General features: G+C 57.1%; 81 protein-coding genes, 2 pseudogenes and 1 riboswitch. Of the genes and pseudogenes, 46 read left to right on the top strand and 37 right to left on the bottom strand.

Annotated elements, in window-relative coordinates:
• Positions 1-127: 127 nt before the first annotated feature.
• Positions 128-961, bottom strand: a pseudogene (locus NE562_RS07925) (nucleoside recognition domain-containing protein); the annotation flags it as partial.
• Between the two features lie 126 nt (positions 962-1,087).
• Here NE562_RS07925 and NE562_RS07920 point away from each other — a divergent pair.
• Together NE562_RS07920 and NE562_RS07915 are read left to right on the top strand one after the other, a co-directional pair.
• Positions 1,088-1,468 carry a BlaI/MecI/CopY family transcriptional regulator gene (locus NE562_RS07920; protein ID WP_280961865.1) on the top strand — a complete coding sequence of 127 codons (381 nt, stop codon included), beginning with the start codon at positions 1,088-1,090 and terminating at the stop codon, positions 1,466-1,468.
• A 13-nt stretch (positions 1,469-1,481) separates the two neighbouring features.
• Entirely contained in the window at positions 1,482-2,159 is a 678-nt protein-coding gene (locus tag NE562_RS07915) for a M56 family metallopeptidase (protein WP_330645877.1), read from the top strand.
• Positions 2,160-2,219: 60 nt separating this feature from the next.
• Here NE562_RS07915 and NE562_RS07910 read toward each other — a convergent pair whose 3' ends face one another.
• Positions 2,220-3,386: an S-layer homology domain-containing protein gene (locus NE562_RS07910; RefSeq protein WP_280961864.1), complete on the bottom strand. Its 1,167-nt coding sequence runs from the start codon at positions 3,384-3,386 to the stop codon at positions 2,220-2,222.
• Positions 3,387-3,497: 111 nt separating this feature from the next.
• Here NE562_RS07910 and NE562_RS07905 point away from each other — a divergent pair, with 111 nt between their 5' ends.
• The 6 genes and pseudogenes from NE562_RS07905 to NE562_RS07880 all read left to right on the top strand — a co-directional run.
• Positions 3,498-3,701, top strand: coding sequence for a helix-turn-helix domain-containing protein (locus NE562_RS07905; RefSeq protein WP_280961863.1), 204 nt, complete (start codon positions 3,498-3,500; stop codon positions 3,699-3,701).
• A 507-nt stretch (positions 3,702-4,208) separates the two neighbouring features.
• Positions 4,209-5,159 (top strand): site-specific integrase, encoded by a 951-nt coding sequence (locus NE562_RS07900; RefSeq protein WP_280961862.1) that lies wholly within the window; start codon positions 4,209-4,211, stop codon positions 5,157-5,159.
• Between the two features lie 250 nt (positions 5,160-5,409).
• Positions 5,410-6,498 (top strand): Rep family protein, encoded by a 1,089-nt coding sequence (locus NE562_RS17810; RefSeq protein ID WP_280961861.1) that lies wholly within the window; start codon positions 5,410-5,412, stop codon positions 6,496-6,498.
• Positions 6,499-6,632: 134 nt separating this feature from the next.
• Positions 6,633-6,914 carry a hypothetical protein gene (locus NE562_RS07890; protein WP_280961860.1) on the top strand — a complete coding sequence of 94 codons (282 nt, stop codon included), beginning with the start codon at positions 6,633-6,635 and terminating at the stop codon, positions 6,912-6,914.
• Entirely contained in the window at positions 6,911-8,449 is a 1,539-nt protein-coding gene (locus NE562_RS07885) for a recombinase family protein (RefSeq protein WP_280961859.1), read from the top strand. Before NE562_RS07890 ends, NE562_RS07885 begins: the two co-directional genes overlap by 4 nt.
• 35 nt (positions 8,450-8,484) lie before the next feature.
• Positions 8,485-9,468, top strand: a pseudogene (locus tag NE562_RS07880) (M56 family metallopeptidase); the annotation flags it as partial.
• A 67-nt stretch (positions 9,469-9,535) separates the two neighbouring features.
• Here the strand turns inward: NE562_RS07880 and NE562_RS07875 are convergent.
• Positions 9,536-10,915, bottom strand: a complete 1,380-nt coding sequence (locus NE562_RS07875) for a recombinase family protein (protein WP_280961858.1) — start codon at positions 10,913-10,915, stop codon at positions 9,536-9,538.
• A gap of 145 nt (positions 10,916-11,060) precedes the next feature.
• Here NE562_RS07875 and NE562_RS07870 point away from each other — a divergent pair, with 145 nt between their 5' ends.
• The 3 genes from NE562_RS07870 to NE562_RS07860 all read left to right on the top strand — a co-directional run bounded on the left by NE562_RS07870 (position 11,061) and on the right by NE562_RS07860 (position 13,125).
• Positions 11,061-11,708 carry a CatB-related O-acetyltransferase gene (locus tag NE562_RS07870; RefSeq protein ID WP_280961857.1) on the top strand — a complete coding sequence of 216 codons (648 nt, stop codon included), beginning with the start codon at positions 11,061-11,063 and terminating at the stop codon, positions 11,706-11,708.
• Positions 11,709-11,871: 163 nt separating this feature from the next.
• Complete coding sequence (locus tag NE562_RS07865) at positions 11,872-12,777, top strand: helix-turn-helix transcriptional regulator (protein WP_280961856.1); 906 nt, start codon at positions 11,872-11,874, stop codon at positions 12,775-12,777.
• A gap of 63 nt (positions 12,778-12,840) precedes the next feature.
• Positions 12,841-13,125 (top strand): DUF3795 domain-containing protein, encoded by a 285-nt coding sequence (locus NE562_RS07860; RefSeq protein WP_280961855.1) that lies wholly within the window; start codon positions 12,841-12,843, stop codon positions 13,123-13,125.
• Positions 13,126-13,143: 18 nt separating this feature from the next.
• On the opposite strand, the gene NE562_RS07855 is transcribed toward NE562_RS07860, so the two are convergent.
• Both NE562_RS07855 and NE562_RS07850 read right to left on the bottom strand, forming a co-directional pair.
• Positions 13,144-13,581, bottom strand: coding sequence for an ImmA/IrrE family metallo-endopeptidase (locus NE562_RS07855; RefSeq protein WP_280961854.1), 438 nt, complete (start codon positions 13,579-13,581; stop codon positions 13,144-13,146).
• Entirely contained in the window at positions 13,556-13,945 is a 390-nt protein-coding gene (locus NE562_RS07850; RefSeq protein ID WP_280961853.1) for a helix-turn-helix domain-containing protein, read from the bottom strand. Before NE562_RS07850 ends, NE562_RS07855 begins: the two co-directional genes overlap by 26 nt.
• A gap of 289 nt (positions 13,946-14,234) precedes the next feature.
• Here NE562_RS07850 and NE562_RS07845 point away from each other — a divergent pair, with 289 nt between their 5' ends.
• The 18 genes from NE562_RS07845 (at position 14,235) to NE562_RS07760 (ending at position 31,195) form a co-directional block, all read left to right on the top strand.
• The gene (locus NE562_RS07845) at positions 14,235-14,384 is read left to right on the top strand and encodes a hypothetical protein (RefSeq protein ID WP_280961852.1); all 150 of its coding nucleotides are present in this window, start codon (positions 14,235-14,237) and stop codon (positions 14,382-14,384) included.
• Between the two features lie 16 nt (positions 14,385-14,400).
• Positions 14,401-14,643 carry a hypothetical protein gene (locus NE562_RS07840; protein WP_280961851.1) on the top strand — a complete coding sequence of 81 codons (243 nt, stop codon included), beginning with the start codon at positions 14,401-14,403 and terminating at the stop codon, positions 14,641-14,643.
• A complete protein-coding gene (locus NE562_RS07835; protein WP_280961850.1) occupies positions 14,630-16,108 on the top strand; it encodes a hypothetical protein in 1,479 nt (492 codons plus the stop codon). Before NE562_RS07840 ends, NE562_RS07835 begins: the two co-directional genes overlap by 14 nt.
• Before the next feature lie 32 nt (positions 16,109-16,140).
• Positions 16,141-18,021: a hypothetical protein gene (locus NE562_RS07830; RefSeq protein ID WP_280961849.1), complete on the top strand. Its 1,881-nt coding sequence runs from the start codon at positions 16,141-16,143 to the stop codon at positions 18,019-18,021.
• Between the two features lie 259 nt (positions 18,022-18,280).
• Positions 18,281-20,053: a hypothetical protein gene (locus NE562_RS17805; RefSeq protein WP_280961848.1), complete on the top strand. Its 1,773-nt coding sequence runs from the start codon at positions 18,281-18,283 to the stop codon at positions 20,051-20,053.
• Positions 20,054-20,862: 809 nt separating this feature from the next.
• Positions 20,863-20,994 (top strand): hypothetical protein, encoded by a 132-nt coding sequence (locus NE562_RS07820; RefSeq protein WP_280961847.1) that lies wholly within the window; start codon positions 20,863-20,865, stop codon positions 20,992-20,994.
• A gap of 10 nt (positions 20,995-21,004) precedes the next feature.
• Positions 21,005-21,766 carry a hypothetical protein gene (locus NE562_RS07815; protein ID WP_280961846.1) on the top strand — a complete coding sequence of 254 codons (762 nt, stop codon included), beginning with the start codon at positions 21,005-21,007 and terminating at the stop codon, positions 21,764-21,766.
• Between the two features lies 1 nt (position 21,767).
• Positions 21,768-22,139, top strand: coding sequence for a hypothetical protein (locus NE562_RS07810; protein ID WP_280961845.1), 372 nt, complete (start codon positions 21,768-21,770; stop codon positions 22,137-22,139).
• A 22-nt stretch (positions 22,140-22,161) separates the two neighbouring features.
• A complete protein-coding gene (locus NE562_RS07805; protein ID WP_280961844.1) occupies positions 22,162-23,157 on the top strand; it encodes a Mu-like prophage major head subunit gpT family protein in 996 nt (331 codons plus the stop codon).
• Between the two features lie 123 nt (positions 23,158-23,280).
• Positions 23,281-23,892, top strand: a complete 612-nt coding sequence (locus NE562_RS07800) for a hypothetical protein (RefSeq protein ID WP_280961843.1) — start codon at positions 23,281-23,283, stop codon at positions 23,890-23,892.
• Positions 23,893-23,912: 20 nt separating this feature from the next.
• Entirely contained in the window at positions 23,913-25,763 is a 1,851-nt protein-coding gene (locus tag NE562_RS07795) for a DUF2460 domain-containing protein (protein WP_280961842.1), read from the top strand.
• A 15-nt stretch (positions 25,764-25,778) separates the two neighbouring features.
• The gene (locus NE562_RS07790) at positions 25,779-27,881 is read left to right on the top strand and encodes a hypothetical protein (protein ID WP_280961841.1); all 2,103 of its coding nucleotides are present in this window, start codon (positions 25,779-25,781) and stop codon (positions 27,879-27,881) included.
• Between the two features lie 13 nt (positions 27,882-27,894).
• Positions 27,895-28,215, top strand: coding sequence for a hypothetical protein (locus NE562_RS07785; protein ID WP_280961840.1), 321 nt, complete (start codon positions 27,895-27,897; stop codon positions 28,213-28,215).
• 17 nt (positions 28,216-28,232) lie between these two features.
• Entirely contained in the window at positions 28,233-28,682 is a 450-nt protein-coding gene (locus NE562_RS07780; protein ID WP_280961839.1) for a phage holin family protein, read from the top strand.
• Positions 28,679-29,353, top strand: a complete 675-nt coding sequence (locus tag NE562_RS07775) for an N-acetylmuramoyl-L-alanine amidase (RefSeq protein WP_280961838.1) — start codon at positions 28,679-28,681, stop codon at positions 29,351-29,353. Before NE562_RS07780 ends, NE562_RS07775 begins: the two co-directional genes overlap by 4 nt.
• On the top strand, positions 29,350-30,456 hold the full coding sequence (locus tag NE562_RS07770; RefSeq protein ID WP_280961837.1) for a hypothetical protein: 1,107 nt from the start codon (positions 29,350-29,352) through the stop codon (positions 30,454-30,456). The genes NE562_RS07775 and NE562_RS07770 overlap by 4 nt, the downstream gene beginning before the upstream one ends.
• 329 nt (positions 30,457-30,785) lie before the next feature.
• Entirely contained in the window at positions 30,786-30,986 is a 201-nt protein-coding gene (locus NE562_RS07765; RefSeq protein ID WP_280961836.1) for a hypothetical protein, read from the top strand.
• A 47-nt stretch (positions 30,987-31,033) separates the two neighbouring features.
• Positions 31,034-31,195 (top strand): hypothetical protein, encoded by a 162-nt coding sequence (locus NE562_RS07760; protein ID WP_280961835.1) that lies wholly within the window; start codon positions 31,034-31,036, stop codon positions 31,193-31,195.
• Between the two features lie 74 nt (positions 31,196-31,269).
• Here the strand turns inward: NE562_RS07760 and NE562_RS07755 are convergent, their stop codons facing one another.
• From NE562_RS07755 to NE562_RS07745, 3 genes are all read right to left on the bottom strand, one after another.
• Positions 31,270-31,620 carry a PadR family transcriptional regulator gene (locus NE562_RS07755; protein ID WP_280961834.1) on the bottom strand — a complete coding sequence of 117 codons (351 nt, stop codon included), beginning with the start codon at positions 31,618-31,620 and terminating at the stop codon, positions 31,270-31,272.
• Between the two features lie 137 nt (positions 31,621-31,757).
• A complete protein-coding gene (locus NE562_RS07750) occupies positions 31,758-33,065 on the bottom strand; it encodes a ferrous iron transporter B (RefSeq protein ID WP_280961833.1) in 1,308 nt (435 codons plus the stop codon).
• The gene (locus NE562_RS07745) at positions 33,062-33,310 is read right to left on the bottom strand and encodes a FeoA family protein (RefSeq protein ID WP_419195998.1); all 249 of its coding nucleotides are present in this window, start codon (positions 33,308-33,310) and stop codon (positions 33,062-33,064) included. The genes NE562_RS07750 and NE562_RS07745 overlap by 4 nt, the downstream gene beginning before the upstream one ends.
• A gap of 170 nt (positions 33,311-33,480) precedes the next feature.
• On the opposite strand from NE562_RS07745, the gene NE562_RS07740 reads away from it, so the two are divergent.
• From NE562_RS07740 to NE562_RS07730, 3 genes are all read left to right on the top strand, one after another.
• Positions 33,481-34,233, top strand: a complete 753-nt coding sequence (locus tag NE562_RS07740) for a type IV pilin protein (RefSeq protein ID WP_280961832.1) — start codon at positions 33,481-33,483, stop codon at positions 34,231-34,233.
• 85 nt (positions 34,234-34,318) lie between these two features.
• The gene (locus tag NE562_RS07735; protein WP_280961831.1) at positions 34,319-34,807 is read left to right on the top strand and encodes an RNA polymerase sigma factor; all 489 of its coding nucleotides are present in this window, start codon (positions 34,319-34,321) and stop codon (positions 34,805-34,807) included.
• Positions 34,804-35,406, top strand: coding sequence for a zf-HC2 domain-containing protein (locus NE562_RS07730; protein WP_280961830.1), 603 nt, complete (start codon positions 34,804-34,806; stop codon positions 35,404-35,406). The genes NE562_RS07735 and NE562_RS07730 overlap by 4 nt, the downstream gene beginning before the upstream one ends.
• 250 nt (positions 35,407-35,656) lie before the next feature.
• On the opposite strand, the gene NE562_RS07725 is transcribed toward NE562_RS07730, so the two are convergent.
• The 4 genes from NE562_RS07725 to NE562_RS07710 all read right to left on the bottom strand — a co-directional run bounded on the left by NE562_RS07725 (position 35,657) and on the right by NE562_RS07710 (position 39,494).
• On the bottom strand, positions 35,657-36,988 hold the full coding sequence (locus NE562_RS07725; RefSeq protein WP_280961829.1) for an aspartate aminotransferase family protein: 1,332 nt from the start codon (positions 36,986-36,988) through the stop codon (positions 35,657-35,659).
• A 15-nt stretch (positions 36,989-37,003) separates the two neighbouring features.
• Complete coding sequence (locus NE562_RS07720; RefSeq protein ID WP_280961828.1) at positions 37,004-38,296, bottom strand: PTS transporter subunit IIC; 1,293 nt, start codon at positions 38,294-38,296, stop codon at positions 37,004-37,006.
• Positions 38,297-38,307: 11 nt separating this feature from the next.
• Positions 38,308-38,610, bottom strand: a complete 303-nt coding sequence (locus tag NE562_RS07715; RefSeq protein ID WP_280961827.1) for a PTS sugar transporter subunit IIB — start codon at positions 38,608-38,610, stop codon at positions 38,308-38,310.
• A gap of 98 nt (positions 38,611-38,708) precedes the next feature.
• Complete coding sequence (locus NE562_RS07710; protein WP_280961826.1) at positions 38,709-39,494, bottom strand: DeoR/GlpR family DNA-binding transcription regulator; 786 nt, start codon at positions 39,492-39,494, stop codon at positions 38,709-38,711.
• Between the two features lie 330 nt (positions 39,495-39,824).
• On the opposite strand from NE562_RS07710, the gene NE562_RS07705 reads away from it, so the two are divergent.
• Complete coding sequence (locus tag NE562_RS07705) at positions 39,825-40,313, top strand: PTS sugar transporter subunit IIA (RefSeq protein WP_280961825.1); 489 nt, start codon at positions 39,825-39,827, stop codon at positions 40,311-40,313.
• Positions 40,314-40,515: 202 nt separating this feature from the next.
• On the opposite strand, the gene NE562_RS07700 is transcribed toward NE562_RS07705, so the two are convergent.
• From NE562_RS07700 to NE562_RS07650, 11 genes are all read right to left on the bottom strand, one after another.
• Positions 40,516-42,384, bottom strand: a complete 1,869-nt coding sequence (locus tag NE562_RS07700; RefSeq protein ID WP_280961824.1) for an alpha/beta hydrolase — start codon at positions 42,382-42,384, stop codon at positions 40,516-40,518.
• Positions 42,385-42,424: 40 nt separating this feature from the next.
• Positions 42,425-43,378: a 3-hydroxyacyl-CoA dehydrogenase family protein gene (locus NE562_RS07695; protein ID WP_280961823.1), complete on the bottom strand. Its 954-nt coding sequence runs from the start codon at positions 43,376-43,378 to the stop codon at positions 42,425-42,427.
• 13 nt (positions 43,379-43,391) lie between these two features.
• Positions 43,392-44,159, bottom strand: coding sequence for a 3-hydroxybutyrate dehydrogenase (locus NE562_RS07690; RefSeq protein WP_280961822.1), 768 nt, complete (start codon positions 44,157-44,159; stop codon positions 43,392-43,394).
• Positions 44,160-44,430: 271 nt separating this feature from the next.
• Positions 44,431-45,324 carry a LysR family transcriptional regulator gene (locus NE562_RS07685; protein WP_280961821.1) on the bottom strand — a complete coding sequence of 298 codons (894 nt, stop codon included), beginning with the start codon at positions 45,322-45,324 and terminating at the stop codon, positions 44,431-44,433.
• Between the two features lie 256 nt (positions 45,325-45,580).
• Positions 45,581-46,270: a DUF2461 domain-containing protein gene (locus tag NE562_RS07680; protein ID WP_280961820.1), complete on the bottom strand. Its 690-nt coding sequence runs from the start codon at positions 46,268-46,270 to the stop codon at positions 45,581-45,583.
• A gap of 1 nt (position 46,271) precedes the next feature.
• Positions 46,272-47,129, bottom strand: a complete 858-nt coding sequence (locus NE562_RS07675) for an RNA polymerase sigma factor (RefSeq protein ID WP_280961819.1) — start codon at positions 47,127-47,129, stop codon at positions 46,272-46,274.
• Positions 47,130-47,234: 105 nt separating this feature from the next.
• Positions 47,235-47,879: a pentapeptide repeat-containing protein gene (locus NE562_RS07670; protein ID WP_280961818.1), complete on the bottom strand. Its 645-nt coding sequence runs from the start codon at positions 47,877-47,879 to the stop codon at positions 47,235-47,237.
• Positions 47,876-48,142 carry a metal-sensing transcriptional repressor gene (locus tag NE562_RS07665; RefSeq protein ID WP_280961817.1) on the bottom strand — a complete coding sequence of 89 codons (267 nt, stop codon included), beginning with the start codon at positions 48,140-48,142 and terminating at the stop codon, positions 47,876-47,878. The genes NE562_RS07670 and NE562_RS07665 overlap by 4 nt, the downstream gene beginning before the upstream one ends.
• A complete protein-coding gene (locus NE562_RS07660; protein WP_280961816.1) occupies positions 48,139-50,718 on the bottom strand; it encodes a heavy metal translocating P-type ATPase in 2,580 nt (859 codons plus the stop codon). Before NE562_RS07660 ends, NE562_RS07665 begins: the two co-directional genes overlap by 4 nt.
• 425 nt (positions 50,719-51,143) lie before the next feature.
• A complete protein-coding gene (locus NE562_RS07655) occupies positions 51,144-52,631 on the bottom strand; it encodes a serine hydrolase domain-containing protein (protein WP_280961815.1) in 1,488 nt (495 codons plus the stop codon).
• A gap of 50 nt (positions 52,632-52,681) precedes the next feature.
• Positions 52,682-54,046, bottom strand: a complete 1,365-nt coding sequence (locus NE562_RS07650) for an MFS transporter (RefSeq protein WP_280961814.1) — start codon at positions 54,044-54,046, stop codon at positions 52,682-52,684.
• A 406-nt stretch (positions 54,047-54,452) separates the two neighbouring features.
• Here NE562_RS07650 and NE562_RS07645 point away from each other — a divergent pair, with 406 nt between their 5' ends.
• The 3 genes from NE562_RS07645 to NE562_RS07635 are packed head-to-tail and all read left to right on the top strand — an operon-like array spanning position 54,453 to position 56,403.
• On the top strand, positions 54,453-54,824 hold the full coding sequence (locus tag NE562_RS07645; protein ID WP_280961813.1) for a BlaI/MecI/CopY family transcriptional regulator: 372 nt from the start codon (positions 54,453-54,455) through the stop codon (positions 54,822-54,824).
• Entirely contained in the window at positions 54,821-55,630 is an 810-nt protein-coding gene (locus NE562_RS07640) for a M56 family metallopeptidase (RefSeq protein WP_280961812.1), read from the top strand. The genes NE562_RS07645 and NE562_RS07640 overlap by 4 nt, the downstream gene beginning before the upstream one ends.
• A gap of 44 nt (positions 55,631-55,674) precedes the next feature.
• The gene (locus NE562_RS07635; protein ID WP_280961811.1) at positions 55,675-56,403 is read left to right on the top strand and encodes a hypothetical protein; all 729 of its coding nucleotides are present in this window, start codon (positions 55,675-55,677) and stop codon (positions 56,401-56,403) included.
• Position 56,404: 1 nt separating this feature from the next.
• Here NE562_RS07635 and NE562_RS07630 read toward each other — a convergent pair whose 3' ends face one another.
• From NE562_RS07630 to NE562_RS07620, 3 genes are all read right to left on the bottom strand, one after another.
• Complete coding sequence (locus NE562_RS07630; RefSeq protein ID WP_280961810.1) at positions 56,405-58,324, bottom strand: helix-turn-helix domain-containing protein; 1,920 nt, start codon at positions 58,322-58,324, stop codon at positions 56,405-56,407.
• Between the two features lie 18 nt (positions 58,325-58,342).
• Positions 58,343-60,787 (bottom strand): GH39 family glycosyl hydrolase, encoded by a 2,445-nt coding sequence (locus tag NE562_RS07625; RefSeq protein ID WP_280961809.1) that lies wholly within the window; start codon positions 60,785-60,787, stop codon positions 58,343-58,345.
• A gap of 385 nt (positions 60,788-61,172) precedes the next feature.
• Entirely contained in the window at positions 61,173-62,054 is an 882-nt protein-coding gene (locus NE562_RS07620) for an aldose 1-epimerase family protein (protein WP_280961808.1), read from the bottom strand.
• A gap of 166 nt (positions 62,055-62,220) precedes the next feature.
• On the opposite strand from NE562_RS07620, the gene NE562_RS07615 reads away from it, so the two are divergent.
• The 4 genes from NE562_RS07615 (at position 62,221) to NE562_RS07600 (ending at position 70,514) form a co-directional block, all read left to right on the top strand.
• The gene (locus NE562_RS07615) at positions 62,221-62,982 is read left to right on the top strand and encodes a YoaP domain-containing protein (protein WP_280961807.1); all 762 of its coding nucleotides are present in this window, start codon (positions 62,221-62,223) and stop codon (positions 62,980-62,982) included.
• A complete protein-coding gene (locus NE562_RS07610) occupies positions 62,979-63,803 on the top strand; it encodes a 4Fe-4S binding protein (protein WP_280961806.1) in 825 nt (274 codons plus the stop codon). The genes NE562_RS07615 and NE562_RS07610 overlap by 4 nt, the downstream gene beginning before the upstream one ends.
• Positions 63,804-63,840: 37 nt before the next feature.
• Positions 63,841-64,326: a hypothetical protein gene (locus NE562_RS07605; RefSeq protein ID WP_280961805.1), complete on the top strand. Its 486-nt coding sequence runs from the start codon at positions 63,841-63,843 to the stop codon at positions 64,324-64,326.
• A 269-nt stretch (positions 64,327-64,595) separates the two neighbouring features.
• Complete coding sequence (locus NE562_RS07600; RefSeq protein WP_280961804.1) at positions 64,596-70,514, top strand: LamG-like jellyroll fold domain-containing protein; 5,919 nt, start codon at positions 64,596-64,598, stop codon at positions 70,512-70,514.
• A gap of 65 nt (positions 70,515-70,579) precedes the next feature.
• Here the strand turns inward: NE562_RS07600 and metK are convergent, their stop codons facing one another.
• On the bottom strand, positions 70,580-71,767 hold the full coding sequence (gene metK, locus NE562_RS07595; RefSeq protein ID WP_280961803.1) for a methionine adenosyltransferase: 1,188 nt from the start codon (positions 71,765-71,767) through the stop codon (positions 70,580-70,582).
• Between the two features lie 82 nt (positions 71,768-71,849).
• Positions 71,850-71,962: riboswitch (SAM riboswitch) on the bottom strand.
• A gap of 220 nt (positions 71,963-72,182) precedes the next feature.
• On the opposite strand from metK, the gene NE562_RS07590 reads away from it, so the two are divergent.
• Genes NE562_RS07590 through NE562_RS07580 form a run of 3 tightly spaced genes read left to right on the top strand, consistent with a single transcriptional unit; the run spans position 72,183 to position 76,658 of the window.
• The gene (locus NE562_RS07590; RefSeq protein WP_280961802.1) at positions 72,183-75,164 is read left to right on the top strand and encodes an acyl-CoA dehydratase activase; all 2,982 of its coding nucleotides are present in this window, start codon (positions 72,183-72,185) and stop codon (positions 75,162-75,164) included.
• Entirely contained in the window at positions 75,136-76,398 is a 1,263-nt protein-coding gene (locus tag NE562_RS07585) for a 2-hydroxyacyl-CoA dehydratase (protein ID WP_280961801.1), read from the top strand. The genes NE562_RS07590 and NE562_RS07585 overlap by 29 nt, the downstream gene beginning before the upstream one ends.
• A 17-nt stretch (positions 76,399-76,415) precedes the next feature.
• Complete coding sequence (locus NE562_RS07580) at positions 76,416-76,658, top strand: hypothetical protein (protein ID WP_280961800.1); 243 nt, start codon at positions 76,416-76,418, stop codon at positions 76,656-76,658.
• A 31-nt stretch (positions 76,659-76,689) separates the two neighbouring features.
• On the opposite strand, the gene NE562_RS07575 is transcribed toward NE562_RS07580, so the two are convergent.
• The 8 genes from NE562_RS07575 to NE562_RS07540 form a co-directional block, all read right to left on the bottom strand.
• On the bottom strand, positions 76,690-78,096 hold the full coding sequence (locus NE562_RS07575; protein WP_280961799.1) for an MATE family efflux transporter: 1,407 nt from the start codon (positions 78,094-78,096) through the stop codon (positions 76,690-76,692).
• A complete protein-coding gene (gene udp / locus NE562_RS07570) occupies positions 78,096-78,857 on the bottom strand; it encodes a uridine phosphorylase (RefSeq protein ID WP_280961798.1) in 762 nt (253 codons plus the stop codon). The genes NE562_RS07575 and udp overlap by 1 nt, the downstream gene beginning before the upstream one ends.
• The gene (locus tag NE562_RS07565; protein WP_280961797.1) at positions 78,851-79,045 is read right to left on the bottom strand and encodes a DUF951 domain-containing protein; all 195 of its coding nucleotides are present in this window, start codon (positions 79,043-79,045) and stop codon (positions 78,851-78,853) included. Before NE562_RS07565 ends, udp begins: the two co-directional genes overlap by 7 nt.
• Before the next feature lie 188 nt (positions 79,046-79,233).
• Positions 79,234-79,779 (bottom strand): nitroreductase family protein, encoded by a 546-nt coding sequence (locus NE562_RS07560; RefSeq protein ID WP_280961796.1) that lies wholly within the window; start codon positions 79,777-79,779, stop codon positions 79,234-79,236.
• Positions 79,780-79,815: 36 nt separating this feature from the next.
• Positions 79,816-80,229 carry an ester cyclase gene (locus tag NE562_RS07555; protein WP_280961795.1) on the bottom strand — a complete coding sequence of 138 codons (414 nt, stop codon included), beginning with the start codon at positions 80,227-80,229 and terminating at the stop codon, positions 79,816-79,818.
• Positions 80,230-80,280: 51 nt separating this feature from the next.
• Positions 80,281-81,072, bottom strand: coding sequence for a class I SAM-dependent methyltransferase (locus NE562_RS07550; RefSeq protein WP_280961794.1), 792 nt, complete (start codon positions 81,070-81,072; stop codon positions 80,281-80,283).
• A 127-nt stretch (positions 81,073-81,199) separates the two neighbouring features.
• Entirely contained in the window at positions 81,200-81,895 is a 696-nt protein-coding gene (locus NE562_RS07545; RefSeq protein WP_280961793.1) for an alpha/beta hydrolase, read from the bottom strand.
• A 34-nt stretch (positions 81,896-81,929) separates the two neighbouring features.
• Positions 81,930-82,520 (bottom strand): DUF1349 domain-containing protein, encoded by a 591-nt coding sequence (locus NE562_RS07540; protein ID WP_280961792.1) that lies wholly within the window; start codon positions 82,518-82,520, stop codon positions 81,930-81,932.
• A 237-nt stretch (positions 82,521-82,757) separates the two neighbouring features.
• On the opposite strand from NE562_RS07540, the gene NE562_RS07535 reads away from it, so the two are divergent.
• Positions 82,758-83,693, top strand: a complete 936-nt coding sequence (locus tag NE562_RS07535) for a S1 RNA-binding domain-containing protein (protein ID WP_280961791.1) — start codon at positions 82,758-82,760, stop codon at positions 83,691-83,693.
• Between the two features lie 54 nt (positions 83,694-83,747).
• Here the strand turns inward: NE562_RS07535 and NE562_RS07530 are convergent, their stop codons facing one another.
• The gene (locus NE562_RS07530) at positions 83,748-84,275 is read right to left on the bottom strand and encodes a TetR/AcrR family transcriptional regulator (RefSeq protein WP_280961790.1); all 528 of its coding nucleotides are present in this window, start codon (positions 84,273-84,275) and stop codon (positions 83,748-83,750) included.
• Between the two features lie 110 nt (positions 84,276-84,385).
• On the opposite strand from NE562_RS07530, the gene NE562_RS07525 reads away from it, so the two are divergent.
• Positions 84,386-85,135 (top strand): EFR1 family ferrodoxin, encoded by a 750-nt coding sequence (locus NE562_RS07525; protein WP_280961789.1) that lies wholly within the window; start codon positions 84,386-84,388, stop codon positions 85,133-85,135.
• A 55-nt stretch (positions 85,136-85,190) separates the two neighbouring features.
• Here the strand turns inward: NE562_RS07525 and NE562_RS07520 are convergent, their stop codons facing one another.
• A complete protein-coding gene (locus NE562_RS07520) occupies positions 85,191-86,441 on the bottom strand; it encodes a replication-associated recombination protein A (protein ID WP_280961788.1) in 1,251 nt (416 codons plus the stop codon).
• A 143-nt stretch (positions 86,442-86,584) separates the two neighbouring features.
• Between NE562_RS07520 and hisC the strand changes: the two genes are divergently transcribed.
• Positions 86,585-87,646, top strand: a complete 1,062-nt coding sequence (gene hisC, locus NE562_RS07515) for a histidinol-phosphate transaminase (protein WP_280961787.1) — start codon at positions 86,585-86,587, stop codon at positions 87,644-87,646.
• Positions 87,647-87,779: the final 133 nt, after the last annotated feature.

The raw sequence follows: 87,779 nt of genomic DNA, 5'->3' as shown, positions 1-87,779 counted from the left end.
GGTACACGCCCCCGAAAAAACGGATTTTACGTCGCTTCGCTCCATTTTCCTTTCTTTGCGCGCTGCGGCGAGAGACCTTTGGCTACAGTCTGAAGGCCGGTTTCCAAACGGAAACCGGCCTTTTTCCTTACCCAACGCCGAGGGCGTGACAGGCAAGGTTGATGGCGAAGCATAGTACAAAACCAAACAGGGTGGGCAGCGCGATAGAGGCAAGCGTCCATTTGACGCTGCGGCTTTCTCGGTAAATGGTAAGGCAGGTGGTGGAACACGGCCAGTGCGCGACGGCGAAAACGAGCGTGCACAGCGCGGTCGTGATCGTCCAGCCATTGGCGAGCAGCAGATCGCGAAACGCGCCCAGATCGGCCACGTCGGCTATCGTGCCGGTGGCAAGGTAGCCCATCACGATCAGCGGCATGACCAGCTCGTTTGCGGGAAAGCCGAGGATAAAAGCAAGCAGGATCACACCGTCCATGCCGAGCAGCTGCCCAAAGGGGTCGAGCGCCGCGGCGATATGGTTTAGGATCGAGGTATCGCCCACGGTGATATTGGCTAGCAGAAAGATGATGAGGCCGGCCGGCGCGGCGACCGCGACGGCGCGCGCAAGCACGAACAGCGTGCGGTCGAAAATAGAGCGGACGATCACCTTGCCAAGCTGCGGCGCGCGGTAGGGCGGCAGCTCAAGCGCGAAGGAAGAGGGAAGGCCCTTTAAGACCGTGGCGGAGAGCAGGCGGGACGCGGCGAGCGTCAGCACCACGCTGAACACCAAAACCCCGGTAAGCAGCAGCGAGCCGGTGAGCGCGTTGCCCGCAAAGAAAACGGAACACAGGAAAATCAGCAAAGGAAAGCGTCCGTTGCACGGCGCGAAGGCGTTGGTCAGCATGGCGATCATGCGTTCGCGCGGAGAATCGATGATTCTGCAACCCACCACGCCGCAAGCGTTACAGCCGAAGCCCATGCAGATGGGGGGAACGAGTTTGCAATATGGTGCAAACAGAAAGCTGCCGCCCAACCGATTTTACTGCTTGACATTCGTTTAAGACAGATGTAATATATAAATAAGGCGGATGTCTTAAATTGAGGTGATAGAATGGAACGGATAAAAAAGCTGCCGGACGCGGAATTTGACATCATGAAAGTGGTATGGGCAAATGAACCGCCTTTGACCACGTCGATCATCATGGAGCAATTAGGGAAAGAAAAAGAGTGGAAAATACAAACGGTCGTTTCCTTAATGCTACGGCTTGTCGAGCGCGGTTTTCTGCGTTCCGAAAAACACGGAAAGGAACGTTCCTACTACCCGTTGGTGAGCAAGGAGGAATACCTAAAATTTGAAACCGGGAACTTTATGAAGCAGTATCACGACAGCTCGCTTTTCAATTTGATCAATACCTTGTACGACGATGAAGCGCTGTCGGACAGGGATATCGACGAATTGTTACAGTGGGCGAAAGAGCGAAGGGGGGATTAGCTTGCGGAGCTTGATGATTATGCTTTTGGTATGCTCCGTCACCATGTCGGCGCTTGCGCTGTTTTATATGGCGCTCACGCCGCTGCTTGCAAAGCGTTATTCCGCAACGGGCCGGTATTACGCATGGCTGGTTCTGGTGGCGGGGCTGGTGATCCCTTTTCGGCCGCGTTTCCACAATGCCGTTGTCAAAGTTAATATGCCGGGTCAGTCGGCTGCGACTACGATACAAATCGGCAACAGGGCGCCGGTTGCCGTACCCGCGGAACCCGCGCTTTCTTCTACTTTTTCGCATCTCGCATGGTGGCAGGCCGCGGCGGCGATATGGCTCGCAGGTATGCTCCTATTTCTTGTTTATCATGCGATCAAGCATGTGCGCTTTTCCAAGCTGGCGGCGCGTTGGAGCGTAAACGTAACAGATGAACAGACACTGGCGCTGTTTCAAAATTTAAAAAAGGAAATGGGGGTATCCCGCGATCTCCGCTTGCAGATTTGTGACAGCATCGGCGGCCCTATGATGATAGGGTTTATCAGCCCCCGGATCCTGTTGCCGAAAGCAGACTTTGCAAAGGAGGAACTCCGCTTGATCCTAAAGCACGAGCTAGTGCATGACAAGCGGAAAGACCTTTGGTATAAATGCCTGATTCTGCTCGCCACCGCGATTCACTGGTTTAATCCAAAAGACCATACATAGTTAAACAATAAGGAAAAAGACAGGGGGAAGGTACTTACCTTCCCCCTGTCTTTTTTAAGTTTACAAATTGCCTATCTTTTCTATTGTAAAAGAATTACACTCTGAACCCCAAGTAAAATTAACATTACCAATACGAACTGTCTTATATTCATGGGAATCAAGATAAGCACGAATTACATCAGGTGTTTTTTCGGCCCAACCTTTAAGCACAACATTTTCTTGCTCTTTGATATATGCATATATAGCATCTGGATTTTCAGTTACATCTTTAAGTAAGGCATAAACAAGTTCATACTGTTTTTCAGAACCTTCCCCAACTTCTAGCCTATGCTCGACTAAGTAGCCAACATTATTATCATATGACTGATTGTAAATTTTTAGATTAAAGGGATATTCGCTCGGGCCATCTACATCATTAACCATATCAATATAATTTAGAGACCAAACATCAGAATAGGTGGTATCAATTATCTCGGGATATTTAGCAGCAACAATGCCCATATTTTTACAGGTATTAAATTCTCTATCAACCACACCATGTATCGCTGCTTGCTGTGGATAAGGTTCTACTGTAAATTGTATTCTTTTATCAGGATTGAGCAGACGATAAATAACAGTTGCTAGTTCAGCACGATTCATACCCTTATTAGGAGACAATGAGCCATATTTATCAGTGCCCGTTATAATTCCAGCATTATACATACGTAAACTTTCGTTATATCCTAATGTGCCTGCCGCTAAATCAGGAATATCTTCAATATAGTTAATGGGTGTGTATTCATGTTCTGGCAATATGGAGCCTATCGTACCAAATGCATTATGACGATAACATCCTTCTGGCGAAGCATCTGCATACACAGGAGAAATACCGTTATTTTCCATATATTGGTATGCACTTTTGACATCCCCAATAATGCCATTTCCACCATAATAAATACTATGAATGCGGGCACAAACTGTTGTAACTACCATCACCGTCATATATGTGTCAGGACTAAATGTGCTTTCGCTGGTTCCGTTCATCAAGTTATTCTCGTAACAGAACTTTACAGCATCATAATACCAATCTGTGGGTTTAACATCCGTAAATTGTTCATTGTAATTTCTTGAAGGCTTGAAGTTTTCCATGCTCCCTGTGCTACCCTCTACCGCAAGTGCAGAAGATAGGCAAAGTGAGCCAGCCAGTGCAAACGCAAACAGACGTTTGGTTATTCCCCGATTTTTCATTAAATCCGTTCCTCTCTTTCTTATAGTTACCTGTGATACCTCTAGTATACATCTTTTAATATGCATAGTCAATAAAATATGTATGCTACCCTCTTTTTAGAGGTGGTAAAAATGATAACCTATGAGCCATTTTACAAGACCATGGAAGAAAAAGGAATTACGGAATACAATTTAATTTTTAAGAATGGCATACCCCCAGGGACAATCCAAAGGATGCGCCACGGCGGGAATATTACCTTAAAAACGCTTGATACACTGTGTTTTATTCTGGATTGTGATGTTTGCGACATAATAAAATATGAAAAAGATAAATAATCTTGAAAAGAGATACGAAAGTATCTCTTTTTTGTTATCAAAAAAGGTTACTAATAGTAAAATAAAGTATATGGTTTTGACAACATTTTACTGCTTGACCGCACAAAAAGTTGTTTGGTTTTGTGATATTTTTACCGACAAAAAATACACATACATTTTTGGAAAGAAGGGCTAGCCAGTGTGTACCGTAAATCTGGCAACAATTTATTAGGAAAAGAAGATAAAAAGGGAGGAATAAACGAATTGTGACAAGAAATAACCCGTAAAAACGGGATTTGGATTGCAAAGCAAGACGAATCATGTTTTTATGGGTGCAACAATCAACTTGTGCAACAAGATGATTGTTTAATTCGGTAGAGTGCAAAAGTATGGACACACAACCATGTCAAAAAATGTGTTGACTTAACACATAATTAAAAAAGTCCTTTTTTTGTACGATTTTTGGTAAATAAACGGGCGTTTAGCACGGTTATTTGCCTTGTTGTGCTACCTAAAGGGGGAAAGGAGATGGCATCAAAAAAACAACTAAATAAAAGTTTGCAACACAGACTTTCTGAACTGGCACGATTTGGACAAAGCAAACACAAAGCAAAGCAGTTAGCCAAAGCTGACTATTTAGCCAGACACGGAAACTTGAAGGGCTGGAATCCTGCCAAAGTAGAAGGGATTTTTTCAATCAAGACAATGGAGACATACAGAGCTGCAATAGAGACTGCGGCAAACTGGTTCCATTCGCATGGTTACAAATCGGTTGCAAGCATCACGCCAGAAGTCTGTAAATCCTATCTGAAAGATAGAGAATCCAAAGGGCTTTCAGCTTGGACAATCAGTAGGGACATGGCAGCTCTAAATAAGTGCTTTAACTATTCACTTTGTAAAAGTGACATTGGACTTAGAGAACGTCTGCAATCGGAGGTCATCAGGAGCAGAGAAGTGACAGAAAGTGACAACAGGGATTTTACAAAATTTTCCGATGCAATAACGATTGCTCTAAGTTGTGGTTGTCGGCGTCAGTCAGTGAAACAGTTGCGCCCTGCTGATTTTTTGAGAAACACACAAGGGATGGTCTATGCTGTCCAACTTCACGAGAAAGGGGGGAAAGATAGGATTGCACCAATTCTAAATAATTACAAGAAAAAGGTAACAGAAATTGTTAATAGGCTACAACATGACAATAATATACTTTTTACAAAATATGACAGCCATATTGACAACCATGACTTTAGAGCCGTGTATGCGGCATCCCTTCTCCATCAGTTAGAGGAAGAACGTGCCGAGGGCCTCCCCCTCTGCGGTGGTGATTTTGACGTTTTAAGGAAAAATTGTAATTTGAGAGGTCGAGACATCTCCGACAAAAAGTATAGAGGACATGACCGCGATATTATGGGAGCTGTCTCGGGAAGTTTGGGCCATAATCGGCTTGATGTAGTAATGGCTTGCTATAGTCGATATATCTAATGTAGTATGTAGTCAAAAAATAAGAAAACCCAGTCAGGACAAGGCTTAGGGGCTTGTCCTAAGCCTTGTAGCTTTTGTAGTATGTAGTCACATTTTTTTTCAGTTTATCAGAAAACGTGGTATTTATAAGGCTTTGAAAACTCCCTCTAAATGGTAAGACATCTATTGACTACAAAATTAGTTATAAGTTTTGTATTCAATGTATAGTATACCATAAAAGCTCGAAAAAAGCAAACGGGAGGGGGTTCTAGTGGCAAAAAGTTTTAGAAACTGCGAAATTGTTCAACAGGTTAAGTATCTTAAAGGCGGAATTGATTCAATAAAAAAAGTTCTTGAAAATAAGGATATTGTGGAAAAATACGCTTATATCCTACATGATAAGGACAAAAAAGAAGATGGGACAGCAAAGGAGCAACACTATCATGTAGCCATATCATTTAAGACACCCCGTAGACTAGATACCATTTCCAATTTATTTGGAGTTCCAGAGCAATATATTTCTAGCATCAAGGGGCGATGGGGCGATATGCTTTCCTATCTGACGCACTCAAACTCGCCCAATAAATTCCAATATTCAACAGAAAATGTAACTTCAAATTTTGATTTTGTGTCAGAAAGCAAAGACACAACAAAATCCAGAAAACAAGAGCAAGCGGAATTAGATAGTATAATATCAAAAATTATATCAGGTGATATTAGAGAGTTTAACTACACCGATTCAATACCTGTAAATGTGTATATAAAACACAATAGGCAAATAGAACAAGCGTTCAAATATCGTGCAGATTCGATAGGGGGGATTGACCGTAATATGAGATGCATTTACATCACTGGGGACAGTGGCACGGGAAAAACTACATACGCTAAAGAGTATGCAAAAAAGCAAGGGTATAGTATATTTGTAAGTTCTGGAAGTAACGACGTTTTAGATGGGTACAAAGGACAAGATTGTATCATTTTGGACGATTTACGTCCTTCATCTCTTGGTTTAAGTGACCTTTTGAAACTTTTAGATAACAATACATCTAGTACAGTCAAAAGTCGTTATAGAAACAAGGTTTTAGAGTGTAAAGTTATAATAATTACTACAACTCTTGGAATAAATGAATTTTTTCGCAATGTTTTCAGTGAGGAGCCAGAAACAATCGTTCAATTAAAAAGGCGTTGTGGAACCATGATACTATTCCCTAAAAATGTAAATGACAAGCTAATACTAAAAGTATATGATTCATCAACTAGAGATTATGTCTTGGCTGGTGAAATTCCCAATCCGTTACCTAAATTTGTAAAAGAAGAAGTTGTTGACCCAAAGCAAACATTAACAGAATTTACTCTATAATAATATACCACAAAATTACATAAAAAGCAAGGTTTCAGAGGTCTAGCTAAAACTTTTTTTCTTCCGTTTTTCCTATAGAATCCTTGAAAAAATTGCATTTTTGTGGTATAATTGTAAAGAAAGGATTGTTGTAAATGATACAGATATCTAATTTTGCAAAACTACGGAAACAACTTTTGAGTGACCACATTTTATTGCGAGAATTGTGCATAAAACTTGATATTTTACAAGAAAAAAGGATAAATGGCCCTGATAGAGTTTTGGGAACGTGGGAAAGCAACGGTTTTGCAGTCACGTCATGGGTTGACGATGATGATTTGTCAGAGGAGGAAAAGAATCTCCGCTATGCCGATTTAGCTGACCAGTGTATTAAAGCGTTGAAGTCTAAAGCAATGAGAGGAGATTACAAAAAATGAACGAACTGGGCTATGTTGCTATCTATGCTCGGCAAAGCATTTTTAAGGCTGACAGCATTTCAGTCGATACTCAAATTGAATCTTGCAAAACGCTTGTTCCACCAGAAACACCTATAAAAGTCTATTCTGACAAGGGGTATACTGGGGCCAATACTAATCGACCTGACTTCCAAAAGATGTTAGCCGATATTAAGGCGGGCTTGATTAAGCAAGTTTTGGTCTGGAAACTTGACCGAATTTCTCGTTCTGTGGCTGATTTTGCAACAATGCTTGATGTTTTCAAAAATTTTGATGTGGGCTTTAAGTCCTATGAAGAACCAGAGTTATCCATATCCGACACTGGATTCGGCAAGGCAATGTTACAGATTGTAATGATTTTCGCTGAATTGGAGAGAGATTCGATACAATTAAGGGTTAGAGAAAACTATTACAGTCGTTTGGAGTGTGGTATGCTTGGGGGTGGGGCGGCTCCCTTTGGTTATCAGCGTGCGGAATGTTACATAAATGGGAAGAAATGTTATATGTATGTTCCAGATGAAGAAAAGTCTAAAATTGTTCAATATCTTTATGAAATATACGCAAATAGCGAAAAATCCCTTGGTTTCTTGGTCAAATGGTTAAATGATTCAGGCATCAAAACAAACAGGGGACACTTTTGGAACTCTAACGCATTATCCACAATGCTAAAAAATCCAGCATTTGTAAAAGCCGATGCAACAATTTACACTTATTACCAATCAAAAGGGGTAAAGTTTAATAATCCTGTGGATATGTTCCAAGGCGAAAATGGGCTATATCTCTATGGCAATCGAAAAATCAAAGGTTCGGACAAAAAAAGGTTCAAATACAGCGATTTTAACGGTGATTTCGTGACCATTGCACCACATTTAGGGATTGTATCGTCTGAAATCTGGTTGCAAGTGCAACAAAAATTAAGTACCAATAGTGCTTTGGGAAGTTCTGGAACTTCCCAGCATAGCTGGCTTACAGGTTTTTGTAAATGCGGGTATTGTGGAAAAGCTGTAATTTTTACCCAAAACCGTGGAATTGTTTACATTTCCTGTTTGGGCAGACGAGATAAACATTGCTATGAACGGAAAAGAACCATCAGGGCCGAGCAGATAGAGGCCGAGGTCGAAAAGGCTTTACTATCTTACATAAAATCCCTGCCAGTAAAAGCAGAGAAAGCCCAAAAGAAGAATCTTCCAGAGATTAACAAGATTCAAATAGAGATTGCCAAAATTGATGAAAGCATTGACAGATATTTGAATCAGTTGGAGTTTGCCGAGGGTGCCTTAATTCGACGTATCAATGATAAGGTTAACCAGCTAGATAAGCAACGCCAGTTACTTGGAATGGAGCTAACAAGGCTAACCGTTGATTCGTCTAAACCTGTCTATGGAGACTTAGATTTAGACGATGTTTTGAAAGACTTTTCCAGTTACAGTATACCACAAAAAAAGGCTGTTTGCAAGGTTTTCCTAGATAAAGTCACAGTTTGGGACGATAAATTAGATATAAAGTTTGCGATTTAATTTTTTGAAGTTGTTTTAACTTTGTATGGTTCAATCCCATTGTTTACCTGATGACAAAAGCGATCGGCGTTCAATGCGAAGCGTCCTGCGACGAGGAAGTTGTGCGCGGCACGGACGCGGAAACCCGCCAATATTACAGCGAAACGATTATCAGCGTGGTTCGATACCGATCGAAGCGAAAAACCGCTTTATCAACGCATTTTTATGGAGGCAAGAAGGGTATGAAACAAAGAATCTTTTCCATTATGGATATGAGCAAAAAGAAATCTGGCCTTGCGGTCCTCTGCGGCGCGCTGGTACTCACGCTGGGAACAGGGGGTGCGTTTGCTACAAATGCGAAAACGCAGATCCCACCGGCGGGCAAAAATCAAAGTACGGCATTTGCCCCTTCGACCGCTGTTTCCTTTCTGCCAAATCCCGATGTTTATGCCGCATACGCCGCTTTCGGGATCACGATCTCGGAGGATGGCACAAAACTGCTGTATGACGGGCAGCCTGTGCGGCTGTTTGCAGACGATGGATCGGATGCCGAGGCTTTCTATTTAAATGAAGCCGGGCATGCAAATTTGTCGGCCGTTAGGAATGGCGCCGGTCAGATCACGGGGATTCAGAGCATTTCCGCGCAAAAGGCGCAGGCCTATCAAGATGCTTTCTTTGCGGATGAACGCTTTGCAAATGTGCAAGACCGTGTAACAGTTCAAGAAAACGTCACGGTTGGCCCGAATAAATACGAGCAATATCAGCCGTTCGGCGTCACCTATTCTGAAACAGATGAGGCGCTGTACTACAATGGGCAGCGGGTGAAATCGTTTGTTGACCAGCTCGAAGACGGCTGGTTTGGAACGCTATGGACGGATGCGGCCGGAACCGTGAATCTAGCGGCAATCCGAGATGGAGTGGGTGAGATCACGGGTATCGAAAGCATATCCGATGAAAAAGCACGGGAATACTGGTCCAAGGCAGATGATTACGAGCAAGATATTGTTGATCGGCTGGAGAAAAAATATCGGGAAGAATGATAACGTGTTAACGTTCGAAAGGCGGCGCCATTTATGCGCCGCCTTTTGCGCTTTGTGCGTGATCGGTTTATATGCGCCACTGGATCTCCACGCGGGCGCCGTCCAGCGTGATGCGGGAGATGAGGGTGCTGAGCAGCAGGCGGCGGGCCGCAAGGGGCGCGCCGGCATAGGCTTCGGCAAAGGTCTGAGGCGGAACAGCGGGCGGCGCGTCGGCTTTGGCAAGGCGCGCCTCAAGCGCGACGCGTTCGCTTTCACGGGCGGTCAGGCGTTCGGCCAGTGGGGCGAGTCCGGCCGCGCCGTGCTGGGCCAGATCGAGCAGGCGCGCGGTTTCGGCGCGGGTTTCTTGCAGCAGGCGGCGCAAAGCCGCGGGGTCCTCGCCGTGGGGCTGAACGTGTGATAAAACGTTTTCCAGCACGCCGGGTGCGCTCAAAAGCGCGGTGAGCGCGGCGGATACGACGCGGTCAAGCGTCTCGATGGGCCAGTTATCGTTTTTACAGGCCGGGTCGCGCACCTGCTTTTTGGCGGTTTTAGAGCGCGAATAGCATTTGTAAAAGCCGTGCGCGCCCGCGTACCGCGCGCCGCACCGCCCGCAGCGGACAAGGCCGGAAAGCAGCGTTTCCGCGCGAAACGGCGTTTTCATCGGCGCTTTCGCCTGTTCTACCGGCGGAGAAGCGGCAAGCAGGCGGTTTGCGGCGGCAAAATCAGCCGAAGAGATTAGCGCCTCGTGCACGCCGTCGTACACGGCGCCCGCAAATTTCACCTTGCCGATATACACGCTGTTTGAAAGAATGGCGCGCACCTTGCGCGCCGTCCACGCATCGCTGCCGGACGCGGCCATATCGCGCGCAATCGCGCCAAGGCTTTGACCCGCGAGGAAACGGGCGAAAATATCGCGCACCAGCACGGCGCGGATTCCGTCCGCCAGCAGCAGGCCGTTTTCGTACCGGTAGCCAAAGGGTATGCTGCCGCCGCCGTGAAAATATCCGGCCTTGCTGCGGGCGATGCGTCCCATGGTGAACCGCTCCGTGATCTGATCCTTTTCAAGCTGGGCAAAGACGGACAGCATGCCGATCATCGCCCGCCCAAAGGGGGAGGAGGTATCAAAATTCTCGTTGATGGAGACAAAATCCGTGTGATGGGCCAGAAATTCGTCCTCGATCAGCAGCAGCGTGTCCTTTTGGCTGCGGCTCAGGCGATCGAGCTTGTAAACAACGACCGCGTCCACACCGCCGCGCCGCACCTGCCGCAGCAGAGCGTGCAGGGCGGGCCGGTCTGTCGTGCCGCCGGAATAGCCGCCGTCCGTAAAAATCTGCTGCAAGCGCCAGCCCTTGGCGCGGCAAAAGCTTTCAATGCGGCGCGCTTGCTCGTCGATACTGTAGTTTTCAAGCTGGTTTTCGGTGGAAACGCGCACATAGCCGCACACGGTCTGGATCACACTGTCCGGCATGGGAAAGCGCCCCTTCCTTTTTTTAAAAATTGACAATCTCTCGGCGGGGGATTACACTAAGGAGGAAAGCTGGTGAATGAAAGTGAAACGGTGCATTGCAGTAGCCGGAATAGCACCATAAAATCATAATTCAGGAGGCTTCACGATGTCTATTCCGGCAGAAAAAATATATCCGCGTTCAAACGATAAGCAGACCGTTTATCTGGACGCGGTGGTCCAAAATCCCAATATTTCGATCGGCGCATATACAATGTACAACGATTTTGTAAACGATCCCACCCTATTTGAGAAAAACAACGTGCTTTATCACTATCCGATCAACAGGGATCGCCTGAAAATCGGAAAGTTTTGCTCCATCGCGTGCGGCGCAAAATTCATTTTTACCAGCGCCAACCACACGATGCGTTCGCTTTCCACCTATCCGTTTCCCCTGTTTTTTGAGGAATGGGACACGCCGGTCGCCGAGGTCGCGACTGCGTGGGACAACAAGGGCGATATAGAGATCGGCAACGATGTTTGGATCGGTTACGAGGCGGTCGTTCTTTCCGGCGTGCGCATTGGAAACGGCGCGATCATCGGCACAAGGGCGGTTGTGACAAAGGACGTAGCGCCCTACACGATCGTGGGCGGCGTACCGGCAAAGCCGATCCGCAAACGCTTTGACGAGGATACCATAGAGCGTCTCCAAGCGCTCCGGTGGTGGAATCTGCCGCACGAGCAGATCAAAAAACTTTTGCCCCTGATCAAAAGGGGCGACGCGCGGGCTTTGACGCGCGCCTGCGGACAGGTATAAACACAGGCACGGCGCGGCGGTAAAACGCCGCGCCGTTTTTTTGAGGAACAGGGCGGGCTGCTGTCCGGTTCGCGGTGATAGAATGGAAACGCGCTGTATTTTAAAGGATATGCCGGATGGAGCGCTTCGCATAACGTGAAAAAATAAAACGCGGGAGAGCGGTATGAAAATTGATAGGTTGATCGGCATTCTCGTATTGCTGCTGCAAAATGAAAAGATGACGGCCCCCGCGCTGGCCGAACGGTTCGAGGTATCGCGCAGGACCATTGGGCGCGATATCGAAACGCTAAGCAAGGCGGGCATTCCCATCGCGACCGTGCAGGGCGCGAACGGCGGCATTTCCATTATGGAAAGCTACAAGATTGACAAGGCGCTTTTGACCAAAGCGGACCGCGACGCGATCTTGACAGGGCTTGCTTCACTGGAAAGCGTATCGTACGGGCCGAAGTATCAAAGAATCCGGGACAAGTTCATGGTGAAGGGGGATAAGCTGGTCGGCAATAACCATATGGTGATCGATCTGGCTTCCTTTTATAAAAGCGCCCTTGCGCCTAAGATCGAAGCGTTACAAGCCGGGATAGAGGCGCATGCGTGCGTTGCTTTTCGGTATTTTAACAAAAATGGGGAGCGGCTGATCGAGCTGGAGCCTTATCTGGTGGTGTTCCGGTGGTCGAGCTGGTATGCGTTTGGCCGGGAACGGGAAAACGGGGAGTTTCGGCTGTTCAAACTCAACCGTATGAGCGAGCTGACGCAGACGGACCGGCACTTTATCCCCACCGAGATACCGGCGGATAAGCGGGATTTTGACCGGTGCTTTACCGATGAGCTGCACGCCGTGATCCGTTTTGCGGGCAGCGAAAAGTTTCGCCTGATCGAGGAATACGGGCTGGACAGCTTTATCGAAGAGGCGGAAGGTACGCTGCTTTTTTCCTTTCCCTTCACGGGCGCGGAATACCTGCTGCAATGGGTTCTGAGCTTTGGCGAACGGGCGCGGTTGATCGAGCCCAAGGAAATGCGGCCGCTGCTGAAAGCGCGCCTGATCGCGGCGCTTGAAAATTATGAGGAATAAGGACAGCACGGCGTCCGGTTCGGCGTGTTATGCTGGAAACAATAGAAACAGGAGGTACTACCTATGGCGGAATCGAGATGCGGTATTTTGTGCGGAGCATGCGAATACCGGGAACAGATGCATTGCAAGGGCTGCGTATACATAGAAAAACCCTTTTGGGGGGACCGCTGCCCGGTCAAGGCGTGCTGCGAGGACAGGGCGCTGGAACACTGCGGCGTGTGCGCCGATTTTCCCTGTCGCCTGCTGACGCAGTTTGCGTACGATAAGGCGCAGGGCGACGACGGCAAACGGATCGAGCAATGCAAAAAATGGGCGGCTACAGAAGGCGGCCCGCACCACAACCAATGAAAAAACGCCCGAAGCAGTTCAGTTTACTGCTTCGGGCGTTTTTTCTTTTTCGTAGATTTGTACCGCCAAGCGGATGAACTGCTCGGTGCGGCCCAAAAACTCGGCCAGCTCCCACGGTTCGGTGCAGCCCGCGCGGATCGCGCGCTGCAATTCCTCGCGCGGTAAAAGTTCGTGCACGGCCCATTTGTTGGCCCGGTTTTCGTGCTGGGCGACCAGTTCAAAGGGGCTGTACACCGCGTGCGTGGTGCCGGTTTCAATATGGCCGCACTCGTGCGCGATCAGCTCGGCTTCCTCGGCCGCGCCGTCCACGCGGCCGGAATCCAGAAACACGCCATAGTCCCCGCCTACCTCTACCACCGAGGATTTGACGCTCTCGTCCGAAAAGGCGAACGCGCCGTCAAACAGGAAATGTCCGCCGTCGTACAGGCGTCTATACAGTTTTGTCAGTTCCTCCATTGTTTTTTCGCCTCGCTTGCCTTGCGTCGTTGAGCTGGCGCGCCATGCGGAGCAAAAGCTCCTTATCCGCGTCGGTCAGCTTTTTGGATTCGTGATGCATCGCATAGGTAAAATCGTCCATCCCAATCGCCGGGCCGCTTTCAGCGCCCGGTTTTTCTGTTTGCCCACCGCTGAGCAAATATTCTACGGACACGCCGAAATAATAAGCGATCTTGGAAAGCGTATCGACTGCCAGCGTCTTTTTGCGGCCCATTTTCAGATCGGTGAGGATGCCGCGGCTGATGCCGATGCTTTTGCACAGCTTGGTCGCGTTAATGCCTTGAGACAGGCAAAGATGCTCGATTGTTTCATACAAAGTGCTCATAATACCCCGTCCTTTGTTGTACAAGTATACTAAAATTTCTTGATAGAGTAAATTTACGTTGACTTATACTTGGCGCAGTACTATTATGAGAATGAGAAAAGTACTCAGCCGAGTATTAACACTGATGACACTCTTATGGTAATACTCGATAACGTACTTGTCAAGGGAAACCGAAAAGATTGGGGTGGTTTTTGGTTACAGCACTATCATACCGCATTACCTGTACGATAAACCGGACTTGGCAAGAGGACGAGCCGGCGCGGCATAGAATGTGCGGGAGGTGGCGCGAATGGACGAGCCGGTAATCGTAAACGTGATGGCGGATGGGCGTGTATGCGACGATCTTGCAGCGTATATGGAGAAGCGCACGCTGCCGGATACCGTGCGGCGCGTGCTGGAGGAACTGGTTTGCGGCAAAGAAAATACGGAAACTACGTAAAAAGGAAGAGGATAAAATGGGGAATTTGCAGGATAAAACGGCGGATATGCGCGAGGTGAGCGACTTTTGGATGCGCATTGTCCGCAGTGAGGATGAAAAGACGGCCGACCGCATCCGGGCGTCCGAATTGTGGGCCAAGGCGGCGCGGGAGACACAGCCGACCGAGGGCGCGCTTTCCGAGGCCGACCGCGCGCTGCTGCACAAGGTCGCGCGGCGGCTCGGCGTATCCGGCGCGGAAGAGCGCGGTGGACACGGCTGAACGCGACGCCCTGCACCGCGTGAGAGAGGGCGAATGGGCGCACTGCCGCGCGAACGCGCATTACTTTATCGAGACATACTGTCACATCGAGGATAAGGACGCCGCCGAGATCATTCAGCCGTTCCGGCTGTGGCCCATGCAGCGCGAGGCGCTATCGGAAATACTATCGAACCGGCTGACGATCATCCTAAAGGCACGGCAGCTCGGTATCACATGGCTGGCGCTTTCGGCGGCGCTGCACGAGCTGTTGTTTTGCGAGGGGCACACCTGTATCGCGCTGTCCCGCACCGAGGAAGAGGCCAAGGAACTGGTGCGGCGGCTGTGGGCGGTGGAGCTGAAAAACATGCCTGAGCTGGTGCGGGAGGACGGCGCGGCGAACTGGGGCGGGCCGACCTATTCGCATACCGTGCTATCGGTAACGATCACGTTTCCGAGCGGGCAAAAATCTGCTTTCCGCGCCTTTGCTTCGGCGGGCGGCGCGGGGCGGTCGTTCACGGCTAATCTGCTGTTGCTGGACGAATGGGCCTTTCAGGAGAACGCGCGCGAAATCTGGCTTTCCGCTTACCCGACGATCAACCGGCCCACAGGCGGCCGGGTGCTGGGGCTGTCCACCATCGAACGCGGCACGCTGTTCGAGGAGCTGTACACGGAGGACAACGGGTTTCACAAGCTGTTCATCCCGTGGTACGCCGACCCCCGGCGGGGTGCGGCATGGTACGAGCAGACGCGGCGGGATTTGGGCGACCTGATTATGCAGGAGTACCCGGCCACGCCGGAGGAAGCGCTCACCATACCCGGCGGGGCGTTCTTCCCGGAGGTAAAACGGCATACGCATGTGCGCGCCGCGCCTGATATGGAGGGCTGGCGGCGGTATGTGTGTATCGATTACGGGCTGGATATGTTTTCGGCGCATTGGGTGGCGGTCTCGCCCGAAAACCGGGCGGCGGTGTACCGCGAGTTTGACGCGCCGGACCTGACCATCGGCGAGGCGGCGGCAAAGCTGCGCGAGCTGTCCGCGGGCGAGAGGATTGATCAAATGCTCGCGCCGCCCGACCTATGGAGCCGCTCGCAGGAATCGGGCAAAAGCCGGGCCGCGATTTTTGCCGAGCACGGGGCGGTGCTGACGAAAACATCGAACGACCTGTCCGCCGGGTGCGCGGCGATCAAGGAATGGCTGCGGGACGGCGGCCTGACGCTTTGCGAAGGCGCGGCTGAAAACCTGTTCCGCTGCCTATCGCGCATACAGCGCGACAAGGCGCGGCCCAATGTGTATGCCAAGGAACCGCACGCCCTGACGCACGATGTGGACAGCCTGCGCTGCTTTTGCGTGTACTGGACGCACCCGGCGGAAGCCCCGCGCGCCGCGGGCGTAACATGGACGCGCGACCAGTACGACGACTATGAAAACGCCGGCGAGGCGGGCCGCGCGTATTTAATCCGCAAATGGGGCGAACCGGTTTGGTGAGCGGGAGAAAAGAAAGAAACGGAGGCGGTTTTTTGAAAAAGGATAAGGAAAGACGGAGCAGCCTAGGGGATCGGGCGCTGCTGGCGCTTTGGCAGGCGCGGCTGGATAAAGCCAAGACGGCGTATGAAAGCGTGCTGGCGCGCATGGACCGGCGCGACGCGATGTACCGCGGCAGCCGCGAGATCGACCGTGGCGCGAACAGCGCGTTTGCGGGCCGGGTGAAGAAAGCGGGCGTGACGCGCAATATCGTGGCCGAGATCATCGAGGCGCAGGTATCGAGCGATATCCCCAGCCCCAAGGTTGCGCCGCGGTACAGGCGGGACGAAGCGCGGGCCGCGCTGATCGAAAACATGCTGCGCGGCGAAATAGACCGCCTGCCGTTTGAGACTTTAAACGATCAGGATGAGCGCACCACGCCCATTCAGGGCGGCGATCTGTTCTTGGTCGAGTGGGACAGCGGCGCGCATACGCACACAACGGCGGGCGGGCTGTCGGTTACGCTCATCCATCCCAAGCAGTTCATTCCGCAGCCGGGCGTGAGCGAGATTCGCGATATGGACTACTGCTTTTTGCAGCTGGCGCAAACCAAGGCGTATATCCGCGCGAAATACGGCGCGGATGTGGCGGCGGAGGGCGAGGAGCGGCCCGAGAGCCGCGCGTTCGACGCGGAGACCGTGGACGATGTGGTAACGCAGAATATCGCCTATTTCCGGGGGCCGTCGGGCGGTATCGGCCGGGTGAGCTGGGTGAACGACGTGCTGCTCGAATACATGGAGGATTATCAGGCGCGGCGCGTCAAGCGGTGTGTAAAATGCGGCCAGCCGATGGGCGATACCTGCGCCTATTGCGGCGGCCGCAAATATGACGAGACGGTGGATGAGGGGCAGACGCTGGAACAGGACTTGCCCCTCGGCAAGGGCGTGCTGCCCGCCCTGCGTATGCAGGAGCAGGTGACGCTGGACGATCAGGGCAACGCGCTTCGCGAGAGCGAAGCGGTGCGCACGGTCGTGCCGTACTACAAGCCCGGCGTTTACCCGATCGTGATGCGGCGCAATGTGAGCGTTTTTGGGCAGTTTCTGGGCGATTCCGACGTGGACAAGATCGCCGACCAGCAGAACGAGATCAACAAGATCGGCACCAAGATCAGCGAAAAGCTGATGATGGGCGGCTCGGTCGTCACGCTGCCGCAGGGCAAGCACATCCGCCGCACGGACGAGGAGTTTAAGGTGCTGGAAATCAAGGACCCGGCGGAAAAGGCGCTGGTCGATGTACTGACCTTGCAGGGCGATATCTCCAAGGATATGGCCTATCAGGAAAGCACCTATCAGGCGGCGCGCAACCTGATAGGCGTGACCGATTCTTTTCAGGGCCGCCGCGACACGACGGCGACGAGCGGCAAGGCCAAGGAGTTCGCGGCGGCGCAGGCCGCGGGGCGGCTGGAGAGCAAGCGGACGATGAAAAACGCGGCCTATGCCGAGTTGTTTCACGTAATGTTCAAATTCATGCTCGCCTATGCGGACGAGCCCCGGCCGGTGGTGACCCGTGCGGCGGACGGCGGCGCGGATTACACGGTGTTTGACCGGTGGGATTTCCTCGAAGTCGACGAGGCGGGCGAGCCGTACTGGAACGATGAATTTCTATTCTCAGTCGATCAGACCGCGCCGCTCGCGGGCAACCGCGAAGGCATGTGGCAGGAAACGCGCATGAACCTGAAGGAGGGCTGCTTCGGTAACCCACAGGAGCTGGACACGCTGATCCTGTTCTGGCAGAAGATGGACCTGCTGCACTACCCGGGCGCAAAGGAAACGCTGACGCAGCTGGAGCAGCGCAAGGCGCAGGCCGCCCCGCCCCAGCAGAACACGCCGCTGGGCGGCATGGAAGGAGGAAACGGACATGCTTTGTCCCCATTGTGAGATCGACACCAGAGCGGAAACACGGGACGGCAAGACGGTGCAGGTCTGCCGCAACCCGCAGTGTCCGCTTTATGGGAAGACGGTGGAGAAATAATTAGGAATTAGGAGTGAGGAGGTAGGAGTGAAGGAAACGCGCGGAGCGCGTTATAAAATGCGGCCTATGGCCGCTAACTCCTAACTCCTAGTTCCTAACTCCCCACTCAATGAAAGGAATGAAGCGCATACGCCCCGAAACGTTCGGGAGGCAGCGTTTGGACGAGTGACGGATGCAGAGGCTGACGCGGCGCGTGCCGTTCTGATCGACCTGTACAGCCGTCCCTACGAGGTGTGGACGCAAAACGAGCGGGCAGAGCAGCAAAGAGCGTCCGGGGTGTTTCATACTTATGTGAAAAATCAGCAAGCGCTTGGGCAGCGGGTCGATCCGCTGGACACTCAGTTGGCGGACATGTCCGGACGATTTGGAAACGCGGCGCGGAGCATTTATAACGAGACGGTCGCCGCGCTGCCGGTGTTAGTCGAAACGGCGCAACAACAGGCGGATAACACAGCGCAAAGCCGAAAAAACCCCGCATATGGCACGTTGGAGAACGAGATTGCCGCGCTCAACGACTATCTTCGTGCGGCGGCGGCAAACTCGCCGGAGGACTACTATGTAAACGGCGGCATGACGGGCGAGCAGTGGAAGCGCTATCAGCAAACCGGTGCGCTTCCCACCGGCATACCGTTAACAGTACGTGAATACGACACAAAACGGAAACGCTTGCAGGAGGCCGAGGCACAACGCCGCGAAATGGCCGTTACAACGCCGGTTTCGCCGGAGGCGTGGGGCGCGCGGAAAATGAACCTTGCGGCCCAGCAGCGGGAAAACGCTTTGATGGGGCTATCCGGGGCGGAGCGTTTTCTCGGCGGCACGGCGATCGGACTGGCCGACAATACGTTAGCGCTGCCGCTGGCGGCGGTCAATCCGGCTTTGCCGCTCGCAGCAATGGGCACAAAGGCCGCGGCACAAAAGACAAACGAGCTGAACGGGCGCGGCTTTGCACCGGGAGAGGCGGCCCTGCGGGGGATGCTGGCGGGCGGCACCGAGGTGCTGACAGAAAAAATGCCGGTCGAAACGATGTGGAACATCGTCAAGACCGGCGGCAAGGGCTATATCAAGAATATTCTGACGCAGATGGGCGTGGAGGCAACCGAGGAGGCGGCCTCTACCGTTCTGAACCATGCGGCGGATGTGATGGCGAACGACCCGGAAGCGAAGCTGTCGTGGCAGGATGTTGCATTATCTGCGTTCGGCGGGATGCTGTCCGCTGCTGGCGGCGCGGCGATCGGCACGGCGCTGCATCACGGTGCGCACAAGGTTAACGAACTCCTGCCGGGTCTGAGTCGCGCGGATGGTACGGCAGGGACTCATAATGGAGTAAATAAAAATAAGGACGTTAAAGAAAGAGCAGATAATAAAAAATCAATTTATCTAAATGAAGCTGATTTGGGCGAATATATCATAACTGGGAAAAGAATGTCAACGAGAGATGCGAAGTTAAAGATGTTGCTAGAAGGTGATAGCCCTATCATAACTTCGGAAAAAGATGTTAAGAATTTTATTCTACGGGCAATCAAAGGGGAGCGGGGAACAATTAAAGCCTTTGGTAAAGTAGGTGATCGATTAGCAACTGTCTTAAGGAACGCTACAGGAGGAAAAATAAATATTGATGATCACTATTTGGAGATCAGTTCGGATGATATTGTGCATTCCTATATTGAACATAGCACACCAAAGCAAAACGGTGACATGGCTCTGTCGTTAAGTGACTTTGCAAAATTGCCTGAATATATTGCAAATTTTGATGATGTTTTGCAGATTCGCATAGGCAAAAATGCTGTTGTGTTTCAGCTTGGTAAAAAAATTAACGGTTATTCCATTGTAACTGAAATTGTTTCCAATGAAAGGCGTTCAGTTAGAGTTAAAAATGTGTGGCGGGTGTCTACAGAGAAGTATGAAAAAATCTACAAAAAAAGGCAAAGCCGCCGGTAACCGGGTGCCGGTGCAGCATACCACGTATGACACCGACCAAATCAACCCGTCCGCCGACAGCTTTGCTTGAATATAGTATAACGCAGAATCATGGATATCGTCAAGCTAAAAATATAGTGAAAGTAATTTAGGATAGGCAATAAAATAGGGCAGAACAAATCTACGGCAGCCACAGAGGATATATGAAACATACCTACGAGATGAGCCTTACCCTACGCTAAAACAAAGACATCATTTATTGTGACAGCATATATACAAAAAAATGGAGCACAGTAAATCCTTAATGTGCAATGCACCCCAGGTTTCACGTCCAAAACGCGTCCACTGTACTCCATATTTAATATAAGCAATTTGGACGAAAAATGCAACCCTTAGTTTGAAATTGCGTGCTGAAAATGCGAGGGGCGATGCTTTTGCGCATGACGGGGCGGGGAGAGGATTCTGACAGAAAAATGGACTTTATCCCCACAGCAGCTTTACTGGCGACATCACAGGGGCTGAATCAAATCCACTCGATGGAAACTTGGTGATTCAGATAAATAAAAATAGAGTAGGACAAATCTACGGCAGCTGCGGAGAATATCCGAAACATACCACGGCAACTGCGGAGAATATCCACAGAATACCTATGAGATGAGCCCTACCCTAATATCAAGTATACCACGAATTACTTAAAGAAACAAGTCTGGAGGAGTGAGGAGGTAGGAGTGAAGGAGACGCGCAAAGCGTGTTATTTCAATGCGTCCTTTGGCCGTAAAACTCCTACTTCCTACCTCCTAACTCCTACCTGATTGAAAGGGGGTGAGAGCATGGAGAAGAAGGGCAGCTATATCGGCAAGATTGCGAACAAGGGCGCGCAAGAAGTGAAAGCGCCGCTCGCACAGGGCGCGGGCAAAAAGCCGTCGGTCAAAAAGGGCGGCGACCTGAGAACGGGCAAGTAAGAAGCGGATCATGAAGAAGGAAGGAGAAGCAATGGAAGAGGAAGAGACAAGGGCGCTGGAAGAAGCGTTTGAGGAGACGGACGAACCGGAGGAATTTCCCGACGTACCCGAGGCCGAAGCACCCGAACCGGAGGAGGAACACCGCCGCGCGGAGGCGGATTTACAGGCTAGGCTGGCCGAGGAGGCCGACCGCGCCGTGCGCGATACCTACGCGGGACAGATAAACCCCTATACCGGCATGCCAATTCAGAGCCGGCGTGATCTGGACGAGTACCGGCAGGCCCTGCGGGCGGATCAGCTGCGGCAGGCCGGGCTGGAGCCGGACGTTTTAAGCGAGCTGATCGCGAATGATCCGGCGGTGCGGCAGGCGCGCGAGCTGACCGAGCGCCTGAGCCGGCAGGAGGGCGAGCAGGCGCTGCAGCGCGCGGTTTCCGAGATCGAATCGCTTGATCCGTCCATCCGTTCGGTGCGCGACCTGATGGAGCAGCCGAACGCCGAGGCGTTTCACGGCTACGTACAGAAGGGTTATGGGCTGGCCGAAGCGTACCGGCTGGCGAATTTTGACCGGCTGACCGGGCAAAAGGCCGCCGCCGCGCGGCAGGCGGCGATCAACAGCCTTGCGGGCAAAAGCCACATGGGCCCGACGCGCGGCGGCAGCGGACGCGATGTGACCATCCCCGCCGCCGAGCTAGAGCTGTTCCGCGCGCTGAATCCGGAGGCGAGCGACCGCGAGATCATGGCGTTTTACGCCAAACAGAGAGAGGAAGGATAACATGTTGAAACTTTATAAACGCGATACCTTTACCACGGTGCCGGTCGAGCGGGTACCGGCGGCGGTGGGCGCTGCGTATGCGCCGGGGCAGGCGCTGACGGTGACGGACGGTGCCGCCGCTACGGCCACGGGCGCGCCCCTGTACATCGCGCAGGGCCCGGCGGCGGGCGGCACGGTTCCGTGTATCCGCGTGCACCACGATATGGTGTTTCAGGCGCCGCTGACGGCGGTCGGCACAGCGCTTAAGGTGGGCGATAAGGTAACGCTTTCGGCGGACGGCCTCGGCGTGACCGCCGCCACCGCGGCAGGTGTGGCCGAGATCGTACAAATTGACGGCACCTCCGTGGGCAGCACGGTAAAGGTGCGGTTTTAAGGAATAAAGGAGGAATAAAAATATGGCAGGAATCGTATTTTCCAAGCTGTCCGGCCTGAACGACAGCGTATTCGGCAAATCGGCGGAGCCAATCCGCATGCTGCTCGAAAAACGGGCGGAGGCGTTTGAGGAATCCAGCCTGGTCAAAAAGCTGTTCGCCAAGGAGCGCAGCAAAAGCTTTGGCGAAAAGACAGTATCCATGACCGCGATGGAGGGCTTCCAGCCCACCGGCGAAGGCGGCGCGTATCCGGACGACGAGCTGCAAGAGGGCTTTTCCAAGTTCATCGAGCACGTGACGTGGAAGGATAAGTTCACCATCACGCGCGAAATGATTGAGGACGCCAAGCTGATGGACCTCCGCAAAAAGCCCGCGGCGTTTATCACGGGCTACCACCGCACCTGCGAAATGTTCGGCGCGGCTATGCTGGCGGGCGGCACGGGCGCTTCCATTACATTTCGCGGCATGCCGTTCGACACGACCGCGCAGGACGGCATGCCGCTCTTCTGCAAAGAACATAAGAGCAAGGTAAACGCCAAGTTTAACCAGTCCAACCTGTTTGCCAACGAGTTTTCGGCGGACGCGCTCGGTCTGGCCGAGACCGCTATGCAAAACCTGACGGATGACAACGGCAACCCGCTCGCCATGGCGCCGGATACCATCGTCATCGCCAATAGCGCCGCAATGAAAAAGGCGGTGTTTGAGGCCATCGGCGCGGACAAGGATCCGGACACCTCGAACAACGGCTTTAACTACCAGTACGGTCGCTGGAATGTGATTATCAACCCCTATTTCAACGGTTTGATCGGCGAAAAGGCGTGGATGCTGATGGATTCCGCATACAACCGCGACGTTTCCGGCAACGTGTGGTACGAGCGCACGCCGCTGGAAGTCACCCCTTGGGTCGATCACAACAACGACAACGCGGTTTGGAACGGCAGGGCGCGCTTCGGCGTGGGCTTTAACGACTGGCGGCAGATCGCCATGGGCGGCGTGACCGGCGGAACAGAGCTTGTTTAATTAGGAATGAGTAATTAGTAATTGAAAGAACGGGGTGCAGAAAATTAAAATGGCCGCCTATGGCGGCTTCCATAATTCCTAACTCCTAATTCCTAATTACTAATTGAAAAGGGGTTTTGTAGAGTGAAAACATGGAAGGACATCAAGCTTGAGGCGCTGGGGCTGATGTTTTCGCGAACGGACGGCGGGGCGGTGGTTGCACTGACGAGCGAGGATGTGGCCGATTTTGCAAACGAAATGATCGACGCCGCGAACTACGCGCTACGCGATCTGGCCACGGTCGTGCCGATCGTGCGGGTGCTGCGCCTTGCGCAGCAGGTCGCGGGGCTTAAAAAATACGACCTGCGCGAGCTGGCGCCTGATTTTATGCGCCTGATAGACGACCGGCTCGCCTTTGAAGACGGGGACCGCTATGAAAGCGTGGATGAGTACCGGCTGGAGGGCGGCGCGGTGATCGTGCTGCCGGGCCGGGAAAGCGGCGCGTATCTGCTTTCGTATGAGGCCTACCCGGAAGAGGTGCGCGCGGACACGCCCGAAGGACAGACTTTTTCTCTTGCGCCGGAGGCGCTCGATCTGGTGCCGGTCTACATGGCATCCCGTATTTACGGGGAGGAGGACATTTCGCTGGCAACGCACTATTTAAACCAGTACCATGTGCGGCGAAGCGAGCTTGCCGCGCGCGGCATGCCGCGCGGCACGGGCGGCGGATTTACGACGCGGACCGGCTGGAGCTGATATAAAGGAGAGGGGAACATATGGCGGCAACATTCGGGGCGCCGGACAGCCCGAAAAAGTACACAAGGGTCTACGCGGGCTTCAAGGGCGTGGACCTATCGACCGATCCGACGCAAATCGATGAAAAACGCGGGGCGGACGGTACGGTCAATCTGATATCGGACGCGGGCGGCAACCCGGAGAAAAGGCCGGGCTGGCGCACCGTCCTTACCTGTGAAGCGCCGGTGAACGGCCTGTACCGCGGCGTTTTAAAGGGGCGGGAGGTATTCCTGTGTCACGGCGGCACCAAGCTTTACCAGTGGACGGACAGCGGCCTGACGCAGCTTTGCGACGGGCTGGCGAACAAACGCGGCAGCAGCTTTGTGATGAACGACAAGCTGTGGGTGCTGACCGGCGGCGAATACCTGTGCTACGACGGCAGCGCCGTGCGCCGCGTGGACGCGGACGCCTATGTGCCGACCACCACCATAGCGGCAAAGCCCGCAGGCGGCGGGCAGAGCTACGACGCGGTCAACCTGCTAAGCCCCAAGCGGCGCAATACCTTTTTGGGGGACGGCGCGGCCAAGGCCTTTCAGCTAGACGCGACCGGCGTGCAGGCCGTGGAAGAGATCAAGGTGAACGGCGGCGTATGGGGCGCGGACCGGTATTCGCTGGACGGGAACGCGGGGCGCGTGAATTTTAACGAGGCCCCGCCCGCCCCGCCCGTGACCGGCGTGCCCAATGTGGAGATCACCTTCCGCAAGCCGGTGGACGGCTACGCCGAACGCATCAATAAATGCACGCTTTCGGTCGTTTACGGCGGGGGCGGGAGCGACCGCGTGTTTTTAAGCGGCAACCCGGATCATCCCTCGACGGACTGGCACTGCGAGACCGGCGATCCGACCTATTTCCCCGACCTGTCCTACAGCCGCATCGGGGCGGACGGCACGCGCATTATGGGCTACTGCCGGATGGGGGACGATCTGGCGATCGTCAAGGAGGACAACCGGCAGGACGCGACGATCTATCTGCGCGGCTATACCATGACCGACACGGGCGTGCTGTTTCCGGTGCGCGCGGGCGTGGCCGGCGTGGGCGCGGTAGCGGTGGGATCGTTCGGCTATCTGGTGGACGAGCCTCTCTTTCTGTCGCGCACCGGCGTGTACGCGCTGACCGCCTCGAACATCACGGCCATGCGGCAGGTGCAGAACCGCTCCTACTATGTAGACGCACGTCTGACGCGGGAGCATGACCTGCAAAACGCGGTGTGCGCGGTATGGAACGGCTATTACATCCTGTGTGTCGATTCGCGCTGTTATGTGCTGGATGGGCGGCAGAACAAGACCTACAAGCCCCAATCCTACGGCGATTTTGTGTACGAGTGCTATTACTGGGAGGGCGTGCCCGCCGTTTGCTTTTTGGAGGTGAACGGCAGCCTGTATTTCGGCACGGCAAACGGCAGGATATGCCGCTTTTACACCGACCGCGAGGATACCGCGCGCTATGCGGACGACGGCGCGGCCATCGTGGCGCGCTGGGCGACCAAATCGGACGACGACGGTGATTTCATGCGCAAAAAGACCATGGTTAAGCGCGGTTCGGGCGTGATGATCAAGCCGTACGCGCGATCGGGCGCGAAGATATACGCGCGCACCGACCGCGACGTGGGCCGCGTGATCCGTTCGGGCACGATGGACCTGTTCAGCTGGGAGGATATCGACTTTGAGCGCATCACCTTTAACGGAAACGACGCGCCACAGGTCATCCCTTTTAACGTAAAGCGCAAAAAGTATCTGACCATGCAGCTGCTGATTGAAAACGACGGCGTAAGCGAAGGGTTTGGTATTTACGGTATCATCAAGCGGTACACGGTGGGAAATTACAATAAGTAAGGAGGCATATGCGGCATGAGTTTGACAGACCGCAAGATCACAGAGGAACAGCTACGGCAAAACGCGGTGGCGGCCTGCCCGGACACGATGCGCGATTCCGCGCAGGCAAACAAACAGAAATTCGACCGCCTGCCGACGCTGCTCGCGGCGCAGATGAACGGCGCGATCGACGATCTGGCGGGCAACGCGGGCGCGCAGCAGATCGGCACGGCGGAGGGGAAAAGCGTACAGCAGGCGCTGGATCAACGCGTCAAGGCACACGGCGTCGGCGTTAATTATTTGCGCATCGGCCTAGGCAACCGGCTGGAAACGTCGAGCGACGGGGCGACGTGGCAGGCCACGGGCTCTTCCGGCCATGCGATCTTGGATGCGAACCTAAAGGGCATGCCCCAGCGGACTTGGCTGCAGTTTAAGGACTGCGAGTTAGAGGATTGGCCCGAACTGAGCACAACGGTCGTGCATGGCATCAAGGGCGACCAAGGCAAGCGGGGGCCGGAGGGCATACAAGGCGCGCGCGGCGAAAAGGGCGAAAAAGGCGATACCGGCAGCGCGATCATCCCGCATGTCGATCAGGACACGGGGCTGATGAGCTTTTCCACAGGAGAAAGCGGCGCTGTGCCCGCGCCGGTCTATGTGCGCGGGCCGCAAGGCCCGCAGGGAGTACAGGGCACGGCAGGCCCTGCGGGACCGCAAGGCGCGCAGGGCGTGGCGGGCCCCAAGGGCGACCCCGGCCCGCGCGGCGTAGCGGGCGACCAAGGCCCGTCAGGCCCGCGCGGCCCGCAGGGCGTGGAGGGGCCGCGCGGCGAGACCGGGCCCTCGGGTGAGATCGGCCCGCAAGGCCCGACCGGCGCCAAAGGCGCCAAGGGCGACCCCGGCGAAGCCGGACCGCGCGGGTTAGCGGGTGCGGAAGGCCCGGTCGGCCCGGCCGGGCCGCAGGGCATTCAGGGTCCGCTCGGCCCCATCGGGCCGGAAGGTCCCAAGGGGGAAAAGGGCGATCCCGGCGTGCCCGGTCCCGCAGGAGAAGCCGGGCCGCAAGGTCCGGCCGGTATGCAGGGGCCGCGCGGTACGCAGGGCGCAACAGGACCCGCGGGCCCACAGGGGCCGCAGGGCATGCAGGGCGCCAAGGGCGACCGGGGGCTGGATGGACGCTCCTTTGAAATCAAGGATGTGTACCCCACGCTGGCTGCGTTACAAGCGGCGTTTCCAAACGGCGCGGGCGGTGCTTATCAGGTCTCGGCGGGCGGCGAATTATATATTTGGAGCGACGCCAACCTTGCGTGGCAGTCGATCGGCGCGCTGCAAGGCCCGGAAGGGCCGCGCGGGCCGCAGGGCGTACAGGGCATGCAAGGTGGACAGGGCGAACCCGGCCCGCAGGGCGAGCCGGGCGCGGAAGGGCCGCAGGGCGAGCAAGGGCTGACCGGCCCCGCCGGGCCGCAGGGCGAAAAAGGCGAAAAGGGCGACCCCGGCCCGACCGGCGCGGCTGGGCCCACGGGCCCGCAGGGCCCAAAGGGCGAAACCGGCCCCAAAGGCCCGGCGGGGCCCAAGGGCGATACGGGCGATGCCGGGCCCAAGGGCGACCCGGGCGAAACCGGGCCAAAAGGCCCCAAGGGAGATACAGGCCCGCGCGGCGAGGCCGGGCCGCAAGGCATACAGGGCATTCAGGGACCGGCGGGCAGCGCGGCCAGCGTGCACGTCGGCACGGTGGCGACGGGCGAGCCGGGCGCGGACGCCACCGTGTTTAACAGTGGCAGCGCGGCGGAGGCCGTGCTGGATTTCTCCATCCCGCGCGGCCGGACGGGTGAAAAAGGCGAAAAGGGCGACGCCGGCCCGCAAGGGCCGATGGGGCCGGGCGTTACCATTGAATCGGTTACGGTGACATTGCGGGCCGATGGCTGGATCGGCAACGGGCCGTTTGCACAGTCTGTCGCTGTGCCGGGGCTGACCGATCAGGGCAACGGTCTTGCGGGCGTATCCCCAAACGCGACCTTTGCCCAGCGCAACGCGGCCCGGCGCGCGGCGCTTTATTTGACCAATCAGGCGGCGGGCTCGCTCACGCTCACGGCGGACGGGGTCAAGCCTCCGGTCGATCTGCCCATCGCCGTGACGCTGCTGAAATGAGGTGAAAGGATAGATGATAATCGGCAATTTTCCGCTCGGCCTTGCAAACGAACCGGAGCTGGTCCGGGTGGACATCGGCGGAACGCTGGTGGACTATTTTCACCTGTTTTATTATGTGACGCTGGAGGACGGCTTTCTCACTTGGAAGCTTTGGCAGGATGATTCCTACCATGTCATGGTGTGCAAAAACACGCCCGCCATTTGGCAGTTTTCCGAACCGGTGACGGTAGCGCCCGAGTTTGAACGCATCATCCCGATGGAGGGCATGATCACCGACGGCCTGACCGAGGTTTACATAATCGACCACGCGGGCGGGTTCCGTCCGGTGGAGTAAAAGAAAGGAAGAGAAAAATGGAAACGATGATTCGCATGAAGCACGCGGTGTTGGGCGCGTTGGCGGTGGTTGGCGGCGTAATGGCAAAGTGCTTTGGCGGGTGGGACACGGCGCTGCAAGTGCTGGTCGGCCTGATGGCCGCGGACTATATCACGGGCCTGCTGGTGGCTGCGGTTTGGCAGCGCTCCGGCAAGTCGGAAAACGGCGCGCTGGATTCCCGCGCGTGCTTTAAAGGCATTTGCAGAAAGTGCATGGTGCTGCTGCTGGTTTGGCTGGGCGTCATGCTCGACCGCGCGACGGACGCGGGCGTGTTCCGCACCATGGTGGTCCTGTTTTTTGTGGGCAACGAAGGGCTTTCGCTGCTGGAAAATCTGGGGCTGATGGGGGTGCGCTATCCCGAAGCCTTGCGCCGCGCGCTGGAAGCCATGCAACAGAAAGGCGATAAGGGGGGCGACGGCGAGGCATGAAGATTATAGAAAGCGATCTGCCGCACCGGGGCGTGTTTACCGCGCGCAGCAAGACCGAAGCGATCATTTTGCATCACGCGGAGGCCTCGCGCGCATCGGTAACCGAGGTAAACGAATGGCATTTGGGCCGGGGCTGGAACGGCATCGGCTATCATTATTACATCCGCAAGGACGGCGGCGTTTATCGCGGCAGGCCGGAATGGTCGCTGGGCGCGCACGCCATCGGGGCAAATGACTGGTCGATCGGCGTGTGTTGCGAAGGCGCGTACATGACCGAGACCATGCCACGGGCGCAGCTCGACAGCCTGAAAGCCCTGCTGCGCGAGTTAGAAGGGCGCTACGGCAGGCTAAAGCTGTTGCGCCACCGCGACGTCAGCGAGACCGATTGTCCGGGCGACCGGTTTCCTTGGGCGGAAGTAAAAGAGTTTTGGGAGGAGGATCAAATGACAAAGCAAGAAGTACGCCGGATGATCGAAGAGGCACTGGCGGATTATATCGCGGGCAGCGGTGACCAGCCGAGCACGTGGGCGCGCTCCGCGTGGGATAAGGCCAAACGCACGAGCGTGATGGACGGTATGGCGCCCCGCGCGCCGATGACGCGGGAAATGGGCGCGGTCGTGCTCGACCGCCTTGGCATGTTGGATAAGGCGGAGGGGGATGACGCGAAATGAGTGCTTTCGGCGCGGCCTTTGGCACCATGCTGAACGCGGCGGCTTCGGCCGCCGCTAATACGATCAAGAAGAAAAAGCCGTCCTCCGGCAGTTCGCAGAGCACGGGCGGGAACAAGGGTTCGTCCTCCGGCGGTTCTCATAGCTACGGCAATGTGACGAACGCGGGCGACGGCACGATCTCGCAGGCGGATTACAACCGCTATGCGCAGACGGCGCAAAACGCCGCGAACAACTGGAAACTGGAAAGCGACCCGGCCAGAAAGGAATACTGGCATCAGGTAGCGGTGGAGGCAAACACCAAGCTTGGCAAAAGCTATGATGACCATACCGGCACTTGGTCGGGCGGCTATACGGTGGAACAGCCGTATGACAAAAGCTTTGCCGAATCCATCGGCAGCGGCTACGACGAGGCCGAGGCCCGCGCGCAGGCCGCGCGGGACGCCGCGATCAATAGCGGGGTCTCGTCCTTGCAGCAGCAGATCCCCGGTATCAACCAGAATTACGATGAAGCCGCGCGGCAAGCCTATATCAAGTATATGCAGGCGCAGAAGCAGCTGCCGGGCCAGTTGTCGGCGGTCGGCGTGAGCGGGCAGGGCGCGGCGGAATCCACCATGGCCCAGCAGCAAAACGCCTATCAGAACACGCTGTCAAATACCGAATTGGCGCGTCAAAAAGCGCTCGCGGCCAATCAGGATGCGCAGCAAAATGTACGCCTTACCGCCGATCTTAAATACGCGGACAACGCGGCGAATATCGCCTTGCAGCAGGCGCAGGCGGCGCAGGCCTATCTGGCGCAGCAGCAGGCGGCGCTTGATTCGCAGAAGAATTATCTGCTCAATTACGGCAGCCTGACCGGCAGCATGGGCGGCGTGCCGACGCTCGGCTACCAGCAGTACCAAAGCGATAACGCCTACCGCGACAAGCAGTTCGATCAAAGCCAGCAGGCCATGGATTACGACCAGCAAATGGCGATGAAAAGCTACTACATGAATCTGTGGCAGGGAATGGGCACGCGCGGCGCCACGCCGGAGATCGCGCAGATGCTCGGCATCCCGGTCGGCTCCGTCTATGGACAAGGTACCTATAACGGCAATTATTACTAAAGGATAAAAAGGCAAGACAAAAAGGTAACGCAAACACAGAAAAAGTAGGGCGCGACGCCCTCGGCGCGCCGAGAGCGAAGCACCGGGATAAGTGAGAGCATCAAACAGGCCGATACGGCCGAGCGAAGGGACATGGTTTCTCATGAAGTGTTACGTCCCTTCGAGACGGCGCGCCGAGGGCGTGGTCCAGACCAGCTTCTCTTGGCCTTCGGCCAATTTACCTTCTCGCGCCCTACTAGCTCGGTGAATTCCTTGTTTTTTACTATGCGTTTCCCTTATCTTAATAACATTGGGGCGTTTCCGCCCCCTTTTTTGGAAGGGAGGAAGCAATGGCAAGCAGACGAGAGCATGAAGAAAAAAAGAAACGGGATACGCTTTTAAAATCACTGATGCAATATGTGGGCAATCCTGCCGCAGGCGCGCTGGCGCTGGGCGCGCAGCGCGCAAAGCAAGGCATAACAAAGCCCGTCCCCCAAAGCGGGACGGGCAGATGGGTCGCTGGGGTTGAATGCAATTTCAGCGTTCGTTGACAGGGCTATAGGGACGGACTATAATCGAATAAACGAAGGAGAGATAAATGAAAGGCAAGAAACAAGGCTTGACCGAAAAGAAAAAAGGATTTTCGGAAAAAATGAAAGCAGACTTGAAACGATATCTCGAGTCGCAAGGGATCCAAAATTCCAGAATGGAGGTAACAGAAGAGGAACTGGAAAAACAAGGCGATTCTTGCGTGAAATAAAAAAGCGATACGATAAGAAATAGAAAGACAAGGGGACACGTTAACCGTACCGCCGTCTTCCAGTGTGCCCTTTGTTACTTGCTTGCTAAGATCAAGTTGATTGCAGCGATCAAACGGTCATATTCTTGCTCAAGGTAGTGCAGATGCTCAAGGCCGCTGGGGGTGATGGAATAGTATTGCCGCACTCGGTTTTCTTTGGAACGAGTGCGTGTAGTTCTAACCACGTATCCTTGCTTTTCTAAACGCTCTAAAACCTGATATGGAATAGATCCAGAATAGTTATATGCGGCTAATTTATGCTCCAATTCGTAAGCATACATGGGGCGCTGAGATAAAAAAAGCAGAATGAGCATAGGATTGACTGCGCGTTTTAAGTAGTCTTTAAAAGTATGTCCAGTATTTCGGTCTGCAATGGTGTTCGGCATAATTACCATCCTCTCAATTATTTTCCATTATATCAGATAGAAAATAATAAGCAGGCCATTCATAACCGAATTCCTAAAAATGTAATGGAATGTTATGGAGGATGGCGCGGCACCCGGCCCAATATTTCAGAAGTGGCCTAATCCATATAAGACCGTTGCAACCGTTTTATTGTGGGTGGCAAACACGGGGTGACTGATTCTTTCGTCATTAAGAAGACAGCGAAGGACAGAAGCCAATATACGGAAAAGGATCGTTGCTTTTGCTCGCAACAATCCTTTTCTATACTGCATGAATGCCGCGCCGCTATTTGCAAACTTATTCGCCCCATGCACATGGATAGACTTTGCTTGCCGCAGGCATGCGCGCGGCGAAAGGCGTGGTCAAGCTGAAAGGCTACGCGGGGGAGATAACCCGCATCTTCCAGCAGGGTAAACAGGGGGAAGAAGATCGCCATAGGCGGCAGCATGACGGATACCACGGTGGCGAGTACGCGCCACGCGCCATCCGCCAGCAGCGAAACGATAAAAGGCGGCAGACCAATGGCCGCCAGCGCACCGGCGATCGGCTCGGTCAGGGCAAGTAAATGGTCGCCCAACCACGCGGAGGGAATGTTTGCGCCAAACAGCGTAATATAAAATACAACGGCGAGCAAAAGCAGCATCAGCGGCACGCCGAAACGGCGGCTGAGCAGCACGCGGTCGATGCGGCGGTCGCGCTCGTAGGCGGCGGGCGAAATTCGTACGCAGGTCATGGCGATCTCTTCCGCGCGCAGCGCGGCGGAGGCGGTCAGCATGTCGTCTACCTCGGTGGCAGTCATGCCCTCCGGCGGAGCTTCCAGCAGGCGCTCAAACGCCGCGCCGCGCGGTAAGCCGGTCGCCGTGGCGGCCTGCTCCAACAGGCGCGGATAACGGATGTTGGCGACGGTTTCCGGCGCACCCTCGCTCAGCGCGCGGCACACCGCCCGTTGTAGCTGCGGCAAGCCCTGCCCACGCCGCGCCGCGCAGGGGATAACGGGTATGCCAAGTTCGTTCCGAAGCGCGTGTACGTCTATTTGGATGCCTTTTTTTCGCGCTTCATCCATTAGGTTCAGGCACAGAACGACGTTTTGCGTCACTTCCAGCACTTGCAAAACAAGGATAAGGTTGCGCTCCAGACAGGTGGCGTCCGCCACGAGCACGGTGCAGTCCGGTTCGCCGCTGACAAGAAAATCGCGCGCGGCGCGTTCCTCTTCCGAGCGGGCGCGTAGGGAATAAGTACCGGGCAGATCGACTAAGGTAAGCCGTTCGCCGCCGCACCGCATCGAGCCGTGCGCGTTTACCACCGTCTTGCCAGCCCAATTCCCTGTGTGTTGGTGACTTCCGGTCAATGAATTAAAAACGGTCGACTTACCAACGTTCGGGTTACCGGCCAGCGCGATTACGGGCGTTTTGGTAGAGGCGTTCAAGCGTCCTCCACCCCCATTTCGACCTGTTCAGCATCTGTTTGCCGCAGGGCGATCACCGCGCCGCGGATCAGATACGCTGTTGGGTCGCCGGAGGCCGCGCGCTGTAAACAGGTGACCGGCGTGCCCGCCACCAGACCAAGGTCTTGCAGGCGGCGGCGCATGCCGCCCGTTAAATGCAAAGCGCGCACCCGTGCCTGCCCGCCCTCGGGCAGTTCGGGCAGCGAGTAATAAGATTCATTCATCATGGATTCAGCCCTCGCTTGTAGATTGCCGAACACAAAAGGGTGCACGGCTAACCCATGCTATGCCGCGGCGCGGCGGGGGGTGAAAAAACGCGCATGCGCTTGCGGTTACCGCAGGGCTTTGCTATAATAATTATATATACCATTCGTATCATAAGTAAGGGGGGATAGCGATGCGCAAACGCAAAGGCTTCACACTGGCCGAGCTGTTGATCGTTGTGGCGATCATTGGCGTATTGGTCGCGATCGCCATCCCGGTATTTACTTCGTCGTTGGAAAAGGCGAGAGCGGCCACCTGTCTGGCAAACCAGACTTCGGCGCAGCATGCTATCACCTATGAAAAATTAATAGGCACCAAAGTGGAAAGTGAAGAAGCTGGGTTGGCTATCATTGCAGCTACGGTGGGTGAGCTGGAAAAGCTATGTTCGTCAGGCAGGATATATGGATATAATCCGACAAGCGGCGTGGTAAGCTGCCCCATCCATGGAGCAAACAGTGTTTCCTTGATCAATCGGGAACCTGAAAAAATTATGGAATTAGACACGGTAAAAGGCTATTTCTACAATGAAAATGGCACTAGGAAAAGCAATAGAGTGCAATTAGATTCGACTGGGCCCAACTTTGGACCAGATGTGCGCAAGGAAATTCAAAAGGCGCTAGGTCTGACGGATGATGATTTTGATTTTCGTGTTTCTTGGCCAGATAAGAGTTCTACAATGAACATTTATGTGTTTAATAAGATTGATTCGAAAGATGAAAATCAAACGAAGAATATTATTGCATATGAGCTTCAGCAAAACGCCCATAAAAAATGGGAAATTGCTAAAACCGGTCAAGGAAAAGGAACTGTGCAGAATGCTAGTGTAGATGGAAAGAGCTATCCGCAGATAAAAGTGGACGATAAAGCAATTAAGTGGGATAAATAAAAAGAGGCCATCCGGCCTCTTTTTTTTGTAACGCGCCCGGGTTTTGCCGGGTCTAATAAGCAAAAGAGAAAAGGAGGTGGCCGCCTTGCGGGGAAGATTGGACTTTGAAGCGCTGTACCGGTTGTATTACCAACCGCTGTACCGCTACGCGCTGCTGCTGTGCGGCAGCTCCGCCGAAGCTGAGGACGGCGTGCAAAACGCTTTCGTGCGGGCGCTGCGCGCCGAGGACGGCTTTCGGGGCGACAGCTCGGTGAAAACTTGGCTGTATACCATCACGCGGAACGAATGCCTGCGGCTAATCGGTAAGCGCCAGTATACGGCGGAGCAAGCCGAAGACCCGGCCTGCACCGTTTATATCGAGCAAACGGTGTGCGACCGCGAAGCGGCGCGCGAGGTGATGCGTTTCATAGAATCCTTAGACGAACCAAAGCGAAGCTTGCTCGCCCTGCGTCTTGTCGGCGAAAAATCGTTCGCCGAGATCGGCGAGGTGCTGGGCAAAAGCGAAACATGGTGCCGCGTGACCTTTATGCGCCAGAAAAACGAACTACTGAAACGATTGGAGGGTTTCATATGAGTCAGCTGAATTGTAAGGTAACGGGCGATCTGCTTTCGCTCTACGCGGAAGACCTTGTCAGCCCGGAAACGGCGGCGCTGGTAGAGGAGCATTTGCAAAACTGCCCGGATTGCCGCGAAACGCTCGCGCGAATGAAAACCGAGGTTGCCGTCACATCCAAACCGGCGGAGCCCGCAAAAAAGGTGCAGCGGTATGTGGTCGGCCTGCGCATTTGGTACCTGCTGTGTCCGCTGGTGGCCTTTATGCTGCTGCTGTTTGGGCTGGATCGCGCGTCGCATATCTATATCGGTCTGTTAGCGGCGATCAGCGCGGTGTGCCTTGCGTCGCAGTTCCTTGCCGGCGCTTCGGTCGGTATCGATTACGAGCAGGTGCGGATGTCTGAGGAATCGGCGAAGAGATCCCGCCGCCGCTGGGGCGGTTTCTATGCCTCGCCCTTGCAGATCTGCCTGCCCGCGCTGGTGCCTGTGCTGGTGGCTGGGGCGCATAATGTGTATGTTTCGATTCCAGAGCTTTTTTCCCCGCTCCTGTTCTGGATACTGGGCGGCTTGGCCGTGGTGCTTGCGCTGCTGTGCGTGGCCAATAAACACATGCCGAAATAAGTTCCTGTTCACCTGAATAAGCCATAGCCTAACGTAGGAATAACAACAAAAAAGATGGTCACGCCGCGGAAGAAGTCGCGGCGTGACCATCTTTTTTTGTTGTAAGCCTTGCGGCTTCATGCTATACTGAAACAAACACAGATTGTTGATACAGATGAACTTTGGGTATTGCCACACACCACGGAGGAAATCTGCACACAGCAACCTGTGTTTTTTGATTTTCCGTTCCTCTGCATCTTCAAATCTCTCCTTATGATTTCTGCGTCGCCTGCTGAAGCGATCGCTCAAAGCGTTCCAAGAAGGATGCGCATTGCTGTGCCGTAATGATCAGCGGAGGCTTGATCTTGATCACATGGGGGGAGGAACCCGCAAGGCCCATGATCACGCCGTTTGCCAGACCATTTTCATAAATGGCCGCCGCCAGCGCCGCGTCCGGCTCCTTGGTTTCCGGGTCCTTGACAATCTCCACGCCGATATGTAGGCCCGGGCCGCGTATATCGCCGAGTACCGGGTATTTTTGTTGCAGCTCGGTCAGGCCCTTCGTCAGCACCTCGCCCATTGCCCTCGCGTTCTCCGGCACTTTGTCGCGCAGCATGATCTCGATCGTCTTGAGCGCGGCGGCTTGCGCCATCGGGTTGTTGCAGAAGGTGAAATTATCGTCCGTTCCGTCCTGAAAGCCCTTTAGTTTTTTGTTGATCACTGTGCCGGCAATCGGGAAGCCGTTGCCCATGGCCTTGCCGATGGTAAAGATATCGGGCACAACGCCGAAGTGATCCATGGCGAACATCGTACCGCAGCGGCCAAATCCGGTTTGCATTTCGTCGAAGATCAGCAGGGTGCCAAACTCGTCGCAGATCTCCCGCACGCGCGCGAGGTAACCGGGGGGACAGGGAATCTGCCCGCCGCTGCCCTGCACCGGCTCCAGAATGACCGCCGCCACCGGGCCGGATACGCCGTATTGTATGGTGTTGCGCAGTTCCCGCGCACATAAGTAATCGCAGCTGCCGCACTCTTTGCCGTAGGGGCAGCGATAGCAGTACGGGTTTGGAACGCGCACGAAATTCTGCATAAAGCCAATGTACTTTTTACCGCCGCCGTAGGTGCCCTTGGCCTTGGTCGCGTGCCAGCCCGCCGCCGAGGTCGCCAGCGTGTTGCCGTGGAAAGCATGGTATAGGCTGATAAAATACCGCGCGTCCGGCTGGTTGATCATGGCGATCTTCATGGCCGCTTCGTTGGCGATCGAGCCGCTGGGCTCAAACGAAACGCGGTCGAAGCCGTCCGGCACGAGACTCAATATCTTATCGACCAGCTTGAGGCGGGGGAAGGTGTTTAGGCCGCCCTTCATGTGGTACAGAAACTGCGCTTGCTCGAACGCCGCGTTCATCACTTCCTTGTTGCCAAAGCCCAGCGCCAGCGACCATGCCTGCGATTCAAAATCCAAATACGCCTTGCCGTCCCGGTCGTAGCAGTAAACGCCTTCGCCGCGCACGATCAGCGGCCCGCGCCACGGTCCGCCGAACATCACATGCTCTTTGAGCGCCTGCTCCGTGGCCGTATCAAAGCTATTGGGGTAATTTTGCATCTTGCACCTCCTGTTTTAAGCAAATAGCGAGAAAATGTGGTACACAACAAAGCTGATGGGGTTGGCGCCGTCCACGAACGAGGTGACCATGCTCGCGGTGCCGAAGCCCTCCGGCAGGCTGAACATGTTCGCCTCCTGCACGATCGCGGTTATCTCGGGCGCGACCAAGGTGGAAATGGGCAGCATGACGAACGCGATGATCAGCGCGCCGATAATGAACAGCTTGATCACGTTGCCCTTGACAAACGGCGTAATCAGGCAGATCGCGAACGCGATACTCGCCAGATCTGCGAACGGAATGACCCGGTTATACGGCAGCACCGCCGCCAGCAGCAGGGCCACCGGCACCAGCATGATACTGGCCGCCAGCGTGGACGGATTGCCGATGATGACCGCGGTATCCAAGCCGATGCGGATCTTTCTGCCGGGCATCCATTTCTCAAAGCGTTCACGTATGGTTTCGCTGAGCGGACTCAGGCCCTCGACCAGCACGGAGACCATGCGCGGCAGCAGCACCATGACGCCCGCCATCGTCATGCCAACGCCCAGCGAAGCGCCGATGCCTTGACCCGCGAGCAGCGAGATCGCCAATCCAATCACAAAGCCCATGAAGATCGGCTCGCCGAAAATGCCAAACCGTTTGCGCAGCGATTCCGGATCGCCGTCCAGCTTGCGAAACGCGGGTATCTTATCCAGCAGCTTGGCCAGCGCCCAGCCGATCGGCATAAAGGCGATGGATACGAGCTGCGGGAACGAGATGCCGGGCAGGCCGAAAAATTCCTCGGTGCGCGGGGCGATCAGGTCGGCCAGCTTGAGGATGATGCAAACGCACACCGCAAACGCCAATATGGCAAGCACCATGTTATGGTCGGTCGATACATAGGTGAACATACCCGCGTAAAAACAAAGCGCGTAGTTCCATAGGTCGATATCCAGCGTATCGGTAAAATGGATCAGAAGCAGTACCACGTTGAGCACGACGAACAGCGGCAGCATGAGCAGCGACATGGGCAGCGCCCAGATCGCGCTCATAAACGGCCCCCAGCCTACGTCGATCACGTTGAGCGATAGCTGCCATTTTTCCACCATTGATTGCGTCACCGGGGCCAGCACGGTAAAAAATAGGTCGGTCAGCGTTGCCACGCCGACAAACCCCACGCCCACCGTAAGCGCCGCGCGCAGGGCCTTGCTGAATCTCGCACCCATGATCAGCGCCATCAGCAGCAGAAAAAGCGGCACCAGCACAAAGGAGTTCAGGTTCAGCAGCGCTTGTGAAATGCCTTTTACGAATGCTAGGAATTGATCCATCGTAATTCCTCCTATCCGCCCGACAAGGCGCTTTGAACGATCTCACACATCTGTTCGATCACCTTGTCCTTGCCAATACCGGTCAAAAACGGCGTTGCCACCAGCAGCGGAATGCCCTCCGGCGCGGTCACCGCGCCGGTGACCATGATCAGACAGGGATGCACCATCTCGACCTTGGACGACATTTCCGCGAACGAGCTTTGCGCCACCGTTACGTCGAATCCTCTGTCCTCCATGATTTCGCGTACCTTGACGGCGATCACGGTCGATGTCGCGATCGAGCTTGCACAGCACACTAGAATCGTTGGCTTCATAACACCTACCTCCTTTATTTCAGTTTTGTCGTTACCCGTTCCTGTCGGTTATCCCTCCCATCCGTATCGTTGATCTCCCGCGCGGAGAAATGGTTGTTTCATTTTTTTTGCTGTTCCGCCGCCGGTACGCAGACTACATGAACGCCCTTGTCCCGTATTGCAAATAGCTTGGGATCGTCCGGCTCGCCGTCCACATACACCTCGTCGATCTCGTCGATGGGGGCGACGGTCAAAAGCGCCGTAACGTCCAGCTTGGTGTGATCGGCCAGAACGATGTTTTTTTCACCGCATGCCAGCGCCTGCCGCTTGATGGCCGCGTCCTCCTCCAAATACTCGGTCAAGCCGTGTTCGGCCGACAGCCCGGCGACCGAAAGGATCGTCTTATTCACGTGCAGCCCCTTGAGCTGATTCAGCGTCACGTCGCCCACGGTGGAGGGCTCGGTCGTGCGCAGCCAGCCGCCCAGCAGCAATACCTTGGAGGAGGGGTTTTTCAAAAACTCTATGGCAATTTTGATCGACGGGGTGATCACGGTCAACTGCGGGATATCGCGCAGCAGCTTGGCCAGTTCGTAAACGGTCGATCCATTGTCGATCAGCAGCGTTTCTCCGGGCAGTATCTCCTTCGCGACCTCTGCGGCGATGCGCTGTTTTGCTTCGATCTGCACTTGGCTTCTGTCTGCGTAGGCCGGTTCGGAGGATTTGAAATAGGATAAGGCCACCGCCCCGCCGTGCACGCGCTGCAAAAGGCGCCGTTCCTCCAGCTCGGTCAGATCCTTGCGAATGGTCTCCGGCGTTACATCGAGCGCTTCCGCAAGCTCCGCGACCTTCACACGCTTTTCTTCTTGTATCTTTTGAAGGATATAGCCTTCTCTTTCCGTCGCCATGCTGTCATCCTCCTTTTGATATCTTTGTTTTATGTTTTGGTTTTTGATTATTATACGACCGATGCAAATCGGTGTCAAGCAGGTAGGACAATGCTTGGTGTGGAAAAAATGGGCGAAAACTTGTTGAAAACCGCAATTATTCGTGCATATTCGACAAGAAAAACGAGGTTATTTATAATACTTGCTAGTTGCTTTGGTATATACGTTCATTTTTGTTTTCTATTTTTATTACTTTTGATTTTTGGTTTTTCTTTACTTTGTTCTGGCTGCGTGCTATAGTGAAGAAAATAAAAGATCCGCCCGGTTTTGCCGTAAGAAAGAGGGAAGCATATGGGAACCGAAGCAAAGCTGCTGATGAATCAAATCATATTTGAGCCGGGGCTGGTGACCGTCGGGATCGACGCGGCGGACCGGCGGCAGGCAATTCTTGCAACCGCCAAACCGTTGCTTGACGCGGGCTACGTCCATCCCAGCTATCCGAACGCGGTCTGCCAGCGGGAGCAGGTCTTTTCGACCGGTCTGGAATTGTATGACTGCTTCGTGGCCATTCCGCATACGGACGCCGTGCATGTCAAGCAGTCGGCCATTGCCATCGGCCGGCTGCGCGAACCGGTCCCGTTTTGCCTCATGGGCGAGCCCGACCGGCAGGGCGCGGTGCGCCTGTTGGTCATGCTGGCCATTTGCGATCCCAGTATGCAGATTGACGTTCTGGGGCGGCTGATGGACCTGTTCCAAACAGAAGGCGCGGTAAACAGCCTGCTCGGGGCGGCGAGCGCGGCGGCGCTCGCCGCCCGCTTTACAGCGCTGATGGAAGCCTGAAAAAAAGCCCGTCACATTGATATGCTCCCTCCATGATGACAGTTTCCTTTTTCACTGTCTCTCATAGAGGGAGCATATCAGATGGTGACGGGCCTTTTTGCAGCAGTTTTCGATAGCCTTTGATTGGAACGGGATTTTGTTTCAGTCGAGCGTTTTGGTTTTTGCCAACGCAATTTTACGCGGTTTCGTTCATGTCCGCAGATCAGTAGTACTGCGCGGAAAAAGCGACAGACATGATCGTGACCAATAGGCCGTTGAAGATACCGCCGAGATAGGGATTTTTGGTTTCCTTGTACAGCTTGCGCGCAATGAAGGGGGTGACGAACAGTATGACGACCACGCCCATCAGCCAGCTGCCGATCTGGCGTTCCAGACTGGTTTTCGACCAGAAGGGAATGCCGGTGGCGACAAACGTACCGTACTGCACCGCCTCAAATATAAGCAGAACAAAGACATTGCCGGCCGCGTTGATCAGCGTATTCACGCCCTCCTTGCCGCCTATTTTGTTGTAGTTAAAGCAGTTGACCGAAATGGAGTTCGGAATGTAGAACAGGAGGAAAAGCGGCAGCGCAAAGAGCATCCATAAAACCTTTTCCGCGCGGAACGTCTTGAACATCACGACCCAGAAGCCGAAGCCCGCGCCGCAGAAATAATCGGCCGCAAAAATGACCAACATGGTGGCAAGCACGATTAGGAGAGCCAGCGCGATCGTTTTGACCCATTTGCGGCCGCTCATGACAATGCCGCAAGCCCTGAGATCCATGCCTTGCTTTTTTTGATAAAAATGGTACACCGCCGCCATGATCAAAATGTTGAAAAGGCCGCATACCGCGCTCCATACGCCGATGCATAGGGTCTGTCCCTGCGGAAGAACCGCGGGCAGGTTTGCCGGTTCGATCTCATAGATCGGCCGCATAACTGGGAACAGGGAAAGGTAGGCGAACAGACCGCCTAGCAGCATAAAGCCAAAAAACATCAGCTTGCCGGTCGCGCCAGACGGGCAAGGCGCGGCCGCGGCCGGTGCTTCGGCCGCGAGTTCGTCGAACCAGTCGTGGCGAATGAGCAACAGCGTCAGATTGATGGCGAAAAGAATCAGCGCCGCCAGACCGGCGAGCGAGATCACTTCCTTCAGCATACCGTGCTGATCAGAGGCCGGCAACGGGTTGGACGCGGGCATGACCATATTGAGAAATTCGATCACATGGCCGCAGGATTCGGGCGAAAGGACGCTCCAAGGGTGAATTTCATTGGACTGATAGATCACATGCGCCGTTTCCTTACCATCGATTTCGCGCGTATAGATCTTGCCGTATTCCGGCTCGTCGGCCAGCGAGGACGGGTCCTCGCCAAAATTCAGGAAGGAACGGGCGTTTTCTGTTTTGATGTAATCCTTGGGCGCGTTCAGCCAAGTGCCGTCCGTATCCTTTACACTGAAGAACCAGTCGTCGTACTTCGAGGCCACAACGCCGTAATCGACATTGCCAAACTTGTTGTACCAGTTGCCGTCCGCGTCCTTGTAGTCCGGTTCAAAGTCAACGGGAATGATCGCGGCAAACTGCGGCCCGCCTGCTTTGGCATTCATGTCAAACGCATAGTTGATCGAGCGGCCCGCCGAGGAATGGCCTGTGGCGGCGATGCGGCCGGTGTCCACATAGGGCAGGGTGCAAACAAATTGGAACGCATGGCGCATATCATAGCCGGTCAGCGGCGTGTTGCCGGATTCGCCGTGCCCGTACTGGTCAAAGCTAAAAACAACATAGCCGCGCCGGGAAAGCTCCATGGAGTAGGAGGACATGACCTCGCGCGAACGCCACGAGCCATGCGTCAGCACAACGGCGGGCGCCGGGTTTTCCGGTGAAGCGGTTTTGGGAATGAATAAGGTGCCGGATAGCGTATAGCCGATCTCGGACTGCGTTGTGATTTTCTGCATGCGAACCGCGCCCATGCTGGTCAGCATCAGGTTTTGGAGCACCATGCTCAATATGCAGACTGTAAGGCAAATCAGCGTTCCCCACGCCTTACGGCTGAGCTTCTTTGTGCTTTTTTCGGTGATTCGGGTCTGGGTATTCATCTGGTTACCTCCCTTTATGGTTTATAAACTTTAGTTGCCGCTAAAAAGTATTTTGACCGGGGGCGCTGGGCATGGTCCATTCCTTGACGCTGTAAAAATAGGGGCTCTGCTTTCTAAGCCGGTAATCCGCTTCGTTTTTTTGTGACCAATCATACAGGCCGGCTCCGGAGGCCTTACCGTTATTGCCGGATGCAAGGCCGTTCAGCACCGGCGCTTGCAGCGCCGTACTGCTGCACAGATCGGGGTATACGTTTTTTGCGATCGTGCTTTCCAGTTCAAAGCCGACGTCGTCAAAATACTCCAGCAGGCCGATCGAAGCATACCGCATGCCGACGGCGTATTTCACCGCCTGATCGATATCCGCGGCGGTGGCAATGCCGCGCTCAATCAAATAGAGCGCTTCACGGAACAGCGCCTGCGCAAAGCGGTTTACCAGAAAGCCCGGCACGCTGCGTTCGAGCACGACCACCTGACGGTGCAGCGATTCAAGGACCGCCTTCGCGCGGGTCACCGTGTCCTCCGCTGTGCGCCGGTGCCGTACCACCTCGACCAGCGGCAGCATGTGCACGGGCTGAAACGGGTGTGCGATCACGAAGCGTTGGGGCTGCGGGACCTGCTCGGCCAAGAGATCCGCGTCGATAGAGGACGTGCAGGATGCAATGACTGCTTCTGGCTCCGCGTACGCCGCGATCGTCTGGTATACGCTGCGTTTGGTCTCCGTGTCCTCCGCGACCGCCTCGAAGATGAAGGTGCGGCCCCGGAGCGCCGAGGGATCGTTCGTCACCAGCAGCAGGGCAAGCGCGGCTCTCTTGTTTTCCTCCGTCGCAAGACCCTGCGCGATCAAATCATCCCAGTTTTGTTCAACAACGGAACGGCACCGGGCAAGTCCTTGCTCCGAATGCCCGATCACGGTACACGGCAGGCCGTGCCCGATGATAAGGGTCGCCTGACATGCGCCGATCGTTCCCGTGCCGTATATGGCAAGCTGTTCCAAATGATATCCTCCTTTACTGCATGGCCCATCCGTGTGTCAGCCGCAGGGATTGGCCGGTCAACGCGCCGCAGTCTCCGGCGAGATAGGCCAACGCGTCGGCAACATCCTCCACGGTGGTGAACGCACCGTCCACCGTATCCCGCAGCATGATGTTTTGGGCGACCTCATCCTCGCTGATCCCAAGTGCCGCAGCCTGTTCGGGTAGCTGCTTTTCCACCAGCGGCGTTTTGATGAAGCTGGGACAAATGGCGTATGCATAAATGCCGAACTCCGCTCCCTCCCGGGCCAGTGATTTTGCAAGGCCTACCACGCCGTGCTTTGCAAAATTATACGGCGCTTTCAGCTTGGAGCCGACAAATGATTGCACGGAGCCGGTAAACATGATGCGGCCGCCCGTATGCTTCATGCGGCAAAACGCGGCGCGTGCCACCAAAAAAGAGCCGTCCGCGTGAACCGCCATCATCTTTTTCCAGTCCGAAAAGGTGTATTCGTCAAAGGGATGGACGATCTGGATACCTGCGTTGGATAAAACCAGATCGCAGCGGCCGTAAGTATTCATCATGCGGTCAAAACCGGCTTCCACCTCGTCTTCCCGCGTCACATCCATGCGGACGGCGATCGCGGTATGGCCGCTTGCGTTCAATTCCCGCGCCAGCCGTTCGGCTGCAGGCTGGTCAACATCCGCTACGACGACGCTGTAGCCTTCCTCAGCCATCCGTTGGGCGCAAGCCTTGCCGATCCCGGACGCGGCGCCGGTAATCAATGCGGTCATGTTTTGCATTAGGGGTTCCTCCTGTCTGTATCGATATTGCGGCGCAAGGAAATATGGCTTGACCGCGATTTACAGAATAAAACTGCCGGCCGGCTTTTGTTTTACAAGATAATTATATTGGGAAGCATGATAAAGTTCTAGTAGGGAAACTACTGATATTGCTCTGATTTATTTATTAAAACACTCCAAATTATAAATACTTGCAATGGTGTGGTATAAATATAATTTATATATAAGAAGGGACGCCGCAATAGGTCGCAGCGTCCCTTTAAAACATATTTTATAAGTCGTCCGGCGGCAGGTGGTTTTGAATATAGGATAAAAAGAGCTTGCAGGCGTGCGGCATGTATTTGTTTTTGTTCCAGGCCAACGTGATATCCCAGTATTTCATGCTGTCGGTCAGAAGCACACCGGTGACATGGGGAATCGGATGTTTGATCAAAACAGGCTTGGGTAAAATCGACACCGCTCGGTTTTTCGCCACCAACTCAACCATAAAATCCCACTGGGAACTAAGCAGCGCGATCTGAGGGCGAAAACCCGCATCGCGACAGGCCGCCATAATTTGTTGGTGCAATATAAAATCCTGATTGAATATAGCAAACGGATCGTTTCGCAGCGCGGATATGGTGATCCCCTTCGCGTTCGCGAGCGGGTGGCTTTCGTGCAACAACGCAACGTTTCTCTGGGTCGTAAAATGTATGCTGGAAAAGTTGCTGAGCCGTGCGGTTTTCAGCGTAACGGCAATATCCACTTCGCCGCTCTCAATGCACTGGTTGATTTTATTCGCGCCGTCCTCGATCATATGGATATGAATATTGGGAAATGCTTTGGAGAAATTCGGGATCAGATCGCCAAAAAAACAAGCGCCGAACAAAGGGGAAAGGCCGAGCGTGAACGAGCCTGCGGCGGATTCTTTTGTGTTTTGCACCTCTTCCACCGTTTTCTGATAAATATCCACAAGCTGCTTGGAGCCGTCGAGAAGCTTGACGCCCTCCTCGGTCAGGCGCTGCTTCCGGTCAAAATAATGAAACAGCTTGACGCCCAGCTCTTCCTCCAGCTTTTTAACGGCCATGGACAGCGCAGGCTGAGAAACGGACAGGCTGGCGGCGGCTCGTGAATAGCTGCCCTGTTCCGCGACTGCCATAAAATACATGATCTGTTTGATTTCCATAGGCTGATCCCCCAAAAAATGAGACTGACGCCACACGCGACAGGCCGTTTCGCGGCTATTATACCACAGCGGCAAGCAATTCCGAAGAGTCAAAACGCACCTAAGAGCCGCTGATGGTATAATTATTTAATCCGGGTATAATAGCCGTTTTTCGGCTATTATACCACATGCCGCGGTAAAGTACAAACAGCCCCCGGCCATGGCGGGCAAAAAAACACGGTGCGCCGCGAAAAGGACGCGCACCGTGTTTGGGTAGTTATTTTTTTGGCCGCTGCGGCATTTGAAAATCCCGCAGGGCGGTGTTCAGGTAAGCGTTAAAGGGGCGCATCAGCCGAAAGATCTTTGCCGCCGACCGGCAAAAGGCTTCGGGATCAGCAAGCGCTTCATCCGCGATCGGGCATTCGATGATCCAGCTTTTATACTTGAGCGCTTCGGCTTGGGGAAAGGCCGGGTCATAGCCGCGCGGCACGTTTTTGAGCTTTTCGCCCACCATCGTAAAATGGGACTGAAACGCGGGCGCGCCGGTGATTTCGTCCCACTCAGAGCCGTGCGCGCAGATGTAGTCCCGCACCATGGATACCGCGTCCGCAAACGGCGCGGCGGGTACCCCGCCGCCGAGAAAGCTGCCGCCCGGCGCAAGGAATAGGTAATAGCCGCCGGGGATGGGCAGCTTGCCGGCGGTGGAAATATGCCCGCGGAATGCGGCGGTGTAGGGCGATTTGTCGTGGCTGAACCGGGTATCGCGGTTTAAGCGGGAAACCAGGCGCTTGGCGTCGAGCAGCAGCAGCGCGGGCTCATCCTCGCCAAGCCGGGCGATCAGCCGCTCCAGCACCTCGGTAAACTGCTGCAAGGCCTGCTGGTACCGGTCCTTGTGCGCGTGCATCCAGTCGAGCGTGTTGTTATCGCGCAGTTCGGTAAGAAAGGGCAGCATGATGTTTTCCGTCATCTCACATGCCTCCCTCGTCGCGGGACAGAAAAGAAAACCTGCCGCTTTCCAGCAGATCGCTGAAAAACCGGCGCGCGTTCGGCGTGGCGCGGTAGGCGGGCAGGGAGGAAAAGACGAGCGAAAGTCCGTCTATTTGCTCCATCTCGTCGGTAAACGAATGGAGCGCGCCGTCCGCTTCCTCCAAAGCGGAGTATGCGAGGTTTTCCGGGTCTAGGCGGTGGGTCGCGATCGCGTAATTCGTCCGGCGCTGGCAGCGGCAAAGGCCGCGTCCGCCAAGGCCGCAGTATTCGTCCATGAACGCGGCCATGGTTTTGCGCGCGCGGGACAGGCGCTGGCGGTACGCCTCGGGCGAAAGGCCGAGGATATCCCCGGCCACGCGGCTGTCCACTTTGAACATCGTGCCGAGGATAAAAATCAGCCGCGTCTCCGCGTCAAAGCATTGCAGCATCACGTTGGAGCAGGATAGCTTCAGCTCGCGTTCCAGCAGCGCGCCGTCCACGCCGCGCGACAGATCGGCCACGTCCTTTTCGCGGCCGCTTGCGATGTCCGCGCCGTAAAATTCAAAGCTCAGCGGATGCTGGGAAAACATGCCCTTGCGGTAGCTGCGCAGGTGGTTGACCGCGATGCGGAACACCCACGTGGAAAACGCTGAGCGCTGTTCAAAGGACGAAATGCCGGTCATCACCTTGATGAGGATCTCCTGCGTCGCGTCCTCCGCGTCCGGGATCGCGCCCAGCATGCGAAGCGACAGGTGAAACACCTGATCGGTCACGCTTTCCAAAAGTGTTTCGAGCGCCTGCCGGTCGCCGTTCAGCGCCTGTTCGATCAGCCGCGCGGTTTGGTCTGGTTTAAATGCCATGGTTTTGACACCTCCTGCTTGATTAGACAGAATAAAAGGCGGCGTGTGACAGACTTTTTTAAAAAAATGCCCGGCAAGCGCGAGCCGCCGGGCATTTTTGTTTTCTTATTCCTTGACCACCACGCCGAGCCGCTTGGCAAGGCCGACGGCCTGCTCGGGCGAAACGATGGCGCCGCGCAATTCTACCGAGGATTCTGAGACCGTAAGGCCGCCGATATTGCAGCTGGTCAGATCGAGCCCGCCAAGCGCGGTGTGCAGAAAGCTGACGTTCTCCATGCGGCAGTTTGCAAACGCAAGCCGCTTCCACGCGCAATCCGCCAGAATAGCGGAGGATAGGTCGCAGTCCGCAAACGCCGTCTCGCGCAGCGAAGCGCGGTCAAAGCTGGCGTAGCCCATCGCGGAACCCTGCCAAATGGCGTCGCGCCAGCCGGTTTCCGGAAAGGCCGCGCCCACGGCTTTGCAGCTTTCAAATGCGGTGCGCTCAAAATAGCCGTCGCGCCAGTCGCTGTTGGAAAGGTCGCAGTGGCGAAAAACCACGTCCACGCAGTCCGCGCGCTGCCAGCAGCAGCCGGAAAGGCGGCAGTTCTCAAACAAGACCCCGCGCAAACGCAGGCCGAACAGGCGGGTGCCGGAAAGGTCGATATCGCGGATGTACAGCCCCTCGGCCGTGCGTTCCTCCGCTTCGGCGGCGGCGAGCAGCGCGGGCGCGTCCGGCGCCGGCTCCAGCCGCGCCGGCAGGCGCGCGGTCATTGCTTTTCGAGCAGGCGGATGATCTCGTCAATCTTCCGATCCCTTGCCTGCCCGTCGCCCGATTCAAACGCTTCCTGCACGCAGCCCGCGAGGTGCGCGCGCAGCACCTCGCGCTGGGCCTTGTGCACCAGCGATTCGACCGCCGAAAGCTGCATGGCGATATCCATGCAGTAGCGGTCCTCGTCGATCATTTTCAGCACGCCGTCGAGCTGGCCGCGCGCGGTGCGCAGCAGCGGCTCAACCTTGTTTTTGTCAGCCTTCATGCAAATCCGACCACCTTATAGCCGGCTTTTTCAACGGCGGCCGTCAGGGTGGCTTCGTCGGGCACGGCGCCCTGCACGATGGCTTCGCCCGTTTCGTGGCTGACTACGGCGGATACGCCGGGGATAGCCTCAAGCTCCTGCTTGACATGGCCCGAACAGTGGGCGCACATCATACCTTCGATGCGGATGGTTTTCGTCATTTTTGTTTCCTCCTTCACAGTGGGTGCGTCTACGGCAAAATCGCGGGGAGCGATCTCCCCGGAAACGGGACCGGTGTCGGCCACGGCGGCCACAACGGCTTTGCGTGCGACGCGCGGCGTGGCTTTGAAAAATTTCAGGCGCAGCGCGTTGGATACCACGCAAACCGAGCTCAGGCTCATGGCGGCGGCCGCGAACATCGGGTTCAGTCCCAGCCGCAGCGGCACCCATAAGACGCCCGCCGCGAGCGGGATGCCGATCACGTTATAGAAAAACGCCCAAAATAGGTTTTGGCGGATGTTGCGCATCGTTTGGCGGGACAGACGCACCGCATCCACCGCGTCCATCAGATCGGATTTCATCAGCACCACGTCGGCCGAGGAGATGGCCACGTCGGTGCCCGCGCCGATGGCGACGCCCACGTCCGCGCGGGCGAGGGCGGGAGCGTCGTTGATGCCGTCGCCCACCATGGCGACGCGCTTGCCCTCCGCCTGCTTTTCGCGGACGATGCGTTCCTTGTCCTGCGGCAGCACCTCGGCCACCACGTTTTTGATGCCGAGCTGGGAGGCGATCGCCCCGGCGGTGACCTGATTGTCGCCGGTCAGCAGCGTGACCTCAAGGCCGAGCGAGGACAGCGCCTTTACCGCGTCCTGCGAGGTGGGCTTGACCACGTCGGCCACCGCGAAGATGCCCACTACCTGCCGGTTGGCGGCGAAAAACAGCGGGGTCTTGCCTTCCGCCGCGAACCTGTCGCCCGCCTGCTTGGCCTTGGGCGAAAGCGCCAGACCGTTTTTCAGCAGCATGCGCCGGTTGCCCGCCATGCAGCGAACGCCCGATACCATGGCGGAAACGCCTTGGCCCTCGGCGGCGGAAAAATCGGTGGCTTCGCGAACACGCGCGCCCTCGGTCCGGGTATAGCGTACGATCGCGTCAGCCAGCGGGTGTTCGGATTTTTCTTCCAGCGAAAGGGCGAGCGAGTTTAGATCTTCGGGGTCCACGCCAAGGGGCACTACGTCGGTCACGACCGGGCGGCCCTCGGTCACGGTGCCGGTCTTATCCAGAATGACGCTGTCTATCCGGTGCAGGTTTTCCAGCGCCTCGGCGGACTGGAACAGCACGCCGTTCTTCGCGCCCACGCCCGTGCCGACCATAACGGCCACCGGCGTTGCCAGCCCGAGCGCGCACGGGCACGAAATGACCAGCACGGCGATCGCGCGGGTCAGCGCGAACGCGCCGCCCTCGCCCGCGATCAGCCACACGGCCGCCGTGATCGCCGCGATGACTAAAACGACCGGCACAAAAATGCCCGCGACCTTGTCGGCCAGCTTGGCGATCGGCGCTTTGCTCGCGCCCGCTTCCTCAACCAGCCGGATGATCTGCGAAAGCGTGGTATCGTCGCCCACGCGGGCGGCCTTCATCACAAAGTAGCCGCTTTTGCTCACGGTCGCGCCGATGATGCTGTCGCCCACTGTTTTATCCACCGGGATGCTCTCGCCCGTGATGGCGCTCTCGTCCATGGCGGCGCGTCCCTCGGTGATTTCGCCGTCCACCGGCACGGACTGGCCGCCGCGCACGACGATCAGATCGCCCACGCGCACGTCGTCCACCGGCACGGTGACTTCCTCGCCGCCGCGCAGTACCTGCGCGGTCTGCGGGCGCAGGTCCATCAAGGCGGCGATGGCCTCGCCGGTCTTGCGCTTGGCGCGCGCTTCAAAGAACTTGCCCAGCGTGACAAGGGCGAGGATCATGCCCGCGGATTCAAAGTACAGATCGTGCGCGTAGGTATGCAGCGCGTGCGTGTCGCCCGCGGCGGTGGCGTAGCCGATCTGGAACAGCACGTAAACGCCGTAAACCAGCGCCGCGCCCGAACCGACCGCGATCAGCGCGTCCATCGTCGGCGCGCCGCGAAACAGCGTTTTAAAACCGTTCGTGTAGTACTTGCGGTTGACGAATACGATCGGCAGCGTCAGCAAAAGCTGAACAAGAGCGAGCGCGAACGCGTTTTCCGGTCCCGCGACAAAGGCGGGCAGCGGCAAGCCGACCATCGGCCCCATGGAAAACACCATCAAAACCGCAAGGAAGATGAAGGAAACGATAATGCGGGTCTTCATTTCCTTCAGTTCGTCGTCCGCCTGCGGGGCGGTGGCGACGGGGGCGCTGTTTTGCTCGTCGCGCGGGGCGGCGGTGTAGCCCGCGTGCTCCACGGCGGCAACGATGCCCTCCACGCCGACGGCGTTTTCATCGTATTCGACATTCATGGTACCTGCCAAAAGGTTGACCTGCGCCTTCGACACGCCGGGCAGCGCGCCAACGCTCTTCTCCACATGGGAGGAGCACGAGGCGCAGCTCATTCCGCCGACGGTGAACTGTTTCTTCATGGTATCGCTCCTATCTTAACCCTAGCCCCTCCGGGGGAGGGGGTGTCTTTTTGAGATCAGTATAGCTCGAAGCATGGGGTTTGTCAAGTAGTGTTCGTATCAAAGAAACAGAATATGCAAAAATGGCCGCGTTGCAAGATCCATGCAACACGGCCACCAGACTGTCAAAAAACTATTTTTGACAGTCTGTCGATCGAAACAAAGCCCCATTTCGATCGAGAATTCCGGCTTCTGCGCGCGCCTTACAGGCACACTTGAAGTCGGTTTGTATAAAATCCGAGATACATGCTCCCGGATTTTATGGATATTGCCGCTTGCGGCAATATCCTATTTTATACGCGCTGTGGCGCGAGGGATTCTTTGACACGCTGATGGCCGCGTTGCAAGATCCATGCAACACGGCCACTGGCCTTGGCGTTTTGCGTTTATTCGGCGGCGCGGCCGGCGATGGTAAAATCGGCGGGGAAAAAGCTGGCGGCGCGGCGGATGCGCAGGGAAAGCGCGTCGCCGTCAAAGGTAACGGTCAGGGCGTCCTGAAAGGGCGTGCCGGGAAAGGCAAGGTCGATCAACAGCGTGTCGCCCTTGGTACACGCCCGGCCCGCGGCCTTGGAACCGATCCAGCCGGGCTGTGTGAAGCAGTCGGCCTGCGGCCGCGGTCCCTCGTCGTGCGCGGGCATGGGGCAGCGCGTCCACGTGTCGGCGCATAGCGGCACCGATACGGTTTGACCCTGCTTTTGCAGCGTAAGCGTCACGCGGTTTTCTGCCGTTTGCGTAAAGCGCAGGGCATCGAACCGGTAGGGGTTGTCTTCCAGCCGCCATATACGGTCTTGCGCCTGTTCGGGCAGCGTAAGGCGGCCGGTGTTTTCAAAAAAGGTAGGCAGGGTAAGGGCGCTTAGCCGGTTTTCCAGGTCGCTTTGCGCGGCGCGCGTTTCAGGCGCGTCCGGCACCGTTTCGCCGACAAAGGGCAGCAGGCGCGTCCAAATCAGGTCCAGCAGGATTTGTATCTCCGGATCGTCCGCGCAGCCGGAATGAAAAGCCAGCACCATGTCCTGCTCGGGCAGCACAATGCCGAGTTGGCCGAACGCGCCGTCGCCCCGAAATACCCCCGCGGGCTGACACAGCCAGAACTGATAGCCATAGCCCTGCTGCCAGTCCGGCAAGGGGGAGGCTGCGGCGTTGTCCGCCTGCGGCGCGCTCGCCGCGTCGAACCACGCGGCGTTTAACAGTTGCTTGCCGCGCCACGCGCCCCTCCGCAGCACAAAGGTGCAAAACCGCGCGATATCCTCTGTCAGTCCGCTGATCCCGAAGCCGCCCGCGCTGATTCCCTCGGGCGAGGTTTCCCAGCGCAGGCCGCCCGACAGGCCGAGCGGCTCGAACAGGCGGGGCTGCAAATACTCGAATATCGTCCGGCCCGTTGCCTGCTGCACGATCGCGGAGAGCACGTAGGTGCCGACCGAGTTATAGGCAAGGTGCGTGCCCGGCTGCTTGACGGGTGCGTTCGCAAGAAACTGCCGGACCCACTCCGCGCCCTTTAAGATTTCGATCTGTTCCGCGACCTGCCCGCTGCGCATGGTCAGCAGATCGCGAATGGCAAGCGCCCGGAGCTTTTCACCCGGATGGGGAGGCGCTTCCTCCGGAAAAAAGCCCAGCACCGGATCGTTGACCGACAGCAGGCCTTCCTGCGCGGCGAAACCGACGGCGACAGAGGTAAAGCTTTTGCTCATGGAGAAAAACATGTGGTTTTCGCTCAGTGAATAGGGGGTGTACGCGCCCTGCGCAAATACCTTGTCATGCCGCAGCAGCTGGAAGGAGTGTACGCGCAGCTTGTTTTCCGCAAGGCCGTCAAGAAACGCCGTGACGCGGCCGGGATGCAGGCCGACGGCGGCGGGGGTGGTATCCGCAAAAGAATACATAGGTTCCTCATCTTTCTTTGGGTGTGGGTGTGGCGCGGCTGTCCGGGCGATCAAGCGCCGCGGTGCCGCTCCTCCAGCTCGGCGACGATCTGGGGATACTGCTTGTCCAGCTTAAAGAAATAACCCAGCACGAGCGTGGCGAGGTAGATGATGATTGGCACGAAGATAAAGCAGATGCGAATGGCGGAGATCGCGCTGGCCGACTGCACCTGCGCCATGCCGTCGTACCCGCTGAACGCGAGGTACAGGCCCAGCAGAGCGGTGCCCACGCCCGCGCCCAGCTTTTGGCCCGCGCCGCCCGCGCTTACGGTAACGCCCTGCGCGCGCACGCCGGTTTTCCATTCGCCGTATTCAATGGTGTCCGCGATCATGCCTTGGAACACCGCGGCCACAATGCCGTAGCCAAAGCCGCGCAGACCGATCGAGATAACGAACGGCATGCCCGTGGAGTAGAACACAGAAACGAGAGAACCGGCCAGCATGATCACGGCGGAAAGCATGGTCAAATTGCGTTTGGAAGCGCCCTTCGACAGCACAAAGGGCAGGCCCAGCATGGCGATGGTCGCGGGGATGTGGTGGTACAGCGTCAGCATACCGACCAGCTTCGCGTCGTTCAAAATGTACTTGGCGTAGTAGATGCCCACGGTCAGCGTCGCGACCTGATGAAGCACCGAGCAAAAGTTGATGCCGAGCGCCATGAACCAGTACTTATTATGGAACAGCGCTTTGACGGCGGTCCAAACCGGCACGTCGTCCGCGCCGCTCTCCATGGTGCGAACGGCTTCTTTGGTGCCGCCGAAGGCGAGCAGCAGCGCGACAATCGAAATGCCGCCCAAGATCGCGGCCGACCAGATGTAGCCCATCTGTCCGCCGCCGAGCAGTTCGACCACGTTCAGGTAGACCGCCGAAAAGCCCATTTGCACAAACACGGCCACCAGCAGGCGAAACGCGTAGCTGGACGAGCGGGTGTTGGGGTCGATCGTCATGTAGGTGGGCAGCGCGTTGGCCGTTGCGTCCGCCATGGTGTAGATCACGGCCTGCGACACGTTATAGGAAATAAAGATATACACGATCTTGCCGATATCGGACACGCCCGGCACGGTAAAGGTGATGATGTAGGCGATAAACAGCGGGATCGCGATGCGCAGGATCCACGGGCGGGCGGAGCCGTGGCGGGTGTGCGTATGGTCGATGATGCTGCCCGCGAAAAAATCGGAAACGCCGTCGAATACCTTGGATAGCAGGATCAGAACACCGACGATGCCGGCGTCCACGCCGATGATATCCGTGTAAAAGTAAACCAGAAAGGAAGCATAGATTGTGTAAAGCGGATTGAGCGCAAACTCGAAAAGGCTGTAACTGAGCTGCTCGCGCACCGGGATCTTGCGGCTTGGCGACAAATTGGTTTCGTGCATGCAAATTCTCCTTTTCTTAAAAGCGACGTGTGAAGCGTCAGGGGTGGACAGTGTACCGGTCTTGTTGTTTTTGGATGAAAAGGGAGGAATGCGATCACATCAAGTCTGCAGAACTTCGGTATATCGGCTTTTGCCTGATATACTAATATGATGATATCAGTATACCAAGGGATAAGGCGCGCGTATATTCCCCAAAAATCTTTTTTGCCCGGACAAACTTGGTTCGTCCGGGCGTGATTGTGAATTTATAACAGGAACGAAACACATTCATGGCAGTAGAATGCAAAAAATGTACATATGGATTGGCTAAATGATGATAACCAGCCTATTGACAATTTCATAATACAGCAGTAGTATATAGACATGGCATACTACAACAGTCTTATAGAAAAGGAAGCGAATTGCAATGGACGTCAAGCTGGTGGATTCAGAACGAAAGGTCATGGACGTTCTCTGGAAAGAAGGCGATGTAACGGCCAAGCATATTTCCGATGTGATGACGCAGCGATATGGCTGGAACATCAACACGACCTATACGCTGATCAAGCGCTGCATCAAAAAGGGCGCGGTGCAGCGGCAGGAACCCAACTTTTTGTGCCGCGCGCTGATTCCCAGAGAGGAGGTGCAACGGCAGGAGGCCGACGAGCTGCTGCACAAGGTGTTCGACGGCTCGGTCGACCAGCTTTTCGCTTCTCTTTTAAGCCATAAGACCCTGTCGGCGGAGGAGATCGAACGGCTCAAGCAAATGGTCGAACGCTTGGGAGGTGACTCGGCATGAACCTTGCTCAAATGAGCGCGTCCGCGGCGGTCATGATCGCCGCCATCCTCGTGCTGCGGTGGGCCGCGAAGCACCGCTTGCCGAAAAGAACGTTTTCCGCGCTGTGGGGCGTTGCGCTGCTGCGTCTTACCGTTCCATTTTCGGCGCCTTCACCGCTGAGCGTGTACGCGCTGCTCGCCCGTTTGCGCGCGCCGGGTGAAAGCGCGGCGGCGCACGCCGGCCTGCCGGCCGGGCAGGGCAGTCACATCGCGCTGCTGCTTCCGGCCGCGCAACCGCAGGCCGCGCGGCCTTCCCTTTGGATCGGGTTATGGGCGGCGGGCGCGGTGCTGTGCGCCCTGTATTTTGCCGTAGCCTATATCCGTTGCCGCATGCGTTTTGCGTCCGCCCGCCCGGTGGAAAATGCATATGCCGCCGCCTTTCTCGCGGAAAAAAAGATGAAGCGGCAAGTTGCGCTGCGCCAGTCGGCGCGCTTGCCGGCCCCGCTTTCCTACGGCGTGCTCCATCCGGTGATCCTGATGCCGGAGGGGACGGACTGGGCGGACACGGCATGCCTGCGCTTTGTTTTGCAGCATGAATATGTGCACATCCGGCGCTTTGACGGTGTGGCGAAGCTTTTGCTGGCGGCGGCGCTGGCTGTCCACTGGTTCAACCCATTCGTGTGGATCATGTATGTGCTGGACAACCGGGATATCGAGCTGGCTTGCGACGAGGCGGTCGTCCGGTCGTTTGGAGCAAAGGCAAGATCCGCCTACGCGCTGGCGCTGATCGGCATGGAGGAGAAAAAAGCGCATTTATGCCCTTGGTAAGCGGCTTTAGCAAAAATGCGATCGAAGAAAGGATTGGCGCTATTATGAAAATTCAAAAAGCAACCGCGTGGAGCCTGCTGGCCGCGTGCTGCGTGGTGGGTGGTACTGCCGCCGCGTTCGCCACCTCCGCACCGCCGGAGGCAGCGCCGCAGGCGGTGACCGATCATATCGCGGGCGACCCGTCGCCCGCGCCGCAGGCGCTCACACAGCAAGAGGTATTGGCGGCGTACGGCCCGTATGGCGTTTCCTTTGATGCGAATGGGAAAATGCTGTTTGACGGCGAGCCCGTTCGCCTCTTCTGGGACGGCGTGGAACTGGGGGACGGCGGACAGGCGATGCGCTATGAATATTGGGAGCCAAGCGGCACGGTCGATGTGCACACGGTACGCAGCGTGATCGACAATGGTGACGGCAGCGTCGCCCCCTTTGGAGAGCTGCTGGGCGTGCGGCGCTACACCCAGCAAGAATTTGACAGGAGGGATATAAACGTTCCTTCCGCGTCGCCCGGTCAAGTGACGGAAGCGATCGGTTCCGGCGGGGACCAAGCCGGCGGGCGGACCATTGCCGAGATCTTCGCCCGGTATGAGACGTACGGCGTCCGCTATGAGGCGGGCAATGTGTATTGGAACGAGCGGCCGGTAAGCGCGTTTGTCGATGAAAGCCCGGATGGCGGCGTGTTCGCCTATCAGTCGACCGACGGGGGCGCGATCTCGGTCAGGGCGGTATATGACGCCGCGGGCGCGCTGTCCGGCGTGGAAGAAATCGCGGCGTAAGCTACATGCCGTGCAGCTCGATCAAATGGATCTCGCCCGGCGCACAGCGAAGCCGCCAGATCAGGCTATCGTTCACGGTCAGTATTTCGGTGCGGCGGTGCGGCTGCGCCAGCCGTGCAAGATAGGACAGATCGCCTTCCGTCAGCGGTTCGGGCGCGCCCATACGCCGCCATGCTTCATAAACCGAGCCGTATTCCGGCCCCACGGTGCGGCAGTGCAGCCGGTACCGTCCGGCGGGCAGTCCCGCGCACTCCAGCGTCAGATCGACCGGCAGCGCCGTGTCGGAAGCTGGATAGAGCAGCAGTTGGACGTCGTTTTGCCGCCGCGCCGCCATATACCCCGGCCCCCGGCCGATCAGCTCGCCGCCAAGAAGGGAGAGCAGGCCCAGCGCCAGCCAGCCGCACTTGGGCAGGCCGTTCGCGGTAAACAGCCCCGGGCCGCCGGAAAACACGCGTTGCGCGTCCGGCGGCGCGGCGTCGCACAGGGAAAGCCTGCCGCACTCCTGTGTCTCGCAGAAAAAATGAATCATTCGGCCCGCCTGCTCGCAGCTTTCCGCCGCGAGGGGCGGGCTTTTCTCATCCGTCTCGATCGCAACGGACAGCGTCGCGCCGACCGAGCGGATCGCTTCTAACCATTCGTCTGCCGCCGCGCCCATGGGGACGGTAAACCGCCACTGCCGCAAAGCGGATAGGCCGTACCGCTCCATCCAGTGCCGGAGGATGCGGCATAATAGCCCGCGCTGCTCCGTTGTTTCGCCGTCCGCTTGTATGACCCATAACGGGCGGAGACCGTGCGCGAGCAGAAAATCCACCGCCAGATCGGATAGGGCGAAGTGCAAGGCGCCCTTTGCCGGGGCGAGCTGTAGCTCCGCGTCGAACAGACCGTGCACCCGCGCATAGGTAAAGGGCAGCTCGTTTTGCGCCCGCGCGATGATCTGCTGCGTGCGCGCGTCCAGCAGGCCGTACAGCCGGCCCAGATCAATCTGCTCGCGCCAGCGGTGGGGCAGCGCGCGGCCCTCCTCCGCGGCGTTGATTTGGAGAAAGCTGCTGGCCGAACCGGCGGAGAGCGCGGGCGCGTCCTCCCGCCCCACCGTGTAGGGCTGCAAGGCGGCGGCGGGCACGGCGCTGGGCTGGGCGCGGGGCCGCCCCTGTAAGCGGTACTTTGCCGGCGTAAGCCCGTAAGCGGCGCGGAACGCCGCGGCAAAGGCGCCCGCATCCCGGAACCCACAGCGCAAGGCGATCTCGGCGACCGAGGCGCCCGTCCCCCGCAGGTCGGCCGCGGCATGGCACAGACGAATCGCGTTCAGGCAGCCGGTTGCCGAAAGCCCCAGCTTTTTCTGAAACAAATGCGAAAGGTAGTTGGCGGAAACACAGTTCTGCCGCGCGAGCTGTGCGACGGACGGCTTTTCGCGCCAGTGCGTCCATAAATATTGCAGGGCGCTTTCCAGCCGGCTAAGGGGAAGCGGCGCGGTTGGCACGGCAAAGCGGCAGAGCAAGTATTCCAGTAGTGGCGCCGTGCGCTGCACCAGCGCGAGATAGCCGCCGGACGGCTCTGTGTATGCGGCGTAAGCACGCGCCAGCGCCTGCCGGACAGGGGAGAGCTGCGCCTGCGCGCCGTCCGCGTCCGAAGGGGCGTAGCAATGCAGCGGCCGCCCGCCCCATTCGACCAGCTCAAGATAGGCTTCGGGCACGGACCAGACCAGCAGCAGACCCGGCGCGCCGCAATCCAGCCGGTACAGGCGAAACGGCGACAGCGCCAACAGGCCGCCGCCGCGCAGCGGATAGGAACGGCCTGTCAGGCGAACCGTCCATTCGCCGGAAAGCGCGAAAAGCAGCGTCAGCCCCGGGTGCCAGCGCGGCGTGGGCTGGCTATGCTCCACAAGCGAAAACGAGATGGTTAACGGGTCGAACGGTTCACACATGGCTTATGGCTCCTTTCCTCAAGGGTCCGCGGCGCGGCGCAGCAGGATCAGTTCGGTTTGCTGTGGCTCTAAAACAGCTTCTACGGTAAGGGAGCCCTCGCAGGTCACTTGCCGCACGGTGAGCGCCGGCTGGGACAGATCGTCCAGCCAGCAAACGTCTTCGTCGCTTAAAACGGAAGGCGCGCCCATTTCGATCCACCGGTCGAACGAGGAGCCGCCCTGCCGGTCGATTCGGTAGCACTCCATGCGGTATGGGCCGGACGCTAAACCGGAAAGAAACAGCTGAAATTCCACGATGCTTTTGTTTTCAAACACCGCATAAGCGTCGCCGGGCTTTTTCAGCTGCTGATAGCGGTAGCGGTATAGGTTGGCATAGTGACTGTAATTGTACAGCAGCAGCTGCACGCCCTCCTCCGATCCGGCGGCGAACCAACCCCGGCCCGCGCCGAGCTTTCGACCGCCGAGACGCGCCGTCAGGCAGAGCGCCTGATAGCCGCTTTTGGGGATGCCGTTTGCGGTGAACAGACCAAAACCCCCGTGAAACGCCGCTTCGGGCAGCGGACGTTCCCGAAGCAGGTCGGACAGGCTCCAATAGCCGAAAGCGCCGACCTTGTCATAGTTTTCGCAGATGTTTTTGATCAGATAGGCGGCTTTATAGCAGGTATCGCCCGCAAGGTCGCGCTGCCACAGGGTCGAGTTCCATTCCTCCAAATATACCGGCCTATCGTCCACACCGAAGCGCAAGAGCATGGCGGCAAAGGCGTCGAGCGCGTGGGCGAGAAACTCCTCGTCCCGCGAAAGCACGGTCGGCGCGGAAAGCTGGCTGATCGCAAAATCCAAAAACTCCTCGTCCCGCAGAATGTTATGGTAAGGGTAGCATTCCAGCGTGAAAAAATCGGGCATACAGCCGCGCGCCTTGGCGAGCCGTAAAAACGCGGGCATGCCCTGCGGCTCGTCCAGCATGTTGGAGAAAATGCCCGGCCCGCCGAAGCAAAGGCGGGGCTCGGCTGCCTTTACCGCTTCATAGGTTGACAGATAAAAGCCGCGGTACTCCTCGTGCGTCATGCAGCCGAAGAACACATAGTTCATGTTCAAAACCGTGAATTTCCATTCCAGCACCTTGGCCAGCCCGTACCGGGCGATGCAGTGGCGCAGCGTCGCCGTAACGAGCGCCCGCCACCGCGCGAGATCGGTGCAGGGCGAGATGATCATGGCACTGTTATAGATATGCCGCCGGCTCTTAGCGAGCAGCGGCGGCAGGCCGCCCAGTTCGATCCACGGGCGCAGCCCTTCGGAGAGCAGATAGTCCAGCACGCGGTCGGCCAGCGCGAAGTGAAAGACCGTGTTTTGGTTTTCGTCCTCCGTGTATATCTGCATGTCGGCGTCGAACAGGCCGACAAACCGGGCGTAAGCAAAGCCGATATCCCGCTGCGCTCGGTGCACGGCGGTCTGCACCGGCGCGAGCAGGATGTCGCGCGCAAAACCAAGGTTGATCATGGTTTTCCATGTATGCGCCAGCGGCTGCCCCGCGGCGCTGCAGTCCAGCGCCGCCGCGCAGGCGCACCGGCTGATCGGCGGCTCGCTCGCGGGGCTTTGCGCATATTGCAAAAGCGTGGCCAGCCCGCTGTCAAAGGTGGTTTGCGCCGCAGCAAAACCGGCAGGGGAAATTGCGGTTTGTTCGCGGCGGTACTGTCCCGGCGTGACATGATAACGCGCCTTGAACAAGCGGATAAAGGAATGCGCGCTTTGGAACCCGCTATCAAGCGCGATCTGCGTGACGGAGCAGCCGGTCCGCGCCAGCGCGGCGCGGGCATGACCCAGCCGCACCGCCGCGAGGTATTCGGAAAACCCCATTCCCAAATGCTGCTGTAAAAAGCGCGAAAGCTTGCTGGGGGAAAGAAAAAGCCGATCCGCGAGCGCGGTAAGCGTCAGGTTTTCGTTCCAATCCCGGTAAATGCCATCGAGCGCACGGCATAAAAGCGAAAGGTCCTCCCGCGGCGGCGGCTCCGGCGCGGGCTGGGGCAGGGTAAAGCTGCTGAAAAGCAGCCGCAGCAGAGAAAACGCGTGCCCGGTCACGTGCGCGGTGCTAAAGCTTTTCTTCTGAAAAAATTCCTGAAACATTTCCGCCAACAGCGCGCGTACCTGATCGTGCGCCGCCTCCCCGTCGGGGCCGGGCGCGTGGCAGCATAGCCGCGCCCGCCGGGGCCATCCGGCAAGTGCGAGCAGCCTAGCCGAAAGCGAAACCGCCAGCAGGCAGGCCCCTTTGGGGCAGCGCGCCCGATGCGGTTCAAACGGGACGACAATAAAAAATCCCTGCGAAGCGAGCGGGTATGCCGCGCGTACCGTGTCAATGGCGGCGCGGCCGCATAGGGCGTAAAATACCGTCAGCCCCTCGTCATAGCGAAATGGCTGCTCCTTGTCCTGCAAAAGCGCAAAGTGCAGCAGATCGTTTTGTTCAGCCATATTGCGATGCGCTCCTTTCCACCGGTCTTACGGCAAGTCGCAGCGGGTGCATTTCTAATACCATTATACTAATATATTTTTAATTCCGCAATCCCGGAAAAATTAGAGCCCGGCCAATTTGGCCGGGCTGAGGCTGTCAAAAAACTAGTTTTTTGACAGCCTTCGATCGAAACAAAGCCCCATTTCGATCGAGAATTCCGGCTTCTGCGCGCGCCTTACAGGCACACTTGAAGTCGGTTTGTATAAAAACCGAGATACATGCTCCCGGTTTTTATGAATTTTGCCGCAAGCGGCAAAATCCTATTTTATGCACGCTGCGGCGTGAGGAGTTTTTCGACACACTGAGAGCCCGGCCGATTTGGCCGGGCTCGATCGACAAGCTATTTTAATCTTTTACGGTCACGGTATACGAAAGCGTCTCACTCTGGCCCGGGTTCAGCAGGCGCACGCCCACCTTGTTTTCGAGCGCGTAATCGAGGTAGCCGCCGTCCGGCAGCGTGCTCCACGGCTCCAGACAAACGTAGGGCACGTCGAAATCCTTGTACGCGCTCCACAGCGCGAAATAGGGCAGGTCGGAAAAGTCCATGGTCACGCGCTTGTCGTTTTTCGTGCACGCGATCGTGACGCGGCGGACCGGCAGGTCGTCTAGAATGATCGCGTCGTCCTTGAAGGTCTCGCGGGTGATCGGCAGGCAGCCGTTTTGCAGTGCGATCTCGCCGTGGTCGCGCGAGAGCGAAACGTTCTCGTCAGTCAAGATGGGGTGAAGGGCCTCCACGCCCTCGAACTCGATATAATAGTCGCTTATCGTCTCATTCGGCTTAAGGCACAGGGCGTAAGCGTCGTGACCGCCCACCTCGTAGTACAGGTCGGTATCGCCCGTGTTCAAGGTGATGTGTTCTTTTTTCAGCGTCGCGCCGGAAAGCGTGTACCGAATGGTAAAGGTAAAATCGAACGGATACATTTTTTTCGTGTAGTCGTTTTGCCGCAGGACAAAATCAACCACGCTGTCGCTTACCCGCACGGGTTCAAACGGCAGGTCGCGCGCAAAGCCGTGCTGGGTGATCTCGTACGCCGTGCCGCCAACGGTGTATTTCTTGTCCTTCAGCCGACCGACGATGGGAAACAGAACGGGCGCGTGCCGCTTCCAAACCGCGGGGTCCGCCTGCCAGACGTACTCGGTGCCGTCCTTTTTGCTCTTCATGGAGCAGAGCTCCGCGCCGAACTCGTCGATCTCTACGTGGAATAATTCGTTTTCCAATACCTGCATCGCTTCGTCCTCCTTGCTGTTACGTTTGATAAGTTCAGCATAGCTCGTTTGCGGGGCAAAGTCAACCGGAAAAGCGCGTTTTATTCGTGCGTTCGCGCACTATGGCTTGGAACCCGCATGCCGCTATGGTATACTGGATAATAAACGCGTGAAAAGAGGAAAGCATATGGAACTGATCAGGGTAACGCGGGATAATTTGGAAACGGAGCATATCTGCTGCGCCATCTCCAATAATCAAGATTGTCAGGTACTGTCGAAAAAGGCGTGGCTGCGGGATCGGCTGGACGAAGGCCTTGTTTTTTTAAAGGGCAATGTGCGCGGGAAATGCTTCATCGAATATATCCCCGCGGAATATGCGTGGGCGCCAATCGAAGCCGCGGGATATATGATGATCGATTGCCTGTGGGTATCCGGCCAGTTCAAGGGACAGGGCTATTCAAACCTGCTTTTGGAGGAATGCATCCGCGATTCCAAGGAAAAGGGGAAAACGGGCCTTGTGGTGTTGTCCGCCAAAAAAAAGCTCGGCTATCTGTCCGACCCCAAATACCTGCGGTACAAGGGCTTTCAAACAGCGGATACCGCGTCGCCGTATTTTGAACTGATGTTCCTTCCGTTTGAAGAAAGCGCGGCAGCGCCGCGCTTTAAGTCCTGCGTCCGGGAAGAGGAACGCCGCGTGCCGCAAACCGGCTTTTGCCTGTACTACACCAGCCAGTGCCCGTTTACGGCAAAATATGTGCCGCTCATGGAGCGCGTCGCGGAGCAAATGGGCGCGCCGTGGCGGTCCATCCATATGCAGACCACGGAGCAGGCGCAAAACGCACCGTCGCCCTTCACCACCTTCAGCCTGTTTTATAACGGCACGTTTGTCACGCATGAGATTCTTTCAGAAAAGAAACTGGAAAAGCTGATCGGAGAAAAACTGCAATGAAGAAATACTTGTTTCCGGTCGGTCTGTGGCTGCTGTTTATATGCATCGCCGTCACGCTGTGGCTGACGCTGGACAACCCCTTTTATTTCTTTAACTTTTTCTATATCGGCACATGTCTTGCCGTCGGCGTCGCGCTGTATATCAAAAAGTTAAAATACGCCCGGACCGCGGTCCAATTCGCGGTCGGCCTATACATGCTGGTTTATCTCGGCATACTTTCAAGGGAAAATATGCAGATCGAGGGGTTCTGGTATTATCTGTTCCTCGGCGTGTTTGAAGCCGCCGTCATCCACTATGTGATCGCCAAGATCCTCGGCCCGCTGTTCTTTGGCCGCGGCTGGTGCGGCTATGCGTGCTGGACGGCCATGGTGCTCGATCTGCTGCCCTATCAAACGCCCCGGCGGCCGCGGAAAAGGATCGGCTTTATCCGGTATTTCGTGTTCGCGGGCTCGCTTCTTTTTGTCGGCTCGCTCTTTCTGCTGCGCGTGCCCGGCATGGAAACCATTTTGTTTTGGAGCTTTCTCATCGGCAACGCGCTTTACTATGCCGTGGGGATCGGGCTGGCGCTGGCACTAAAGGATAACCGGGCGTTTTGCAAGTATATTTGTCCGATTACTGTGTTCCTCAAGCCGGCCAGCTACTTTGCGCTGGTTCGTGTGAAGACCGACACGGCAAAGTGCGTATCCTGTGGGAAATGCAAAAAGGTATGTCCTATGGATGTGGATATGACGGACCCCACGCGAAAGCGGGCCAATGGAACGGACTGCATTTTATGCTTTCGGTGCGTGGAGGAATGCCCGCGGGGCGCGCTGCACCTGTAACGATGTCATGATACGCTACGGATGAAGGAGGATAAAATTGATACAGCAACAAATGAAGGAAGAGCGGTTTGCTTGCATCACCGAAAAGGATAAAGGCTTTATCATCGCTTTCACGCAAGCGATGGAAGAACTGGGCTATACATACGATGATACGATCGGCAACGGCTTTTGCTGGGGCAAATATATGCTTATCTTCAGAAAAGCCAATGTAAAATCGAAAAATGTGGTGGCCAGAATTTACATAAAGGAGGATGCCGTCGTTTTGCGGATGTTTTTCAACAATGTCACCAAACACGCCTCCTTCATCAGCGCGGCGCCCGCCTATATCAAAACTGTTTTCACCGGGGATTATGGGAATTGCAAGCACTGCAAAGGGGATCACTGTAAATTCCGCAAGGATTATGTGATCGACGGCTTGAATATCGAAAAGTGCAACGGCACAACGTTTGAATTTGAACAGCCGGCGGTGGAAAAACTGCCCGACTATTTGCGTTTGTTCCGCGAATTTTATCCCGCAAAATAGCCGCCCTTTTTCATTTTTGCGCGCGCTGCGGCGTAAAGACTTTTTCGCCAAACTGAAAGTCCATGGGAACGATTCCCGTGGGCTTTTTTTTGCGTTTTTATGCACCGCGGATTCGGCAGGTCCGGTTTTACGCTGTTCTTACAAAGGTTTTATGGTTTGCGCGTTGTATTGGGAAAGGGAATTTGTTAGATTTTTTATGCACAAAGGCCGTCGCGTGGCCGGCGGTCGGGAAGAAAAAATGGTGCTACCAAAAAGGAGAGAATGAAATCATGCATTTGCACTGGAAACGCAAATTGTCCGCGCTGCTCGCCGGGGCCATGCTGATGGGGGCGGCGCCGCCCGCCGCGTTTGCGGCGTGGAGCGCGCCGGAAGCGGAAGGCTGGGCCACCGCGTCGCGCGAGGGCGTGGCGGCCCGCTTTTTCGTGGGCAGCGATACGCATATCGGCCGCGACAGCGCCGCGTCGAACAAGCTGAAAAACGCGCTGGACGTATGCTATCGGATCGATCCCGATACGGACGGCGTGCTGCTCGTCGGCGATGTGACGAACAACGGCGCGGCGAGCGAGTATACCTCGCTGACGAATATCATCAAAGGCAGCGCGCTGGGGCAAGCGAACAAGGTCTTACTTGCCATGGGCAATCACGAGTTTAACTCGTCCGCCGCTACGGCGGTATCCCGGTTTGAAAGCCAGCTCAGGCAGGCCGCCAGCGAAGTGCTTTATTACAGCAGCGCGTTCGGCGCGGTCACCGCTTCCCCAACGGCGGATGACAATTTAGTCGCCACGGTCGTCAAGCTGAGCGCCAGCAATTACGGCGGAGATTACACCGGCAACTACGACCTGCTGAAAACCGCGCTGGAGACCTCCCAAGAGAAAAATGAAAGCGCGCCGGTCATTGTCATGGGGCACCACGGCATTCAGAACACGGCCTATGTCGCGAATGAGTGGTATGGCAATTACGGCAAGGGAACGGACCGGGACATGGTCGCGCTGCTGGAGCAGTATCCGCAAGCCATCCACATCTCCGGCCACTCCCACGCCACGCTGGAGGATGCGCGGTCGATCTATCAGAATCAGGGCTATACCGCGATTCAGGACGGCACGATCGGCGCGTATTTTGAAAACGAAAAAGGCAAGGTAGACCCGGACAGCGGCGCCGGCGCCACCCGCCCGTCGAACAGCGAGATCGCCTCGCAGGCGCTGCGCATCGACGTGCTGGAGGATGGCGGCGTTGCGATATATCGCCTCAACCTGACCACGGGCGAATACATTTTTGGCGGCGAGCCGTGGGCGTTCGACGTCGCGGATCACACGGACCGCCCCTACGATGGAACCCGCGAAAGCGAAACCGCGCCTGCCTTTGCGGAGGAAGCAGCCGTGACGGCGGGCGAGGTAACGGACGGCACGGCGATCGTGCGGTTCCCGGCGGCGACGGCGGGTTCACGCGCCAACAACGATATGATCCACACCTATACGCTCAAGCTGACCCCGCGGGGGAGCGACGGCACGGTCACGCGCAGCGTGTTCGCGGATTATTACGAAGAGACCGCGAAAAGCGAGTGGAGCGTCAAAATCACCGGTTTGGACGCGGATACGACATACGACGTTTCCGTAACGGCAAAAACCTCCTTCGGCATGAGCAGCGATGCGATCACCGGCACGGTGACCACCGCGCCTGCCGCGGCGTATGAAACGCCGAAGCCGGATATCCTGAACATCGATTTCCGCACCGACAGCACCGCGGACGCGAACGGCCACACGCTGGCTGTGAAGGGCGCGCCGGTCAAGGCGCAGGACGACAAGATCGGCACATTTTACCGCTTTGACGGAACGGACGACGGCCTGCGCTACGCCATGACCGCGGCGGATTACAACAAATTCAAAAGCGGCTACACCATGGAATGCTATATGAAGCTGGACGGCATAAAAGGCAACCCCTTCTCCAATCAGGAAAGCGCGGGCTGCGGGTTCGAACTGAACAGCGACGGCAAAACGCTGGAGTTCTGGAACCGTGTCGGCGGTAGTTACAAGAAGCCGACCAGCAATATTGCCGCGCTCAAAAACGATTGGATTCATGCGGTCGCCACGTTTGACGGCAAGCAGACCAAGCTGTACATCAACGGCGCGCTGAAAGCCGCCGTGGAGGGCGCGGGCACGATGGCCGTGCCCGCGGACGGGGCCAAATATTTCTACGTCGGCGCGGATACCAGAGGGGACGGCACGGTGCAAAACCCGATCGCGTGCGATATCGCCCTTGCGCGTCTGTACACCGGCGCGATGAACGCCGCCGATGTGCAGAAAACCTATGAGGCCGTGACCAAGAATGCCGGCGGCGATACCGAAAGCGAAACGCCCGCCGCTGATATGCTGCACGTGGACTTCGCAGACGGCACGGCGAGCGACCGGTCGGAGACCGGGAATACCGTCCGGGCCGCGGGCTCTCCGGTCATTCAGGAGGACGCGGAAATGGGCAAAAAGGTGGCTTCTTTCAACGGCGAATACGATGCTTATTTGTACGCCTTTGACGATGAAAAGTACGGTAAAATGAACACCGCAACAATCGAAAGCGTTTTTTGCTACGACGAGGTGCCCGCTTCCGGCGAATACGATATATTTTCCAACCAGCAGAGCGGAGGCATGGGGCTTGGGCTGGAAAACGGCAGGTTGCAGTTCTACTGCAACCTGAACAGAACGGCGGGCGGCAACGGCTATGTGCAGCCCTCGGCGGCGATCGAGGCCGGTATATGGTACCACGCGGTCGGCGTGTTCGACGGAGCCAAGGTAAAGCTTTATCTAAACGGCGAGATGGTCGCTGAAAAGGACGCAACCGGCCCGACCATTCACTGGCCCACCAGCGCGAACGCGAAAAGCTTTGTGATCGGGGGAGACAGCTCCTCCTCCGGCGGCGCGGAGTTTTTTGCCAAGGGCAGCGTGTCCCTCGCGCGCCTGTATTCCAAGGGCTTGACCGAGCAGCAGGTAAAGGCGCTTTACGAGCGGCTTGACCCGCCCGTGCTGACCGTGAGCGGAGAGACCGGCCGCATGGAGCAGGGCAAGGCGGCGGCGGTCGCGCAGGTCCGGGCCAGCAACGGCCAAACCGCGCGCCTGACGGATATCACGGTGAACGGCGAATCGGTCATGGCGGCGGAGTATGACGCGCAGCGCGGTGAGATCACGCCCGCGCGATTGGGGGATTACACCTTTACCTATACGCTGTCCGCGCAGGGCAAGACGCAGACCAAGACGATCGTCCGCGCGTGCGTGGCCGATGCGTCCGCCAAGGTATCGCTCGGTCTGGTAACCGCGGACACGATGGCGGCGGGCGCTTCGTACAACGTCAACGTTCACGCGCGCCGCGACGCGGACGCGGCGGCGGATCATGTTCGGTTTGAACTGCACTATGACCCCGCGGTTCTGGAATACGTCCGCGATCAGCATTGGCAGACCGCCGATCCGGTGACGGACGATGGCGGCGGCACGCTCACCATTGACCAGAAGAACACCGGCATTTCCACAGAACCGTTCAGCAATTATGCGGCGACCCGGCTGGTCAAGCTGAGCTTTCGCGTGAAGGACGCCGCTAAAGCGGGCGTGACCGCGCTTACCTTTGCCAACATCACAGTTCAAAACGGAGGGCAGGCGGTCTCCGAAACCGTGGGCGTCACGGGAGAGGACAAGACCATCACCATCCTGTCTCAAAACGCGCTGGACAAGAACGGCGACGGCGTGATCGGCGCGGGCGACGTGGCGATGGCCGGTTCAACGGAAGAGGCAAAGGCCATTGCGGCGGCCGCGGCGATCTATCCGTACAAGCATGTTCTGGCCATTACCATGGATGGCGGCGGCGTTTGCTTCCGCCCGGATCAGATGTATTATGCCGCGCGGAGCAGCACGGTCCCGTCGCTGACAAGCGACGTCGCTATCCTCTCTAAGCGCGTAAACGATTACGCGATGCGGCTGTTCAACGAAACCTTTGCCACCAGCTACACCGCGAAAAGCGAAACCCCGACCATCTCCGCGCAAAACTATACCGCCATCCTGCACGGCAAGGAATATGCCACCGCGCAAAGCGAGTATAAGATCGACAACACCAAAACCGGCGCCTACTATTATCCGGACTTCGGCAAGGCCGAGCCTGTTTATCCGTCCGTATTCAAGGCGCTCCAAGCGGCGCAGCCGAACCGGGGCAACGCGGCCTTTGCGGAGTGGAACCAGATCGTCAACGGCATCATCGAGCCGGACGCGGGCGTCGATACGTATGCGGTGCGCAATATCAGCGGCCAGTCCGCGGGCTTTGCCGACGTCGCGGATTACATTTTGTCCGATGCGTTCGACAACACGGCCCTGCTATATTTCCAGTCCGATTATATGGACGGCGTGGGGCACGGCAGCGGCTTCTATAATGATAATTACTACGCGCAGTTAAAGAAATACGACGCTTATTTCCAGTCCATCATGGATGCGCTCGCGCAGAAGGACGCGGTGGAGGATACGCTGGTGATTGTCAATTCCGATCACGGCGGAAACGGCACGAGCCATGGCGGCACGACGCAGGCGGAATATGATGTGCAGCTGGCCCTTGGCGGACAGACCATCGACGGCGGCAAGCGGCTCGAGGGCGGCACCAACCATGATCCGGCCGTGATCGCGCTGACCGCGCTGCGCGCCGACGTCCCGGCCTCCATGGACGGCTCGGCGGCGCTTTTGGAACAGGCCGGTCTGAATCAGGAGGAGCTGGCGGCAAAGGGACGGACGGTCGAGGCCGTCACCGCCACCGCGGGCACCAATGTGGACGCGGTGGAGCTGAAGCTTTCGGGCGTGCAGAACGGCAACGCCATCCGCGCGGCGGATATCGTGATGAATCTAAACGGACAAAGCGTCAAAGCGGTCGATACCAGAGGCACGATCCTGCGGCAGGAGGTGCGGGAAGGCGCGCTGTATCTCACCCTTGCCTACACGGAATCGCCCGAAGTTTTGGCGCGGGTGAACCTGAACGGTCCCGCCTCCGGCGTAAAGGTAACGGAATTCATGCTGGGCACCGCGGCAGGCAAGGAGATTTACGGCGATCTGATCAACACAGCGGGCGAGCTGCTCCCTGAAACGACCGTAACCGCGGATAAGACCGCGCTGCAAAGCCTGTACACCGCAAACAGGGATAAGACACAGGGCGGTTACACCGCGCAAAGCTGGACCGTGTTCCAACAAGCGCTGGCAGCGGCGAAAGCCGTGCTGGACAACGAAGCCGCCACGCAGGCCGAGGTGGACGGCGCGAAAGACGCGCTGCAAGCCGCGGTTGACGGCTTGCGGACCGGCGGCGGTTCGTCCTCGGGCTCTTCGGGCGGCAGGCCGTCCAAACCGTCTGTGACGACAACGACCGGCGCGACATCGGACGGCGCTAAAGTGACCACGGTGACCGATACAAAGACCGGTGCGGTCACGCAGACGATCGAAAGCGCGGACGGCGTGAAAACCACGGTGCTCACGCCGAAAAACGGCGGCGCGACCGCGCGGGTGAACCTGCCTGCGGGCAAAACAAGCGCGATAGTCGCCATTCCGCTTGAATCGGCCTCGCCGGGCACGGTGGCCGTGCTGGTAAAGCCGGACGGCGCAGAGGCGGTCGTGAAGGCTTCATACGTGGAAAACGGCGAGCTGCGCGTTCCCGTGACGGGCGGCTGTACGCTCAAAATCGTGGACAACAGCAAGGCTTTTGCCGATGTGCCGGCGGATAAATGGTACGCGGAAAGCGTGGCGTTCGCCACCTCGCGCGAGCTGTTCAACGGCGTGTCTGAAAATACATTCAGCCCGCACGCGCCGATGACGCGCGCCATGCTGGCGACCGTTTTGTACCGCTACGACGGCGAACAGAACGGCGCGGCGGGCGACACTTGGTATGCCGCCGCGGTCGATTGGGCAAAGGCCAAGGGCATCTCGGACGGCGTGCGTCTAGACGGCCCGATCACCCGCGAGCAGCTTGCCGTTATGTTGTACCGCTACGCTGGCGGCGCGGCGGAGGCGGGAACGCTTTCCTTCGCGGACGCGGACATGGTTTCCGGCTGGGCAAGGGACGCGGTCGCTTGGGCGGCGGATAAGGGCATCTTGACCGGCAGGAGCGCGGATCGGCTCGATCCCAAGGGCAGCGCCACCCGCGCCGAGGTCGCGGCGATGCTGATGCGCTTCTGCAAAGCAGCGTGAGCACCTGATAACGGCCAATCAAAAAGGACGGACTTAGCTTTTTTCGCTAAGTCCGTCCTTTTTATTTATGCGTTTACCGCCGCGCGGAGCGCGTCGGCCTTGTCGGTCTGTTCCCAGCGTACGCCGAGATCCTCGCGGCCCATGTGGCCATAGGCGGCCAGCTTTTTGTAGATCGGGCGGCGCAGGTCGAGCGCCTCGATGATCGCGGCGGGGCGCAGGTCGAATACCTTGCGCACAGCCTCGGAAAGCGTCCACTCGTCCACGGTCCCGGTGCCGAAGGTGTCCACCATGATGGATACCGGCTCGGCCACGCCGATGGCGTAAGCGAGCTGGATCTCGCACCGGCGGGCCAGCCCGGCGGCAACGATGTTCTTGGCCACCCAGCGGGAAGCGTAGGCGGCGGAGCGGTCCACCTTGGTCGGATCCTTGCCGGAAAAGGCGCCGCCGCCGTGGCGCGCCATGCCGCCGTAGGTATCGACGATGATCTTGCGGCCGGTCAGGCCGGAATCGCCCTGCGGGCCGCCCACGACGAAGCGGCCGGTCGGGTTGATGTAAAACTTGGTTTTTTCATCAAGCAAATAGGAGGGTACGACCGGGCGAATGACCTGATCGACCATATCCTTGCGAATTTGCTGTAAAGAGACCTCGGGCGAATGCTGGGTGGAAAGCACGACCGTGTCCACGCGAACGGGCTGGCCGTCCTCGTCGTATTCCACGGTCACCTGCGTCTTGCCGTCCGGCCGCAGGTAATCGAACATGCCGTTCTTGCGCACCTCGGTCAGGCGGAGAGCCATCTTGTGGGCAAGGGAGATGGGCAGCGGCATTTTTTCGGGCGTTTCGTCGCACGCAAAGCCGAACATCATGCCCTGATCGCCCGCGCCGATCGCAAGGTCGGCCTCGCTCGCGCCTTCCTTGCGTTCGAGCGAATTGTCGACGCCGAGCGCGATATCGGCGGACTGCTCGTCGATCGAGGTGAGCACGGCGCAGGTGTCGCAGTCAAAGCCGTACTTGGCGCGGTCGTAGCCGATCTCGCGCACGGTATCGCGCACGATCTTCGGGATATCGGCGTAGCAGGAGGTCGAGATCTCACCCATTACGCTGACCATGCCGGTCGTGCAGGTGGTTTCGCACGCAACGCGGGCGTAGGGGTCTTCCGCGAGGATGCTGTCGAGGATCGCGTCCGAGATCTGGTCGCAGATCTTGTCCGGGTGGCCTTCGGTCACCGATTCGGAGGTAAAGAGACGATGTGCCATAAAGTGTTTCCTGTTCCTTTCTTGTTTGTCCGTCGGGGGCATGAAAAAAGCTCCCTTTCGGGAGCGGTCATTTAAGTTTGCTCCCTCATCTTTCGTAATTCTACAACGCCGGATTTGGCACCTTGCGCGCACTGATAGATACACGTAGGTTGCCGGGTTTCATCGGGCCGTTCCCTCCACCGCTCTGGATAAGGTATTTAATTGTACGGGCGGGCGCAAAGCGTTGGCTTCTAGCCTGCTACCGCTCTATTCTAACTAAAAATAGAGGGGTTGTCAAGAGGCAATTTCGGCAAATAGCGACATACCTTGTCATTTGACTTTTGCACGGAATACGTATATATTTAATATGTAAAGCTATGTATGAGAGAGAACAAATTTTAAACATATTCAGTTTAGGCGGAGATTAAAGATAAGTATGGACATACAAACGAGCAAAGTAAATTTAGGCATCGATATCGGGTCGACGACGGTCAAGATCGTCGCCGTCCGAAACGGTGAGATCATCCACAAGCGCTATGAGCGCCATTTTTCCAAGGTGCGCGAGAAGACGGTCGAGTTGGTGCGCGACGCGCGGCGCGAGATCGGCGAAAGCGCCGTGATCCACTGCGCGGTGACCGGTTCGGCCGGTCTCGGCATGGCCAAGGCCGCCGGGATCGACTTCGTGCAAGAGGTGTTCGCCACCCGCAAGGCGGTCGGCGTGCACGTACCGAACGCAGATGTTGTGATCGAGCTGGGCGGTGAGGACGCAAAGATCGTTTTCCTCACCGGCCAGCTCGAAGAGCGCATGAACGGTTCGTGCGCGGGCGGCACCGGCGCGTTTATCGACCAGATGGCCGTGCTGCTCGACGTGACCCCGGCGGAGCTTGACACGCTGTCCCTCGACGCGGAGCGCATCTATACCATCGCCTCGCGCTGCGGCGTGTTCGCCAAGTCGGACATCCAGCCGCTGATGAACGAAGGCGCGAGACGAGAGGACATCGCCGCGTCGATCTTTCAGGCGGTCGTCGGCCAAACGCTGACCGGTTTGGCGCAGGGCCGCGAAATAAAGGGCGACGTACTGTTTTTGGGCGGCCCGCTCTTCTTCTTCAAGGGCCTGCAAAAGCAGTTTCAGCAAACGCTTGGGCTGGACGACGCGCACGCGCATTTCCCGGCCCTTGCCCCGTACGCGATCGCGGCGGGCGCCGCCGAGTACGCGGGGGGCACAAAGCCCACCTATACGGTCGAAAGCCTGCTCGCCGCGCTGGAAAAAGCGGCGGATGCGCCGGTGATCGCCCAGTACCTGCCGCCGCTTTTTGAAAGTCAGGCGGATTACGACGAGTTCCGCCGCCGCCATTCGGTGCACGATGTGCTGACGCAAAACGTCACCGTGTACGAGGGCGACGCGTACCTCGGCATCGATTGCGGGTCGACCACGACCAAGCTCGTCCTCATCGGCGAGGAGAACCAGATCCTATTCCACCACTACCAGTCGAACAAGGGCAACCCGGCGGATGTCATCCGCGAGCAGCTGACAAAGCTTTACGAGCTGTGCGGCGACCGGGTGCATATCGTATCCTCGGCGGTCACGGGTTACGGCGAAGCGCTAATCCAGAACGCCTTCGGCGTCGATCACGGCTTGGTCGAAACGGTCGCGCACTTCCGCGCGGCGCGCCATTTCTGCCCGGAGGTTGATTTTATCATTGATATCGGCGGGCAGGATATCAAGTGCTTCAAAATCCGCAACCACTGCATCGACAATATTTCGCTGAACGAAGCCTGCTCGTCCGGCTGCGGCTCGTTCATCGAGACCTTCGCCCGGTCGATGGGCTATTCCATCGAAGAGTTCTGCAAGCTCGGCTTGTTTGCCGAGCACCCGATCGATCTGGGCTCGCGCTGCACGGTGTTTATGAACTCTTCGGTTAAGCAGGCCCAGAAGGACGGCGCGGGGATCGATGCGATCTCTTCCGGCCTTTCGGTGTCGGTTGTCAAAAACGCGCTGTATAAGGTCATCCGCGCGCATTCGCCGGACGATCTGGGGCAGAACATCGTTGTGCAGGGCGGCACGTTCTTGAATGACGCGATTCTCCGCTCGTTCGAGCAGGAGATCGGCCGCAACGTCACCCGTCCGGCCATTGCGGGCCTGATGGGCGCGTACGGCGCGGCGCTGCACGCAAAGGACAACCGACCGGAGCAAACCGGGCTGATCGGCGAAACGGTGCTCGCGGGCTTCTCGCACGCGGTCAAATCTGTCCGCTGCGGCCTTTGTGAAAACCATTGCAGCCTGACCATCAACGACTTTGGCGGCGGCCGCCGCTTTATTTCGGGCAACCGCTGCGAGCGTCCGCTCGGCAGGGAAACCGCGCAGGAGCTGCCCAACCTATATAAGTGGAAGTTTGAAAAACTAAAGACCTACGCGCCCGTTACCGAAGCGCCGGGCGAACTCGGCCGCATCGGCATCCCGTTCGGTTTGAATTTCTACGAGCTGCTGCCGTTTTGGGCCACGTTCCTGCGGAAGTTGGGCTTCTCGGTCGTATTAAGCGATGTTTCCACCCGCGATATGTACCAAAAGGGCCAGCACTCAATCCCGTCGGACACGGTGTGCTACCCGGCCAAGCTCATCCACGGCCATATCGAAAACCTGCTCGACAAGGGCGTGGACGCGATCTTCTACCCCTGCATGACCTATAACTTGGACGAAGGCCGCGCGACCAACTGCTATAACTGCCCAGTCGTCGCCTACTATCCGGAGCTGCTGATCGCCAACGTCGCCCGCCTGCGCGACGCGGACTTCATGATGCCGTATTTCGAGCTGACCGAGGAAAAGCGCTTTGTCCAGCAGGCCGCGAAATTCTTCTGCGCCAAGTATCCGGCAATTAAAAAGCGCCGCGTGCAAGAGGCCGCGGCGGACGCGTATCAGGCCCTTGCGGATTACTACGCCTCCGTGCGGGACGAGGGACAGAAGGCGATCGCCTATGCCGATACGCACGGGCTGGAGATCGCGGTGATCGCGGGCCGGCCCTATCATATCGATCCGGAGGTCAGCCACGGTATCGACCAGCTGATCCAGTCCTATCGAATGGTCATTGTGTCCGAGGACGCGGTTTGGCAGCTTGCCGAAGCGCCCGAAGTGCACGTTTTAAACCAGTGGACCTATCATTCGCGCATGTACGGCGCGGCAAATTACGTCACCCGTAAGGAAAACGCGCAGCTGATCCAGCTCGTGTCGTTCGGCTGCGGCATCGACGCGGTCACGACCGACGAGGTGCGCGCCATTGTAGAGGGCGGCGGAAAAATTTATACACAGCTTAAAATAGATGAGATCAGCAACCTCGGCGCGGCGAAAATCCGCGTGCGCAGTATGCTGGCCGCCGTGGAGGAGGGCAGAAAACTTGCAAACGAACGATCCGAAAACCTTTGAGGCCGCGCGTGTGCCCTTTACCGAGGAAATGCGCAAGACCTATAAAATTCTGGTGCCCAATATGCTGCCCGTGCAGCTCGGCCTGATCTGCCGGTTGATGAAAAACTATGGCTATGATATGGAGCTGCTCGATACCGAAGGGCCCGCCATTGTCGAGCAGGGGCTCCGCAATGTGCATAACGATACCTGCTATCCCGCGCTGCTGGTCATTGGCCAGCTGATGGACGCGATTGAATCCGGCAAATACGATGTAAGCAAAATCGCGCTCATCATGCCGCAGACCGGCGGCGGCTGCCGCGCGTCCAATTACATCCACCTGCTGCGCAAGGCGCTGCAAAAGAACGGTTACGGCTTTATCCCGGTCGTTTCGCTCAACTTTACCGGGCTCGAGGATAACCCCGGCTTCAAGCTCACGCCTAAAATGCTGATGCAGATCGCGTATTCCGTCCTGATCGGCGATCTGATCATGATGGTCGCGAACCAGTGCCGCCCCTACGAGGTCGTGCCCGGTTCGACCGACAAGGCGATAGAGATCTGCATGGACGCGGTCGCGAACCGCTTTACCGGCGACCGCGTCGTGCACTACGGCGAGGTCAAGCGCCTGTACCGCTTTGTGCTGGAGGTATTCGGCAAGGTGCGGCTGGATAAGCGCGAAAAGAAAAAGCTTGTCGGCATCGTCGGCGAGATCTACGTGAAATTTTCGCCCCTTGGCAACAATAATCTGGAAAAATTCCTGCTGGGCGAAGGCTGCGAGCCCGTGCTGCCCGGTTTGATGGATTTTTGCCTGTACACGATCTATAACTCGGTCATCGACCGCGACCTGTACGGCCGCGCGCCCAAGAAGGCCGCCGCCTACAAGCTGGTGTACCAGTTCGTTTTAGGCAAGCAGGCCGATATCATCAAGGTCATGCGAAGGGACGGCCATTTTCGCCCGCCCATGGCCTTTGACGAGGTGCGCAAGAAGGCGCAGGATATCATCGGTCCCGGCGTAAAAATGGGCGAGGGCTGGCTGCTGCCCGCCGAAATGATCGAGCTGATCACCGAGGGCGTGCGCAACATCGTGTGCACCCAGCCCTTCGGCTGCTTGCCCAACCATATCGCGGGCAAGGGCATGATCCGCAAGATCCGCGAGACCTACCCGGAGGCGAACATCGTCGCGGTCGATTACGATCCCGGCGCTTCGCGCATCAATCAGGAAAACCGTATCAAGCTGATGCTGTCAAGCGCGGAATAACGCGGCTTGCCGGCAATATGGCGGAGGAGCAAGGCATCACGGTGGAACCGGTCGCGGCGCGTATGGACGTGCCCGTCAAGTTCGTCCATGCCTGCCGCCGCGAAATCAAGACAAGGCAAGGGCCGTTGCAAAATAAAAAACACTCGATTGTCATTCTGAACAAAGTGAAGAATCTCGCGCGAACGCGCGGAACATGCGTAGGAATCGCGCGTTCGCGCGAGATTCTTCGTCGCTTTACTCCTCAGAATGACAAGGGTTGAGTGTTTTTTATTTTGCAACGGCCCAATTTTTTTATGATCCGGAGGTATCCGGTATGGGTGCTCCGCCGTTTTCCCGCTCGATCGAGCGGGTGATCTGGCGGAATCGAATAAGGAACAGCACCGTGGTCGTGGCCGCCGCGAGGAAGTCCGCCACCGGTTCGGCGCAGAACACCGCGAACAGCGGATCGGGCAGCAGGTGCGGCAAGATCAAAATGAGCGGGATTAGCAGAATAATCTTGCGCAAAAGCGCCAGAAACAGCGAGATTTTCGCTTCGCCCAGCGCGACGAAGGATTGCTGAAAGCCCCATTGAAAGGCCGCAGTAAAGCCCACCGCCATATAAATGCGCAGCGCCCAGCCGGTCATGCGGATCAGCTCCGGGTCCTGATTGAACAGGCGCGCGATCTGCTCTGGGATGAGCATGGCGCACAGCCAAACAAAGCCTGAAAAGACAAAGGCCGAGGCGATCATATAAAACACGCACTGTTTCATGCGTTTTGGCTGCTTTGCGCCGAGGTTGTAGCCCAATATGGGCTGCGCGCCCTGCGCGAGCCCCAAAAGCGGCAGCTGCATGATCTGCATCACCGAGGTAAGGATGGTCATCGCGCCGACAGCGAGGTCGCCGCCGTACTTGCGCAGCGATACGTTGAACGTGACGGTGAGCAGGCTCTCCGTCGCCTGCATGACAAAGGGCGAAGCGCCCAGCGCGACCGCGGGCAGCAGGAGCGCCGCATCCAGCCGCAGATAGTGCCGTTTCAACCGCAGCGTGGACTTCTGCCCGCCCAAAAAGCGCACGACCCAAAGGGCGGAAACCGCCTGCGAAATGACCGTTGCAATCGCCGCGCCGCGAACGCCCATGCCGAATACGAAGATGAACACCGGATCGAGCGCGACGTTCAGCACCGCGCCGATCAGCACGGTTTTCATGGCGACCGATGAATTGCCCTGCGCGGTGATAAAGCCGTTCAGCCCCAAGGCGGTCATAACGAAAATGGTGCCCAGCACGTAAATGTTTAAATACTGCATCGCATAGGGCAGGGTATCGCCGGATGCGCCGAACATTTTCAGCAGCGGCTCCTGCACGATCAGGAACACGACCGTCAGCACGGCGGCAAGGCCCCACAAAGCGGCGGTACACGTGCCGAGCGTGCGTTCGGCGCGCTCGTGGTCGCCCGCGCCCAGCGCGATCGACGCACGCGGCGCGCCGCCCATGCCGATGAGCGCGGCAAAGGCGGCGATCAGGGTGATGACAGGAAAGGTGACGCCCATGCCGGTCAGCGCGAGCTTGCCCTCTCCCGGAATTTGGCCGATATAGATGCGGTCGACAATGTTATAGAGCAGGTTGACCACCTGCGCGCAAACGGTCGGCAGCGCAAGCCGGAGGAGCAACGGCCCGATCGGGTCGCGCCCCAAATCGTTTTGGTGTTTGATCTTTGCCATTATGGTGTCTTATCCTCCCGGATCAAAATACGCAGCGCCTCCACCGCGGTGCGCACGCCGCGTTCGGCGGCGTCGGGCGGGATACTGGGCGCATCATCGTTATCGGCGTTCCACAGCACGTTCAGCACCGCGCCGCAGCGCACGTGCAGCACCTGCGATACGATAAAGAGGGCGGCGGTCTCCATTTCGCTGGTCAGCGCGCCCGCGGCTTTCCATGCCTGCCACTTGGCGAGCAGCTCGCCCGCGATGGGCTGCTGCGCCGGGCGGATTTCGCCGTAGAAGCTATCCTTGGACTGGATGACGCCGGTGTGCTGCCGCAGACCGAGCGCCCTTGCCGCTTCCCGCAGCGCGGCGACGATATCGAAGTTTGCCGCCGCCGGGAACTCGATGGGCAGATATTCGCGCGAGGTGCCTTCCTGCCGGATCGCGGCGGTCGCGATGACGACGTCGCCGCCGCATACCTCGTCCACGATGCCGCCCGAGGTGCCGACGCGGATAAACGTATCCGCCCCGCATTCCACCAGTTCCTCCAGCGCGATCGCGGCGGAAGGGCCGCCGATACCGGTCGAGCACACGGCGACGGGTTCGCCATCCAGCGTGCCGGTATAGATCGTATACTCGCGGTTGCTCGCGAGCTTGCGGGGATCGTCAAAATACCGGGCGATCTTTTCGCACCGGCCCGGGTCGCCGGGCAGAATGACATAACGGCCGATCTGGCCCTTTGTGATCTGCAAATGCATTTGTTTGCCGTCTATCAACATACGATCGTACCCTCCCGTTCGATTTGTCTGATGTTTTTTTCCGCCTTGCTGCGCGGCACCATGATCTCGTGCCCGCAGCCCTCGCATTTTAAGCGGAAATCCATGCCCGTGCGCAGTACCTTCCACTGCTTGGAGCCGCACGGGTGGGCCTTTTTCATGGTAAGCATATCGCCGACCTGAACGTCCATTTCGGCCTCGCCTCGCTTTCTGCTATCATGCTTCTATTATACCACAGCGGCGAAGAAGAGGAAACAAGAAGTAGGAGTTAGGAAGTAGGAGTTAGGAGTGAAGGGTTCGCGCATAGCGCGATACCCATAATGGCCGCCCGCGGCGGCATCTATCAACTCCTACTTCCTACCTCCTAACTCCTACCTCGTCACCACTGGTTATAGCTTACAATATCGTCCAGCTTCTTGCGGTCCTTTTTGCGGGGCGCGCCTTCCTTTTTGGGGTAGCCCACGGTGATAATCAGTCGCACGGTACGTTCTTCCGGAATGCCAAAGGCCTCGTGCAGCTTTTTCTGGTTCATGGTACCGATCATGCAGGCGCCCAGTCCCATGGCGGTGGCTTCATAGCACAGCGCCATCGCGGCCATGCCGATATCCATCTGCGCGAAGTGCTGGGAGCCGTAACGCTCGCCCACGCCGGGCATCAGGTGCGCTTCATCCTCGCAGATCAGGATAAAGGCGGGCACGCGGTCGCCCCACGGGCAGCCGGTCAGTCCCTCGTCGTCCAGCGCCGCGACCAGCTTTGCGCGGGCCTCGTCCTCGTCCACAATGATAAAGCGCCAAGGCTGGGCGTTGCAGCCGCTGGGGGAATAGTGCGCCACATCGACCAGATGGGTCAGCGTGTCGCGGGATACCGGCTTATCCTGATAGGCGCGGCAGCTCTCTCTTGTCATTTGCAATGCGGAAAAATCCATTTGATATCCATCCTTTCTCAAACAAAAACCATTGGTTTACGGAGCGGGCACGATCAGTCCCGCCTCCCATAAGCCTTCAAACGTATTGACCGCGCCGCCGTGCTCGACGATCTTGCCGTCCACCACCTTATCGATGTCCACGCCGGTCAAGGTCACCTTTTTGCCGGAGGGCTTCATGCCCAGCCATTCGCCCCGATGCGTGCCTTCGGCAATGAACTCGGAAATGATATAGTCGCCGTCGCGGAGCTGGCGGGTGATGCGCATGTGAAAATCGGGGTAGGTCTGCAAAACGGCGGTCATGTGCTCCGCCATGCCCTCCACGCCGATTGGGATGCGCGCTTCCCCGATGCAAAGGGTGCAGTCGGGGGAGATATAATCCGCAAACGCGCCGTCCGTACCGCTTGCGGACACGGTTTCATAAAAGTACTTGAGCCGTTCCTTGGTATCCATAAAAACCTCGCTTGTTTTGAAATGGGTCTCGCACCGGTTAGACCGGCTGCCTCACGTTCGGAATATGTCGAGCACGTGGCTCGAAACGCCCGCCAGATCGGCCCGTTCGCAGGTAGCGAAATGGTATTTTAAATATAAAGCAAAAGCGTCTTCTTCCATCTCGTCTATTGCTTCGCGAATCAGTAAGGCGCAGCCGTCCGACGCGACGTAATGCAGCCGCGTGACTGCGAACGGGGACATCAGCTCGTCGATATCCTCCTTGCGGACCAGCTCGAACAGATCCTTTGGCTCCGATCTCGCGGCAAAGGTTTGGGAATCGATCAGGCCGTTTTGGATATACCCGGCGACATCGATATTCCTGCGCTTGAATCCCTCGTCGAGAAGGCAGCCGTCGGATATGACATGCGCGGCAAAGATAACGCCGCCCGGCTTGGTCACCCGAATGGCCTCGCGCAGAGCCTGCCGCTTATCCTCTTTCGTATAAAGGTGGTATAGCGGGCCCAGCAGCAGCGTGATATCATACCGCCCATCCGGGAAAGCGGATAGCTCCATCGCGTTGCCCTGCGTAACGGTGATCGTTTCCCCGGGCTTTGTGTTTCGCTTGAAAATATCAATATTATGCGCCACTAACTCCACCGCGTCGACGGCGTACCCTTGGCGCGCGAGCGCGTGAGAATACCGGCCGGTCGCGGCGCCGATCTCAAGCACACGGTCCCCGGCTTTGCTATACTGTTCGATATAGCGCATCGTGGTGAGAAACTCGACCGAGCCGTGCTTTGAGGCAAGCCGGCCGTCCTCGTCATAATGATCGTACAGGTCGATCAAATATTGGTTTGTTTCCACTGTGTATACCTCCATGCGCCGCAAACCTGCGGCGTGCTTTAGGTTGGCTTCCTGTTTTGCACGGCAAAAATAAGCTTGATCGCCGGATGGCGGCTCACGCTTTTTTGCGTCTGATACGCATATATCCCTACAAACTGTCCTTGATCCACTGTTCCAAAACCGCGAGTTGTTCGGGGGTGTGGAACCAATGCTCGCCGTCCTCCATGATGGTAAGGCGGCAGCCGAAGCGGTGCGTAAATTCCTCCGCCACACCGCGCTCGGTCAGATTGTCCCGGCCCGCGTACAGAATACGGGTCGGCGCGTTCCATTTGACGATTGGGTGCGCCTTGGCCCAACAAAAGTATTCCCATGAAAGCGTCTGGCCAAAATCGGTCTCTATCGTCTGCCGCTCGAGCAGCTGCGCCTCGGTCACATGGGCCCAGCCCATCATGTTGCGGATCAGCCGCTCCATATCGAGGATGGGGGATACGAATAGACAGTTTTCCAGCTCAGCGCCTTGGAGCGCCTGCATACTAAACCAAGCGCCGATGCTGTTGGCAAAAAGCGCGAGTCTGCTCCAGCGCGGCCAGGCATAGGCCAATAGCTGCTCCAGTTCCGGCACCGCGTGCCACGGGTCAAGGGCGCCGGCTCGGTTTTGGCGCTCGCCATGCGCCGGCAGATCGATGCTCAGCACCTGCCAGCCGCGGGAAGCGGCGCATTCGGCAAAGGACGCGGCTTCTTCCTTGCTTCCGCCTTGCCCGTGCACATAGAAATATACGCCGTCCGCGCGCTCGCCCCATAGAATGGCGGGCACGCCGCCGACGCTGAATCGTTCCTGTTTCATGGCTTGTTCTCCTTGTAAATGCTCGCGCGGTGGGTCAATGCAGGCGCCACTGGCATTCCGTAAACGCGATTTCGGTGAACACCGCGCGGAAGGAGGACACGTCCGGGCTGCACGCATAAAGGCCAATCTGAATTTCGCCCGCGCCTTCAAAAAGGTGGGCGATCCGCATTTGCTGGAAGTGCACGCCGTCCCGCGCGTGTTCAATCAAAAAGTCGCTTTCACGGCGGCTGACGCGGTAATACATGTGCTTCTGCTCGGTGGGGATGTCGGTGGTCGCCCAATCGGAATACCCGTGGTTGGTGACGACGCTGCCGAGGCGCTGGAACGTTTCATTTTCGTATTCTGTTGAAATTTTGATCCAGTTTTCGCTGTCGAGATAGATCAGCACGCCACACTGATCGAAGCTGTGGCTGCTGTCAAACTCTGTTTTAACGATAAAGGAAAAATACTTTTCATCGGTTTTCATCAAAAGAGCGGGCGCGTTATTGACCTGAGAACCGTAGCAGGTGCGCTGCCACATATCGGTTTCAGGCTCGGTTTTTATGATGACGCGGCCATCTGCTACGTTATGCTCCTTGGGTTCGTGCAGCCAGATCAAACGGTCTTTTTGAAATTGCAGATCCATAATGTCCTCCATTTGCTTTCGTGTGCATCGGCGGTGCCTTCCTGTGTGGAACGCAAATGCCGCGTTTTGCTTATCCCCATTCTAATCTCTCGCCGCGGTAAAGTCAAACCGGGATGGCGGCCCGCCTCGTTTTTTTGTTTTTGGGGAAGGGCGCGCCGCTTTGCCGCGCGCCAAAGGTGCTATTTTAAGGGCCAAAATCATATAGTGGCAGTGATCTCAAAGGAGGCACGGCTATCTATGAAAATAAGCGAATGTTATCTGCCCGAGGGCAGCCCCCAGACCCTTGACCAAACGCGCGCGGCCTGCGAGAGTCTGGAAGCACTGCGGCGCGCACAGGAAGAGGGCGCCATTTTGGAATCCGTCGCCCTGCGGTGCACGGCGGAGCATGATCTAAAATTCGATCTCGGCTGCGCGGACGGCGTGATGCCGCGCGAGGAATGCGCCCTTGGCATAGCGGAGGGCGATACCCGCGAGATCGCGATTCTATCCCGCGTCGGCAAGCCGACCAGCTTTGTCGTGACCGGCATAAACGACACGGTGGACCCGCCGCGCGCGCATTTGTCGCGCGCGCTTTTGCAGCGGCAGGTGCGGGACCGCCTGCTGGAAACGCTGCGCCCGGGCGATGTAATCCCCGCGCGCGTGACGCATTTGGAGCCGTTCGGCGCGTTTGTCGATATTGGCTGCGGCATCAATTCACTCATCGGGATCGAAAACCTGTCGGTTTCCCGCATCTTTCATCCGCGCGACCGGCTGCGCGTTGGACAGGATATTTACGGCGCGGTGCTCTCGGTCGATCAGCCGGGCCGGCGCATCACGCTCACCCACCGCGAGCTGCTCGGCACGTGGGAGCAAAACGCCGCCCTGTTTGCGCCGGGGGAGACCGTGCGCGGCGTCGTCCGGTCAATCGAGCCGTACGGCGTGTTCATCGAGCTTGCGCCCAATTTGTCCGGTCTGGCCGAGCCGCGCGGCGACCTTGCCGTGGGGGATACGGTCTCTGTGTTTATCAAATCCATATTGTCCGCGCGCATGAAGATCAAGCTGACCGTGATCGACGTGCTCGGCGCGAACGAGCCGCCCCCGCCGCCGCGTTACTTCGTCACCGAGGGGCACATGGACGAATGGGTCTATACGCCGGAGGACTGCGACCGTAAGTACATCGCCACCGTGTTTTGAGCAGCGCAGGCGGACATAGCCGGTTTGGCTATGCCCGCCTGCGCTGCACTTATTTTATGGGGCGCCGTTTACCAGCCGCAAGAACTCATCGGCCATGTCGTCCGGCGATTGCTGCGCGCCGCTTTCCAGCCAGTGGAGCATCATGTTGTAAAACGCACCCGCGTAATAGTAGAGCTGATATTTCGCAATGGAGCTGCGCGGCATATCGCCGTAGGCTTCAATCTCGCAATCCGTGATGAGATCGAGCAGGGTGGTCGTTATCTTGGCGCGGTGGAACGCCAAAACAAGCGCGGCGTGTTCTTCATAAAATCGGAATTTATAGCGCGTCAGCTCTCTGCTGCGGAAATTCTCGCCCAGCCCAGCCGCTCCCTCGTGGTATCGCAGCGTCATTTGCTCGATTCCGTAGGCGATGATATCCTCCACGGAATGAAAGTTGCGGTAAAACGAGGCGCGGGCCACGCCGGACGCATTAACCAGCTCGGTCACCGTCACCTTGGACCAGTCCTTTTGTCCGGCAAATTCAATCAGCGCGGTAAATAACCGGTCCTTTACCCTTTGATTGGCCAGCTTTCTCTTATCCATGAAACAATTCTCCTTGTTTTGTCTCAGGTCAAATGGTTGACAGAAAAAATCAATGTGATACAATTTATATCATATTGAAAAAGCACGGCAATGTCAATAGGAGTGATACTATGATTTTTTATTTCAGCGGCACCGGCAACAGTCAACTGGCGGCAAAGCAAATCGCGTCGGTCACGGGCGATGAGCTGGTTTCCATCAACCGGTGGATGAAGGCGGGCAAAACCAATACGTTTCGGTCGGATCGGCCGTTGGTGTTCGTCGCGCCGACCTACGCATGGCGCATGCCGCGGGTGGTCGAGCAATGGATTCGGGACAACCGCTTTGAGGGCGATCAAAGCGCGTATTTTCTGCTTACCTGTGGAGGCGGCTGCGGTAACGCCGCCGCGTATGCGAAAAAGCTTTGTGCGGAAAAGCATATGCGTTTTCAAGGCCTTGCATCCGTCGTGATGCCGGAAAACTATCTGGCGATGTTTGCAACGCCGGGTCAGGCCGAATGCAAGGAAAAAATCGAGCGGGCGATGCCGGAGATCGCGGCGCTGGCCGGTCGCATCCAAAAGGGACAAAGCTTCCCGGAGGCTGCCGCTTCGCTGGGCGATAAGGCGCTCAGCGGGCCGGTCAACCCGCTGTTTTACCGGCTGTTCGTGCAGGATAAAGGCTTTACCGTGTCTGACGCCTGCGTTGCCTGCGGCAAATGCGCGGAACGGTGCCCGCTGAACAACATTGAATTGATCGGCGGAAGACCCGTTTGGAAGGGCGATTGCACGCACTGCATGGCCTGTATCGGCGGCTGCCCGACCGAAGCGATCGAATATAAAAACAAATCCAAGGGGCAGCACCGCCACTATGTGATGGACCAATAGCCAAACGTTAAGGCGAACAATCGGCAAAGAGGCCGGCTGTTCGCCTTATGTTATATTATTTGCCGTTTTTGACCCGGTCCCAGTAGGTCTTGGCCGCTTGCTCGGTCTTGTTCGGGCCGTATTCGTAATAGCGCGCGGCGCGTATTTCGTCCGGCAGGTATTGCTGCTGCACCCAGTGGTTCGGATAATCGTGCGGGAAACGGTAGGTCAGCCCGCGCCCCATTTTAGAGGCGCCCGCATAGTGCGCGTCCTTCAGATGGGCGGGGATGTCGCCTGCCCGGCCCGACTGTACGTCCTGCATGGCGGCTTCGATCGCGGCGCTCGCGCTGTTGGATTTGGGCGCGGTGGCCATCAAAAGCACGGCCTCGGCCAGCGGGATGCGCGCCTCGGGCAGGCCGAGCTGGAACGCGGTGTCCACGCACGCCTTGACGATGGGCATGCACTGCGGATAGGCAAGCCCCACGTCCTCCGCCGCGATCACAAGGATGCGCCGCGCGGCGGAGGGCAGGTCGCCCGCCGCGAGCAGCCGGGCCAGATAATGCAGCGCCGCGTCCGGGTCGGAGCCGCGCACGGATTTTTGCAGGGCGGATAAAATATCATAATGGCTGTCTCCGTCTCGGTCGTACCGCATGGAGGAGCGCTGGGCGGCGGTCTCCGCGTCCGCGAGCGTAATGCCCGCCTTGCCCGCGCCCGCCGCGAGCAGTTCGACCGCGCCGAGCGCCTTGCGCACGTCGCCGCCGACCGCCTGCGCGATATGCGCGGCCACGCCGTCCTCCACCGGAATATCCTTGCCCTCGGTCACGCTGCCGAGCGCCCTCAGTACGGCTTTCTCAGTTTCCGCCGCTTCGACGGGCTTGAACTCAAACACCGTTGACCGGCTGAGCACCGCGTTATAGATGCAAAAATAGGGATTGTCCGTGGTGGAAGCAATCAGCGTCATCTTGCCGGTTTCGATAAATTCCAAAAGGCTCTGCTGCTGCTTCTTGTTGAAATACTGGATTTCGTCCAGATATACCAGCGCGCCGTTCGGCGCTAAAAAGGTGTCAAGCTCGTCGATGATGGCCTTGATATCCGCAATGCCGGAGGTCGTGGCGTTTAAGTGGTACAGCTTGCGTTCGGTTTGCTTTGCGATGATGGAGGCCACCGTCGTTTTGCCAACGCCGGAGGGGCCGTAAAAAATCATATTTGGAACATTGCCGCTTTCGATTACGCGGCGCAGCAAACACCCCGGGCCGAGCAGGTGCCGCTGGCCCACCACATCGTCCAGCGTTTTAGGGCGGAGCTTGTCCGCCAAGGGCTGATACACTTGAGCGCTTCCCCCTTTTCCCATTCGTTATCATGTGGTAAAATCATATCATATAATTTCACGGAAAACAACTTGACTTTCGCAATTTATCGTGATAAACTATGAAACGTCCGATAACGTCATAAGGTAAGGTGGAGAGACCGATGAACAAGCCCTTTCTGGATAAGCTGCGCAAGATTGACCCGTATGTGCCGGGCGAACAGCCCAAAACAACCGATATTATTAAACTGAACGCCAACGAAAACCCCTATCCGCCCGCGCCGGGCGTGCTTCGCGCGCTGCGTGAGTTCGACGCGGCTTCGCTTTCGATTTACCCGGATGCGAACGGCATGCGGCTGAAAACCGCGCTGGCGGATCGATTTGGCCTGAAAACGTCGCAGGTTTTTCTGGGAAATGGGTCGGACGATGTGCTGGCGCTGGCGTTCCAGTCGTTTTTCTGCTCGGACAAACCGATCCTTTATCCGGATATCACCTATTCGTTTTACCCTGTTTGGTGCGACCTGTTTCGCATCCCGTATGAAAATATGCCGCTCGATGCGGAATTTCGCGTGAACCCGCGCGATTACGACAAACCGAACGGCGGCGTCATTCTGCCCAACCCCAACGCGCCGACCGGCAGGGGAGAGCCCCTTTCTTTTATCGAGGACATCGTTTCCCACAATGCGGATTCGGTCGTCATCATCGACGAAGCCTATGTCGATTTTGGCGCGGAAAGCGCGGTCGCGCTGCTGTCGCAATACGAAAACCTGTTGATCGTGCAGACGATGAGCAAATCCCGCTCGCTCGCGGGACTGCGCGTCGGCTATGCGCTCGGTTCGGAAACGCTGATCGCCACGTTGGAAGCGGTGAAAAATTCCTACAACTCCTATACCATGGACGCGCTCGCCCTTGCCCTTGGCGCCGCCGCGGTGGAGGACGAAGCGTACTTCGGGGAGACCTGCGGCAAGGTGATCGCCACGCGGGACCGCGCGGCGCAGGCCATGCGCAAACTGGGCTTTACCGTATTGCCCAGCCAGTCGAATTTCCTGTTTGTCACGCACCCCGCGCGCGCGGCGAAGGAGATTTTTGAAGCGCTGCGCGCCAAGAATCTCTTTATCCGTTATTTTAATTTACCGCGCATCGATAATTATCTGCGCATTACCATCGGTACGGACGAACAGATGGACCGCCTGCTTGCGGCACTGGGCGAGACCCTACGCGCATAAAGCTGAAGTATTTCAGAAGAGCGCGTTGCAAAATAAAAGAATGTTTTATATCCTTGTCATTCTGAGGAGCGAAGCGACGAAGAATCTCGCGCGAACGCGCGAAACCCACGTAAAATCCGCGCGTTCGCGCGAG

Origin of the sequence: Butyricicoccus faecihominis (genome assembly GCF_024462775.1) — a bacterium.
Taxonomy (GTDB): domain Bacteria; phylum Bacillota; class Clostridia; order Oscillospirales; family Butyricicoccaceae; genus Agathobaculum; species Agathobaculum faecihominis_A.
The sequence above is the reverse complement of the archived record's forward strand: the minus strand, read 5'-3'. Positions and strand labels throughout refer to the sequence as shown.

What these genes read in the sequence shown, in the direction of transcription:
- NE562_RS07530 (WP_280961790.1), bottom strand. Translation starts at nt 84,275, where the DNA reads ATGGATAAGAGAAAGCTGGCCAATCAAAGGGTAAAGGACCGGTTATTT.
- NE562_RS07705 (WP_280961825.1), top strand. Translation starts at nt 39,825, where the DNA reads ATGGGAACCGAAGCAAAGCTGCTGATGAATCAAATCATATTTGAGCCG.
- NE562_RS07615 (WP_280961807.1), top strand. Translation starts at nt 62,221, where the DNA reads ATGGAACTGATCAGGGTAACGCGGGATAATTTGGAAACGGAGCATATC.
- NE562_RS07865 (WP_280961856.1), top strand. Translation starts at nt 11,872, where the DNA reads ATGAAAATTGATAGGTTGATCGGCATTCTCGTATTGCTGCTGCAAAAT.
- NE562_RS07650 (WP_280961814.1), bottom strand. Translation starts at nt 54,046, where the DNA reads ATGCACGAAACCAATTTGTCGCCAAGCCGCAAGATCCCGGTGCGCGAG.
- NE562_RS07870 (WP_280961857.1), top strand. Translation starts at nt 11,061, where the DNA reads ATGTCTATTCCGGCAGAAAAAATATATCCGCGTTCAAACGATAAGCAG.
- NE562_RS07775 (WP_280961838.1), top strand. Translation starts at nt 28,679, where the DNA reads ATGAAGATTATAGAAAGCGATCTGCCGCACCGGGGCGTGTTTACCGCG.
- NE562_RS07675 (WP_280961819.1), bottom strand. Translation starts at nt 47,129, where the DNA reads ATGGCATTTAAACCAGACCAAACCGCGCGGCTGATCGAACAGGCGCTG.
- NE562_RS07850 (WP_280961853.1), bottom strand. Translation starts at nt 13,945, where the DNA reads ATGAGCACTTTGTATGAAACAATCGAGCATCTTTGCCTGTCTCAAGGC.
- NE562_RS07900 (WP_280961862.1), top strand. Translation starts at nt 4,209, where the DNA reads ATGGCATCAAAAAAACAACTAAATAAAAGTTTGCAACACAGACTTTCT.
- NE562_RS07625 (WP_280961809.1), bottom strand. Translation starts at nt 60,787, where the DNA reads ATGGCTGAACAAAACGATCTGCTGCACTTTGCGCTTTTGCAGGACAAG.
- NE562_RS07845 (WP_280961852.1), top strand. Translation starts at nt 14,235, where the DNA reads ATGGACGAGCCGGTAATCGTAAACGTGATGGCGGATGGGCGTGTATGC.
- NE562_RS07770 (WP_280961837.1), top strand. Translation starts at nt 29,350, where the DNA reads ATGAGTGCTTTCGGCGCGGCCTTTGGCACCATGCTGAACGCGGCGGCT.
- NE562_RS07785 (WP_280961840.1), top strand. Translation starts at nt 27,895, where the DNA reads ATGATAATCGGCAATTTTCCGCTCGGCCTTGCAAACGAACCGGAGCTG.
- NE562_RS07535 (WP_280961791.1), top strand. Translation starts at nt 82,758, where the DNA reads ATGAAAATAAGCGAATGTTATCTGCCCGAGGGCAGCCCCCAGACCCTT.
- NE562_RS07725 (WP_280961829.1), bottom strand. Translation starts at nt 36,988, where the DNA reads ATGCAAAATTACCCCAATAGCTTTGATACGGCCACGGAGCAGGCGCTC.
- NE562_RS07560 (WP_280961796.1), bottom strand. Translation starts at nt 79,779, where the DNA reads ATGGATTTTTCCGCATTGCAAATGACAAGAGAGAGCTGCCGCGCCTAT.
- NE562_RS07680 (WP_280961820.1), bottom strand. Translation starts at nt 46,270, where the DNA reads ATGACGGAAAACATCATGCTGCCCTTTCTTACCGAACTGCGCGATAAC.
- NE562_RS07815 (WP_280961846.1), top strand. Translation starts at nt 21,005, where the DNA reads ATGAAGAAGGAAGGAGAAGCAATGGAAGAGGAAGAGACAAGGGCGCTG.
- NE562_RS07740 (WP_280961832.1), top strand. Translation starts at nt 33,481, where the DNA reads ATGCGCAAACGCAAAGGCTTCACACTGGCCGAGCTGTTGATCGTTGTG.
- NE562_RS07665 (WP_280961817.1), bottom strand. Translation starts at nt 48,142, where the DNA reads ATGAAGGCTGACAAAAACAAGGTTGAGCCGCTGCTGCGCACCGCGCGC.
- NE562_RS07745 (WP_419195998.1), bottom strand. Translation starts at nt 33,310, where the DNA reads ATGATGAATGAATCTTATTACTCGCTGCCCGAACTGCCCGAGGGCGGG.
- NE562_RS07590 (WP_280961802.1), top strand. Translation starts at nt 72,183, where the DNA reads ATGGACATACAAACGAGCAAAGTAAATTTAGGCATCGATATCGGGTCG.
- NE562_RS07755 (WP_280961834.1), bottom strand. Translation starts at nt 31,620, where the DNA reads ATGCCGAACACCATTGCAGACCGAAATACTGGACATACTTTTAAAGAC.
- NE562_RS07600 (WP_280961804.1), top strand. Translation starts at nt 64,596, where the DNA reads ATGCATTTGCACTGGAAACGCAAATTGTCCGCGCTGCTCGCCGGGGCC.
- metK (WP_280961803.1), bottom strand. Translation starts at nt 71,767, where the DNA reads ATGGCACATCGTCTCTTTACCTCCGAATCGGTGACCGAAGGCCACCCG.
- NE562_RS07645 (WP_280961813.1), top strand. Translation starts at nt 54,453, where the DNA reads ATGGACGTCAAGCTGGTGGATTCAGAACGAAAGGTCATGGACGTTCTC.
- NE562_RS07920 (WP_280961865.1), top strand. Translation starts at nt 1,088, where the DNA reads ATGGAACGGATAAAAAAGCTGCCGGACGCGGAATTTGACATCATGAAA.
- NE562_RS07580 (WP_280961800.1), top strand. Translation starts at nt 76,416, where the DNA reads ATGGCGGAGGAGCAAGGCATCACGGTGGAACCGGTCGCGGCGCGTATG.
- NE562_RS07700 (WP_280961824.1), bottom strand. Translation starts at nt 42,384, where the DNA reads ATGAATACCCAGACCCGAATCACCGAAAAAAGCACAAAGAAGCTCAGC.
- NE562_RS07545 (WP_280961793.1), bottom strand. Translation starts at nt 81,895, where the DNA reads ATGAAACAGGAACGATTCAGCGTCGGCGGCGTGCCCGCCATTCTATGG.
- NE562_RS07620 (WP_280961808.1), bottom strand. Translation starts at nt 62,054, where the DNA reads ATGCAGGTATTGGAAAACGAATTATTCCACGTAGAGATCGACGAGTTC.
- NE562_RS07720 (WP_280961828.1), bottom strand. Translation starts at nt 38,296, where the DNA reads ATGGATCAATTCCTAGCATTCGTAAAAGGCATTTCACAAGCGCTGCTG.
- NE562_RS07630 (WP_280961810.1), bottom strand. Translation starts at nt 58,324, where the DNA reads ATGTGTGAACCGTTCGACCCGTTAACCATCTCGTTTTCGCTTGTGGAG.
- udp (WP_280961798.1), bottom strand. Translation starts at nt 78,857, where the DNA reads ATGTTGATAGACGGCAAACAAATGCATTTGCAGATCACAAAGGGCCAG.
- NE562_RS07575 (WP_280961799.1), bottom strand. Translation starts at nt 78,096, where the DNA reads ATGGCAAAGATCAAACACCAAAACGATTTGGGGCGCGACCCGATCGGG.
- NE562_RS07690 (WP_280961822.1), bottom strand. Translation starts at nt 44,159, where the DNA reads ATGCAAAACATGACCGCATTGATTACCGGCGCCGCGTCCGGGATCGGC.
- NE562_RS07855 (WP_280961854.1), bottom strand. Translation starts at nt 13,581, where the DNA reads ATGGAGGAACTGACAAAACTGTATAGACGCCTGTACGACGGCGGACAT.
- NE562_RS07810 (WP_280961845.1), top strand. Translation starts at nt 21,768, where the DNA reads ATGTTGAAACTTTATAAACGCGATACCTTTACCACGGTGCCGGTCGAG.
- NE562_RS07795 (WP_280961842.1), top strand. Translation starts at nt 23,913, where the DNA reads ATGGCGGCAACATTCGGGGCGCCGGACAGCCCGAAAAAGTACACAAGG.
- NE562_RS07885 (WP_280961859.1), top strand. Translation starts at nt 6,911, where the DNA reads ATGAACGAACTGGGCTATGTTGCTATCTATGCTCGGCAAAGCATTTTT.
- NE562_RS07685 (WP_280961821.1), bottom strand. Translation starts at nt 45,324, where the DNA reads ATGGAAATCAAACAGATCATGTATTTTATGGCAGTCGCGGAACAGGGC.
- NE562_RS07765 (WP_280961836.1), top strand. Translation starts at nt 30,786, where the DNA reads ATGGCAAGCAGACGAGAGCATGAAGAAAAAAAGAAACGGGATACGCTT.
- NE562_RS07655 (WP_280961815.1), bottom strand. Translation starts at nt 52,631, where the DNA reads ATGTATTCTTTTGCGGATACCACCCCCGCCGCCGTCGGCCTGCATCCC.
- NE562_RS07660 (WP_280961816.1), bottom strand. Translation starts at nt 50,718, where the DNA reads ATGAAGAAACAGTTCACCGTCGGCGGAATGAGCTGCGCCTCGTGCTCC.
- NE562_RS07635 (WP_280961811.1), top strand. Translation starts at nt 55,675, where the DNA reads ATGAAAATTCAAAAAGCAACCGCGTGGAGCCTGCTGGCCGCGTGCTGC.
- NE562_RS07780 (WP_280961839.1), top strand. Translation starts at nt 28,233, where the DNA reads ATGGAAACGATGATTCGCATGAAGCACGCGGTGTTGGGCGCGTTGGCG.
- NE562_RS07790 (WP_280961841.1), top strand. Translation starts at nt 25,779, where the DNA reads ATGAGTTTGACAGACCGCAAGATCACAGAGGAACAGCTACGGCAAAAC.
- NE562_RS07820 (WP_280961847.1), top strand. Translation starts at nt 20,863, where the DNA reads ATGGAGAAGAAGGGCAGCTATATCGGCAAGATTGCGAACAAGGGCGCG.
- NE562_RS07890 (WP_280961860.1), top strand. Translation starts at nt 6,633, where the DNA reads ATGATACAGATATCTAATTTTGCAAAACTACGGAAACAACTTTTGAGT.
- NE562_RS07760 (WP_280961835.1), top strand. Translation starts at nt 31,034, where the DNA reads ATGAAAGGCAAGAAACAAGGCTTGACCGAAAAGAAAAAAGGATTTTCG.
- NE562_RS07610 (WP_280961806.1), top strand. Translation starts at nt 62,979, where the DNA reads ATGAAGAAATACTTGTTTCCGGTCGGTCTGTGGCTGCTGTTTATATGC.
- NE562_RS07540 (WP_280961792.1), bottom strand. Translation starts at nt 82,520, where the DNA reads ATGGATCTGCAATTTCAAAAAGACCGTTTGATCTGGCTGCACGAACCC.
- NE562_RS07565 (WP_280961797.1), bottom strand. Translation starts at nt 79,045, where the DNA reads ATGGACGTTCAGGTCGGCGATATGCTTACCATGAAAAAGGCCCACCCG.
- NE562_RS07915 (WP_330645877.1), top strand. Translation starts at nt 1,482, where the DNA reads ATGATTATGCTTTTGGTATGCTCCGTCACCATGTCGGCGCTTGCGCTG.
- NE562_RS07840 (WP_280961851.1), top strand. Translation starts at nt 14,401, where the DNA reads ATGGGGAATTTGCAGGATAAAACGGCGGATATGCGCGAGGTGAGCGAC.
- NE562_RS07715 (WP_280961827.1), bottom strand. Translation starts at nt 38,610, where the DNA reads ATGAAGCCAACGATTCTAGTGTGCTGTGCAAGCTCGATCGCGACATCG.
- hisC (WP_280961787.1), top strand. Translation starts at nt 86,585, where the DNA reads ATGAACAAGCCCTTTCTGGATAAGCTGCGCAAGATTGACCCGTATGTG.
- NE562_RS07710 (WP_280961826.1), bottom strand. Translation starts at nt 39,494, where the DNA reads ATGGCGACGGAAAGAGAAGGCTATATCCTTCAAAAGATACAAGAAGAA.
- NE562_RS07730 (WP_280961830.1), top strand. Translation starts at nt 34,804, where the DNA reads ATGAGTCAGCTGAATTGTAAGGTAACGGGCGATCTGCTTTCGCTCTAC.
- NE562_RS07805 (WP_280961844.1), top strand. Translation starts at nt 22,162, where the DNA reads ATGGCAGGAATCGTATTTTCCAAGCTGTCCGGCCTGAACGACAGCGTA.
- NE562_RS07860 (WP_280961855.1), top strand. Translation starts at nt 12,841, where the DNA reads ATGGCGGAATCGAGATGCGGTATTTTGTGCGGAGCATGCGAATACCGG.
- NE562_RS07875 (WP_280961858.1), bottom strand. Translation starts at nt 10,915, where the DNA reads ATGCCGGACAGTGTGATCCAGACCGTGTGCGGCTATGTGCGCGTTTCC.
- NE562_RS07525 (WP_280961789.1), top strand. Translation starts at nt 84,386, where the DNA reads ATGATTTTTTATTTCAGCGGCACCGGCAACAGTCAACTGGCGGCAAAG.
- NE562_RS07670 (WP_280961818.1), bottom strand. Translation starts at nt 47,879, where the DNA reads ATGACCGCGCGCCTGCCGGCGCGGCTGGAGCCGGCGCCGGACGCGCCC.
- NE562_RS07910 (WP_280961864.1), bottom strand. Translation starts at nt 3,386, where the DNA reads ATGAAAAATCGGGGAATAACCAAACGTCTGTTTGCGTTTGCACTGGCT.
- NE562_RS07905 (WP_280961863.1), top strand. Translation starts at nt 3,498, where the DNA reads ATGATAACCTATGAGCCATTTTACAAGACCATGGAAGAAAAAGGAATT.
- NE562_RS07640 (WP_280961812.1), top strand. Translation starts at nt 54,821, where the DNA reads ATGAACCTTGCTCAAATGAGCGCGTCCGCGGCGGTCATGATCGCCGCC.
- NE562_RS07555 (WP_280961795.1), bottom strand. Translation starts at nt 80,229, where the DNA reads ATGGATACCAAGGAACGGCTCAAGTACTTTTATGAAACCGTGTCCGCA.